General features: G+C 36.9%; 110 protein-coding genes and 1 pseudogene (1 of these 111 cut by a window edge). 36 read left to right on the forward strand and 75 right to left on the reverse strand.

Going from position 1 to position 115343, the window contains the following annotated elements; genetic code table 11:
* The 4 genes in view from OSO01_RS02640 to OSO01_RS02655 are tightly spaced (at most 28 nt apart) and all read right to left on the reverse strand, a layout consistent with a single transcriptional unit that may run on beyond the window.
* A protein-coding gene (locus tag OSO01_RS02640; RefSeq protein ID WP_147208349.1) for an enolase C-terminal domain-like protein crosses the window boundary here: on the reverse strand, positions 1-1206 show its 5' portion. The gene continues 48 nt to the left of window position 1, outside the view; the window shows 1206 of its 1254 coding nt (coding positions 1-1206); its start codon is at positions 1204-1206; the stop codon falls past the left edge of the window.
* Positions 1207-1231: 25 nt separating this feature from the next.
* Positions 1232-1987 carry an SDR family oxidoreductase gene (locus tag OSO01_RS02645; RefSeq protein ID WP_147208351.1) on the reverse strand — a complete coding sequence of 252 codons (756 nt, stop codon included), beginning with the start codon at positions 1985-1987 and terminating at the stop codon, positions 1232-1234.
* 13 nt (positions 1988-2000) lie between these two features.
* Complete coding sequence (locus OSO01_RS02650) at positions 2001-3011, reverse strand: zinc-dependent alcohol dehydrogenase (protein ID WP_147208353.1); 1011 nt, start codon at positions 3009-3011, stop codon at positions 2001-2003.
* 28 nt (positions 3012-3039) lie between these two features.
* Positions 3040-3729 carry a GntR family transcriptional regulator gene (locus tag OSO01_RS02655; protein WP_186813526.1) on the reverse strand — a complete coding sequence of 230 codons (690 nt, stop codon included), beginning with the start codon at positions 3727-3729 and terminating at the stop codon, positions 3040-3042.
* A gap of 339 nt (positions 3730-4068) precedes the next feature.
* Here OSO01_RS02655 and OSO01_RS02660 point away from each other — a divergent pair, with 339 nt between their 5' ends.
* The 6 genes from OSO01_RS02660 to OSO01_RS02685 all read left to right on the forward strand — a co-directional run bounded on the left by OSO01_RS02660 (position 4069) and on the right by OSO01_RS02685 (position 9890).
* Positions 4069-5043 (forward strand): SIS domain-containing protein, encoded by a 975-nt coding sequence (locus OSO01_RS02660; RefSeq protein ID WP_147208356.1) that lies wholly within the window; start codon positions 4069-4071, stop codon positions 5041-5043.
* Positions 5044-5138: 95 nt separating this feature from the next.
* Entirely contained in the window at positions 5139-6407 is a 1269-nt protein-coding gene (locus OSO01_RS02665; RefSeq protein ID WP_147208358.1) for an ABC transporter substrate-binding protein, read from the forward strand.
* Between the two features lie 85 nt (positions 6408-6492).
* The gene (locus tag OSO01_RS02670; protein WP_147208360.1) at positions 6493-7374 is read left to right on the forward strand and encodes a carbohydrate ABC transporter permease; all 882 of its coding nucleotides are present in this window, start codon (positions 6493-6495) and stop codon (positions 7372-7374) included.
* A gap of 2 nt (positions 7375-7376) precedes the next feature.
* The gene (locus tag OSO01_RS02675; RefSeq protein WP_147208362.1) at positions 7377-8264 is read left to right on the forward strand and encodes a carbohydrate ABC transporter permease; all 888 of its coding nucleotides are present in this window, start codon (positions 7377-7379) and stop codon (positions 8262-8264) included.
* 6 nt (positions 8265-8270) lie between these two features.
* Positions 8271-9092, forward strand: a complete 822-nt coding sequence (locus OSO01_RS02680) for a PfkB family carbohydrate kinase (RefSeq protein ID WP_147208364.1) — start codon at positions 8271-8273, stop codon at positions 9090-9092.
* Between the two features lie 63 nt (positions 9093-9155).
* Positions 9156-9890, forward strand: coding sequence for a GntR family transcriptional regulator (locus OSO01_RS02685; RefSeq protein ID WP_147208366.1), 735 nt, complete (start codon positions 9156-9158; stop codon positions 9888-9890).
* Positions 9891-10027: 137 nt separating this feature from the next.
* Here OSO01_RS02685 and OSO01_RS02690 read toward each other — a convergent pair whose 3' ends face one another.
* The 6 genes from OSO01_RS02690 to OSO01_RS02715 form a co-directional block, all read right to left on the reverse strand.
* Positions 10028-10876, reverse strand: coding sequence for a metallophosphoesterase (locus OSO01_RS02690; RefSeq protein ID WP_147208368.1), 849 nt, complete (start codon positions 10874-10876; stop codon positions 10028-10030).
* Positions 10877-11027: 151 nt separating this feature from the next.
* Positions 11028-11768 carry an esterase family protein gene (locus OSO01_RS02695; protein ID WP_147208370.1) on the reverse strand — a complete coding sequence of 247 codons (741 nt, stop codon included), beginning with the start codon at positions 11766-11768 and terminating at the stop codon, positions 11028-11030.
* Positions 11769-11792: 24 nt separating this feature from the next.
* On the reverse strand, positions 11793-12962 hold the full coding sequence (locus OSO01_RS02700; RefSeq protein WP_147208807.1) for an ATP-grasp domain-containing protein: 1170 nt from the start codon (positions 12960-12962) through the stop codon (positions 11793-11795).
* Between the two features lie 211 nt (positions 12963-13173).
* Entirely contained in the window at positions 13174-14004 is an 831-nt protein-coding gene (locus OSO01_RS02705; protein WP_147208372.1) for an alpha/beta hydrolase, read from the reverse strand.
* An 84-nt stretch (positions 14005-14088) separates the two neighbouring features.
* Positions 14089-15378, reverse strand: coding sequence for a globin-coupled sensor protein (locus OSO01_RS02710; RefSeq protein WP_147208374.1), 1290 nt, complete (start codon positions 15376-15378; stop codon positions 14089-14091).
* 544 nt (positions 15379-15922) lie between these two features.
* The gene (locus tag OSO01_RS02715) at positions 15923-16759 is read right to left on the reverse strand and encodes a mechanosensitive ion channel family protein (protein WP_281289811.1); all 837 of its coding nucleotides are present in this window, start codon (positions 16757-16759) and stop codon (positions 15923-15925) included.
* 288 nt (positions 16760-17047) lie between these two features.
* On the opposite strand from OSO01_RS02715, the gene OSO01_RS02720 reads away from it, so the two are divergent.
* Positions 17048-18604, forward strand: a complete 1557-nt coding sequence (locus OSO01_RS02720; protein WP_147208377.1) for a PTS sugar transporter — start codon at positions 17048-17050, stop codon at positions 18602-18604.
* Between the two features lie 97 nt (positions 18605-18701).
* Here OSO01_RS02720 and lpdA read toward each other — a convergent pair whose 3' ends face one another.
* The 4 genes from lpdA to OSO01_RS02740 are packed head-to-tail and all read right to left on the reverse strand — an operon-like array spanning position 18702 to position 23445.
* On the reverse strand, positions 18702-20075 hold the full coding sequence (lpdA, locus tag OSO01_RS02725) for a dihydrolipoyl dehydrogenase (RefSeq protein ID WP_147208379.1): 1374 nt from the start codon (positions 20073-20075) through the stop codon (positions 18702-18704).
* Positions 20076-20087: 12 nt separating this feature from the next.
* Positions 20088-21440, reverse strand: a complete 1353-nt coding sequence (locus OSO01_RS02730) for a dihydrolipoamide acetyltransferase family protein (protein WP_147208381.1) — start codon at positions 21438-21440, stop codon at positions 20088-20090.
* A 14-nt stretch (positions 21441-21454) separates the two neighbouring features.
* A complete protein-coding gene (locus tag OSO01_RS02735; RefSeq protein ID WP_147208384.1) occupies positions 21455-22438 on the reverse strand; it encodes an alpha-ketoacid dehydrogenase subunit beta in 984 nt (327 codons plus the stop codon).
* A gap of 26 nt (positions 22439-22464) precedes the next feature.
* On the reverse strand, positions 22465-23445 hold the full coding sequence (locus OSO01_RS02740; protein WP_147208387.1) for a thiamine pyrophosphate-dependent dehydrogenase E1 component subunit alpha: 981 nt from the start codon (positions 23443-23445) through the stop codon (positions 22465-22467).
* Between the two features lie 199 nt (positions 23446-23644).
* On the opposite strand from OSO01_RS02740, the gene OSO01_RS02745 reads away from it, so the two are divergent.
* A complete protein-coding gene (locus OSO01_RS02745) occupies positions 23645-24595 on the forward strand; it encodes a sugar-binding transcriptional regulator (RefSeq protein WP_147208390.1) in 951 nt (316 codons plus the stop codon).
* 76 nt (positions 24596-24671) lie between these two features.
* Here the strand turns inward: OSO01_RS02745 and OSO01_RS02750 are convergent, their stop codons facing one another.
* The 26 genes from OSO01_RS02750 to OSO01_RS02870 form a co-directional block, all read right to left on the reverse strand.
* The gene (locus tag OSO01_RS02750) at positions 24672-24947 is read right to left on the reverse strand and encodes a PTS sugar transporter subunit IIB (protein ID WP_147208393.1); all 276 of its coding nucleotides are present in this window, start codon (positions 24945-24947) and stop codon (positions 24672-24674) included.
* Between the two features lie 17 nt (positions 24948-24964).
* Entirely contained in the window at positions 24965-25714 is a 750-nt protein-coding gene (locus OSO01_RS02755) for an SDR family NAD(P)-dependent oxidoreductase (RefSeq protein ID WP_147208395.1), read from the reverse strand.
* A gap of 23 nt (positions 25715-25737) precedes the next feature.
* Positions 25738-26388, reverse strand: a complete 651-nt coding sequence (locus tag OSO01_RS02760; protein ID WP_147208398.1) for an SDR family NAD(P)-dependent oxidoreductase — start codon at positions 26386-26388, stop codon at positions 25738-25740.
* A 4-nt stretch (positions 26389-26392) separates the two neighbouring features.
* Positions 26393-27430: an alcohol dehydrogenase catalytic domain-containing protein gene (locus OSO01_RS02765; protein ID WP_147208401.1), complete on the reverse strand. Its 1038-nt coding sequence runs from the start codon at positions 27428-27430 to the stop codon at positions 26393-26395.
* 6 nt (positions 27431-27436) lie between these two features.
* Positions 27437-27883, reverse strand: coding sequence for a hypothetical protein (locus tag OSO01_RS02770; RefSeq protein ID WP_147208403.1), 447 nt, complete (start codon positions 27881-27883; stop codon positions 27437-27439).
* Between the two features lie 67 nt (positions 27884-27950).
* Positions 27951-28232 (reverse strand): PTS sugar transporter subunit IIB, encoded by a 282-nt coding sequence (locus tag OSO01_RS02775; protein ID WP_229720119.1) that lies wholly within the window; start codon positions 28230-28232, stop codon positions 27951-27953.
* A gap of 19 nt (positions 28233-28251) precedes the next feature.
* Positions 28252-29628, reverse strand: a complete 1377-nt coding sequence (locus OSO01_RS02780; RefSeq protein WP_147208409.1) for a PTS galactitol transporter subunit IIC — start codon at positions 29626-29628, stop codon at positions 28252-28254.
* Between the two features lie 26 nt (positions 29629-29654).
* The gene (locus OSO01_RS02785) at positions 29655-30128 is read right to left on the reverse strand and encodes a PTS sugar transporter subunit IIA (RefSeq protein ID WP_147208412.1); all 474 of its coding nucleotides are present in this window, start codon (positions 30126-30128) and stop codon (positions 29655-29657) included.
* 29 nt (positions 30129-30157) lie between these two features.
* Positions 30158-32236 carry a BglG family transcription antiterminator gene (locus tag OSO01_RS02790; protein ID WP_147208415.1) on the reverse strand — a complete coding sequence of 693 codons (2079 nt, stop codon included), beginning with the start codon at positions 32234-32236 and terminating at the stop codon, positions 30158-30160.
* Between the two features lie 539 nt (positions 32237-32775).
* Positions 32776-33717 (reverse strand): sugar-binding transcriptional regulator, encoded by a 942-nt coding sequence (locus OSO01_RS02795; RefSeq protein WP_147208418.1) that lies wholly within the window; start codon positions 33715-33717, stop codon positions 32776-32778.
* 305 nt (positions 33718-34022) lie between these two features.
* Positions 34023-34406: a transcriptional regulator GutM gene (locus OSO01_RS02800; protein WP_147208420.1), complete on the reverse strand. Its 384-nt coding sequence runs from the start codon at positions 34404-34406 to the stop codon at positions 34023-34025.
* Between the two features lie 104 nt (positions 34407-34510).
* Entirely contained in the window at positions 34511-35506 is a 996-nt protein-coding gene (locus OSO01_RS02805; protein WP_147208422.1) for a 2-hydroxyacid dehydrogenase, read from the reverse strand.
* A gap of 29 nt (positions 35507-35535) precedes the next feature.
* Positions 35536-36594, reverse strand: a complete 1059-nt coding sequence (locus OSO01_RS02810; protein WP_147208425.1) for a zinc-dependent alcohol dehydrogenase — start codon at positions 36592-36594, stop codon at positions 35536-35538.
* 25 nt (positions 36595-36619) lie between these two features.
* Entirely contained in the window at positions 36620-37636 is a 1017-nt protein-coding gene (gene srlE, locus OSO01_RS02815; protein ID WP_147208428.1) for a PTS glucitol/sorbitol transporter subunit IIB, read from the reverse strand.
* Positions 37637-37663: 27 nt separating this feature from the next.
* Complete coding sequence (gene srlA, locus OSO01_RS02820; RefSeq protein ID WP_147208431.1) at positions 37664-38206, reverse strand: PTS glucitol/sorbitol transporter subunit IIC; 543 nt, start codon at positions 38204-38206, stop codon at positions 37664-37666.
* Between the two features lie 68 nt (positions 38207-38274).
* Entirely contained in the window at positions 38275-38631 is a 357-nt protein-coding gene (locus tag OSO01_RS02825) for a PTS glucitol/sorbitol transporter subunit IIA (protein WP_147208434.1), read from the reverse strand.
* A gap of 192 nt (positions 38632-38823) precedes the next feature.
* Positions 38824-40083, reverse strand: coding sequence for an NAD(P)H-dependent oxidoreductase (locus OSO01_RS02830; RefSeq protein WP_147208437.1), 1260 nt, complete (start codon positions 40081-40083; stop codon positions 38824-38826).
* 795 nt (positions 40084-40878) lie between these two features.
* On the reverse strand, positions 40879-41313 hold the full coding sequence (locus OSO01_RS02835) for a hypothetical protein (protein ID WP_147208438.1): 435 nt from the start codon (positions 41311-41313) through the stop codon (positions 40879-40881).
* Between the two features lie 32 nt (positions 41314-41345).
* A complete protein-coding gene (locus OSO01_RS02840) occupies positions 41346-42350 on the reverse strand; it encodes an ABC transporter ATP-binding protein (RefSeq protein ID WP_147208441.1) in 1005 nt (334 codons plus the stop codon).
* Positions 42350-43369: an ABC transporter ATP-binding protein gene (locus tag OSO01_RS02845; RefSeq protein ID WP_147208444.1), complete on the reverse strand. Its 1020-nt coding sequence runs from the start codon at positions 43367-43369 to the stop codon at positions 42350-42352. The genes OSO01_RS02840 and OSO01_RS02845 overlap by 1 nt, the downstream gene beginning before the upstream one ends.
* A gap of 17 nt (positions 43370-43386) precedes the next feature.
* Entirely contained in the window at positions 43387-44238 is an 852-nt protein-coding gene (locus tag OSO01_RS02850) for an ABC transporter permease (protein WP_147208447.1), read from the reverse strand.
* Between the two features lie 62 nt (positions 44239-44300).
* Positions 44301-45245 carry an ABC transporter permease gene (locus tag OSO01_RS02855; protein WP_147208450.1) on the reverse strand — a complete coding sequence of 315 codons (945 nt, stop codon included), beginning with the start codon at positions 45243-45245 and terminating at the stop codon, positions 44301-44303.
* A 7-nt stretch (positions 45246-45252) separates the two neighbouring features.
* A complete protein-coding gene (locus tag OSO01_RS23190; protein ID WP_186813527.1) occupies positions 45253-45390 on the reverse strand; it encodes a hypothetical protein in 138 nt (45 codons plus the stop codon).
* 19 nt (positions 45391-45409) lie between these two features.
* Positions 45410-47011 carry an ABC transporter substrate-binding protein gene (locus OSO01_RS02860; RefSeq protein ID WP_147208454.1) on the reverse strand — a complete coding sequence of 534 codons (1602 nt, stop codon included), beginning with the start codon at positions 47009-47011 and terminating at the stop codon, positions 45410-45412.
* Positions 47012-47069: 58 nt separating this feature from the next.
* On the reverse strand, positions 47070-48263 hold the full coding sequence (locus tag OSO01_RS02865) for a M20 metallopeptidase family protein (RefSeq protein WP_147208457.1): 1194 nt from the start codon (positions 48261-48263) through the stop codon (positions 47070-47072).
* A 184-nt stretch (positions 48264-48447) separates the two neighbouring features.
* A complete protein-coding gene (locus OSO01_RS02870) occupies positions 48448-49518 on the reverse strand; it encodes a C45 family autoproteolytic acyltransferase/hydrolase (protein ID WP_147208460.1) in 1071 nt (356 codons plus the stop codon).
* Between the two features lie 346 nt (positions 49519-49864).
* Here OSO01_RS02870 and OSO01_RS02875 point away from each other — a divergent pair, with 346 nt between their 5' ends.
* Positions 49865-50197: an alpha-helical endospore appendage domain-containing protein gene (locus OSO01_RS02875; RefSeq protein ID WP_147208463.1), complete on the forward strand. Its 333-nt coding sequence runs from the start codon at positions 49865-49867 to the stop codon at positions 50195-50197.
* Here OSO01_RS02875 and OSO01_RS02880 read toward each other — a convergent pair.
* Positions 50187-50569: pseudogene (locus OSO01_RS02880) on the reverse strand (glycosyltransferase family 2 protein); the annotation flags it as partial. The gene OSO01_RS02875 and the pseudogene OSO01_RS02880 overlap by 11 nt on opposite strands.
* 209 nt (positions 50570-50778) lie before the next feature.
* On the opposite strand from OSO01_RS02880, the gene OSO01_RS02885 reads away from it, so the two are divergent.
* On the forward strand, positions 50779-52056 hold the full coding sequence (locus OSO01_RS02885) for a glycosyltransferase family 2 protein (protein WP_147208466.1): 1278 nt from the start codon (positions 50779-50781) through the stop codon (positions 52054-52056).
* A 76-nt stretch (positions 52057-52132) separates the two neighbouring features.
* Here OSO01_RS02885 and OSO01_RS02890 read toward each other — a convergent pair whose 3' ends face one another.
* Positions 52133-53233 carry a glycosyltransferase family 61 protein gene (locus tag OSO01_RS02890; RefSeq protein WP_147208470.1) on the reverse strand — a complete coding sequence of 367 codons (1101 nt, stop codon included), beginning with the start codon at positions 53231-53233 and terminating at the stop codon, positions 52133-52135.
* Between the two features lie 162 nt (positions 53234-53395).
* Between OSO01_RS02890 and OSO01_RS02895 the strand changes: the two genes are divergently transcribed.
* From OSO01_RS02895 to OSO01_RS02905, 3 genes are all read left to right on the forward strand, one after another.
* Positions 53396-54538 carry a polysaccharide biosynthesis C-terminal domain-containing protein gene (locus OSO01_RS02895; protein ID WP_147208473.1) on the forward strand — a complete coding sequence of 381 codons (1143 nt, stop codon included), beginning with the start codon at positions 53396-53398 and terminating at the stop codon, positions 54536-54538.
* A gap of 6 nt (positions 54539-54544) precedes the next feature.
* Entirely contained in the window at positions 54545-55282 is a 738-nt protein-coding gene (locus tag OSO01_RS02900) for a sulfotransferase domain-containing protein (RefSeq protein ID WP_147208476.1), read from the forward strand.
* Positions 55283-55348: 66 nt separating this feature from the next.
* The gene (locus OSO01_RS02905) at positions 55349-56275 is read left to right on the forward strand and encodes a glycosyltransferase family protein (protein ID WP_147208479.1); all 927 of its coding nucleotides are present in this window, start codon (positions 55349-55351) and stop codon (positions 56273-56275) included.
* Between the two features lie 165 nt (positions 56276-56440).
* Here OSO01_RS02905 and OSO01_RS02910 read toward each other — a convergent pair whose 3' ends face one another.
* The 7 genes from OSO01_RS02910 to OSO01_RS02940 form a co-directional block, all read right to left on the reverse strand.
* Positions 56441-57433 (reverse strand): polysaccharide biosynthesis protein, encoded by a 993-nt coding sequence (locus OSO01_RS02910; RefSeq protein ID WP_147208482.1) that lies wholly within the window; start codon positions 57431-57433, stop codon positions 56441-56443.
* 449 nt (positions 57434-57882) lie between these two features.
* The gene (cysQ, locus tag OSO01_RS02915) at positions 57883-58716 is read right to left on the reverse strand and encodes a 3'(2'),5'-bisphosphate nucleotidase CysQ (RefSeq protein WP_147208485.1); all 834 of its coding nucleotides are present in this window, start codon (positions 58714-58716) and stop codon (positions 57883-57885) included.
* Positions 58709-59317 carry an adenylyl-sulfate kinase gene (cysC, locus tag OSO01_RS02920; RefSeq protein ID WP_147208488.1) on the reverse strand — a complete coding sequence of 203 codons (609 nt, stop codon included), beginning with the start codon at positions 59315-59317 and terminating at the stop codon, positions 58709-58711. The genes cysQ and cysC overlap by 8 nt, the downstream gene beginning before the upstream one ends.
* A 12-nt stretch (positions 59318-59329) precedes the next feature.
* Positions 59330-61108, reverse strand: a complete 1779-nt coding sequence (locus OSO01_RS02925) for an SLC13 family permease (protein ID WP_147208490.1) — start codon at positions 61106-61108, stop codon at positions 59330-59332.
* A 68-nt stretch (positions 61109-61176) separates the two neighbouring features.
* Positions 61177-62328: a sulfate adenylyltransferase gene (gene sat, locus OSO01_RS02930; protein WP_147208493.1), complete on the reverse strand. Its 1152-nt coding sequence runs from the start codon at positions 62326-62328 to the stop codon at positions 61177-61179.
* Positions 62329-62488: 160 nt separating this feature from the next.
* Positions 62489-62701, reverse strand: coding sequence for a hypothetical protein (locus tag OSO01_RS02935; protein WP_147208496.1), 213 nt, complete (start codon positions 62699-62701; stop codon positions 62489-62491).
* A gap of 13 nt (positions 62702-62714) precedes the next feature.
* Complete coding sequence (locus OSO01_RS02940; RefSeq protein ID WP_246145010.1) at positions 62715-63059, reverse strand: DUF2642 domain-containing protein; 345 nt, start codon at positions 63057-63059, stop codon at positions 62715-62717.
* Between the two features lie 805 nt (positions 63060-63864).
* Here OSO01_RS02940 and OSO01_RS23195 point away from each other — a divergent pair.
* Positions 63865-64017, forward strand: a complete 153-nt coding sequence (locus OSO01_RS23195) for a hypothetical protein (protein WP_186813528.1) — start codon at positions 63865-63867, stop codon at positions 64015-64017.
* Between the two features lie 385 nt (positions 64018-64402).
* On the opposite strand, the gene OSO01_RS02945 is transcribed toward OSO01_RS23195, so the two are convergent.
* Positions 64403-65401, reverse strand: a complete 999-nt coding sequence (locus tag OSO01_RS02945; RefSeq protein ID WP_147208502.1) for an SDR family oxidoreductase — start codon at positions 65399-65401, stop codon at positions 64403-64405.
* Between the two features lie 150 nt (positions 65402-65551).
* On the opposite strand from OSO01_RS02945, the gene OSO01_RS23200 reads away from it, so the two are divergent.
* Complete coding sequence (locus OSO01_RS23200; protein WP_186813529.1) at positions 65552-65716, forward strand: hypothetical protein; 165 nt, start codon at positions 65552-65554, stop codon at positions 65714-65716.
* A 378-nt stretch (positions 65717-66094) separates the two neighbouring features.
* Here OSO01_RS23200 and OSO01_RS02950 read toward each other — a convergent pair whose 3' ends face one another.
* The gene (locus tag OSO01_RS02950; RefSeq protein WP_147208504.1) at positions 66095-66955 is read right to left on the reverse strand and encodes a DUF421 domain-containing protein; all 861 of its coding nucleotides are present in this window, start codon (positions 66953-66955) and stop codon (positions 66095-66097) included.
* A gap of 91 nt (positions 66956-67046) precedes the next feature.
* Between OSO01_RS02950 and OSO01_RS02955 the strand changes: the two genes are divergently transcribed.
* From OSO01_RS02955 to OSO01_RS02985, 8 genes are all read left to right on the forward strand, one after another.
* Positions 67047-67385 (forward strand): DUF4363 family protein, encoded by a 339-nt coding sequence (locus tag OSO01_RS02955; RefSeq protein ID WP_147208507.1) that lies wholly within the window; start codon positions 67047-67049, stop codon positions 67383-67385.
* Positions 67386-67659: 274 nt separating this feature from the next.
* Positions 67660-67836 (forward strand): hypothetical protein, encoded by a 177-nt coding sequence (locus OSO01_RS23205; RefSeq protein ID WP_186813530.1) that lies wholly within the window; start codon positions 67660-67662, stop codon positions 67834-67836.
* Between the two features lie 298 nt (positions 67837-68134).
* On the forward strand, positions 68135-68863 hold the full coding sequence (locus OSO01_RS02960) for a polysaccharide deacetylase family protein (RefSeq protein WP_147208510.1): 729 nt from the start codon (positions 68135-68137) through the stop codon (positions 68861-68863).
* A 283-nt stretch (positions 68864-69146) separates the two neighbouring features.
* Positions 69147-69737 (forward strand): diaminobutyrate acetyltransferase, encoded by a 591-nt coding sequence (gene ectA, locus OSO01_RS02965; RefSeq protein WP_147208512.1) that lies wholly within the window; start codon positions 69147-69149, stop codon positions 69735-69737.
* Between the two features lie 8 nt (positions 69738-69745).
* Positions 69746-71032 carry a diaminobutyrate--2-oxoglutarate transaminase gene (gene ectB / locus OSO01_RS02970; RefSeq protein ID WP_147208515.1) on the forward strand — a complete coding sequence of 429 codons (1287 nt, stop codon included), beginning with the start codon at positions 69746-69748 and terminating at the stop codon, positions 71030-71032.
* A gap of 40 nt (positions 71033-71072) precedes the next feature.
* The gene (locus OSO01_RS02975; protein WP_147208518.1) at positions 71073-71459 is read left to right on the forward strand and encodes an ectoine synthase; all 387 of its coding nucleotides are present in this window, start codon (positions 71073-71075) and stop codon (positions 71457-71459) included.
* Positions 71460-71679: 220 nt separating this feature from the next.
* Positions 71680-72120 (forward strand): hypothetical protein, encoded by a 441-nt coding sequence (locus OSO01_RS02980; protein ID WP_147208520.1) that lies wholly within the window; start codon positions 71680-71682, stop codon positions 72118-72120.
* Positions 72121-72442: 322 nt separating this feature from the next.
* Positions 72443-73792 (forward strand): MFS transporter, encoded by a 1350-nt coding sequence (locus OSO01_RS02985; RefSeq protein ID WP_147208523.1) that lies wholly within the window; start codon positions 72443-72445, stop codon positions 73790-73792.
* Positions 73793-74011: 219 nt separating this feature from the next.
* Here the strand turns inward: OSO01_RS02985 and OSO01_RS02990 are convergent, their stop codons facing one another.
* The 4 genes from OSO01_RS02990 to OSO01_RS03005 form a co-directional block, all read right to left on the reverse strand.
* A complete protein-coding gene (locus OSO01_RS02990; RefSeq protein ID WP_186813531.1) occupies positions 74012-76555 on the reverse strand; it encodes a right-handed parallel beta-helix repeat-containing protein in 2544 nt (847 codons plus the stop codon).
* 94 nt (positions 76556-76649) lie between these two features.
* Entirely contained in the window at positions 76650-77084 is a 435-nt protein-coding gene (locus OSO01_RS02995; RefSeq protein WP_147208528.1) for a GNAT family N-acetyltransferase, read from the reverse strand.
* Between the two features lie 121 nt (positions 77085-77205).
* Positions 77206-78720 (reverse strand): Na+/H+ antiporter NhaC family protein, encoded by a 1515-nt coding sequence (locus OSO01_RS03000; protein ID WP_246145016.1) that lies wholly within the window; start codon positions 78718-78720, stop codon positions 77206-77208.
* 363 nt (positions 78721-79083) lie between these two features.
* Positions 79084-79296, reverse strand: coding sequence for a YczO family protein (locus OSO01_RS03005; protein WP_147208531.1), 213 nt, complete (start codon positions 79294-79296; stop codon positions 79084-79086).
* 467 nt (positions 79297-79763) lie between these two features.
* Here OSO01_RS03005 and OSO01_RS03010 point away from each other — a divergent pair, with 467 nt between their 5' ends.
* Together OSO01_RS03010 and ymzB are read left to right on the forward strand one after the other, a co-directional pair.
* Entirely contained in the window at positions 79764-79934 is a 171-nt protein-coding gene (locus tag OSO01_RS03010) for a YfhD family protein (protein ID WP_147208534.1), read from the forward strand.
* 126 nt (positions 79935-80060) lie between these two features.
* Positions 80061-80411 (forward strand): protein YmzB, encoded by a 351-nt coding sequence (gene ymzB / locus OSO01_RS03015; protein ID WP_147208538.1) that lies wholly within the window; start codon positions 80061-80063, stop codon positions 80409-80411.
* A gap of 120 nt (positions 80412-80531) precedes the next feature.
* Here the strand turns inward: ymzB and OSO01_RS03020 are convergent, their stop codons facing one another.
* The gene (locus OSO01_RS03020) at positions 80532-81068 is read right to left on the reverse strand and encodes a GNAT family N-acetyltransferase (RefSeq protein ID WP_147208541.1); all 537 of its coding nucleotides are present in this window, start codon (positions 81066-81068) and stop codon (positions 80532-80534) included.
* 292 nt (positions 81069-81360) lie between these two features.
* On the opposite strand from OSO01_RS03020, the gene OSO01_RS03025 reads away from it, so the two are divergent.
* The 3 genes from OSO01_RS03025 (at position 81361) to OSO01_RS03035 (ending at position 84979) form a co-directional block, all read left to right on the forward strand.
* Complete coding sequence (locus tag OSO01_RS03025; protein ID WP_147208544.1) at positions 81361-82833, forward strand: MDR family MFS transporter; 1473 nt, start codon at positions 81361-81363, stop codon at positions 82831-82833.
* Positions 82834-83064: 231 nt separating this feature from the next.
* Positions 83065-83787 (forward strand): ABC transporter ATP-binding protein, encoded by a 723-nt coding sequence (locus OSO01_RS03030; RefSeq protein ID WP_147208546.1) that lies wholly within the window; start codon positions 83065-83067, stop codon positions 83785-83787.
* Positions 83765-84979, forward strand: a complete 1215-nt coding sequence (locus OSO01_RS03035; RefSeq protein WP_147208549.1) for an ABC transporter permease — start codon at positions 83765-83767, stop codon at positions 84977-84979. Before OSO01_RS03030 ends, OSO01_RS03035 begins: the two co-directional genes overlap by 23 nt.
* A 257-nt stretch (positions 84980-85236) precedes the next feature.
* On the opposite strand, the gene OSO01_RS03040 is transcribed toward OSO01_RS03035, so the two are convergent.
* Positions 85237-86550 carry a sensor histidine kinase gene (locus tag OSO01_RS03040; RefSeq protein WP_147208552.1) on the reverse strand — a complete coding sequence of 438 codons (1314 nt, stop codon included), beginning with the start codon at positions 86548-86550 and terminating at the stop codon, positions 85237-85239.
* On the reverse strand, positions 86543-87223 hold the full coding sequence (locus tag OSO01_RS03045) for a response regulator transcription factor (RefSeq protein ID WP_147208554.1): 681 nt from the start codon (positions 87221-87223) through the stop codon (positions 86543-86545). The genes OSO01_RS03040 and OSO01_RS03045 overlap by 8 nt, the downstream gene beginning before the upstream one ends.
* A gap of 147 nt (positions 87224-87370) precedes the next feature.
* Here OSO01_RS03045 and OSO01_RS03050 point away from each other — a divergent pair, with 147 nt between their 5' ends.
* Genes OSO01_RS03050 through OSO01_RS03060 form a run of 3 tightly spaced genes read left to right on the forward strand, consistent with a single transcriptional unit; the run spans position 87371 to position 90701 of the window.
* On the forward strand, positions 87371-88087 hold the full coding sequence (locus tag OSO01_RS03050) for a polyphosphate polymerase domain-containing protein (RefSeq protein ID WP_147208557.1): 717 nt from the start codon (positions 87371-87373) through the stop codon (positions 88085-88087).
* Positions 88077-88751, forward strand: coding sequence for a DUF4956 domain-containing protein (locus OSO01_RS03055; RefSeq protein WP_147208560.1), 675 nt, complete (start codon positions 88077-88079; stop codon positions 88749-88751). Before OSO01_RS03050 ends, OSO01_RS03055 begins: the two co-directional genes overlap by 11 nt.
* 18 nt (positions 88752-88769) lie before the next feature.
* The gene (locus OSO01_RS03060) at positions 88770-90701 is read left to right on the forward strand and encodes a carbohydrate-binding domain-containing protein (RefSeq protein WP_147208563.1); all 1932 of its coding nucleotides are present in this window, start codon (positions 88770-88772) and stop codon (positions 90699-90701) included.
* Between the two features lie 239 nt (positions 90702-90940).
* On the opposite strand, the gene OSO01_RS03065 is transcribed toward OSO01_RS03060, so the two are convergent.
* The 3 genes from OSO01_RS03065 to OSO01_RS03075 all read right to left on the reverse strand — a co-directional run bounded on the left by OSO01_RS03065 (position 90941) and on the right by OSO01_RS03075 (position 93119).
* A complete protein-coding gene (locus tag OSO01_RS03065; protein ID WP_147208566.1) occupies positions 90941-91609 on the reverse strand; it encodes a DUF1129 family protein in 669 nt (222 codons plus the stop codon).
* Positions 91587-91937: a PadR family transcriptional regulator gene (locus tag OSO01_RS03070; protein ID WP_147208569.1), complete on the reverse strand. Its 351-nt coding sequence runs from the start codon at positions 91935-91937 to the stop codon at positions 91587-91589. The genes OSO01_RS03065 and OSO01_RS03070 overlap by 23 nt, the downstream gene beginning before the upstream one ends.
* A 267-nt stretch (positions 91938-92204) precedes the next feature.
* Positions 92205-93119 (reverse strand): LysR family transcriptional regulator, encoded by a 915-nt coding sequence (locus OSO01_RS03075; RefSeq protein WP_147208572.1) that lies wholly within the window; start codon positions 93117-93119, stop codon positions 92205-92207.
* Between the two features lie 111 nt (positions 93120-93230).
* On the opposite strand from OSO01_RS03075, the gene OSO01_RS03080 reads away from it, so the two are divergent.
* Positions 93231-94343 carry a citrate synthase/methylcitrate synthase gene (locus OSO01_RS03080; protein WP_147208575.1) on the forward strand — a complete coding sequence of 371 codons (1113 nt, stop codon included), beginning with the start codon at positions 93231-93233 and terminating at the stop codon, positions 94341-94343.
* Positions 94344-94549: 206 nt separating this feature from the next.
* Here the strand turns inward: OSO01_RS03080 and OSO01_RS03085 are convergent, their stop codons facing one another.
* The 9 genes from OSO01_RS03085 to OSO01_RS03130 all read right to left on the reverse strand — a co-directional run bounded on the left by OSO01_RS03085 (position 94550) and on the right by OSO01_RS03130 (position 104141).
* On the reverse strand, positions 94550-95986 hold the full coding sequence (locus OSO01_RS03085) for a putative ABC transporter permease subunit (RefSeq protein WP_147208578.1): 1437 nt from the start codon (positions 95984-95986) through the stop codon (positions 94550-94552).
* 693 nt (positions 95987-96679) lie between these two features.
* Positions 96680-96862 (reverse strand): hypothetical protein, encoded by a 183-nt coding sequence (locus tag OSO01_RS03095; protein WP_147208584.1) that lies wholly within the window; start codon positions 96860-96862, stop codon positions 96680-96682.
* 13 nt (positions 96863-96875) lie between these two features.
* A complete protein-coding gene (locus OSO01_RS03100; protein ID WP_147208586.1) occupies positions 96876-97067 on the reverse strand; it encodes a hypothetical protein in 192 nt (63 codons plus the stop codon).
* 6 nt (positions 97068-97073) lie between these two features.
* Entirely contained in the window at positions 97074-98099 is a 1026-nt protein-coding gene (locus OSO01_RS03105) for a LolA family protein (protein ID WP_147208589.1), read from the reverse strand.
* A gap of 197 nt (positions 98100-98296) precedes the next feature.
* A complete protein-coding gene (locus OSO01_RS03110) occupies positions 98297-99376 on the reverse strand; it encodes a LolA family protein (RefSeq protein ID WP_147208592.1) in 1080 nt (359 codons plus the stop codon).
* A 3-nt stretch (positions 99377-99379) separates the two neighbouring features.
* On the reverse strand, positions 99380-100837 hold the full coding sequence (locus OSO01_RS03115; protein ID WP_147208595.1) for a HAMP domain-containing sensor histidine kinase: 1458 nt from the start codon (positions 100835-100837) through the stop codon (positions 99380-99382).
* Positions 100834-101544: a response regulator transcription factor gene (locus OSO01_RS03120; RefSeq protein WP_147208598.1), complete on the reverse strand. Its 711-nt coding sequence runs from the start codon at positions 101542-101544 to the stop codon at positions 100834-100836. Before OSO01_RS03120 ends, OSO01_RS03115 begins: the two co-directional genes overlap by 4 nt.
* A gap of 132 nt (positions 101545-101676) precedes the next feature.
* Entirely contained in the window at positions 101677-103428 is a 1752-nt protein-coding gene (locus OSO01_RS03125) for a sensor histidine kinase (RefSeq protein WP_147208600.1), read from the reverse strand.
* Positions 103425-104141: a response regulator transcription factor gene (locus tag OSO01_RS03130; RefSeq protein WP_147208603.1), complete on the reverse strand. Its 717-nt coding sequence runs from the start codon at positions 104139-104141 to the stop codon at positions 103425-103427. Before OSO01_RS03130 ends, OSO01_RS03125 begins: the two co-directional genes overlap by 4 nt.
* A gap of 154 nt (positions 104142-104295) precedes the next feature.
* Between OSO01_RS03130 and OSO01_RS03135 the strand changes: the two genes are divergently transcribed.
* From OSO01_RS03135 to OSO01_RS03145, 3 genes are read left to right on the forward strand one after another with little or no spacing between them, the layout of a single operon-like run.
* The gene (locus OSO01_RS03135; protein ID WP_147208605.1) at positions 104296-104709 is read left to right on the forward strand and encodes a DUF4064 domain-containing protein; all 414 of its coding nucleotides are present in this window, start codon (positions 104296-104298) and stop codon (positions 104707-104709) included.
* 28 nt (positions 104710-104737) lie between these two features.
* Positions 104738-105433: an ABC transporter permease gene (locus tag OSO01_RS03140; protein ID WP_147208608.1), complete on the forward strand. Its 696-nt coding sequence runs from the start codon at positions 104738-104740 to the stop codon at positions 105431-105433.
* Complete coding sequence (locus OSO01_RS03145; RefSeq protein WP_147208611.1) at positions 105433-106344, forward strand: ABC transporter ATP-binding protein; 912 nt, start codon at positions 105433-105435, stop codon at positions 106342-106344. The genes OSO01_RS03140 and OSO01_RS03145 overlap by 1 nt, the downstream gene beginning before the upstream one ends.
* Positions 106345-106489: 145 nt before the next feature.
* On the opposite strand, the gene OSO01_RS03150 is transcribed toward OSO01_RS03145, so the two are convergent.
* From OSO01_RS03150 to OSO01_RS03160, 3 genes are all read right to left on the reverse strand, one after another.
* The gene (locus OSO01_RS03150) at positions 106490-107845 is read right to left on the reverse strand and encodes an aminotransferase (RefSeq protein ID WP_147208614.1); all 1356 of its coding nucleotides are present in this window, start codon (positions 107843-107845) and stop codon (positions 106490-106492) included.
* A 675-nt stretch (positions 107846-108520) separates the two neighbouring features.
* The gene (locus tag OSO01_RS03155) at positions 108521-109240 is read right to left on the reverse strand and encodes a GntR family transcriptional regulator (RefSeq protein ID WP_307725830.1); all 720 of its coding nucleotides are present in this window, start codon (positions 109238-109240) and stop codon (positions 108521-108523) included.
* A 171-nt stretch (positions 109241-109411) separates the two neighbouring features.
* Positions 109412-110035, reverse strand: a complete 624-nt coding sequence (locus OSO01_RS03160) for a TetR/AcrR family transcriptional regulator (protein WP_147208619.1) — start codon at positions 110033-110035, stop codon at positions 109412-109414.
* 227 nt (positions 110036-110262) lie between these two features.
* On the opposite strand from OSO01_RS03160, the gene OSO01_RS03165 reads away from it, so the two are divergent.
* Positions 110263-111039: an alpha/beta fold hydrolase gene (locus tag OSO01_RS03165; RefSeq protein WP_186813533.1), complete on the forward strand. Its 777-nt coding sequence runs from the start codon at positions 110263-110265 to the stop codon at positions 111037-111039.
* A 179-nt stretch (positions 111040-111218) separates the two neighbouring features.
* Here OSO01_RS03165 and OSO01_RS03170 read toward each other — a convergent pair whose 3' ends face one another.
* Together OSO01_RS03170 and OSO01_RS03175 are read right to left on the reverse strand one after the other, a co-directional pair.
* Positions 111219-111974 carry an SDR family NAD(P)-dependent oxidoreductase gene (locus OSO01_RS03170; RefSeq protein WP_147208625.1) on the reverse strand — a complete coding sequence of 252 codons (756 nt, stop codon included), beginning with the start codon at positions 111972-111974 and terminating at the stop codon, positions 111219-111221.
* A 230-nt stretch (positions 111975-112204) separates the two neighbouring features.
* Positions 112205-115282 carry an ATP-binding protein gene (locus tag OSO01_RS03175; RefSeq protein WP_186813534.1) on the reverse strand — a complete coding sequence of 1026 codons (3078 nt, stop codon included), beginning with the start codon at positions 115280-115282 and terminating at the stop codon, positions 112205-112207.
* Positions 115283-115343: the final 61 nt, after the last annotated feature.

The following is a 115343-nucleotide window of genomic DNA, read 5'->3' on the forward strand; positions in this document are numbered from 1 at the left end:
AGGTAATGAATTAATCGGCGGATATTCTTTAGCTATTTCTTCATTAAACTCTACTCCGAGACCTGGTTGATCATTTAAATATGCATATCCTTTCTTTATTTCCAAATCATTCGGGAATACATTATCAAGAGCTTCATTGGTCGGTGTCCATTCCTGAATACCAAAATTATTAACTGCATAATCCAAATGGAAGTTAGCCATTACCCCTACCGGTGAAAGATCGCCAGGCCCATGCCATGCCGTACGTACTCCAAACATTTCTCCAAAACTAGCCAGTTTTCTTGCTGGAGTCAATCCGCCAATTGCACTTACATGAGCTCGAATAAAATCAATGCGTTTATTAATAATTAACTCCTTCCAATCATTCGGGTGTGTAAATAATTCACCCATAGCGATAGGGGTAGAAACCTGTTCTCGTAAAACCTTCAGCCAATCTGCATTTTCCGGCGAAAAAGGATCTTCAAGATAAAACAAATCATATTTTTCTAATTTTTTAGCCAAACGTATTGCTTCAATAGGTGGTATTCTTTCATGAATGTCATGAATGATTTCAAAATTATTCCCTAAACTATTACGTAGATGTTTAAATAATTCTTCTACATTTTTCGCATAAAATTCAGGATCGAAATACTCTCCACTTCTTCTGTTTTCAGGAGACTTTTTCAACTTAAAATGTTCTGCTTTTTTCATTTTCTTAGATATTAATCCTGTATCATTTGTGCCAGCACCGCCGTACATCCCCATCTGACAGCGTACATGCTGATAACCTTCTTTCAGTGCTTCTCTAACATTAGCTTCGACTTCTTCTACAGTTCCTCCATCAACATGAGGATATAAAGCAATCCCATCTCTCGACTTTCCCCCAACCAAAGAGTAAACTGGTAAATCAGCTACCTTCCCTTTAATATCCCATAAAGCCATATCAATTCCAGATATAGCATTATTAACTACTGGACCATTCCTCCAGTAACCGCTTACATTGGTTGACTGCCAGATATCTTCAATATTTTCAGGATTTTTCCCTATTAAAAATGGTTTTAAATAATCTTCTAAGGCACTTTTTACAGTAAAGGCCCGTTGTGAAAATGTGGCGCAGCCTAAACCATATAATCCCTCTTTATTTGTGATTATTTTTACAACAACTAAATTAATATTATTTGGTGCAGTAATAAATACCTTTACATCTTTAATCTCAAGTTTCTTCATTATTCATTCTCCCTAATTAATTTTTCTATCTCGCTAACCATCCACCGTCCACTGCTAATAAATGTCCATGAATATAATCAGCTAAAGATGATGCTAAAAATACGGCTGCCCCTTTCATATCATTTGGGTCCCCCCATCTCCCGGCAGGTATTCTATCTAGAATTTGTTTGCTGCGTTCTGGATCATTTATAAGTGCTGTATTCATTTCAGTAGCAAAATAGCCTGGTACAAGGGCATTAACATTCACTCCCAAGGAAGACCATTCATTAGCTAATTCTTTTGTCAGTTGACCAACTGCTCCTTTTGCTGCAGTATACGCAGGAACAAGAATACCTCCCTGAAAGGAAACTAAAGAAGCTACATTTATAATCTTTCCGCGTTGCTGAGTGGTCATTATTTTGCCTGCTTCTTGACAAAGAATCCATACAGATTTTAAATTCACATCAATCACAGCATCCCACTCGTGCTCAGGAAAATCTACTGCCGGGTATCTTCGTTGAATACCTGCACAATTTATTAATATATCAACAGATTCCATTTTTTTCTTGACTTCTGGAATTACTTCTCTGACTCTCTTTAAATCACTTAAATCGCATTCTATTATTTCACAATTTCTTCCTAATCCCTTAATTTCTTCTTGTACAGTTATGTCTGTTGAGCGTTGAATCAGTGCAATATCAGCTCCAGCTTCTGCTAATCCAATTGCTATCGCTTTTCCAATTCCCCTTGTTGCTCCAGTAACTACCGCTACTTTATTTTCTAAATTAATTTGGATAGCCATTTTTCATTCCTCCTTATAGCTCAAATAGCAATTTTAATGAATTTTTTGACTCTTTCACCAATTCGAACCCTTCTTTAAATGATTCGATTGGTAAGCGGTGACTAATCAGCCTGGAAATATCAATTCTTCCTTCCTCCATAAATTTAATTGCAGCTTCAAAATCTTTAGGGGAAAAGCATCTCGTAGTGGATAGAGAAAGTTCTCTAAAATGCATGTTTGCTAAATCAATAATCGGTGCTTTTTTATAGACACTTACAACCATAATTTCACCCTGTGTCTTAATGGCTGAGATCATTTGATTTGCAGTTATTTGGTTTCCCGCAACTTCAAAAACAACGTCTGATCCTACTCCCTTTGTTGTCATTTTTACCTTTTCAATTAAATCCATTTCCATTGAATTGACAGTGATAAGCCCATATGTTTCAGCTACCTCTAGACGATACTTACTGACATCAGAAATGATTACTTCAGCCGCGCCAGATATTTTAGCAATAATGCCAATTAGAATTCCGATTGGTCCAGCGCCTAAAATGGTAACATTATCTCCAACTTTAAATTGGGATCTTCTTACTGTGTGTATAGCAACAGCTAAAGGTTCTATTAAAGCTGCTTCATCCTCTTTTACTTTATCGGAGAGGATATGTAAATTCTCTATTGGAATTTTTGCATATTCTGCAAAACCACCTTGTAAATCGATACCAATATATTTTAAGTTCTCACAAATATGATAATTTCCTAATCTGCATGGTTCACATTCATTACAGTATCGGATTGGATTAATAGCAACTTTATCCCCTATTTTAAATGATGTGCCGCTGCTAATTTTTGTAATCTCACCTGAAAATTCATGTCCCATAACTAATGAAGTCTTTGCCCGCGGATGAACTCCAGCATAAATCATCATGTCTGTTCCACAGATACCACCATACTTCACTTTAACTAATGCCTCATCAGTAGTAATTTGAGGAACACTTAATTCTTCTAATAATAGTTGCTCTTTACCTGCATAAGTAATTGCTTTCATTATTTCAATCCACCTCTTCCAAGCATTTCTACTTAAATAGAATGTCCAGTACTGTTTTTCTGGTATCCTCAAAATGAATACGAAGAGTTCGATCAATCCCCTCCATATCTTTTTTTTGCATCGTTTCTACAATATCTTCATGTTTAACGTCTTCATATTTTTTTACCAAAAATTCCGCTTCTTCTTCTGCCATTTCCATCCTTTTTTCTGTGGCAATTAATAATGTTGTAACGACAATATTCTTAATGCCCTTCCACACATTCATAAAACGTTTATGTTTGCTGGCTTCAATAATTGCTTCATGAAAAGCAATATCGTGAAGCGAATATTCAACTAAATCATTTTTTTTTGCTGAGATCTTCATTTGTTCTAGTAAAAAATTAAGGAGCGCAAATAGAGATTCATCTCCTTCTTTTGCGCATTTTTTCATACAAAATCCCTCTAATAACAAACGTAAATCATTGATTTCCTGCAGGTCTTCTCTTGTCATCCCATGAACTACTGCACCCATCCGCTCTAAACTAACGAGGCCCTCATATTGCAAAATACGCAAAGCTTCCCGCGCTGGAGATCTGCTTGTATTATAAGTAGAAGCAATAAAATTCTCTGAGATTTTATCTCCCGTTTGAAACTTTCCTGAAATAATTTCAAATCGAATGAAATTTGCAACCTCCTCTCCTTTAGAAGAAGAAGGTAATCGATGAATTGGAAAACTCATATTATCCCTCCTTACACATCTTGTATACAACATATACAGATGGTAGCATGAATTTTCACAATTGTAAATGCTTAATTTATATTATATAAAACTTGCAGAGATACTTCTTTTTTATATTTCAGAGGGCTTGAAGTTCAAAAGCTTTATGAACTTTAAGCAAGATTAATAAAATAATTTTTTAAGAAAATTTAAATTTATCTATTTACATATAACGTCATATGATGTAATATACAAATAACATGATGTTATATTACATCATAAAATTAAGGAGGTGTAATTTACGGTTTTTGGTAAACGGTTACATTATAGGTGTGTAAAAAAAGAGGAGGAATTTTATTTATGAAAAAAGAACATGTGGAACAGATTCAAAAAGCAATTAAAGCAATTGAAGAACGACAAATCGACAATATATTCTTTGTAGCATGTGGCGGATCGATGGCATCATTATCAACTGGTGAATACTTTATTTCCAAAGATACTGCTGTACCGGCATTTGTCTATACATCAAACGAATTCATTCATCGTTCACCAAGTGCATTGGGTGAAAATAGCTTAGTTATCTTACGTTCACATTCCGGGGAAACTCCCGAAACTGTTGAAGCTTCATCATTCGCCCGTAAGAAAGGTGCATTAACCATTGCGATTTCTATGGAAGTAGAATCCCCACTTTGCCAGAATGCAGAGTACATCCTTCATTACAATTATAAAGATGGCTCAGATGCGATTGATGGCGAACTTGGTATTTTTTACACTTTACTTTTCAGAATACTTAAATTAATTACAGATAATGAAAAATATAAGCGGGCAGAAAAGCAGCTTGAAAACCTTGGCTCTTTAATTGAAAAAAATCAGGAAAAATTCAAAAAAGCTGCTGATCAATTTGGAAGAAAGAATAAACGTGAGAAATTAATTTATACAATGGCGAGCGGGGTTTACTATCATCAGGCATATTCATTCACTAGTTGTCTACTAATGGAAATGCTTTGGATTAATTCAAATGCAATACATGCTGGAGAATTCTTCCATGGTCCATTTGAAGTAACAGACTATGATGTTCCTTTCTTGCTGGTTGTTGGTGAAGGGCCAAGTACTCCACTTGATTTAAGGGCATTAGATTTTGCTGAGAAGTTCAGTGATAAAGTAGAAGTTGTTGATATTCGTGAGTTAGATTACGATGGTATTGATCCGGACTTAAAAGAGTATTTTGGAAGCGCTTTATCAGGCTCTGTTCTACGCCTTTATGCAGACGGATTAGCTGAACACACCGGTCACCCTCTATCTGTGAGACGTTATATGTGGAAAATGGATTATTAAGAATAAAATGTTTGAGAAAAGATAAAAATATATTATTTTTATCTTTTCTCTAAACACTATCTATTAAAAATCTAGTATAAAAATGGGGCGAGAGAATGAAAAAAAGAATTGGTTGTCTAATAGTCGTATTGCTACTCACTGGCATCCTGGCTGCTTGTGGTTCTAACTCTTCCAATGAGGCGGAATCAAGTGGGGATGAAGTAGTTATTGACTTCTTTCATCGTTGGCCAAATGAACCAAGAAAATCTTTCTATGATCAAAAAATTAAAGAATTTGAAGAAGCCAATCCAAACGTAAAAATTAACGTTGATTCAGTTCTGAACGATTCCTACAAAGAGAAAGTACGTGTTCTTGTTTCAAACGATGACCTGCCAGACATCTTTTCTTCCTGGTCTGATACTTTTGCTGAAAACCTTGTTAGTTCGGGCAGAATCAAACCATTAACTGACCTGATTGAAAGTGACTCGGATTGGAGCGGTAAAATTATTGAATCGCAATACGAAGGATTCACCTTTGATGACACAACGTATGGTATACCATTTACCATTGATGGAAAAGCCTTTTTCTACAATAAGGAAATTTTTGAAGAAGTAGGCGTCGATGCGCCTGAAACCTATGATGAATTCATTGAAGTTCTTGATGAACTGCAAGCAGCAGGCTATGAGACACCGCTTGTGGAAGGTTTAACAGATGCTTGGGCAATCTCACATTATATGGGAACTATTTTTCACCGTGTAGTAGAACCGGAAATCTTAGCACAAGACTATAATCCAGAAACTGCGGCATTTACAGATGAAAGTTATATTAAAGGGTTGGAAATCTTTCAAGAACTGACTACCTATATGGGCGAAGTTTCCACAGCGATCGATCATGAAGCTGCACGTAATATGTTTTCCGCCGGTGAAGTACCTGTCCTTTACATGCAATTTGCAGAAATTTTAATGGTAGAAGATGCAGGAGATGTGGATTTTGGGTTCTTTAATTTTCCAGAAGTAACCGATGGAAATGGCAGTGCTGATTCCTTAACTGGTGCTCCAGAAGGCTGGATGTTAAGCGAAAATGCTCCAAAAGAAGCTGAAGAATTTTTAAAATTCTTAACTTCTGAAGAAACAGCTGCTGAATTTACAGAAGTAGACGGACAGTTAAATGCGATTGAAGGCGGGGTAACGGAAGAAAATGCAAACCCAACGAGCTACGAGGCATACCAAATTGTTTTAGATTCCTCCGAAACAGCCCCTTGGTTTGATAATGCTGTCGATATTACCACCGCTGATATCTTTATGCGCGGAGGACAAGATTTAGCGATTGGTCAAACAACACCAGAGCAAATAATAGAAGAAGTTCAAAGTCAAGTTGCAAATTAAAAGGAAACAACAATTAAATAGCTTGCCCTGACATCTGAATGTCGGGGCTTTCCACTTATTTTGAAAAGGAAAGTAGGTTTAATTTATGAAGAAAAAATTTCCTTTAACACCTATTTTATTTTTACTACCTTCTGTTTTCTTTTTAGCTGTTTTCATTTATATACCATTAGTACAAAATTTTTATAACAGCTTTTTTGATTTTAATGTATTTTCCAATTCGAAGGAATTCGTTGGGCTAGCACAAATAAAAAAGCTCTTTCAAGATGACATAGTTATGGTTTCTATCATGAATAACTTTAAGTATGCGATTATATCAGTGATTTTCCAAATTTTCTTTGCATTAATTTTAGCAAGTATTTTAGAAGATAAACTATTTCGGAAAGTCGCTCCTACGCTAAGAGTAATCTATTTTATTCCGGTAATGATATCTATTTCCGTAATTGCTCTGCTATTCAGTTTTATTTATAATCCGCAAATGGGATTATTAAATAGTTTTCTTGAGCTGGTGGGTTTGGATACATGGGCGCGTCCGTGGCTTGGAGACTCGACTTCAGCTATTTATAGTGTTATTGCGATGTCTCAATGGCAAAGCATCGGTCTGATCACCATGCTTTTTATTGTAGCTATCCAAAAGATTCCTAACGAATTATATGAAGCTGCTGATATAGACGGTGCCGGACGGATTCGAAAATTTTTCAGTGTTACACTTCCCCAGGTAAAAGAAACGATGTTTGTAAATTTATTAATTACCGTTACTGGATCCATACTAGTTTTCAATGAACCATTTATTTTAACAAATGGCGGTCCTGGAAACAGCTCCATGACACTCGCAGTGCATATGTATCAAACAGGATTCTCCAGAGACAATATGGGGTACGCGTCAACAATCGCAACACTTACCTTTCTTTTATCTGCCATTTTTGCATTAATTCAAATTAAAGTGTCTAAGACCGGAAAGGAAGATTGATAATGAAAGAGAATATAAATTCAAAGCAATATTCCAATTCCCGTCAGAAAGAGCCTAAATCTGCAAAAATCCAAACAAGAATATTTAAATACAGTACATTAATTGGCCTCGGGATTTTTGCATTAATCATTCTTTACCCGCTGTTTTGGATGTTGATTTCTTCATTTAAGAGCTATGAAGAAATTTACTCTGATGTATGGAATCTGCCAGGCACCTGGAATTTTTCAAACTACACATTAGCCTGGGAGCAAGGTATACAAAATTACTTTATAAATAGTCTTTATGTAACAGGTTTTGCTATCCTAATTACCGTCACAATCGGTTCGATGGCAGCATTTACTTTATCCCGTTACCACAATCGCTGGATTGACATAGCACTGTTGTTTATCATCGGTGGTCTAATGATGAATCCGCAAGTAGCGTTAATTCCATTGTTTGAGATATTAACATTTTTTAATTTAATCGATACACGCTGGGCATTAATTTTAACTTATGTCGCATATCGATTACCTTTAACTATCATTCTTATTCGGGCGTTTTTCTTAACTGTTCCAAAAGAACTTTCTGAGTCAGCTTTATTGGATGGATGCAGTGAATTTGGTATCTATCGGAGAATTTATCTGCCTTTATCCATTCCTGTAGTTGTTACAACAGTTATTTTAAATGCATTCTTTGCCTGGAATGAGTTTTTATTTGCTACAGTATTTATCAACTCCAGTGATTTAAAAACAATTCCATCCGGCTTAATGGTTTTTCGTGACGCATTAAGAACCGACTGGGGTGTGCTGTTGTCAGGTATGGTTATTGCTTCCATACCAATGATTATTCTATTAATTTTTTTACAAAAATACTTAGTAAGAGGGCTTGCAGAAGGTTCTGTGAAAGGATAGTGAAAAATGAAATTAATTACTATTGGAGATAATGTAGTGGACTGTTATTTAGACCGAAAAGAGTACTTCCCGGGCGGAAATTGTGTCAATGTAGCCGTAAATGCCAAACGCAATAGGGCTGAAGAAGTTGCCTATATCGGTATTTTTGCAAATGATGCTCCTGCCAAGCATCTGCAATTTGCGTTAAAGCAAGAAGGAATTGATTATCATTATTCCCGGATTGCTGCTGGTATTACAGGGCAACCAAAAGTAAATCTGTCTCCTGATGGAGATCGTATTTTTGTAGGCGGTCCAAAAAACACAGTACAGCATCGTTTTAAAATTCAGCTCACCCTAGAGGAATTGGATTATATTCGGCAATTTGATTTATGCCATGTGAGCTGTTATTCATCAATGGAAAGCGAGCTTCCAAAATTAGCTGAAGTGATTAAAATTGCTTATGACTTCTCTGATAATAAAGCGTTAGATTATATTGAATCTATTGCTCCATATATTTCCTATGCATTCTTTTCAGCTGCAGAGTTGTCAGAAGATAATTTGGAAACTTTCATTTCTTCTATACAAGCATTTCAGTTTGAAGTGATTGTTATTACCAGAGGCGGCAATCCAGCTATCGTTATTTCCAAGCAGGGTCGGTTCTATCAAAAGCTGAATAAAATTAATGTGATTGATACAATGGGAGCAGGAGATAGTTTTATAGCGGGTTTTTTAACGTCATATATAGAGAATAAAAATATCTTATCAGCAATCGAACAAGGTACGAAATCAGCTGAAAATACGTGTCAAGTCTATGGTGGCTTTGGTTATCCTCAACCTTTGATTGATTAGTTAACGAATACCCTAGTTTGATGTATAATGTAAGAGAATACTTACATTATAGGAGCTAATTTTATGAAGGAAGATAATTTGAACGGCGGGCAAAACTATTTGTACGAAGAAATTATGACAGGAATTAAGGAATATATTAATGAAAATCAACTCCAGCCCGGAGATCGTATCCCTACTGAAAAAGAATTAGGCAAGTTATTTAAAGCCAGTCGCATTTCTATTAGACGAGCAATCAAAGAGCTTGTAGATGAAGGTGTATTGAAGATTATTCATGGGAGAGGAACCTTTGTAAACAAGAAGCGTAAAGAAATACATCTGCTGCATTTGCAAGGGTTCTCTGAAGGTCTGACGTCAGATAATGATAAGATATCAAAAGAGATTGTTTCTATGAAAAAAATAAGTAACAATAAAAAAGTAAACAGTATATTTGAGAATAAATATACTGAGTTTATTGAGCTTATCCGCAAAGTATATCGTAACGATCAAATTTTAAGTATGGATTATGCTTATCTTCCGACTGCTATTTATCCAAATATAGAAGATAAAATAAAAAAAGAAAGCTCAACTTTTAAAATTATTCACGATGATTATAGAATTGCATTTAAAACAGTTAAGAAAGAACTGGAAATTGTTCCGGCTACGGAAGAATTGCAAAAACATCTTAACATCAGTAGATTAACGCCACTTATATTAGTAGAAAAAATTATTTATAACGAACATCATCAACCTGTGCATTACTCCGAGTACTACCTTATCTCAGATGCTGTCAAATTAAGAATTGAAAATAACTTACCTTAGTCTACAGCTTAGAAATGCCAAATTATTTTGTTTATAAGGCAGGAGCTATCAATATGGTAAAGTTTGATCAGTAAAATAAGCAATGGTTAGTTAAAATTTTCAGTAAAACCATTGCTTATTTTATATCACTATTTTTATCAATCTGATTGGATAGTAATCAAACTGATCTGACTCTGATTAAGAAATCTTATCGGTAACGCAGAAGTTCCCAATCCGCTGTCAATATATAAATAACGCTCATCGCCTAATGGATATATCCCCTTCTGCAATTCCGGCAATAGTCCCTCATCCGGAGCAACAAGCGCTCCTATAAATGGCAATCTTACCTGCCCTCCATGTGTATGACCGCTTAGTACGATATCAGCATCAACATCAGGATATTTTTGAACAACGATTGGAGCGTGGGAAAGTAAGATAGTATATTTATCTGTATCTAAATCAGCAAAGGCCAAGGTCATATCTTCATGCTCTGTGGATACATCACTCACACCAACTATATTAAATAGCTGGCCGTTTTTTTCAAATTGCGTATTTTCATTACTTAGAGTGATAATCCCTCTGTCCTTTAATCCAGCTAAAAATGCTTCTTTTTCAAGATTTTCATGCTCGTGATTACCAGTGACAAAATACGTATCCGGGTTTATCCGCACTAATTCTTCTGCAAGCTGATAAGCTATCTCCAGATTTTCTGTTTTCCGGTCAATTAAATCACCTGTTAAAACAATGATATCAGCATCAAGTTCCTTCACTTTTTCAAGTACTGCACTGTTCTCTGCCCCAAATACACGGCTATGTACATCTGTTATTTGCAGTATCTTCAGCTCTGTGCCTTCCTCCAGCTTGTCACTTTGAAACTGCTCTTTATTTATCTTAGATGTAGCAGTATCAAAATATATTTTAATAGTTACTAACAGCATTGCCAGCAGCAGAACAATAAAAATAATCCACTTTCTTAAACCGCTTTTGATTTTTGTTTTTTTCTTCATCAACTCTTAACCTCTTTATCCATCTATCTTTTAGATTACTCCCACAATTATACATCAAATTATCTATGTATATAGAAAGAGAAAGTTTATAATGTTAGCTTTCTCCAATAAAAAACACCAGTATCTTTATTATACTGATGTTTTAATATTTTTAGGAAAATAATTTTTTTAAATAATATGGCATTTGCTTTCTCCACCAGATCCAATCATGAGAAACATCTTCGCCCCACTCATCAAACCAGGCTGGAATTTGCTTTTCTTCAAAAGCTTCTTTTAACGAACGGTAAGAAGGCAGACCATCCTGCTCCCAGTCACCTAATCCTGTACACATTATAATATTGGCAGAGCGGTAACGGTCGATAAACCAGCCATCATTTTGATTCCAGATATAATCACTTGGTGAATTTTCATATACGAGCGGATCATTTCCATAATCTCCAAAAAAGAAACGTGCATCATATACGCCGCTAAGCGCAACCATTGTTTGAAATACATCCGGATGTCTCAGGAAAAAGTTCAGCGCATGATAAGCACCCATACTGCATCCTGTTGTCATCATTGGATCAAACCAGTTTGTTTTATGTTTAATAAATGGAACTGCTTCTGAAATCACATAACGCTCATATGCCTCATGTGCAAGTGCACGATCATGCGGAGACTTTGAATCATGCAGCCAGCTTTCACTGTCTACACTGGCTAGTGCAAAAAATTGCACTTTACCTGCTTCAATAAATTCCTGGCATGCATCAATCATCCCGAAATCATAATATTCAAAATGCGTTCCGCCAGATGATGGAAAAACAATAATCGGCATACCACTGTGTCCATATCTGTTTAACGGCATCTCACGCCCTAACTCTCCGCTCCAATGACTTAACTGTTCCATATGCATAGTCAAATCCCCTGTCTATGTTCTTTATTTTTTTCGTTCATGCACAAAGCGGGTGATTTCATCCACTTCTGTCTCTGTATCCGCATTGATGGCATAAAATTGATTTCCTTGAAGATGAGCGAATGCTTCTGGTATACGCTCGGCAAACTTTACCCTGTCCCCAAATTTATCACGGATTGTTTTTGTATCATTTTGGTATTGATAGGCATCACGCTGTGTAACTCCAATACAATATTGGTTTGGAACATCCGGTTCCTTAAACTCTCCTCCAGTTACCAATGAAGCATACTGCGCAAATAAATCGATGGAGTAGGCATAGTTATACATATCAATTGTATAACCTCCAGCCAGACGATTATTATATTCAAGTGCTACATAATCTCCATTTTCCAATTGAAAAAACTCAATATGGAAAAAACGTTCCTTCATTCCAAAGGTTTTTACAATTGCTCGTCCATATTCTTCAAGCTTCGGATCAATTTCTTTTTGAATCACATAAAATAAATCCAGCTGACCTTGGACAAGCTCCAGCGTTGGTACATTATATGTAAAGCTTGTCTGAAAAACAATATTTCCTTTTTGATCAGTTAACCCATCAAATGTGCAAAGCTTTCCCCCTTCAACATAAGGCTCCAGAAAATAAGCTGTTGCTTCCTTCCATTCTTCTTCAAAACGATGTACATCATCTTTCGAATTCAGTTTAAATGTAGCGGCAGAACCAACTCCATTATCCGGTTTCGCAATAACTGGCAGACCCAATTTTTCAACGGCTTTCGCTAAATCCTTTTTGTTTTTGACAACGCGCCCCTCTACCACTGGTACACCAGCTTTTTTGAACAGTTTCTTCATTTCTGATTTAAATTTTACTTTTTTTAGGTCTTTTAATTTATTTCCAAATACATTAAATTGCTCACGAAGTTTGGCATCAAGCTCTAACCAGTGTTCATTATTCGATTCAATCCGGTCAATGGGACCATGTTTATAAAATAAAAATGCAACAGCGCGTTTCACTTCGTCAACATCTTCCAAATCATTGACACGATAATACTCTGTCAGTGATTTTTGTAATTCAGAGCCTAATTGATCATACGGCTCTTCACCAATTCCTAACACGTTGACACCTGCATCGTTTAAACGGTGGGCAAAGGGCTGAAAATTATTGGGATAATATGGTGATATTAAAATATAATTCATCATAAAACTCCTTTCCTGATTCCCGCAATAATCAGTAGTTTAATTGTTAAAATACCATTTTTTCAATTTAAAATCAATCTAATTTTTCGAAAATTGTCAAAATAGATGAATAAATGTAGTTATACATTACATTTGTATATTATCTGCCGTCCAAGACCAGCTAAATATTGGATGGCAGATGTTTTTTATCAATATTTTATACACATATTTCTTAAGACCATTTCTCACTGAGGAATCGGAAACATTCCGGCAAATGCCTTGACCAGGCTTCTTCATTATGCTCTTCATCCGCAAAAATATTTAAATGAATATTATCAATGGGAATATTGCCTTTAACCAGCTGCTTATAATATTTCAGTGAACAATCAATATACGCCTGCTTCATATTCCCATACATTAACTGCCGGTCCGCATCATCACCCTCTTGCGTGCCGACTTGAATATACACACGTTGTTCATGGTCCAAAGGCTCTCTATCAATATAGTGATCAAAAGCTGTGCTTGTAATCCAATTTGCCAGTGAAAAAATACCAAGACAGCCAATTTGGTCTTTATATTCAATCCCCATAAAAGCAGAAATATTTCCACCTAGAGAACTGCCAATCATCGCTGTATGATATTTATCAGACTTAGTCCGGTAATGTTGATCAATAAAAGGCTTCACAACTGTCATGATAAACTCAGCAAATTCAGCACCTCTTCCCCCCAATTCAATATCCTCAGGGAGAGGACTTTCTGTAATTTTCCAGGGTGTATATTCATTTATGCGATCCTGCTCACCGTTGTCTATGCCGACAATAATCATCTTTGGCAAATCAGGATTTCGTTTTATTGCAGGGATAACCTTCCATGAATAACCGCTATAGGCTTCACTGCTGTAAAAAACATTTTGTCCATCATGCATATAAACAACGGGATAGTGCCTATTCTTTTCTTTACCATAATTCTTTGGCAATAGCACGCGTATCCGGCGCTTGTCATTTTTATAATTCATAGTCAGCTCGTGTGTTTCCAATTTCAAATAAAAATAGGAGTGTCTCATTTCAAATTCCTCATTCCATCAAGATTCTTTGAATCTCATTTCTTTATCCCGCATAATTTTGATGAGATGAATAATCAAATGCTGCTATTCCATTTCATTAAATTTCTGCGAATAGTTCTCAATCTCCCCCATAGAGGATTCAATTTCAGTAATACTCAGCTGATTTTCTTCTAAGGATTGCTGTATATGACTGCTGTTCTCTGAAATAAGTGTCATTGATTCAGAAACCCGGCTTAAAATATCTTCTGTTTTCGCCGTTTGTTCACGGACTGCTCTTACTTCCTCCTGTGTTTCCTTAATTGCTTCTCGACTATTTGCAACTTGTTCATTCGTTTCAAGGATTAAATCACTTACTTCTGCCACAGCTGCTGCCGATTGTACAGCCAGCTTACGGACCTCTTCTGCCACTACTGCAAACCCTTTACCCTGTTCTCCTACTCTGGCAGCCTCAATGGACGCGTTTAATGCTAACAGATTTGTCTGTCCGGCGATAGATTCAACGATAGAAATAACAGATTTAATTTTCTCAGCACTGTTTGTTAACTGCTCCAGCCTCTCCACAACAAGCACCATCTGATTATCTAAATTGGACATTCCTGTATTCGTTGTCTTCGTTTGCTCCATTCCAAGCTGCGCTGACTGGCTTGTTGCAGCAGCGATTTCTTCCCCTTGTCTGGAAATCTGATTTATCCGGTTTGCCTGACTGACCATTTTCATCACAGATTGGTTAGTCTCTGTTGATAAATAGCTTAATCTTTCTGCTGTTTCTTTCATTGAGCTTATTAAATTCTGGTTCTTTTCATCCATAATTGCTCTTTTTTCTTCTGTATCTATCTCAAAAGCTTCCAGAACGATCTGCTGTTCGAAATTTAACAGCTTATTTGTCACTTGAACAGCATGGAGAAAGTTTTCCTTATCCTTATATGTATCAGCTAACAGTATAGAAATTTGAAAGAAAATCTCTTGAAATGAAGCAATATACCATTTTGGCTTCAACCCAATATGAACGTGAACTTTAGCAATTCTGCGGCGTTTATCAATAAAATCTTGATTTATTTCCCCTGAAAACATCTCGATAACATGCCTTGTCAGTGTTTGTTTTAAACGGCTGATCGAACTATTTGTTTCAATAATTCCTATTAATTCAGGGACTAAAGATAAATTATCGTAGAAAGCATCTATAATTGTTTCTATATTTTCTTTGATAATAGGCTGCAGTAACTTCGCAACAGCCAGATCCTGTTCTGTTATTTTTGATATTTGCAATTGTAAGGTTAAATCCATTTGCTGCAGCTCATCTAAAACTACATTCACCTCTTTACTGCTTTCCAATAAATTTCCCTCTGTCACATCTTTCCGAAAAATACTCCTCATCCAAACCACTCCCGATGTTTATTCTACAAACTAACATTGCCTTCCATGCTGTAAATCCTTGAGAAAACGTCAATACACCGGTAATCTTACAGAGTGATTAATCATGCTTACAAAAATAATTACAAGCTGTTAATACGCACTTTTATTACCAGAATTCTTTATTTCTCTTTAAAGGAAAAATTCACCATACGTATATGTTTTAGTTCCTGCTAATTTATTCATTAATATTCCCTTTATTTAAGTAAAACCTTTATCCCTTTATTTAAATGCTATTATACAGGATTTAAGTGAAAAAATGCGCTTCATTATCTAAAATAAATATTTCTTAAAAGAAAATAAACCGAAAGAACTACAGTTAATCCTTTTTTATTTCCTTATTAAAGAAAATGAATAATTTCATAGGTGCTTGTAAACATTTTTTGTACGATAGTTTCTTACTATCGATAAAATCCTTTTATACAAAAAAGGGCACCGAATTTCAAAACGGTGACCCTCTTACAAATTTATTTAATTTGCCTGTCCAAATTTCATTTACAGGTTCTAACTATTCTTCCTGCGGTTTTTCAGCATAGGTTATTTCAGGATCTTCATTATTCGCGTCAAGCGCTTCTTTAATCGCTTTACGTAAATCACGTTCTACAGCCCATTGCTCCATGGATTCTGTTTTTGCAATAATCCGTAAAGTTATTTCCGCTGAACCAAATGTTTGCACACCAAGTACATCCGGCCCCTCTACAATCTTAGAGTTCTTTTCTTTCATTTCATCGCACACTGTTTGCAATATACTAACCGCATTATCAATATTGTCACTATATGGAATTGCTATATCTACCAGAGCCTGCATATTTCCACGGGAGTGATTGCTTAAAGAGCTGACCTCTCTGTTCGGTACATAGTTTAAAGTACCATCAAAGCTCCGTATTTGCATGGTACGCAGACCAACTTCTTCGACAACACCATCATATCCGGCAGCTGTAACATAATCACCGACATCAACCTGCTTCTCTAACAACAGGAAAAATCCTGTAACAATATCACTAACCAGCCCTTGAGCCCCAAACCCGATAGCCAGACCAACAACACCAGCCCCGGCAATCAATCCTGTAGCGTTAATATCAAAAATACCGAGTACAACTACTAATGTTACGAAAAATAAAACATACGAAAAAGCACTAATTGTTAAAGACTGTAAGGTTTTTGTTCTGCCAGCCGACATTTTCTTCTTAACCTGTGCTTTGGAAAATGAATTTCGAATAAATCTCTTTCCAATAGCCCGTGCAATATAAAATACAATAAGTGTTACTATCAATTTTAAAATTATTAAACCCGCATTTAATAGAAGCTGCTCCCAATTTATATTTTCTATCCAATCCAATTCCATCATCTCCTCTTTACTACTGCTCTCAATGATTGATGATTATATCAAATGAAGAATCCAATGTAAAATAAGAAAAGATTCAGTACTAGTAATTCTCAAAATAAAATCTGCTGTCTTTTAAATAAAATTCATTACTATAAATTCAAGGTATAAAAAGAGTTTTTCCTAATCTTACATGGGTAATCAAATTATTTTCTTTTAAACCCCTAAAGACTTTACTACTTTATTGTGATAAAATATTAATTCATTAAATAATTATCACATTGAAACTATCTACCTGGGGGAATTCTCTTGAAAAATATTGCTATCATAGGTAGCTCGGGCGGCAACCTGTACAATTTAGGCGGAAAAAATCCAAGAAAATTATTAGATGAAATTAAAAATCAATGTCATGCTGCAGATTTCAACATTGCTGCTATTCAATTTATCGCTTCAGAAGTGTCTATGGATCAAGCAAAAGCAGACTCGAAAACATCCCTTTTTAGTATAGATGAAAATGGACAAATGACTCAAAGCCCTGCAAATACATTAGAAAAAATAAATGAACAAGCAAAAAAGGCAGACGAACAGATAGCTGCTCTTATTCTTAATAAAACAGTAGATGGGTTAATCGTCATGAGTGCTGACGCAGAAAATGCTAATCAACAAGTCATTGACACAGCAGTCAAGATGAATATTCCAATCGTTGGCACAGGCGGAACATCCATGGCGATAATCAGTGCAAAAGGTGCGAACGTTATAGCTCAATCTGGAACAACTGGTACTACAAATCGAACTAGAGCTATCTCTTTCGTGGCGGCTTTGGCTAAATATTGGGATGTAAAATATAAACCAACCATCGGTGATGCAAATAAAGCGAATGCGGAAAACAGCGGGAGCATCTGGAAAAACATTAATATTCGCGGCATCATGGTTTCTGCATTGCCAGGTTTTATTGCGATGGCTCTAGTTCTTGCACTAAGTAAGGTCCCTCTATTTAGCGGTCTGCAAGATATTTTTGATATTATGATTGGAGCACTGCCAATTATTATAGCAGCGATTGCAGCAAAACAAGTGTCTAATTTAGATGAAGTGTCCATTGTGGCCGGGGTTGTTGCTGGCGTATTATCTGTAGACGGCGGAATTATCGGTGGTATCATTGGTGGTATTTTAGCCGGTGTTTTCGTGCATTATTTCTTTCTAAAATGTATTAGCTGGAAATTTCCGATGACAACCGTCAATATCGTTACTGGAGGAATAGCAGGTTTACTGGCAGGTCTATTAGTCTACTTTTTATTCGCACCAATCGCATTGTTTATCGGCGATGGAATTAAAATTGCTATCGAATCAACAATTGCATTTAACCCGATTCTAGCAGGTCTATTAGGCGGTTTGCTTATTTGGCCAGCTATTTTAGGAGGAATATACCATGCTGCTATTCTGCCAATCGTATTACTTGAAATGGAAAAAACAGGAGTAAGTTTCCTGGGTGCTATTGATATGGTTGGTCTGGTTATGGTATCGGCTGGAATTAATCTAGCAAATATCATTGCTCCAAGAGAGAAAGGGGAAGCGGCTGCTGCAACTCCAGGTTTCTTAATCAATATGGGATTCGGAACATTTGTGGAAGCGGCATATCCGTTCATGTTCTCTAATAAAATTGTCTTTGCCGGTGCAATTCTATCTGCCGGAGTCGGTGGTGCACTAGTCGGTTTATTCGATGTACGCGGAACAGCCTACGTTCCGACATTCACCACACCTTTTTTATCTGATAATCCTCTGGGATTTGTGATTGCCATGCTCGCAGCATTTATATTATCCTTCGCCATTACATTGATTGCAAATAAGAAAAAGAGAAGAGAAATATGAATTATCCCTCTTCTCTTAACTTATTTTGCTATTTTTTTCTATCCTTCTTGTAAAACAAAAAACCAAATTTTCTGGTTAACAGCTGCTATCTTTTCTATTAATAATGTATTCCTTTACCCAGCCATTTTGCAGCTGCCTCAAACATAGCCTCTGATAAAGTTGGATGCGGAAATACCATATCCTCCAGCTCTTCCATGGTTCCTTCTAAGTACATAAAGGAGGTTGCCTGACTGATCATTTCAGTTACATGTGCTCCCGCCATCACGACACCGAGAATTTCTCCGTATTTTTTCTCGGAAATTATCTTCATAAATCCATTGTTTTCTGAGGAAGCAATTCCTTTTCCATTGGCAGCTAAGTCTATTTTTTGAGACTTCACCTGGTAACCTTGGGCCTTAGCCTGCTCCTCAGTCATACCGACACTTGCGATTTCAGGAAAAGTATAAATACAGCGCGGCATGATGAAATCCTTTTTATTATTTTCTCTCAGAATATGATTAACTGCCCGGATACCTTCTTCACTTGCTGCATGAGCAAGCTGATATCCCCCGATTAAGTCCCCGATAGCATAAATTCCTTCTATAGAGGTCTGCATGTTATCATCCACTTTTACAAACTTACCATCATAATCAACAGAAAGATTATCTAAACCGATCAAATTAGGCTCTCGACCAACAGAGACCAGCACGCCATCTGTTTCCAGACTTGTTTCCTTCCCGTTCTTTTCTATTTGCACCTTGGTCTTTTCATTCTTTTTAAACGAATGTACCTTAGTACTTGTATGAATGAGTATCCCTTTACCTTTCAGCTCTTTTTCCAGAAAATTAGATGCTTCCTTATCCTCTGCCGGAATAATACGATCTGCCATTTCAATAATTTCAACTTTTGTACCCAGGCTATGAAAAATACAGGCAATTTCCAGCCCAATTACACCGCCCCCGACAATCGTTAAATGACCGGGTACTTGGTCTATATCAAAAATGGTATCACTTGTATGGTAAGGTATATCTGAAAGCCCGGGAAGGTTTGGAACAAAGGGTTTTGAGCCATTTGCCAAAATAATTGATTCTGCTTCCAGCTTTTCTGTTTTTTCTTCCATATCCACAGAAATTATTTTTTGATTATCGACTGTTCCATAACCATTATATAACTTAATTTTATTTGCTTTTAACAAGCTGTTGATTCCGTTACGAAGCTGACCGATAACCTGATTCTTTCTTTCAATCATCGTATTTAAATCAAATGAAAATGAATCGATTTGAATACCGAACTTTTTCGCATCTTTTACTTGATTAATTACTTCAGCATTTTTCAATAATGTTTTAGAAGGGATACAACCACGGTTTAAACAGGTTCCTCCTAATTCTCTACCTTCTACCAGTGCCACTGACAGGCCCAGCTTTGCAGCACGGATTGCTGAAACATATCCTCCGGGGCCCCCGCCAACTATTGCTACATCAAATTTCGTCATTTACTCAGCTCCTTAAACTAATAAACTATAAGGATTTTCAAGATTTGTTTTTAAATTGGTTAAAAATGCAGCAGCCGGTGCGCCATCAATTGCCCGGTGATCAAAGGATAAGCTAAGAACCATCATTGGACGTACTGCTAACTCTCCATCAACTGCAACGGCTTTTTCTGTAATTCTTCCTACACCGAGAATGGCTGTTTCTGGTCCATTAATAATTGGTGTAAAAGCATCAATGGCGTACATTCCTAAATTACTGATCGTAAATGTACTTCCCCGCATTTCATCAGGCTTTAGTTTATTTTCTCTTGCTTTTCTGCCTAATTCTTTACTAATCTGCGTTAATTCCGCAAGTCCTTTTTGATTTACATCCTTAATAGAAGGAACAATTAACCCATTTTCCACCGCAACTGCAAGTCCGATATTCACTTCCTTATTCATCACAATCTCGTCTCCGATTAAAGAAGCGTTTAATTCAGGATGCTTGCAAAGTGCGCTGGCAACAGCTTTTATAATGACCTCTGTAAAGGACAAACGATATCCCGTGTCTTTTTCGACTACAGGGAGCAATGATTTACGTAACGCAATCACATTTGTCATATCCACATCGCTCGTTAAGGTTACGTGCGGGATGGTTTGTACACTTTCAACCATTTTATCAGCTACTGCTTTACGAAGTCCTTTCAATTTGATCCGCTTCGCTGGAGATGCGACTGGTTCTTGATCTGACACATTGACAGATTCAAGATAAGAAAGTACATCTTGCTTTTCAATTTTCCCACGGGCCCCCGTTCCGGTTATTTGACTTAAATCTACCCCATGATCAGCTGCAATCTTTTCTGCCAGCGGCGTTACGGCTAACCTTCCTTCTGCAATCGCCTGCTCTACATCATGCTGATGCACCCTTCCATTTGGACCAGATCCAGAAATAGCAGATAAGGAAATATCATTTTCCCGGGATACACGACGGGCAGCAGGAGTGGCTCTGATTTTTCCATCATTATTTTCATTCGAATCCGCATTGGCACTTACCGTTTTCCCGGCAGTCTCAACAGAAGAATTGCCTTGACCTTTTTCTTCTGACTCTGTCTCTGCTGCAGGCGCCGGAGGTGAATCAGGGACTTTCTCCCCCGCTTCCCCAATATAGCCGATACAAGCATTCACTTCGACCTCATCATCCACATTAAAATACTTTTTTAGCAATATCCCTTCTTCATACGACTCTACTTCAATATTGATTTTATCCGTCATAATTTCAAATAGAGGCTCTCCCATTTCAACAGAATCTCCCTCTTCCTTAAACCATTGAAGTAAGGTACCCACTTCCATCGTGCTGCTTAGTTTAGGCATAAATATTTCTTTAGCCACTGGAATCCTCCTTTCTATGCTTTATTTAATGTTTCTTTAACTGCCTGAATAATATCTGGAACCTGCGGAACGTGCAGCTTTTCTAATTCCGGATTATATGGAATTGGTGATGGTGCACCGCCCAATCGTTTAATTGGTGCATCTAAATAATCGAATGCTTCACTTTCAGCAATCATACTTGCAATCTCCGCTCCATATCCGCCTCTTTTTACCGCTTCATGAACAACTACCAAACGGGAAGTTTTAGATACAGATTTAATAATTGTCTCTGTATCTAATGGAACCAAAGTACGCGGATCAACTACTTCTGCACTGATACCTTCCTTCTTCAGTTCTTCCGCCGCCTCTAAAGCACGATGTACCATAATAGCAGTAGCTACAATCGTTACATCTGTTCCTTCCCGTTTCACATCTGCTTTTCCTAAAGGGATGCTGTATTGTTCTTTCGGTACATCTCCCTTCGTTTTATAAAGCAATTTATGCTCATAAAAAATCACCGGATTATCATCGTCTATAGCTGCTTTTAATAGACCCTTTACATCATGTGCTGTAGAAGGCTGAACCACTTTTAGTCCAGGAATATGAGCTACCCACGCCTCCAAACTCTGCGAATGCTGCGCTGCAGCTCCGGTTCCCGATCCACTTGGCGTACGTAAAACCATTGGAACTTTACCTTTTCCTCCATACATATAACGAATTTTAGCTGCCTGATTCACCATCTGGTCCATGGCAATCGTAATAAAATCAGAGAATTGCAGCTCCAATATCGGACGCATTCCTGTCAAAGCAGAACCGATTGCAGCGCCGGCGATACCTGACTCACTGATTGGTGTATTACGCACACGTTCAGGGCCAAACTCCTCAATCATTCCGCGGGTAACTCCAAAAGCTCCCCCATATACGCCTATATCTTCACCAAGGATAAAAACATCTTCATTTTCACGCATCTCCTGACTCATTGCTTCACGAACAGCTTCTAAATATGTTATCTCTCTCATTTTCGCTCCTCCTTTGTACAACCACTTTAAGCAAATACATCTGTTAATAAATCATCTTTGGTAGGCATCGGGCCTTCTTCAGCAAATGCCACTGCATCTTCAATTCCTTTTAAAGCTTCTTTTCGTATTGATTCTGCCTGCTCTTCTGTGATAATAGATTCACTGATCAAAGACTCCTTGAAGCGTTTAATCGGATCTTTCTCTCTCCATTCATTTTCCTCATCACGGGTACGATATTTTTTAGCATCACTTTTCGAATGACCTTTCCAGCGATATGTTTTTGCTTCAATCAATGTTGGGCCTTCTCCATTTTTAGCACGTTCCACCGCTTCATTTGTTACATTCATCATTTCGATAATGTCATTTCCATCTGCAACAACCCCAGGGATGCCATAGGATTTTGCTCTTGTCGCAATATCTTCTATCTTCACCATTTCTTTGACTGATCCTGACATGCCATATTGATTGTTTTCGCAAACAAAGATAACCGGTAAATTCCAAACAGCAGCAAGGTTAACTGCTTCATGAAAGCTTCCTTCATTTGTGGCACCATCTCCAAAAAAACAAACGGTTACATAATTTAACTTTTTCATCTGTGCTGTTAAAGCTGACCCCACTGCTAATGGGATTCCTCCGCCAACAATTCCATTCGCGCCAAGATTACCCATTTCTACATCAGCAATATGCATCGAACCGCCTTTACCTTTGCAATAGCCTGTTGTTCTGCCGAATAGCTCTGCCATCATTTTATCTGGAGTTGCTCCCTTTGCGATACAATGTCCGTGACCACGATGTGTGCTGGTAATTTTATCTTCTTTATCCAGTAAAGCGCATACGCCCGCCGCACTTGCTTCCTGTCCAACAGCTAAGTGTGTGGTACCGTGAATTTTACCTTTCGCAAAAAATTGGTCTACTTTCTCTTCGAAATAACGGATAGTCCACATTTGTTTGTAGAGTTCTACTAAATTTTCTTCTGCTATTCTTTCTGGAACCTTTAAATCCTTCATTTTTTTGCCTCCTTTTTACATATGTTCTATATAGTTACCTTTGTAATAAGTGTATGTTTTTTTTCAGGAAAGGTCAAGATAATTATCTTATAAATATTGAATTTATTGATTATTTTTCGATTTATAGTAAACTTTATTTTAAAGGATTATTTTTACAATCAATTGTAATAGATATGTTAATTTGAAAGGATGTGAGCATGTGCTTAGCTGGGAAGAAAGACGTTCATTAGTAAAAATAGCTAATTTATATTATAACGACGGTTGGACACAGGAGCAGATTGCTAAGAAACTTGGTGTTTCGCGACCTGTCATATCTAAATCATTACAAAAGGCCCGCGAACATAAAATCATTGAGATTTTTATTAAAGATGAAACAGTACATACAGTAAATTTGGAGAAAAAATTAGAAGAACACTTTGGGTTAGAAGATGCCATTGTTGTTCCTATTTCTGGTCAAACACCTGATGTAGTAAAGCTTTCTGTTGCACAAGCAGGAGCTTATTACTTATCTAAAAATATCAAAAAGGCAAAAAAAATTGGGATATCATGGGGAACGACTTTAGAAGCGTTAGTCCAAGAATATCCTTATGAGATGAAAAAGAATATCACAATCTTTCCCTTAGAAGGCGGCTTGGGACGAAAGAAGGTGGAAATTCATTCTAATCAATTAGCATACGAGCTCGCTAAAAGATTAGGTGGTACATGCTCTTATCTCTATGCACCAGCCATGGCTGAATCCAGTGAATTACGTGAGCGCTTAATGAAGATGGATGACATTAATGCAGTTCTTCAGGAAGCAGCAACAGTTGATATAGCATTAGTTGGTTTGTCTAACCCATATGTACAATCAACTTTAGAAGATATTGGTTATCTTAACCAAAATGATTTAGAACAGCTTCGTCAATTAGGTGTAGTTGGCGATATGGGTTTTCGCTTCTTCGATTTAAACGGAAACCCTGTCAATAGTTCGTTTAATAAAAAAGTAATTGGAATATCTCTGGAACAATTGCGTAATATCAAAAAAGTAATAGGTGTTGTCTCAGGAGCACATAAAGCGGAAAGCGTATTAGCATCTTTAAAAGGCAATTATATTAATGTATTGGTTCTTGATGAACAAATAGCAACAGAATTATTATATGCCAGTGAATAATTCATCTATAGATTGTTTAATCACCTTCTAAAAAACTCTTTGGCAGACAACCTGGTCTAACCAAAGAGTTTTTCAACTAGGAAATATGTGCTACCACATCATTAATTACATTATCTATTCCTATACCAGTTATAAATGGAACGCCGTCGATAGTAGGAATTTCTGTATCCAGCTTATTGACTCCTACAAGTACAATAACATCTGGATTAATGTCTTCCACATTGGTTTCGTAAATATTTCCTGCCACAATCTCAGCCTCAACGTTTTTGTCATTAAGACCCGCCTGTAATAATTCCACTACTTTGTTCATTTTGTTTTGTGAAGTTCCTGTTGCAACCAAAACTTTTGCCAACTTAATCTCTCCTTTAATCATGTTAAATATGTTCTTCCGCCATCCATTAATAAAACCTGTGCTTGGATATACCGGGATTCCCCGCTTGCCAGAAAATTGATGGCGTTTGTAGTATCTGCTAATGTACCAAAATTTTTGATAGGAATCTTTTGACGAAGCGCTTCCTTAGCTTCTTCTGTCGGATAAAGTATATCTAGCATCTCGGTTTCTATTACCCGTGGAGCTACAAGATTAATATGAATACCTTGATCACTATATTCATTAGCAATAGCACGCATTAAGCCGAATGCCCCTCCCTTGGAAACAGCATAATGTGCCCCGCCGCCTGATCCGGTTATAGCAGATCCGGAACCAACAATAACGATGCTTCCTCCCTTAGACTTGACCATCTCTGGAAGAGCAGCTTTCAAGATATAAAACAGACCAGTCAGGTTTACATCTAAAGTAAAACGCCATTCTTTAACAGTAATATCTTCCAACCTTTTTTGCGATGTAACTCCTGCTGAAATAATGAGCACATCCATTCTCCCATACAATTCTATCGTTTCGCTTACTACTTTTTCCGTATCTTTCCATGAAGTAACATCCTGTTGGATAAAGGTTGCTTCGTATCCTTGATCCCTCCACTCTGTCATTAATTGATGGCCCTTTTCTGCATTTATATCCGTGAAGACTACTTTATCATCATTTTTCAGACGGCTTTCAGCTACTGCTTGACCTATCCCCGCAGCTCCGCCGATAATCAGTACTACCGATGTCTGCCTCATCACGTCTCCTCCCCGTTTTATATTTATGATAACGTTTCTCCATTATCTAAAGTTATAACCTGACCATTTAAGAAACTCATATGCTCATTACAAGTCTCTTTTAACAACTGAATGATTTGTCTGGCTCCATCTGACTTCCTCCAGCATTTTGGAGATATACTAATTACATTTGAGCGAATATTTCGTTTTGAAAGTTCTTTTGACAGACTTTTGCTAAAAGACTCCAGACCGCTTTTATGGCTGGCATAACTTACATCTCCTGCTTCCCCGCTCACCGCTGCGGTAGAGGATATATGAATAATTTGGCCGTCATCAGGAACATACGAAATGAATGCTTTAATTATTAAAAAAGGAAGGTGGAGATTGATAAACAAGGACTTCCGCCATTCGTCTATCGATGTTTCTGTGAGTGTATTGCCAATCAGATGTTCTAAATTGTTAATTACTGTATCAAATTGTATATTATTTTTATTTAACCAGGATTCCATTGATATATCTTGATCATCTAATAAATCAAAGGTTATTAATTGAACTGGATCTTGACCATTTATATATTGATATAAACTGCCTTTCCCATTTAACTTATCAGTAAAATCAAGTGCATATACCTTTTGGTAATATGCAGTCATCATTCCGGAAATGCGATGTGAAGCATCAAACAATAAAATATTCATTTACTCACCTGCTTCCATCAGGAACAATTAATACTTTTAAAACCTCTTTGGTTGTATCATGAGCCAGCGTTATTGCTTCATTCAGTTTAGACAACGGGAAACGGTGCGTCACCATCTTATCAACATCAATAACTCCTTTTTTCAAAAGTTCCAGTGCAGGAGTATAATTATAAGGTGTAGAGGAATAAGCGCCTACAATAGAGATTTCATCCTCAAAAAAACGATAAGCAGGGATAGGAATATCATTTTTAGTAAATGGAGCAAACACTAAGACTGTTCCTCCCCGGGCCACACAATGCATTGCCTGTTCTAATAAAAAGCTGATGCCGGCAGAAATTATAACAATATCCGCCCCATGACCATCCGTTAAACGATTTACTTGTTCCTGTACCGCTTCTTCATCCGCTCTTATAACATGGGTAGCGCCAACCTCTTTTGCTTTTTCTAATCGATAAGGATTCACATCACTAACTATTACTTGCTCTGCTAAGAAATGGTTAGCTAATTGTATTTGTAAACAGCCAATTTGCCCTGCTCCAAGAATTAATACTTGATCACCTGGGTTTATAGAAATTTGTTCAAATCCATGCAAGCAGCAGGCTAATGGTTCGACCATTGCTCCTGCTTCATCGCTTAATTCGTCAGGCAATTTCCCCATTGTATGCTTAACATGCAATGCGGGCACACGAATATATTCTGAAAAACCACCTGGGTCTACATTTGTCATTTTAAATTGAGGACATAATGAATAATGCCCTCTTTTACAGTAAGTGCATGTAAAACAAGGGACATGATGAGCTACAAACACTCGGTCACCTACGTTAAAATCCATTACATCATCCCCCGCCGCTATCACTTCCCCAGCTATTTCATGCCCCAAAGTAATCGGCGGTTCTACTGTTTTATCCACGGCTTTATGAATATCTGTACCGCAAAGACCACATACTTTCATCTTGATCAATACTTCATCGCTGTTGATATCGAGATTACCAATTGGCTGCATCTCAAAATGATTTTTATCGTAATAGACACTTTTTTGCATTCACAATCACCTCTTGACACTTGAAATTTTTTTCTCTACAAAGCTTTTAGTCTTTAACTCTTCAAATAAATTATCATATCCTTTGATATCACTGGTTATCCAGTAGCGCCCTTTGATGAATTTATTTGTCCCAAGCCTGATATATAATTTACCTGTTTGTTGGTATACTCGTAATTGAACAAAAGATAGTTCTTTCCAGTAGAACTCATGTGTAACAAAAAAAGCATGTAAGATAATTTTCTCATCATCTAATTTAATCCACCCAGGTGTATGAATACCTATAATACTAAAAAATAATAGAATAGCGCTCCCATATATTAATAGCTGAGCAAATGGTGTTTGTTCTCCTGAAAGTAATAATAATATGCCCCAAATCAATAACCCTATCATGATAATTAAAGGTAGTAATACAGTTGTCACAAATTTCGAAGTTGTATATTGATAATGTTTCAACGTGAACACCTTCCTTGGCCTTTTAATAGAAAGCCTGACAATTGTATAAATTGACAGGCTTTCTTTTTTACTCTAATCCTAAAATATCCATTATTTTTTGAATATCTTGATCCATTCCTACTCCAGATAGAAAGGAAACAGTTTGAATGACTGGCACATCGCCAATTCCACTAACTGGCGTGGTAGTAACAATCAGATCAAAATTTGCCGCCTTTGAAGGAGCCTCTGCAGCTTTACATTGATCAACATAGACTTGATAACCTTTATTTCCTAATACTTCTTCGATCTTCTTTGCCACTACTGTTGATGTTGCAATCGCAGTGCCACATGCTACTAAAATTCTTTTCATAATGAAACGCCACCTTTTCTTATTTTAATGTTTTTTTATCAATACCTAACTCTTTTGCGTACTGTTTCTTGATATCATTACGTACCCAATACCATAACAATGCATATATAACACCAAAGATAATTGCAGTAATAAATAATGGACTGGTCGGATCTAATAAGTTATATAGAATGAATACAAGGATATGTGAGCCTACATCGATACCAGAGATTAAACTGGATGATTCCGGCATTGCAAATCCAACTGCATCTCCCATTTTTGTAGTCAATTCTGCAATATTAGTTGCAATAAATAACACAATCATCACTGTTACAATTGAGTTAATTAAACCACGAATAATGTTCCCTCTGGAAGCTGCTACTGCCCAAATCACCGTAAAAGGCAATACTGCTAAATCAGCGAATGGAAGCATTTCATTCCACGGTAATATAACAGCTAAAACTAATGTTATCGGTACCATCAATAACGCTACCGCCATATTTGCAGGGTTACCAATAACAACAGCTGCGTCCAAACCAATGTATACTTCTTTTCCTGGAAACCTCTTTGTAACAAAATCTCTAGTTCCTTCTGAAATTGGGATAAGCCCTTCCATCAGCAAAGCAACCATTCTAGGTAATAGAATCAATACTGCTGCCATTTGGATTCCCAATGTTAAAATGCCTTGTATATTATATTCACCCAATATTCCAATTAAAAGTCCAAGAAGCAGCCCCATTACCAGCGGTTCCCCAAACACACCGAAACGTTTACGCAAGGTTTCAGGATCAGCATGTAATTTATTTAATCCAGGAATCATATCTTGTATTTTATTTAACGCATATGTGATTGGCGCAAAGTTTACTGACTCTGAATGCGCAAGCGAAACACCTTTCAAACCAAAATGATGCTCTACCACTGGCGCTGTCCAGTCAGCAAGCTTAAGCGTAATCCCTGTTACAATAAGTCCTATTGCAATCGACAGAAATGCATTATCTGTAGCAATGTATACTAAAGATGTAGAAAATATTAAGTGCCAAAAATTCCAAATATCAACATTGATTGTCTTTGTCCAGTTTAAAGCAACAAGAATAAGATTAAAGACAATGATTATAGGTATCATAACTGGTGCTAATGTAGTACCAAATGATATTGCTGCCCCAACTGGCCAGCCAACATCTAAGATTGATAGATTTAAATTAAATCGCTCTACCATCGCTTCTGTTGCCGGACTTAAAGATGTCGTCAATAAACCAATGACCAAGTTAATACCAACAAAACCGATACCGATTGTAATACCAGCTCGAAAAGACTTATTAAAACCCTGTTTTAGAAGAAGACCGAAAATGGTCATAATAATAGGCAGCATAACCGATGGACCTAAATCTAAAATAAAATCAATTGTCGATTGAAACATTTATATCACCCTTTTCTATTTTTTATCTATACATTTAATTTTTGACTATATTCCTGGATAATAGCTATTACTGCAGCTTCATTTTCAGCCATTTGAATACTTTGCAGCAATACCTTATTTTGAATTAATCCTGTAATTACTTGTAAAACTCCTAATTGTCGTTCCGGCTTTTGGATAGCTAACATAAAAATGATTTCTGCTTCTACTGTATGCTCCTCCATCCCCATATGAATAAAAGAAACAGGTTTCTCTAACACTGCTACACCAATGGATTCTTTATTTACATGAATAGAATCAGTATGAGGAATGGCTACCCCAATATGTTCAGTTTGTATGCCTGTAGGATATACTTTTTCCCGCTCACTTAAAGCGTTTAAATAAGACTCTTTTACATACCCCTGCTCATACATACGATGAAACATTTGCTTAAACACATCTTCCTGAGACGATGCATTAAGAAAAAAGACAAGATCTTTACTAAAAAAAGCATCAAAATTCATAACCTGTATTCCTCCATCCTGCTATTAAACTAAACGTCACTGTATTCCTCTTTTTCCTTTTCAATAAATTGCTTTATCAATTCATGTATTTGTTGATATGAAACAGATGCTATTACTTGGTTAATTTTTTGATCGTTCTGAGCAATGTCAGTTAATTCTAACAATGCCCGCAAGTGTTGTTCACGATCAATCGCAGATAACAATACAACAAAGTTAGCTTTCTTATTTTTCGAAAAATTAATTCCCTGTTTCACAATCAAAAAGCTCATCCCTACTTTTAAAGCTCCATATTCAGGATCTGTATGCGGTATAACGGTTTTATCTCCTAAAAACAAGTAATCACTGTCGTAATTATAACCTTGTATAACCGCATCTCTATATTCCGGTTTAATAATATTATTTCTAATCAGCGGTTGTGCTGCTATATAAATAGCTTCTTTCCAATCCTTAACGCAATCTATAAATTGAACATAATCAGTTTCCATCATTTGTAATAAATTTCGCTTAGTAACATTTAAATCAAACTTCGAAATTTCGCTTGGTCCATGTAAGTAAGCAGCTAATTCCCTTCTTAATTTTGCTTTATCTTGAATAGTTGAACTTTCCGCAACAATTTGCATGATGACATCTAACTCCGGAGTTTGCGGTTTATATCCGTATAAATCATTAACAACAAGTTTTTGTAACTTTTTCCATTCTGTATTTGTCGGAAACTTATTAATGCAATATTGACGTTTAATTGTTTTTAAAGGGACATTAGAAAAAACAATATGATAATCCTGTTTGTACTCTTGGAACTCCCTCAAAGACATAGAACCTAGAAATATAAAGTCTGGAAAAACCCGTTTTAAAGTATTCATCAGCATTTTGGAAATAGATGTACCATGGGGGCAGACAACAATGGCCCTAATTTTTTCTGCTACGTTGTCACCCTGCTTAGATAACCATCCGCCTATTAAAATGCTAAAATAAATAATTTCATTCTCTGGAATTGGTTGATCAAACAACTTCGCAAAGGGAGTAAGTGTCTTCTTCACCAAATAATGTAACTCCTTAAAATCCTTTGTAAATGATATATCAACTTGGTTTAATTCACTCAAACGATACTTAATTCGGTAATAAGCAGGTGTTGCATGTAACAATAATTGGCTTATTAACTGCTCCTTATCCTTTAAAATCACACATGCCTGCCGCTCAAAATCAATTAAAAATAATTCAATTGCTTCTCTAATCTGCGGCATTACACTTTCCTCTGCAAACTTTGAAGAATGCAAAGTAGTTGAAAGCAGATGAAGAGCTATATATACGCGTTCATTTGTTGAAACATATTTATAATCTGAAAATAGCTCTTCAGTTGCAAGATACTCTTTCGTATTTGCAATTTCTTCATAACGTAATTGAAAATGTTCTATAGAATACCCTAACCTGACCCTTCTTAGAATAGAAGCAATAACATAAGGCATAATTGCCATTCTGTCATCAGTGAACTTTAACTGTAGCCTGTTCTCAATTTCCATCATTCTATCAGCAATATCCTTAATATCCTCCTCCTTTATTCGTCCATATCGCTGTGCAAATTTCTCTCCATTGCTCATATCCATACATTCTCGGATGATTGAGATTAATAGTTTGCGAATAGCGTATTCATCCCCTGTTATTAAGTAACCACTTGTCCTGTTGTACACAAAGTTAACTTCAAAATTTTGTACATATTCTTTTACTTTTTTTAAATCGCTTAAAATAGTATTTTTACTTACTTGTAGTGATGAAGCAAAATGTACTAAAGATAATTCTTCGTCTGAAGTTAAAGTCATTAAAATAATAACTAAGATTCTTTGTTCTTCAGTAAAAAAATCTTGATGACTTTCTATTGATTGTGATTTATGTTGCTGTTGAACAAACAGTTCATCCGGAATGATAAAAAGACCAGTTTTATTTCTTGATATTTTTGGAAGCCCTTTCATTTTTAAATATTCATTAATTTTAGATAATAAATAAGTTAATTGTCTCTTACTTATTTGCTGATCTTCCACCAATTCTTTACTCGTAATAAAAGGATTTCTCAATAGCACTTCCATAATAAGACGACTTTTTGTATCTAACCCCATAAAATAATCCCCTTTGCTTATTAATACTGTATCATATCATTTGTTCTTTATTAACACATTTATAAACAAAAAAATTGTAACATCATTGTACATGATTGTGATTGGTTGTCAATACTAAAAATAAATCACTTATACGTTTATAACAAGCAATTAGAATATATTTTTTTAATATAATAAATAAAATTATATTTTTTCAGTATTATATTTACAAAAGTAACATAAATGAACAAAAGATGTTTACATACTATTTTCCATTAATTATTCTATTTTCAAGAATTTCTTCTACCGTAATTAAAAAAATGAAAAGCATACTACTTGTGGAGTACGGTGATAAATGATTGCACTTTGTATTCTCTTCTAAACTAAATTTTTTTGGGTTCTACCAGTTCTAGAAGTGGTAGTTTTAATACCAATCACTGTGCAATAAACAACATTATTCAAGCATAAAAAAATAGTGAATTTCCACTTATAAAGGAAAATCACTATTTTTACTTTGGACGTTTTTTATACGAAATACTGCTCATTAATCAAATATGAACTCAATTCTCTAGTAATAGTTTTGCTGTAATCTCATCGGTTATTAATACATGAATCAGTTCCCCACAGAGAGCAGCTTTAATTCCTCTTACTTTTTCTTCACCGGCTGCAACGCCAATTACTAATGGAATATTTTTCAGCTTATTGATATCAGCGGAAATCGTTTTTTCATTCCATTCATTTTCTATTAAATTTCCTTCATCATTGATAAAGTTATAACAAATATCTCCTGCAATTTCTTTCTCGTTTAAATCATCAATAATACCATAATCTTTATAAGATTTGACCATCGTTGAATGCTTTGGAGATCCTCCAATACCTACAAGAGCGACATCCGCCTGATTACCCATTTCAAGAGTATTTTTTATAGACGATTGTTTTAATATAATTTCTTTTGTCTCTTTAGAATCAACAACAACAGGAGCATGCAAAAGATGATAATTTGCTTTTAATGCTTCTGCTAGCTTTGCAACAATATGATTTGCATGTATGTCTAAACGCTCGTCCCCCATCCCTCCAACAATAGGAACAAAGCATACATTTGAAAAATACTGACTGGATGTCATGGCTGTTGCAACTTCATATAGGGTCGTTCCAGAAGATACTCCGATAACTTGATTATTTCTTATCATTCTTAACAAATATTTACTTGCTGCCGCTCCCAACTGAGCTTTAATATTTCCCTGCTCCGTTTCAGGTAAACAAACCACTTCACGTAATCCATATTTTTTTTCCAGCTTTGTCTCCAAGCTTGATACCGTATGATACTCCTCATCATGAATAATGATTTCGACAATACCCAATTCCTTAGATTTTGATAAATATTTCGATATTAATGATCGGCTAACTCCAATTTTTTGTGCAATAGTTGATTGCGTTTCTCCTGCTTCATAATACATATTCGCAATCTTAATCATTAATCTGCGATCATCTAAATAGGACATTCCTTTACACCCTGTTCTTGTTAAAATTATATAAATTTAAATTTAAATTCAAATTAATTAAATCTTATTATATCATTTTATCCACTTGATAAATATAACGGGGATTAAAAATTTGTATATATTGAATTTTTTCTTTTTTTCTAATATAAGTCAAAGCTTCACTTAGCGGGAGTTTTATTCTTCTTCCATTGAGTTAGCCTAAGTGATTTAAGGAGTTAGCTCATCTGAATTTTCCGCCTAAATAAATTTATTTTTATTCTTTATTTGGGAGGCAGGAGTTTTTTAGACGATTCTCCGTGACAAATTTACATTACTTTAGCTTTTCTTTTCATTTGTTCTTCTATACGTTTAATAGCGTCTTGGACAACTAATTTATGTTTTTTCTTTCTCCAATCAACAATTTCTATATTTTCTCCAACATATTCTTTATACTTTGCAAATCTAGAAAGTACCGTTAATCCTGATAAAATATTACATTCTTGAATGATTCCTTCATTATCCGTAACAACAATAGCTACTTTTCCGATCCGAAACATTTTTTTAGTCATTCCAACACCAAGATAACCTTCACTATATTGTTGTGTGAGTTTTTTAACTTTTTTCTGATAATATTTCACATGGATAATTCCTGTTAATGCTTGAATAATAAGAATAATAACTAAAAATGATAGAAATAATAAGGGGTCCATTTTTTAACCTCCTACTTTGGTGTTTTTTTTACAAAATCATACTAAGAATAAAGAACAATGGATGAAAAATAAACAATTCACCCATTGTTTAAATTAATATAATTTCACTCTAATGCTTCAATAATTCGTTTACTCAATATTACTGGTGAATTAGCAAAATTACCAACTGTTGACCCCGCAATATGTGGTGTGATCGTAATATTATCCAAATTATTATAAGGGTGATCTCTTGGTAATGGTTCAATATCAAACACATCTACTGCTGCTCCGGCAATTTTTCTCTCTCGTAATGCCTCTGCCAAATCCTGCTCATTAATTAACCCGGAACGTGCAGTATTTATTAAAACTGTATTTTTTTTCATTACGTTAAAATGCTCTTTGTTAATCATATTTTTCGTTTGTTCTGTTAGACGGTAATGCATGGAAAGAATATCAGCTTGTTTTACTAGTTCTTCTAAGGTATTAACTTGTGTGTCATGTGTATCGCCTTGATAATAGTCATCGAAGAATAAAATTTTACCGCCAAAAGGTCGAAGTAATTCTGCAACTCGTTGACCAATAGCACCATACCCAATTAAACCAATGGTTGATTCCTTCAATTCTGGTGCTAGTACACCATTTGGAAAATACTTTTCCCATTCCCCATTTTTTAGTTTATGGTTACCTCTCGCTATATTTCGAATTTCGGATAGAATCATCCCTACTGTAAACTCTGAGACACTTGTAATGCTACGTCCTGGTGTATTTAAAACTATGATTCCTTTCGATTTAGCATATTCTTGATTCACATTTTCAATACCTGCTCGAAGTACTCCTAATAACTTCAAATTCTCGCATTGATCGATTACCTTTTTCCCGATAGGTGCAAATTGGGTAATGATCATATCATAGTCTTCTAATCCTTCTATTAATTCTTCAGGAAGGGCAATTGCCTCGCTACCTTTGGATTCCAATGTTATATTATCATTTTGTAATGCTTCTAAATTTTCATGTTTCCATTCTTTTACAATTATCTCTATCCCAAAATCTTCTAAACTAGCAAGGCCTTCTTTCATCATTTGTTTATCAATAAATAAATCAGCGATTGCTAAACATTTCATTTTTTCACCTTCTCATTTTTTCTTTATATTTACGACTGTAATAAAACGGAAATACGATAATTCCCACGTGTACTTGCTTTTTCAAAAGCTTCTTGAATTCTAGTTAATGGAATCTTCTCTTCAATTAAAGGGCTTACATTAACTCGATGTTCACTTAGCATTTTTGCTGCATTATTAAAATCATCCAGATTCGATCCATACGTACCAATAAGTTCACATTGTTTGTAATGAATGGTATTAGAATCTATATTTAATTCTGGTGCTGGGTAACCCGCAGCAAATAAAAGAATCTTCCCCTCATCATTTTTTATCATCTCTAAAGCTTGCTCATTTGCTGAAGAAGTTCCAACTGCAATAATGACGATATCTGCACCATTACCATTTGTTCTTTTTCTAACTTGTTCTACCGGATCCTCATTGCCAGCATCAATTAATTCTAATTTCATTTGTTTAATTTTTTTTACTTTTTGGGGATTCCGTTCAGATACAATTACCCTTGCTCCCATTGCTTGAGCAACTGCTGCATTTAGTAATCCCATTGTGCCCCCACCAATAACAACAACCGTATCAAATCCAGAATTAATCCGGAGTTTGCGCATTCCTTTTAGTACGGAGGATAAAGGTTCCACAAAGCCTGCTTCCGAAGCAGACAACTCATTACTAATTTTCACGACACTTTTTGATTTTCTAATAAAGTAATTCGCAAACCCAAAAATACCGTAATATTTGTCAGAATAATTTTTTCCAAATTGTTTAATGTTTCTACAAGAAGTAATTTCCCCTTTTTTACATTTATCACAGTCCCCACAAAAATCATATAAAATACAAACCCGATCCCCAACTGTTAAAGAATTACTTACTTTTTCTCCTTTAGCTATAATTATTCCTGAACTTTCATGTCCACCTGCCATTGGGTATCCTTGATGTTCACGTTTTCCTTGCCATTGTTGATAATCTGTTGTACAAATATTACATGCTTCCTGCTTAATTAGCACTTCATCATCTTTTAAATTGGGTAACTTCTCTTCTCGCACTTTAACGTTTCCTTTTCCTTCCATAACTCCAAATCTAAATGAATCTGGTAGCATCCTATTCCTCCTATCAAACGATTTTCTACAACATAAATGACATAAAATATGCAATGATTACTGCTGCAGGTCCTGTGACTACCCTCGAAAATAGAATTGCTGGTGCTCCAACGCTAGCTGTTTCAGATTTTGCTTCTCCTAACGCCATACCAACTGGAATAAAGTCCGTTCCAACTTGTGCATTTATTGCAAATAACGCTGGAAGTGCAATACTCATTTCAATGTTACCGTTTGCAATTTCATTTCCAACTAGTGTTCCGATAATCGCACCTATAACAGCCCCTGGAGCAAGTAGAGGTGATAAAAATGGAAGCGCTGTAATTACACCTAAAATAATAAGTCCGCCGATATTATTTGCTAGTGGGACAAATACATTTGCTAATATTTCTCCAATACCTGTATAGTTGATAATTCCGATTAAAGTTGCAACAAACGCCATAAATGGAATTATATTTTTAATGATAGAGTCGACAGTATCACGACCTGCCTGGTACAAAATATTCATGAAAGCCCCTGCGACTCTGGCAATTTTATTAATTAATCCTATGAAGCCAGCATTTTGTGCACTATTGGTTTCTGGCTGATCATCAGCAGTTGGAGCAGCTGCTTCTTCATTTTGTTCTGAATAATCAATTTTTTCAGATTCTAATTCTACATAAGGTGTTTTTTCATCAGCAAGCTCAATATTCTCTACAGATACACCAGAAACAAAAATATCATCTGTAATAAATTTTGCTAATGGGCCCGATGGACTCATTACTTTAACGTTAATTGTCGGTATTCTTAATTTTGGGTATGTTCCTCCCCTTGCTGTTCCACCACAATCAATGACCGCTGCTAATGTTTCATTTTTATCTACCGGATTTTTAAATGCATCTACTACTTCTGCTCCGGAAAGTTTTGCAATTTTTTCAGCTACCGGGTGGATGCCTCCCCCTGTAACACTAATGACATATTTTTTTTCATCTGTTGGTGTAAATTCTAGGGGACCGCCCCACCCATTTCTTCCTTTAGATACTTTGACTTTTTTATAAGCACTCATGAGATTTCCTCCCTTTATGTTTAGATTTTAATTTTCCTTAAGAATCTTTTCATGACCTTGTTTTTTAAACATATAAGCACTAATTCGTTCAGTAACCAAACCTCTCATTAAAATAACAATTAAACCGGTTAGTAAAAACATAAGACCTAATTGTGCTTGACTACCACCTGCAGCTGTATATCCTGTTGCCACTCCCAGCCATACAAATAATTCTGCAGAATTGGCATGGGGAAAAAGACCGGTTATAGGATGCACAAAAGAAACCGCAGAATCATAGAATGCCGGTTTATATTTCTCTGGTAAAAATCGACCAACTGTATAACACATTGGGTTCGTGAAGAAAAAAACTGCTATAAAAGGTACAAGCGTATAACGGAGTACAGCATATTTCGTGATTTTTTGAATAAACCCATTTATCTTTTCTTCTCCAATCATTTTTGTTATCGCATTAACAGCTGTGATCAATGTAACTAATAAAGGTATAATCCCCGTCATATAACCCATAAATACTTCAGCTCCAGCTTCAAACATTCCAATGAAGCCTTCAGCAATCATTATCATAAAATCCATTTAACACCCATCCTCTCGTAATAGTAATCTATTTAGAAACAGCTACTCTATGAAATAAACTATTCACATTATTTAACTTGAATCGAATCTCCCTCTTTTAATATTGGAAAATCACTTGGCGTTACTAAAACTGCACCTGGTAAAATTTCTTCTTCCTTATCATCTTTAAAATAAATGGAAAGGTGACCGAGACTTTCAAAGTTAGAATTGGCTTCTTCTCCAACTTTTTGAATGGTATATTCTCTACCACCAATCACAATTATTTTTCCAAATTCTAAGGCATCTTTAGGCTGTTCTTCAAAGCGATGAATTACCGAAATGTCTCTTAACTCAGGCGGAACGGTTTCATTAAAAAGTACTAATAAATTTTCTTCTTCAAAATCTGGTACTAGGGCACCAATTTCAAGAATATTCATTTTTATCATATCCTTCTCCTCCTACTGTTTGATGACAGAATTTTTTTCCTATCTTTAATCCAATATTCAACATCAACTGCTTAGATAAATCTTCTCTTAGAAATAGCTCTCTCTTAATAAAATTCCTTCAAATATCTCAAATCCTTTAAACAAGCATGTAAAAAGGAAATAAATCTATTTCAAATTTTATAATTATCAATATTATTTATTGCGAAACATATGGTCTTGTAAGGATCTTAACTTCCAAACAGTTGTTGAAGGGTCAAGTTCCACATCATCATGTGTTAAAAATTGACCTTCTCTTATATCTTTCTTAGCAACGACTTCTCCACTAATTAAACCGATAGGGATATGTCCATTCTTTTCCATTTCTTTATGCGTTTCCAATACTCCTCTAATAGAAAAACCACCGATCCCGTCTAATTTTTCTCCTTCTTTTATATCTTTTTTTGCAACGGTTACCGTTTCTGAAATCGGTGCCCCTAATGGATGAATTGACGTATCTTGCTGTAAAACAGCCTTAGCAATAGTAATCGGAGTCTCTAAACTGGCTAAATGATATGGACGGAATAATGTATAGTGATCTCCATGACTTTCATCTACCTTTAATAAATAACGCAATTCTTCATTAACAGGATCTAAATCACTTTTAACAATGACAAAAACTCCCGGAGCTAATCCGTTTACATATTCGACGACTCCTAAACGATCTAAAACTCCACCATTTTCTTTTAAGTTTAATTTTTTTGCAACATCGTCTAAATTAGCGTCTAAACCGTGCATTCCAACTTTATCCGGAACTAAGCCTATTGCGTTACTTAATAAGTTCATCTCTGCCATTGTTTTTGTTCCATCTTGAAATGCAGCCAGCATATGCGCACTCATATTTTTAGATTTTGCTTCAGCAGCTGCTGTATCTGGGTTAGCTGTTGGCTTCAACGCATTATTTTTACCTTTACCTGCAACAACAACTTTCATGCCCATTGTCTTAGCAAATTCATATAATTCTACGATAGCTGCCGGCTCGTCTCCTGCTGAACCAGAATAAACAAGTCCAGAAGATTGAAATAATGAATTCATATAAGAACCAATTGTTATATCCACTTCTACGTTTAATAGAACCAAATGCTTTCTTGAATTTAATGCTTCTAAAGAAATATTTGCTCCGACTTCAGGTACTCCAGTTGCATCAACTACTACCTCTACATTGGAAGACTGGATTACTTCTCTATAATCAGATGATGCAAGTGTGTTAACTTTTAAAATTTCCTCGGACTTATAAAATTCAACAGCCTTTTGTGCCCTGGTTTGATCAATATCAGATACGCCTCCAACAATCATTCCAGGAATACGGGATATCTGTGAGATAAGACCGAAACCCATTTGTCCTGCTCCGATAACGCCTACTTTGATAGGGTTATTTTCTTTCTGTCTTGTTTGTAATTCTTGATAAATAGACATATTAACTCCTCCTCACAATTTTTAAAGCGCATACATTATATTCATAACATAAAACAACATTAAATAACATATGTTATAAATCATCACTTATGATTGATTTTTTCACATATGTTATAAGATATAACATATGTTATAATTCGCTTTTATTATATGCTGATATATTTTTCTTGTCAACAAGTAGAATTATTTTTTCGAATATTAACTCAATAATTTCTTAATCAAATATAAGGACGCTACCATTTTTGATGCTTAATTAATATTCTTAAAAAATTTATCGTTGTGTGACTAGATGAAGGTCATAAAAGGGGTTACTACAACGCTTTTCGGTGGGGCGAGTAATCGCTGTCCCAGTCCTACAACATCGTGAACTTCGCATTTTTTAGATATAGGAGAGCAAAAAGAAAACCCCAGCTAATAAAATTTTACTTTATAAAATAAATTTCTTTTCCCAAAATTAAAAGTAAACGTTATAGACATTGTCTTTACCTTTTTAAAAAGCGGTGCTTACATAGAAATTTCTGCAACAAAAAGGGAGTAAGAAAAGGTTATTATTGTTAAACATTTCAAAGTTATACTAGAAACTGAGAAGGTGACCATTACTGATATTATTTAGAAGAAACAATAAAATTAATATTTAATTCTTGGATTGTAACTTCTTAAGTTTAATTAATATTCTACATACAGAACCCGGTGATAACATGAAATACTCCAGAAGCTTTCAATTAAATTACTTTTAGCTGATATAAATTAAAAAACGCTATGAATATTAGGTTCATAGCGTTTTCTAAAATTATATTATATAAATTCCTTCTGCTCCTTCAACAATACCGATATCCCCTGCTCATCTTTCTCCACCCTCCAATTAAGAGAAAGCATCTGCTCTAACTCATGAAGAGAAGCTGCATCCAATTTCAATGCCTTGGCACCTGTCTCCAGTTTCTGATAATCCTCCCCGGGTTCTTTTTGAAACTTCAGTCTTAATAACCTCTCCAAGCCGCCAACCGTGACAAATTTAACAGCATATCCTTCATTAATTACTTGTTCAAAGGCTTCAAAATCCTTCTCAGCTAACGTAATCAACTGCTCATAATCATACTTTTCATGAATTTGCTTCCATTTTGACACATCTTTTTCTTTTACATCATGTATTATTTCTTCATTCGTTATTCCATTTACACGTAATGTTTCAATTATATACGCTTCCATCTGAGAAATTTTTAGCCGATTCATCTGGATACATTCCTTTCTTCCTTTAAGTTTAATTAGTTACTACTGACAATTGCCTCGGTCTCCTGCGGATAAAAACAGGCAACCTGATGATTAGGATTACTCCCGTCCTTTTCTTCTAAAACAGGAATATGCTGTTTGCATGATTCTTGGGCAATCGGGCATCTCGTATGAAAAATACATCCAGTTGGCGGATTAGCAGGAGACGGCAACTCGCCTTTCAGCATAATCCGCTGCCGCTGTCTCTCTTTCTCAGGATCTGGTAACGGGATCGCTGACAGGAGCGCATTTGTATATGGATGCTTGGAATGATGATACAATGTATCACTGTCGGATAATTCCATCACCTTACCAAGATACATTACCGCAACTTTGTCAGCGATATGTTTAATTACCGATAAGTCATGGGCAATAAACACATAAGTCAGCCCCAGTTCCTCTTGCAAATCTTCCAGCAGATTAATTACCTGCGCCTGTACGGATACATCCAATGCACTTACCGGTTCATCCAGAATTAATAGCTTTGGATTCAGAGCAAGAGCTCTGGCAATGCCGATCCGCTGCCGCTGTCCTCCAGAAAACTGGTGCGGAAACTTTTCTGCATCCTCTCTCTTTAGACCAACTAGATCTAATAATTCATAAACCCGTTCATTTAAATTACTTGTCATTTTAAATGCCTTTAGCGGTGCTGCAATAATCTCACCAGCCTTCATTCTTGGATTCAGACTGGTGTACGGATCCTGATATACCATTTGGATATCTCTGCGTAATTCATGCATCTGCTTTTTATTGTACCCCAGAATACTTTTGCCCTCAAAAAGTATGTCTCCAGAGCTCGGTTCTAAAAGACCGACAATAGTACGGGCCAATGTACTTTTTCCGCAGCCGGATTCACCCACAATTCCCAAAGTTTCTCCCTGCCGGACAGTCAGACTGACTCCGTTTACTGCTTTTACATGGTTCACAGGTTTTTTAAATACTTTTTCTTTTATCGGAAAGTACATTTTTATATCCTTTAACTCCAGTAACGGCTCAGACATTATTTTACAGCTCCCTTCTGAGCATTTACTTCAAATTCTTGCTTCTTATTAAAAAATTCCTCTTCAGATAATATACAGGCAGCCCAGTGTCCTTCTCCACGTTCTGTTAACGAAGGATCAATTTCTAAACATGCTTTTGTAGCAAATGGACATCTTGGCTGGAAATGACAGCCTTTTGGACGATCAATTAAATTGCTGGGCTGCCCTTGAATTGGTATCAATCGATTCGATGCATCTGAATCAATACGAGGAAGTGACCGTAGTAAGGACCAGGTATAAGGCATCGTGGAACGATAAAATATATCTGATACACTACCTTTCTCAACAATTCTGCCTGAATACATGACAAGCACTCTATCAGCAATCTGTGCAACGACTCCCAGATCATGTGTAATTAAAATAATCGCAGTTCCATACTTTTTCTGAATCGAACGCATTAATTCAAGGATTTGCGCTTGTATGGTCACATCAAGTGCTGTTGTCGGTTCATCAGCAATTAATACTTTTGGGCGGCCAGCGAGTGCAATCGCGATTAAAACACGCTGGCGCATTCCCCCGGAAAATTGATGTGGATAGTCATGCAGTCTACGTTCAGGATCAGGAATGCCAACATCTGTTAAGAGCTCCAAAGCTCTTTTTTTTGCGGCTTTTTTCGATACCTTCTCATGAGAACGAATTGCTTCAATCAGCTGATCTCCAACTCTAAAAACGGGGTTCAGACTGGACATAGGATCCTGAAAAATCATAGAGATTTCATTTCCTCTCACTCTGCGAAGCTCTTTTTCACTTACATCCAGCAGATTTTTCCCTTCAAAAAGTATTTCTCCTTCCGGATGAAAGGCTGGGGGAGAAGGGTTTAACTGCATAATGGAATGTGCTAATACACTCTTCCCGCTCCCAGATTCACCTACAATACAGATGGTTTCTCCCGCTTTAATTTGAAAAGATACATCATCGACCGCTTTTACCGTTCCGTTTTCTGTATCAATGTAGGTTTTTAAATTCTTTATCTCAAGCATGAATACCGCCCCCTCTCTTAAGATGCTATTTTCGTTTTAACAAAGTGCTGCTTTCTTTTTTTGTTTTTTCTTGCATGTGGATCGAAAGAATCACGTAATCCGTCGCCAAGCATATTTAAGGCAAGTACTGTAACAACAATTGCCAATCCTGGAAAAATGGAAATCCACGGTGCGATGGAAATATAAATTTGTGATTCCTGAAGCATATTTCCCCAGGTTGGCGTTGATGGGTCTACCCCAACACCTAAAAAGCTTAACGCCGCTTCTGCAAGAATGGCTTTCGCAAAGATAAACGTTCCCTGAACTATAATAGGAGACAAAACATTCGGTAAAACATATTTCGATATAACTACCGGATCACTGACTCCTGAAGTTTTTGCCGCTTCAATATACTGAACCGAATTTATTTGCAGAACAGCTGACCGTACAATACGTGTCATTACCGGCCAAAACGAAAAAGTTAATGCAATAATAATATTTGTTACACTTCCTCCCAATGCTGCAACAAGCGCCAATGCAAGAAGTAAAGAAGGAAAGGCAAGCATACCGTCAATAACGCGCATAATAATAAAATCTGCTTTTTTATAATAACCAGCGATTAAGCCTGTGATTGTTCCCAGAATGGTTGCTAATACTGCAACTGTAAAACCGACAGTCAGAGAGACTCTTGCTGCTACCACAGTTAATGCAAAAACATCTCTTCCAAAATGGTCAGTACCAAACCAGAATGTCCCGGATGGAGGAAGCAGCCGCTGCGCAGCATCTATAAAACCAGGAGAAACAGGCAGCCAGACATCAGCTGTTATTGTTGCAATTGTCAATAATAACAGTATAGAAAGAGCAACAAGATTTCTTTTTTTCTTCAGCATAGGGATATCTCCTTTTTCTCAATAGAGTAAATCAATCTCATAAATGGTGCTGCACTTCCGCCTCAATCATAACGGATTCTCGGGTCAAGCAGACCATAAAGCAAATCAACCAGTAAATTGATAACGACATAAATAACAGCAATAAATAAAACAACGCCTTGTATTACCGGGTAATCTCTCCGGTGAATCGAATCAATGAGCAGCTGCCCAATTCCTGGTATGGTAAATATCGTCTCAATAATAACTGTCCCGCCTAACAATCCTGCAATCGTTACACCAATAACGGTAGTTGTCGGGATTAAAGCATTAGCAAAAACATGCTTCATCAGTACAACACTCTCTTTTATTCCCTTCGCCCGGGCTGTTTTCGTATAATCCTGATTTACTGCCTCTAACATTCCGTCACGCAGCATTCTCGATATTAAACCTATTTCTACTGTTGCTAGAACAAAAGCCGGCAGGATTAAATGATGCAGCCAAAGCAGAAATCCTTCTGCAATTGGTATATAACCTGCTACCGGAAAAATCGGGATACTGACTCCCAATCCTAATACTAATAACATAGCAAACCAGAATTCTGGAATAGATGCACCTAATAAAGACGCTGAGATAAATAGCGGATCTAAAACAGTCTGCCTTTTCCAGACTACAAAAATCGCAATTGGTATAGCAATAACTAACGTAAAAATCATAGAAATCAACATCACGCTGAAGGTAGGTCCAATTCGATCTAATATAATAGATAGAACCGGTTCGGAAGAATAAACAGACTCTCCCAGGTCTCCCTTAAAAACATTTGTCACCCAGTCAAAAAATTGGACAACTATTGGCTGGTCCAACCCAAGCTGTTCCTCCAGCTGTTGGACAGCCTCTGCTGAACTATCCTCTCCCAGAATCAAGTAAGCCGGATTTCCGGGAGTAAGATGGACAATCATAAAAACAATAATACTCACCACTAGCATGACTGGAATAATAGATAGAAGCCGACGAATTGTATATTGTAACAAACCTCATTCACCTCATTTGCTGTTTTACCATAGCGGCTCCTGATAAGCCGATGCTTCTGGTGCCAGCATAGTAATATTTTATCGGTTTAAATACGTATTCAAATTTAATAGAAAAAGAAGCCATATCAGCATAACGGATGAACATGGCTTCTTAATCCTTTTATTTATTGATTCTTCCAGGCTCCCCAGAATCTTGGTCCAACCCATGTTTCTTCTAATTGAACCTGTTCTCCTTTAATATCAAGCCTTGTTTCATTAGCCACTTTAATAAACGGAAGCTCTTCCCAAACAGTTTCATTCATTTCTGACAAAATATCTAATCTGGCTTCGTCGTCAGAAGCGACAGCCCAGTCATCAATTAATCCTCTCCAACGCTCGCTGTCATACCAGCCGCTGCTATTGATGTCATTGACAAGCATACCCAGTTCATTTGGAGAGAATCGTGTTGACCAGCCGACAACTACAATATCCCAATTTGCCGGATCAGACCACTGTTCTAAATATGTCGCCCATTCTAGCGGTACAATTTCAATCGTAAATCCTACTTCCTCTAACTGCTGCTTCATTATCTGTGAAATTCTTTTATAAGTCTCTGAGTCATTAGAATGCATTATTTTAAGTGACTCTCCATTATAATCAGATTCCGCTAATAATTCCTTTGCCTGTTCCGGATCAAAATTTAAATAATTCTCTGTACCTTCCTCAGAATAAAGCTTCGTCTGCTCTGGATCAAACAGTGCCCCATCAAAGGAATAAAAATCACTGTTTCCATAAGTTGCTTCTGCAATTGCTTCTTTGTCTAATGCAAGATTTAAAGCTTCTCTCACTTTAATATCATCAAACGGCGGCTCCGATTTATCCGGTGTAATCGTAGAATATCCATTGATATAGCTTACTGGATCAATCGAAGGATCTGTTTCTACAACGTCATATAAATCATTTGGAATTGATAAAGCATAATCATACAAGTCTGTTTTAATACCGTTAATTGCAACCTGTGGATCTTTTACAATCTGAAAATCCAGCTTATCAAAATAAGCGACCTTTTCCCCTGTCAATCCTCCTAAATCGGTTTCATCACGCGCAGCATAATCTTCAAATTTAGTTAGAACAATTTCACTGCCACGACTCCAATTATCAAATTGGTAAGGACCTGTTCCTATTAATTGTTCCGGTGTTAATGGCTGTTCTCCAGCTTCTTCTGCAATTTCTTCAGGAATAATCATCAAAGCATTTTTCGGTGCGGCCATATCAGATAAAAATGCGTTATATACTTCTGTCAATTGAATTTCAATTGTTTTATCATCTACCGCTGTAACGGATTCAATGAATCTATCAGACTCTTTTCCAACCGATGAAACAGTTCTCCATCTATCTAAAGATGCAATCACATCGTCTACTGTTACATCAGAACCATCATGAAATTTCACATCATCCCTTAACGTAATCGTATAAAGTGTTTCATCATCGCTAACTGTAAAATCTTCTGCAATCATCGGTTGTACCTGATAATCATTATCCAAAGCAAGTAATGGTTCAAAAATATGCCAGGCAATATCTCGGGTAGGTGTTGCTCCTGTCGACATCCAATCAAGTGTATCCGGTTCAGAAGGATATGCAATCGTCAATGTTCCACCTTCCACAGGATCCCCTGCCGGCTCATTACTATCTCCTGCTCCACCTGCTGACTGTTCTTGATTTCCACAGGCAGCTAAAATGAATATTGTAAAAATTAAAATTAATAATAAAGTAAACCGCTTCTTCATTCTGCATTTCTCCTCGTTGTTGAATAATTATTTTACTACTCGGCTATTGGGTTTCATTTTAAAATAAATAATGGCTGATAATGGACACAAACGATTTTTCAATATTAACTAACGAACGTTCATCAATATCAAATCTCGGATGATGGTGTGGATAATGTGTTGCTTCATCCTCGTTTTGTGATCCGACACGGAAGTAAGTTCCAGGTTTTGCTTCCAGAAAATAAGAAAAGTCTTCTGCTCCCATGGTTGGTGAAAATTCTACGACATTCTTTTCTTCAAAAGCTTCTTTAAAAAGCTCTCTGGCTAAATCTGTTTCTTCCTTATGATTAAATAACGCTGGATATCCTCTTAGGTAATCCAGTTGATAAGTTGCGTGAAATGCACTTGTAATCCCGTCTAAAATGGAACGAATTTCTGTTTCTACTTTATCCCGAACCGTAGGATCGAAAGTACGGACAGTTCCTTCAATATGGGCAGTGTCCGGAATTACATTAAACGCATTTCCTGCTTGAAAAACACCGATTGTAAGTACTGCTGATTTCAATGGATCAATTTGACGGCTGACAATTTTTTGTAAAGCTTCTACAATACTTGTTCCAATCACAAGTGAGTCCGTAGTCTGATGCGGGCGGGCCCCATGACCGCCATGACCTTTAACATCGATAGCAAATTTATCTACCGCTGCCATTTGATAGCCTTCTCCTACGCCTACTTTTCCAACAGGAATATCTGAAGCCAGATGTGCTCCAAAAACATAATCCACATCGTCTAGAATTCCTTCTTCAATCATAAATTTAGCTCCGCCCGGCGGAGTTTCCTCAGCTGGCTGAAAGACGAATACAATGCTACCTCTTAATTTTTCTTTATATTTACTGATTACTTTCGCTACACCTAAGAGAGCAGCTGTATGCCCATCATGCCCGCAAGCATGCATTACCCCCGGATTGGTAGACTTATATGAAGTTTCTTTTTCATCATCAATCGGCAGAGCATCAAAATCTGCTCGCAATGCAATTTTCTTTCCGGGCTCTTTACCTTCCAAAACAGTAATTAAACCATGACCGCCAATGTTTTTTTGAACCTCTAGTCCAAAGCTTTTTAATTTTTCTTCAATGTACGCTGCTGTATGTACTTCCTGAAAAGATAATTCAGGATGCTGATGCATGTATCTTCTCCAGCCTCTTACTTCCTCAAATGAATGATCAATTTCCTCAAAAATGGAATCAATTGTTTTTTCTTTAATATTACTCATTCTCCCATCCCTCACTTGCTTTCCAGTTTTATATGTCTGTTTATCTTCACTTTTTTAAATAACTAAATTGGTGAAATTTTATATTAGTTTAAACTCATTATTCCTAGTTGTCAACTAGGTTTAGAAAGATTATATGAAAAAAAGAAGAAGTTGTGCCTAAAAAGACAAAACTTCTTCTTAAAATCTATTTATTTCCCTTATACCAATCAGCTTTTTCCATATGCGCGAATGGAATCTCTGTATTAATTACCCCTGTAACTTCTGAAATTGGAAAATTATTCTCTTTCAGCCAAGATGCAAAGTTAAATTTCACTGGCTGCTGGTCCCCACCGATAGCAAGCCATGCTTCGAGTTTGGATGGAAAATACCCAGAAGTATGTATCGTTCCTGCCCATTGTCCATAAAGATTAGAAAACACACCATTTTCTGTACCATTTAACAATTGAAATGCTTCCTCTCCATGAAGTGAATTTGCTCGATTGCTTTCCATGATTTCCAATCGTCTTTTAGAATCCTTCAGATAATGGCGATTTTCTTCCTTCATGATTTGAAAATGATTCGTACATGCAGCTCCCTTCCTTACCCCAACATTTCTGGGTGAAGCTTCTACAATGATTGACTCCGTATTATTTTTATCAAGTAATACATAACTAAATGAACCGCGATGCGGAATATTCTTTAGTAACGCAACAGCCTCATTGATATCGGCACATGTTTCTAAAATTATTCTTCCAATCATATTGCAAACAAATCCATCTCCTGGACGTTTACGGTGCATAAAGGTATATCCCATCGCCAGGCCTTTTTCGTTCATGCCGTCACATCTTCCCGTCACTTTCTGAGTTACACCTATCACCGCATGACCTGCATCGGTTGGCTGGAATACTGAATAAATCCCGTCGTAGGTTTTAGGATGATAATCATAATTCCTGATTAAATAATTCTCTCCTGTTAAAATCGAGCATCCTGACCGGTCCAGCTTAACCCGATACCCTCCAAATTCAAGCAGAACTCTTTCCAACGGCCATTTAAGCGCTTCTGCAAAGCCGATTAATTCCTCCCATATCGCCGGTGCTATTTCTTGGAAAACATGTTTTGTTTGTTCAATATCAATAGAGAATAAAGGCTTTCTTACCCTCCATTGATTTTCACGATTCTTTAATAGGATATGATTTTTCACTAAAGTACCTTGATGATAACCAAATTCATAATGCGTTCCCCGAAATTGAATAACATTTGTTGATATTTTTTTCAAACTGTCTCTCCTCTCACTATCTAATTATTCATAGCCCATGATTTATATATTAAGTGTACAAAGTATAAGTAAAAAAGGAAATGATCCTGCTTGTTTTATCACACCGGAATGTTCCTTCGCTGGTTATACCTTCATATTACCTAGAATGTAACAACTTTTTCCCTATATATCTTCTCTTCTTTTATATACTCTCAACCCATTTTCCCTGAAAACAAAAATAATAGTAATGTGTCTACACCGACTTTGTGCCAAAGAATATATTGGTTGAGAACGCTGAATTTGTGAATATATTTCTCGCAAATACATTTTGTTTGAAATATCCATTTTTAATGAAAGGAGAATCATAATGTCCCAACCAAATATCCCAAACTTTACACCTAATATTACATTAACAAGAGATGATGCAATCAATTTACTATTAGCTTCCATTGCTATGGAAGAATTAGGGCTTTCACATATTATTAATGCAGAGGGCGAAAAAATACAATATGCTTTAGGTACCCTTCCCGGTCTGACAACACCTGCAACTTTACCTGAAATATTGGAAGTAAATGAAGCAGTTCAAGATATGCTTGCGACAGCTATGAAAAAAGAATTACTATTGGATAACAAATTAAAGCAAGTAACTAGTATTATCCCTAGCGGGGACTTGGGGCCGACGGGACCTAGCGGTAGCTGAAGGACGGGTTATCAAATTCATCAAAAGCAATATGATACATCATTGAAACAGCATCCACGGAATCATCCAGCTCTTCCTTCAGCTTTTTGAATTTTTTTGATTTTCTTCCTGTAAAATATCATCGGCATCAAGCCACAAAATATAAGGTGAGGTGGCTTGCTGGAAAGCAAAATTCCTCGCAGCTGAAAAATCATCAATCCATTCAAAATCAATTACTTTCTTTGTATATTCACCCGCAAGCTCCTTCGTTTTATCTGTTGAACCTGTATCGACAATAATGATTTCATCACAAATTCCTTTTACACTGTCTAAACATTGACGCAGCACCTCTTCTTCATTCTTCACGATCATACAAAGACTTATTTTCACCATATTCACACCACCAATAAACAAGATATATTAATATATGTTACGGAGGTTCTATCCGAAACATAGAATTAAAAAATGGTTGGATGGACCTTTTCAGATAAGATAGTTTCGAGCAAACAAAATAGCATCAAAGGCTTCCTTCGAAGGGGATAAAATTTAAAAAGAACTCATATACATAAATAGAAATACTGCAAATGAATGGAGGCCTTCTATTGAAAGATATTACAGCAATACTCCTTCTTTATTCTGATGCAGCAGCAATCCATAAAGCTCTGGTATCTTTAAAAAGGATTGGCTCCAGACTAGATTCTGTTATTGTTCTCCATAAAGAGGGAATGCCTTTAACCAGGATTCAGGAAGATATTCACCTTGAGCAACTACAAACTTTCATGTGGAAAGAGCATCATTTTGGCAAAGCATTGAACGATATCATTCAACAAATCAACAGTTCATATGTATTGTTCCTTTATGATACAGATTACCTTTCTCCTGCTATTCAAGCTAATTCCCTTCACCTCTCCCAATCAGATTCATTTTCAACAAACATCTACCATAATCGAAAAATAGCTGTTCATCGTCCTTTCCTTGCGCGTGCATCTTTTCTTAAAAGCCATCCATTTCTATTGAGCTCGCAGCTGCCGTTTCAAGAGGCTCTTTTTCCCGCCTGGATTTTTGATAAATCGAGTTCAATGAAGACTTGCCAAGAAGACATGGTGCTTCAATCCAGAGGGAACAATTCTGTAAATATACTGGAAAAACAAAAATTTATGCAGAAATACCAGCTGAAGAAAATCCAAACAACGAATCCAAGCCTGACTGTTCTCATTTCGAACTATAATATGGAGCAATATGTGGAAACAGCCGTTGTCTCCTGCCTGCTGCAGAATGAACAACCAGAGCAGATACTCATTATAGATGACGGGTCAACAGATAACTCCTCTCATAAACTAAAGCTGTGGAACGATGGTAAGCAGATGAGACTTTTTGAAAAAAAGAACGAAGGAAAAGCAATCGCTTTAAACCATTTATTACCTCATGTTACGACTGATTTCATCTTAGAACTTGATGCCGACGATTGGCTGGACCCTGATGCCATTTCTGTTATAAAAAAACTTCTGGCAGACCTGTCAGAAAATGTATCTGTATTATATGGAAATCTCCGAAAGTGGAAGCAATTAGAAGAAGATATTCTTTTTAAAGGAGTGACGAAAGGAAATATTATCAACGGAAGAGCAGACTTGCTCTCCTATCGTTTCCCACTTGGACCAAGGATATATCGTACTTCTGCTTTAAAAAGAATCGAAGGCTTTCCAGTGATTGCATTTAAAGATGGAAAGCTTTATGAAGATGTTAGTGTGCTAAATCAATTAATCAAGGACAATCGTTTTCAATATCATGATTTTACTGTATACAATGTAAGGGAACATAAAGACAGCATCACCAAAACTAACCGTCCTGAATGGAGTGAATTTTTAAAATCACTGAAGTAACCATAAAAGACGACTGTTCCTGCCATCAAAAATTCAGGTGCCTAAAAAAGCACCTGAATTTTTGAAATAATGCTGATTACTCTATCCCTTCCTTCTCCAGAATTCCGGCCATTTTTTTCACATCTACTACAAGATTTTTGATGACTTCATGCTCTGTAGATACGGGGTTAGCGGTCCTGCACTTCAGAAAACGATAATCCAAATCCAGGTATTGTCCAATTTTTATGAATTCATCTGACGTAGCTGTGAATAACTGAATGATTTTTGTCCCAGGCTGACAGAACATAAGATTTGCCAGTCCAGCTCCATTCGGACTTATAATAGCGTTAGCTGAAGAAAAAATATCGATTTGCTCCTGTACGGTTAAATTACTTAATACAATTTTTTTAAATCCTTTTTTGGTTAAAAGATCCACCAGTTTCGATTCGTTGGCGACCCTTCTCCAAGAAGCATCCTCCCGGCTGATATAGATTCGATCATATTGATTGGTGCTTGTATTACGGCTCTTATTCAAAAATGCGTCACGCAGGAATTCAATTGTCCATTTCACACAGGTTCCTGCATTAAATGGCACCGATGGCAAAACCAATTGGTCAGCTTTCACATGTTTCCCCGGCGTGAGTTGTAAGATTTTATCCTCAGGGATCCCAAGCATGTTAATCGTTTCACGCTGAAATGGCAATGTTAAAGGAGGAAGAACATATTTATCTATCTCAAATCCGCTGAGCTGCAGTAAATGATAGCGTCCCAATGTATCATGGAGCCAATGCCAATAATTAGTGTGCCCCGCCCAGGCAAGAACCCCCAGTGTTCCTTTAAAAGAGGAAGCAGAAGGAATAGTTCTAACTGCAATCTTCTCAAAATAATTCCAATTTAAATGAAAAACCATATCGCGAAAGTAAGTCTGGTCAGATGCCAGTGTATAAATCATACCTTCCCCTTTATCGCACATCCATATGCTCCCTTTTTCTATCTTCGCCACATAGGATTTATCAAACTTGTGAGTCTCTCCAAACTTTGGCGGTTTTACCCAATCAACCCATTCCGGCAGATCCCCTTTGGGAAGTGTATATGTTACTGTTTCATCAGTATAGAATTCTTTGTAAGCATCATGTATACCCGCTTTTGGCGTTTCTTTTTCAATCCAATCCTTTGTATGAGTATATAAATCTGACATATATACATCCCCTTTTTAATTAACAACCTTGCCTATGCCCTATTTTTTCACATTTCGCCGGATACTCCATAATATGTAGAAAAGTATTCAAAGGTGTTGAACAATCGTCTATTCACACCGATTGCGTACAAACATGGGTAATAGAAACTGGAGGTTCATAACATGATAAACGTAACCGTAACCGGTGCAGGCGGATTTATCGGCAAGAATCTGGTTGATAGACTGCTCAGAGAAAAAGGAGTCAAGCTCAAACAATATCGTCATGGGGATGACCTGTCATTACTGCATGAGTATTTAAACGATACGGATATCATCTACCATTTAGCGGGAGTAAACAGACCACAAAATAAGGATGAATTTGAAAGTGTTAATAGAGGACTTACGGAATCCATAGTCAGCTATTTAATAGATCATCATAAAACACCAAAAATTGTTTTCACCTCATCCACTCAGGCTGAGCATAATAATCCTTATGGTTTGAGTAAAAAAGCTGCGGAAGATGTTCTTAAAGCTTATAATATGAAGACCGGTGCAGATGTGTGCATTTACCGTTTACCAGGCGTCTTCGGCAAGTGGTGCAGACCACATTATAATTCGGTTGTGGCTACCTTTTGCCAGGAAATTTCCCATGATAAAGATATTGAAATCCATGATGCGGATAAAATGCTTGAGCTCGTATATATTGATGATGTAATAGATAGTTTCATCAATTGTCTTGAACAGAAAAAGCAGGAAAAATCTTTCTATTATACTATCAATCAGACCTTCCATACAACAGTAGGCGAGGTGGCCCAAAAGCTTTACGAAATAAAGAAAGTACGGGAATCACTGATTATACCTGACCTGTCCGATAAATTAACAAAATATCTGTATACGACCTATTTATCTTATTTAGATGCTAATAACTTTTCTTATAAATTACCTGTTCATGAGGACGAAAGAGGCAGTTTAGTGGAATTAATTAAATCGCATCAGGCAGGGCAGATTTTTATATCAACATCACGCGGGGGCGTTGTAAGAGGAAACCATTATCACCATACAAAGGTAGAGAAATTTTGTGTTCTCAAAGGAAAAGCAGCCATTAAATTAAGGGAAATTGATTCTGAAAAATTAATTAACTATCAGGTTTCAGATCAGAATATTGAAATAGTAGACATCCCTCCAGGATACACACATTCGATTGAAAACGTAACAGACGGTGAAATAATTGTTATGTTTTGGGCAAATGAATTGTTTGATCCGGATAACCCGGATACCATCTATCTGGATGTTCAGCCGAATGAAGCTGATGAAAAGAAAGGGTGATACCTCATGTCAACAAATAAAACATATACATGCCAGGAAGACGATATTTGTCTTGTTGCCTATCCAAAATCCGGTAACAACTTCTTATTATTTCTCGTCACTGCGCTGTTATATCGAAAAAAAATGGACTGGGCTACAAAAGGCGAAATGATTCAAAATGTGGCAAGCGAACCAATTGAAAACTTACCTTCGCCGCATCTTGTATGGAGCCACAATGGTTATGACACATCCTATCCCAAAGTTATCTACCTGGTAAGGGATCCAAGGGATGTCGTTATTTCATATCATCATCATTTCCAGAAATATTATAATGAAAGCCGTCAATTCGATGCATTTTTTACAGCCTTTATGAATGGTGATATCGATCCCGGTATGTGGGACGCTCAAGTAGAAAGCTGGCTGGATAATCAGGATGAAGTCAGAAATGGTTTCCTGCTTGTGAAATATGAAGATCTTCTTGCAGACACTGCAACAGAAGCAAAAAGATTGATAAACTTCTTAAACTTAAATAGATCAGAGCAGGAAATTAACGAAGCTGTCCATTGGGCTTCTTTTGATAATATGAAAGCATTGGAGCAGAAGCAAAAGGAACATTTAAATGGTCCTTCGCAGTTAGTCAATCCTGCACTTCCATTTGTAAGAGAGGGCAAGGCAAATAAATGGAAATCTGTTTTAAGCAACGACCAGCAGCAGCAAATCAATCAAACTTTTGCTAAAACTTTATCAAGGCTCGGATATAATTAAAAAGCTCTATGGAGACGCCTTCTGTTTCAAGAAGGCGTTTTTATTTCAGAAAGGTGTGAAAATCCAATGCTAAAATTACTACTGATTGCAGCAGATACTTCTCATTTTACTAACAGTAACTATGCTGTCTTAGAGCAGGAACTGGCAAAGGTGACAAATTTGATGATTTCCCGTAAATCCGGTCCTATCAAAAAAATATTGTATAAACTTCCTGAAAAACCGGATTTCATTTTAATAATAAATGATGTTGGTAAAACATTTGCCCCTGTCGTCACCGGTCTGGCTGATATTGGCATTCCTGCAGGCCTGATGGTAAATGACGCCCATCGCTTTGTAGAGCAGAGAAGAAGATATATCATGCGTAGTAAGATTCAAACATTCTTTGTCATATGCCAGCATAATTTTTACCATCATTATCCCCAGCAAAGACATAATCAGGTGTTTTTCCTCCCTCAATTTGCTAATACCTCTATCTTTAAAGACTATGGTAATGAAAAAAAGATAGATTTAATGATGCTTGGAGAAGTTTCGTTCCAGCAAATCTATCCATTGAGAGAAAAAATATTACAGCATTATAAGAATACTCCCGGATTTTTCAACCATCCTCATCCCGGGTGGCAAGATTTTGCAGGTGAAGACGCAAATACAGCATTAATTGGAGAAAACTATGCTCAGGCCATTAATCAGGCAAAACTGTTTTTTGCATGCGGCTCCATACGCCAGGTGGTGACTTTCAAATATTTTGAGGTGCCGGCGTGCCGTACATTACTGATGGCCCCTGCCTTACCGGAACTTGAGGAGATTGGTTTGATACCGGGAGAGCATTTTGTGGATATAAATGCAGATAATTTTCCAGAAAGAGCTGCGTACTATCTTAAAAATACAAAAGAACGGGAAAAAATTACCGAAGCCGGCTGCCGTTTTGTTCACAATCATCATTCAACCGCGCATCGGGCAAACGAATTAGTACAACAGATAACAATTGTTATATAAGAGGATGTTCAAAAATTTCAGTAAAAAAATAGTGAATCCCCTGCAAATGGAGACTCACTATTTTTGATTTTCTGGGGGTTGTCCCAGACCTATTCCTAAAATCAGTGTTTTATTGGATACTTTCAATCCTTTTTGGGCCTCTTTACGGATTACTGCTAAAAAGGCTTACTTTGTGATAATATCTGCTTTCTTAAGAATTTGTTCAATGTCATTGGCTGCCATTAATTCATCATCGGATTGGTATCGTGTAAAAGCAACCTTTGGTAACTTTTCATACTTGTTCTTTACCTCTTCAGAAACATTATCAGGTAAAATAACATAGTAATTTTCATCAAATTTGTAAGCATTCCGGGATTCGGCATTTGACACTAATACCTCATGAATTTTCTCTCCTGGGCGGATGCCAATCTCATTTATACTGATTGCTTTTTTAGCAAAATGCTTTTCCAAAACACCTATTAAATCGACAATCCGGCATGCTTTCATTTTCATAACAAATATTTCTCCGCCAACTGCTTTTTCAGATGCATATATCAGTAAATCAATGGCTTGAGAAACCGTCAGGAAAAAGCGTGTCATTTCTCTGGATGTAAGTGGGACTGCATGATGAGCAGCAATCTGTTCTTTAAAAAACGGAATGACACTGCCATTTGTCCCAATAACATTACCTCCACGGATACAGACAAAACGTGTATGATTGCTTAATTGATCAGCCTGAATGATTAGTTTTTCTCCGATCGCTTTCGTCAGTCCATAAAAGTTGATTGGTTCAACTGCTTTATCTGTGGAAACATCAATGACTTTCTTCACCTTTTGGTTTAAACTTGCTTTGATAATATTCTCTGTTCCGTTTACATTGGTTTTTAACGCTTCTAATGGCTGTTCTTCACATATTGGTACATGTTTCAGTGCAGAAAGATGGAATACATAATCAACATTTTTTGCCGCTTCATTTACTGCTTCAAAATCTCTTACATCCCCAATCACAAATTTCAAGCAAGGATGATTTGAAAACTCTCTTTTCATTTTCACCTGAGCGAATTCATTACGGGAAAAAATTCTTATTTCCTTAGGCTGGAAGGAAAGCAGCTTTTTAACGAGTTCATGGCCCCAGGAGCCTGTTCCTCCAGTAATTAATATTGTGGTATTTTGAAACACATTTAAACACTCCTCCAGGAATAATGCCTATTATTTATATCATCAGGCTAATAGTTCGCGTGCACCCTCTAATAGATGCATTCGAACATAGCTGATGGCTTGGATGACAGGAACTCTCCTCAAACAGGTCCCCGAATTCCTTCGTTTACTACCTGTTTGGCGACTGACATCATTACATTCAAATAGGTTATACCTCAATTTATGAAAAAACTAATAGACGGTACATGATAGTCGTTTAAATAAAGGTAAAAGAGGCAATTGCTGCGAGTCCAAATGTGTTGTCTTTTTGGATGAAGTATTACAAGGAGCTGCAAATACTGCACAAAACGACCAGTCATTAAAAAATGCCAAACCATAACAAATATCAATTAGTAAGATTAACAAGACTATCAAACTTCAGAGATTTTATAATGAATCAGCTTTCTTTTCTTAAAGTAGAAGTCCTACAATCAGTCACATCGCGATAAAATTTGCGAATCAGTTTCACGCTTCACTAAAAACCAGCCATTTTTCAAATTTTCCCGATTATAATAAAAGCGCTCATGATCCTTATACCGCAACATTGTTCCGCCGGCAGCTTCAACAATCGCCTGGCCTGCTGCTGTGTCCCATTCCATTGTCGGAGCATAGCGCGGATAGTAATCGGCTTTTCCTTCTGCCACAAGACAGAACTTCAGAGAGCTTCCGGCGGATATTACATCGACCGTATGGTGATTGCGAAGTTCTTCAATAAATACTTTCGTTTCTTCTGACATATGAGATCGGCTCGCAATTACATTTACACTGTTGCCCGCATCAGCAATCGGCAGCTGCACACTTTGTTCAATCAGTGCTTTATCATCAGCTGGATCTGCATATGATGCTGCATCTAATTTAAATGCTCCCAGACCGGACTGTCCGAAATAAAACACATCAAGCGCTGGTGCATAAATGACACCAACTACAGGATAGCCCTCTTCAACCAATGCGATATTCACTGTAAATTCTCCGTTTTTCCTGATGAATTCTTTTGTGCCGTCGAGTGGATCCACCAGGAAAAGCCTAGACCAATGTTGGCGTTGGGTATACGGAATTTCACTTCCTTCCTCACTTAAAATCGGAACCTCTTCAAACACACCTTGAAGCCGTTCGACAATGATTTGATGTGAACGTCGATCAGCTTCAGTCAGTAATGAACCGTCTGATTTCGTCTCAATTGAATAATCGTTATCATAAATATCCAGAATCTCCCGGCCCGCTTCCAGTGATATGTCCAGCATCGTTTTTAAACTCACATTAATCATTAATAAGGTACCCTTTCGTTTTCAAATAGGACATGATTGTCTGGACCGATTCCTCAACGCTCTTTTGATCAGTATTCACTGTAATTTCCGGGTTCACCGGTGCTTCATATGGTGCATCAATTCCAGTAAATCCTGTAATCTCACCAGCACGTACTTTTTTATAGAGCCCTTTTGGATCACGTGATTTACATGTCTCTATACTTGCATCTACAAATACCTCAATAAATTCACCGCTTTCCATCATTTTACGTATCTCATCACGATCGGCACAGTACGGTGAGATGAAGGCTGCCAATGTAAGCAGACCGGCTTCTACCATCAGCTTGGATACTTCTCCGATACGGCGGATATTTTCTTTACGGTCATCCGGACCAAAGCCAAGATCTTTATTCAAGCCGTGCCGGACGTTGTCTCCATCCAAATGGTAAGTCCGGATTCCCAACTGATGCAGTTCTTTTTCCAGCTCAACTGAAATAGTAGATTTGCCCGAACCGGACAGTCCGGTAAACCACACCACAGCGCTCTTATGATTATTCAAATCCCTCCTCTGCTCTTTCGCTACTTTCGAGTAATGCCATTTAATATTTTCTGGCTCATCCATAAATTTCCCCTCCTAAAACCATATATGATAGATAATCAAAACAGCCGTCACCATTACTATTAGACTCAGCGGAAGACCTACTTTTACATAATCTATAAACCTGTAGCCGCCAGGTCCATATACAATTAAGTTTGTCTGGTAACCAATTGGTGTAATAAAGCTTGCTGAAGCGGCTATTGCAATAAGGACAGCTATTCCCATTGGATCGACATGAAGTGTTTGTGCTATTTCAACTCCAAGCGGCAGTACTATAACAGCTGCTGTACTATTGCTGAGAATCTCCGTAAATAAATTTGTCAAAAGATAAATCATAAACAAAATGGCTAGCAATCCTAACGGCTTACCAAAATTCAACAGCATATTTGCGCCCCATTCCGCCAGTCCCGTTTTTCTCATTGCTGTGCCTATTCCAAATGAACTGGCAATCAACAATAAAACGTTAAAATGAATATATTTCTTGGCATCTTGAGGTGTAATAATTTTCACAACCAAAAATACCAATACTGCGAGTGCCATCGCTTTAAACATACTGAGCCATCCAAGAGTAACTGTTCCAATCATGCCGAGCAGCATAATGATAGAAAACCAGCCTTTCTTCACACTCTGCTTCAGCGATGGCGGGATATCCAATGGTGACACGACAAAAAAATCATTTGACCGGTCATATTTTCCAATAAAATCGGTACCTGCTAAAAGCAATAATGAATCTCCAGGCTTCAAAACGATATCCCCAATCTTGCTCTTAATACGTTCGTTATTCCGGTGTACTGCAATGACGCCCGCATCATATCGTGAACGAAACCGCAACTGTTTAATTGACTTAGATAAAAGTGATGATTGATCTGATACAACAGCATCCACCAGATTGATGGATCCATCCTTAAGATCATCAAGGCCAATAGTTGTTCCTGTTTCCAATTTCAGACCTTTCATCTTTTGCAAGTCAGCAATGGTTGAAATCAATCCGGTAAAAATCAGGCGGTCTCCACTTTGAATAACAGTTGTGGATCTGACCGGTGATATCCTCTCGTTTCCACGGATAATCTCAATCAAATAAAGTCCTTTCAAATCACGGAGACCTGCTTGCTCAACACTTTTGCCAAGCTGCCCAAATTCTTCTGTCACCTGTATTTCAGCAATATATTCTTTAGGCTCTTCTTCCACTCTCTGACTGAAGCCTTTATTATCCGGCAGCAATTTATATCCGATAGTAAATAAATAAATGAGCCCGATTAAAGTGACAGGAATACCAACTGCAGTTAAAGTGAATAATGAAAAACCCTCCAGCCCAAAGTCCAGCAGTAATCCATGAATAACGAGGTTCGTGGATGTCCCCATTAACGTGATCATTCCGCCTAAAATGGTGGCATAAGATAATGGAATTAAGAATTTGGAAGGAGCAATTCCGCGATCTTCACACCATTTTTTAATAATTGGCGTAAGAGTCACAACAATCGGTGTATTATTCAAAAAAGCTGAAATTGCAGATGTAGGCACAAAGAATCGCATCATAGAACCTCTGGGCGATCGGCTGTTCTTCAGCCATTTGTTCATCATTTGATTAATCAAACCGCTCTTCTGTACAACTCCTGCAACGATAAACAATAACGCAACTGTCAGCATCCCTTCATTGGAAAAACCACTCAATGCTTCATCAACTGTCAATATGCCAGAGAGCATCAAAATAATCAGCACTGAGAAAATAACCACGTCTGGCCGGGCAGCTTCGAGAATCAGAACAGCAAACATAGTCAGAAGTAAAATCAAAACAAATATCATTTCCAACGTCATAGGTTATCAGATCCTCTTTTAGTACATGTTCAAAAAGCAAAAGTACAACTCTTTTCGAACAGCATTTATTATTTTTTCTTCATTCCTTTTATCAGTACATCGGCAACCTCCGGCCGTGAAAATTCTTTTGGAGGACGCTTACCGTTCCGAAGCATTTCACGCACCTTTGTGCCGCTTAAATGGACATGGTTTTCCTCCCCATGCGGACATGTTTTTGCGGACGCCATATTTTCACAGGATTTACAGTAAAACGCATGTTCAAATTTGAAAATTTGAATGCCGAGTTCTTCTTCATATTGTCCAATCAGTTCTTGAGCATCGTACGTGCCATAATAATCCCCGACACCAGCATGATCACGCCCTACGATGAAATGGGTACAGCCATAATTTTTGCGTACAATGGCATGCAGTATAGCTTCTTTCGGTCCTGCATAACGCATTGCTGCGGGATAAATGACGAGGCGAACACGATTTGTCACATAGTAGTTTTTCAAAATTACTTCATAGCTTTCCATACGGACATCGGCAGGAATATCATCAGACTTTGTTTCACCAACAAGTGGATTCAACAGCAATCCATCCACCGCCTCAAGAGCAGTCTTTTGAATGTGTTCATGAGCACGGTGAACAGGGTTGCGGGTCTGGAAACCGACGATGGTTTTCCAGTCTAAGTCTGCAAACATTTGCCGCGTTTCAGCCGGATCCATATAGTATGCTGCAAATGGATTATGATCCGGACGTCGAAGCAGTGTAACAGGTCCGCCAAGGTATATATTTCCTTTCTCATAAACTTTCTTCACACCAGGATGAGCTGCGTCATTTGTTCCATAGATATTTACCGCTTCCTTCTTTTTATCGTAATCATACTTTTCTTCCATGGTGATTGTCCCATAAATAATACCGTCTGTTCCTCTAAGGGCAATTTGTTCACCAATATTAAGGTTTTTAGCCTGTTCTTCTGTTACCGGCAGTGTAATCGGTATACTCCAGATTGTGCCATCCGCAAGGCGTGTACGCTCAATAACATATTCGTAATCAGACCGGCCCATAAATCCTGTCAGCGGACTAAATCCTCCTATTCCAATCAGTTCCAAATCAGAGAGCACCCAGGAATTCACAGATAGTGATGGAAGCTTTTCAGCATCCCTGATCGCTTCCTCTCTTTTCTTTCCAGTTAGTTCACGGCAGATTAATTTTCCGCCATATGGTTGATTAACCATAAAACAACCTCCTGATTTCAGTTTTCATGAAGTGATATATTGAACAGCTGCATAGGAAGGAACCACGCATGATTCCATTTCATGTCATAAATGATTTTTATACGCGTTTCATAATAGAATACCCCGGCTATCAAGCCAGGGTATCTTTTATCCTTCTTTTTTACGCTGCTACAGGAAAGCGGACAAAGTTGATAGCATCTACTGAAATATATATTTTGACATTGCCTCCGTAACCGCTTGATACATCAATAACCAGGGCCAGATCTGCAGTAACTGTTGAGAGGATACCTTCAATTAAATTATTATCTGTTGCTACTTCAACTCTTGAACCAATCCGGTTAGCCAGCTCCGCAGTAAACTTTGCTGCAAACATTTAAACTCCTCCTTTACGAATTACTGACAAATTCAATTTTTTCAATTCGAACCAATACTTGTGAGCCAGAAGCTTCAATAATCACAATATAGTCGTCCTGTACTGCAAGCAGTGTTCCGGATATTGTGTCAAAAGGAGTAGTGACCTGCACTTGTTCGTTTACTAAACTCAACAGGACCTCTCTAATGGTCGTTGGTGTACCAGGAGTTCCTCCGCCTCCCCATTTACCTAAACTTAAATTTAAATTTTGACCGCCATCTAAACTGAATCCAGGTAAATTCAGAGAAAAATTATGACTTAGCGTGCTGTCATTATTCACACTATTGGCGTTGTTGGACGTAACTAAGTTTTGTGACATTTCGTTTAACAAATTCAATAGCTTTCTTTGACGATCTGTTAAATTAGCCAAGCTTGTTCATTCCTTTCCATGATGTTTTTTAAGGCCTTCTTTATTTAATTAGAAAACCCACAAAACAACTAAGAAATTAACTGTACCTTATCAACAGCTAATTCTCTTGTCATTTATTCCTTTTAGAGCCCATACCCGGACTGGCGCAATCGCCTTCAAGGTACTTGCTGTGCAAGGAATCCGTTATTTGCGTATCCACGCATGGTATTTCGACGTATTCTGCAGATTTAATAATAATTCATTCCAAGTAAACTTATGAAAATTAGATCGACCCACCTCGATATTGTGCTGCAGTGACATCATTTTGTACGTTATTACCCCAGTGTTTGTCCTAATATTTAGAGTCCTGATTGCTATAATAACTATCACATTTGTAATGTTTTCAAGTCTCGATGCATTGTCATGAAAGCTTTTTCCTTCTTAATAATAAGATTTGTGTTTAGAGGAATAAACATTATCAGAAAAACGTCAACTTGAAGTTATAACTAACACTCCTTTCATTTAGATATAAAATAATTTATGCTTTTTTAATTAGTAAGATTGTACACATTCATTAAAATATCGTTTTCTTAAAACAAAGGGCTGGACAAAAGTCATAAAAAAATAAAAAACAGTGACTTCGCACATTTTTAAGCGGGAAGATACTGTTTTTATGATATTTAAATATTTTTGTAAGACTTTCCTTTAAGCATAAGATTTAAATAAAAGGAAATCACTAAGGTGGAATATCTATTCCTTAAGTGAGGTGATAGCAATGAAATTAAAAAAGTTAACTTTATGTGTAATTACTTTAATTATTTCTGCGGGTTTGTTATTCGGATGTGGTGCAGTACAAGATGAGCAGGAGCAAGACAAACCATTTGAAAATCCTCAACGAAACGATTGGGGCGGAAAAGGAAATCAATAACCAGCCTCCATGAAGCCTTCATTTTAGATATGACAGCTTTACAAATCAGAGAATTCATCTATTTGCACTCTCTCGCCTGAATTGATTTTTTCATTAGCTGACGGTAATAGTCCATGTGATGTTAATACAACGATTCCTTCCCTCATCTAAAAGATTTGAAACAGCGATTGCTCACTTCTTCAAGATCGTTACATCGTGATAAATATTTTGGCAAAATGCTCCCGTATAATTAATGATTAAAACAATTTTACTGACACTTTCTAAATTTTTTGCTGATGTCTATTAATGTTAAAATACTGTTATTTGAGTCAATAAAAAGAGGAATTACTGAAAAACTGTGCTTCAAAGAAGGAAAGTTATTTTTGCCCTCCACTGTAAACAACTTTTAAGAATTAGTTGATTCTCCCCCGTCCACATGGAGCACTTGACCAGTAACATGTCTGGAATCATCTGATGCTAAATAAACAAAAGTCGGCGCAACTTCAAAAGGTTGAGCCATGCGATCAAATAAATTCCCTCCAGTCAAAGCATTTTCATCTGAAGAAAAACTTGCTGGAATAAGCGGTGTCCAAATTCGGCCGGGAGCAATGGCATTCACACGAATCTGGCGTTTGGCAATGTTCTTTGCTAAAGAGCGCGTCCATCCGACAATGGCTCCTTTTGTAGCTGCATAATCCATTAATAAAGGCTCTCCTGCATAAGTGACAACAGAGGACGTTCCGATAATAGAACTTCCCGCTTTTAAATGAGGCAGTGCTGCCCTCGTTGTATAGAAATGTGAATATATATTCAATTTAAAGGTTTGATCAAATTGTTCATCTGTAATCTCAGTTACGTTATTTTGCTGGAATTGAATGCCAACATGGTTACATAAAATATCCAATTTATTAAATTTATCAATTGTTTCCAAAACAATTTGTTCACACTGTTTTTTTTCACGGAGATCTCCCGGCAATAGTAAGCATTCCTGGCCAAGCTCCTCTATCCTTCTTTTTGTCCGATTGGCATCTTCGTGTTCATTTAAATAAGCAATTGCAACGTTAGCTCCTTCTTTTGCAAAAGCAATTGCCGCAGCAGCTCCCATTCCGCTGTCTCCACCGGTTATTAATGCAACTTTCTCCTTTAATTTTCCACTTCCTTTATAGTTTCGGTTCTCAATAATCGGTTTTGGCACCATTAATCTTTCGAGCCCCGGCTGAACGAGCTGTCTTTGCTCCGGTTGCGTAAGAGGTACCTCTTCATACTGGGTAATTTTGCCGTATATCGGGTAATACGGATAAGGAACTTCTATTTTATTTTCTTCAAACCATTTTTGATATACCCTAATTTGTTCCAATACTTCTTCAGATAACGATGGATTATGATCATTATTTTGATTCTTCATAACGATTCTCCCTCCCCTTTCATAGACTATGATTAGGCTTTTGTATATGTGAAGCATAAGCATCATAAATGCCGTTGTAATGGTTTAAGATTGATTTACCATAGGCCTCTCCCTGAATGAAGCCCTGTTTTAATGAAAGGAGGTACTAAATTGAAATTTGAATTTTATCCTCAGGTTAGACGTTTATTAGAAAATAATGAAGAAGAGCTGGAAATGCATTATTTGAGTTACAGCTGGAATACACCAACAATTAAGATTAGACCGCCATATTACTCTGATCCTGTATATGAGCCTTTTTATCCGGATATAGATTAACCTTTCATACCGTCAGAAGCAATGAGTTAATGACCTAATATATTGAAAAAACCCGGGCTGCAATCAACAGTGCGTCTGGGCTTATTTGTCTTTATTAAGCTATGTGTCCGTTTCAATTTGGTAACAATGAAAACATGCTATATAAAGAGCTTAATGAATGAACTGATCAGCTTGAAAAAACAGTTTATTCAAAAGTAAAATGGTGTTACAAATCTGAATTCTGACTATGCGTAACACCATTTATTCTTTGTCTCTTCATCATGGATAAATTATCCAAAATCCGCTGTCATAAAGCAAGCTGATTGGAGTGAGGTTAGAAGAACATAACCAGATCAGCAAATATCCCGGCAACAAAATCTGAATAAAATCCTGCTTCTATTACTTTAAATACGGTAAAATAACATCCAGTATTTTTTGAACCTTCATTGCTTGCTCTGAATATAATTTCTTAGCCTCCGGGTTATCTGTCTGAAAGGAATATCCCTCCAAATCTGCTTGTATTTTTTTAAGAGAAGCTGCTAACAATGGCCTTTCTTCTATCATAGTTTTTGTATATTGATCCTCGTACAAATCCACATAAATGCTGCCGCGCGAATCAATTTGAGCCAGAAATACATCCTTTATATCTTCAGCTCCTTGTTTTTGTATTTCCCCTGTGAGCCATTCCTCTGAGTAACCAAGATTCTCCAGGCTTTTTTTCATTATTTTTCCGTCCATAATTAAGACAGCCGGACCATGCTCCTGTTCCAGCGGAATCCCTAATGTTTGCGGGGTAACTGGCTGTTGACCCGTTTTCAACATAATACTCAGTTCACCATTTGTTTCTAAAACAGCCATTTCCACATCAGAAACTTTAAATGTCCCTTTCTCCCTTAACAGCATTAATAATTCATTAATTGTCAGCAAATTCTTTTTCAAATTTTTATCTAATACTTCTCCATTTCGAATGACTATAGTTGCTTTCCCGTCTGTTATTTTTGAAAAAAGCATTGATTTCAAACCTAGATATGCCAAAATAATCGGAAAAAATCCCCAAATGGTTAATGAAACTAATCCATTAACTATTTTAACGTTTTGATCAACAGACAAAGTTGCCGCTATAGAACCGATAGTGATTCCGACACAATAATCAAAAAAAGTGAGCTGTGAAATTTGCTTCTTTCCCATAATCCGTGCCATTAAAAATAATAAAAAGAATGCAGTTATTGAACGGATTAGAATTAATACAATCTCAGGCATTATCCAATTCCCAACCTTTCTAAGATACGTAATATATTCGTATTATGGGGCAATCTATGTATAACCATTCATAAAACAGAAAGGGATTAAAATGAAGAAGATAATAATCATTTTTACACTTATTTTTATCACACTTTCAGGATGCTCCAATCTAGTTGGCGGTGATCATTTCTTTCAACAAATTGATAAGCTTGAACAGGCTATCGATCAGCCTGAATGGAGTAAAGTTGCATCTCAGGCTGAAGAATTAAAGAAAATGTACAAGAAGGATAAGTGGAAAATCCAGCTGGTAGGTGACGAAGATGAATATGAAGGATTGGATGAGAGCATCAGTAATCTGATTGCAGCAGCTAAGGAAGAAGATTCGCTAAATACCAGGCTGGAGCTTGCAACGGTTAAGTCTATTTTCGAAGGAATTTATTCATTGTAGGTTAATATTGGATTACAAACGGTTATATATACGATTTGGTGAATTTTATTTTTTATCTTTTACATCAACATAATTTTCATATGAATTCAGCAAAATTAGAGTTTAAAGTAATCACTTTTTCAAATAACAAAATATGGCTTATCAAAAAGTGAGTGATTTTTTGATAAAGGGATAAAATATAATTCGAGGATGGCATTTACGCTGGAAGCAACTGCTTAAAGCAAGGCTCCAAAAATGAATGTTTTCCTCATACAGAATACTGGGAGGGTTTTCAATGGATAACAATAAACGTAATTTTAAACGCAATGAACGTAGAAACCGTAATAATGAGAACAATCATAATCAAGAAATTAATAACGTGGAATTTGCAAATGAGAATGAGTTTATTGACGAAAATACCTTCAAAGAAAATGACAATCTCAACAACGAACGACGCAATAACCGTAAATAGGTAACATTGCTTTTAAGATACCTGAATCGTTGGAGAACTGAAAAATCCCCGATTCAGGTATCTTTCTTATGAATAAATTCCTAAACCCCAATATGAACAACGTCTTTGAATAAACAATTCGCAATACATATTGTTTGTTATAACAGTTGTAAAAATGAAGAAACAGATTAATCAGCATAACCTTTTGCCTCTCCAAAATTTTCATGTATTCGCATATGATAAAAAAATCCTTCTAGTAAATAATAGTTATAAATCATACTTAAAGATTAATTTAATTTTTAGAAATGAGAGGTGTAAAATGAAGAAAAAAATACTTTATACGATTATTTACCTGCTTCTGACTTCTTGTTTTTTCTTGTTAATCCAGGAACAGATATATGCGAAAGACAGGTTTGATTTTGAGGAAGATGGGGATATTTTCTGGGATGCAGAAACAGAGGAAAAAGTGATCGCTTTAACTTTTGATGACGGACCGCACTCAAAATACACCCCTGCTATATTGGATATTTTAGCTGAATATGAAGCCAAAGCCACTTTTTTTGTACTGGGAGCCCACGCTGAAAAATTTCCGGATATCATTCACCGGCAAGTAATGGAAGGACATGAACTTGGCAATCATACTTATGATCACACCACTAAATTAAGCAGACTCAGTCAAGAAATGAAAGAAACCTCAGACATCCTTTATGCCGTCACCGGAAGCCGACCAAAGCTCTTCCGTCCAGTCGGCGGTGGTTATAATGATGCGATTGTAAAGAGAGCCGAAGAGAACCAGCTGCATGTTGCGCTATGGTCCTGGGATCAGGATACTAAAGACTGGGACGGTATAGATTATAAAACCATTGCAGACAATGTCATCAACAATATTTCTCCAGGAGATGTCGTGCTGTTTCATGATGCAGGAGGCAAAAGGGAACAAACAGTTAAAGCTCTCCCGCTAATTCTCGATTATTTAGCTGAAAACCAATATAAAACCATTACAGTATCTGAAATGATGGAAAAAGATGAAAAGTTAAAAGAAAATTAACAGATACAGGCTATATAACCGCTGTCCCTAAACATCAAACTTGAGTGGACAGCTGTTTTATCCCCCTGTAATGAATTAAATATTTTTAATCATCAATCTCCTTTCTGGAAAATGTTTTACCCATTTATTTCCCCCAGCATTAAAAAACGGATTATTTCTATTATATTCAAAGCTTTTTATAGTAAATAGCAATCATTTCATGCTCACCCCTTCTTATCACGAATAATCACTTTATTCTCCACTTTATGCGTTTTGACGTTATTTCTGCTTATGTTAATCTAATATGGTAAGTAAAAAAATCCACTCAGGAGGTGAGAGCATTAACACAAACACCAAAAATAAAAATGAAACGACATTAACTGTTGGTTTTGAAAACGATTTTTATTTTCGCAAGCCCGTAAAAGATGATGGAGCTGCTGTTTGGGAATTGATTAAAGATTCCAAGGTACTCGATCTTAATTCATCTTACAGTTATTTAATGTGGTGTGATATTTTTTCTGAAACCTCGATCATTGCAGAAAAAGACGGGAGAACGTTCGGTTTTATTTCCGGGTATAAAAATCCGAATAATATGAATAAGTTATTTATCTGGCAGGTTGCTGTAGATGCTTCCGCTCGAGGTAACGGATTAGCGACGAAAATGCTGCGCCAATTGTTAAAGCGCGAAGCCTGTAAAGATATTGATTATGTTGAGGCAACTGTTTCTCCGTCCAATCAACCTTCACAATCTTTATTCAGAGGCCTTGCTAAAAAGCTTGATACAGATTGTCATATCAATGATTATTTTATTGCGGAAGATTTCCCGGATGAGGAGAAAGAACACGAGGATGAGTTACTGTTTACGATTGGACCAATTACTGCAGAAAATAAATAATTAAAGGAATGATTTCATTGACAACTGCAACATTAAATAATGCGAAAATGAAAACGTTTGAAAATTTAGAATCAGAAGTAAGAAGCTACAGCAGAGGATGGCCAACTGTTTTTGAAAAATCAAAAGGCTATAAGCTGTGGGATACCGACGGAAAAGAATATATTGATTTCTTTGCAGGTGCAGGCACATTGAATTATGGTCACAACGATAATGTGATGCAGGAGAAATTAATTGAATATATCAAAAATGATGGCATTATCCATAGCCTCGATATGGGGACTCCCCCAAGAGAAAATTTCCTGGAACGCTTCAACGAAGTTATACTCAAGCCGAGAAATCTTGATTACAAGATTATGTTCCCTGGCCCTACCGGAACAAATACCGTAGAAAGCGCGCTGAAAATTGCCAGAAAAGTGACTGGCCGGGAGACCGTAATCAGTTTTACCAACGCTTTTCATGGAATGACAATCGGGTCACTTTCTGTAACAGGAAATTCCTTTAAGCGCCATGGAGCCGGTGTTCCGCTGCATCATGCTGTATCTATGCCATTTGATAATTATGTTGAGGATCATGATTCCATTGCTTATCTGGATCGCTTTTTAGATGACAGCGGAAGCGGCGTAGCGTTGCCTGCCGCAATTATTCTGGAAACCGTTCAGGGAGAAGGCGGAATTAATGCTGCTCGAATGGAATGGCTGAAAAAAGTGGAAGAGCTGTGCAGACGCTGGGACATTCTCCTGATTGTTGATGATGTACAGGCTGGAAATGGTCGTACTGGCACCTTCTTCAGCTTTGAACCTGCAGGAATTAAACCAGATATTGTTTGTCTATCCAAATCTATCGGTGGAATTGGTCTGCCAATGGCAATTACACTGATTAAATCAGAGTATGACCAATGGGGACCTGGTGAACATAACGGAACCTTTCGTGGCAACAATATGGCGTTTATTGCTGCGACTGAAGCATTGAAAAATTGGGAAACGGATGATTTCAGTAATGACGTACAGGAAAAAGGCATATTTTTGAAAAAAGCAGTGCATAAGCTGATTGAAAAATATCCCGAATTACAGGGCGAAGCCAGAGGCAGAGGCTTAATGCAAGGAATTGCCATAGAAAAAGAAGGCTTGGCAGGAGAAATTTGTGCCGAAGCTTTTAATCGTGGCCTGATTGTTGAAACTTCCGGTCCAGATGATGAAGTAGTCAAGTTTCTACCGCCGTTGATTATTGATCAGGAAGGTTTGGAAAAAGGACTGGAGCTGCTTGAAGACAGTATAAAACACGTACTTGAACGATAAAAATAGATAGAGATTTATTAATAGAGAGGAGAAAAAATAAATGATCGTAAAATCACTGGAGGATTTACTTGGAACAGAAGCTGAAACAAAATCCGAAAACTGGGAGAGCCGTCGTTTTATTTTAAAGAAGGACGGCGTCGGTTTCAGTATGAACGATACAATAATTAAAGCAGGAACAGATAATTTCTTTTGGTATAAAAATCATATTGAAGCAGTTTACTGCATCGAAGGTGAAGGAGAAATTGAGAAGATATCAACTGGAGATGTGTACCAGATTAAGCCTGGTACAATGTATCTTTTAGATGAAAATGATAAGCACCGTCTTCGCGCACGTACCCAGATGCGTATGGTGTGTGTATTCAACCCGCCGTTAGTGGGAACAGAAACACATAATGAAGAAGGTTTCTACCCTCTATTAACTGAATAACAAGCCTTAAAAAATCGCCTGATACGAAAAAATCGCAAATCAGGCGATTTTTTTAAGCTTTAAAAGAATAATAATTCATTAAAGAGCTTTTATATAATTATAATCAGACTAAATTATTGTGGACTAACGCAGCTTGCAGCAAAGCAATCCTTTTCAGATTGCTACACACACGGAAAGAAAAGGCGAATAAACTGGGTGTAGGATGAAAGGAGGTTATTGGATGTCTTTTCACAATCACCCCTCGCCCGGCTGGCAATCTTATCATCAAAATCATAGAGATAATATTCAGCAGGATAACTATCTGCATTTTGATAACAGGAACAATTCAGGAAATCAAAATGTGGAAACACAAATTCAAGGTCCTGTATATGGAACAGGAATGTTGCCTGGGCATAATACACTTTCTGTCCGGGATACAAATAGTCAGGGGTTAGGAAATAGCCAATATAATACCTATTCAACTTATCCTGTCAGCTCTTATCATGGTATAACACCAGATATGCAATACATGATGCAAATGATAACTCAGCTCAAAAATCAAATGGATCAGCTTAATCGATTGATTATACAAAATAATCGCCTGTTACAGTCAATACATGATCAGGAAGATACCAAATGTGTTCAGGGAAACAGCGGCGGAGCCGTTATTGTACGAATGTGATCAAAAATAAACAGGATTTCTCGAATTATTATTAAATTATTACCAGCTATCATTAAAGTTAGCGGGCTTATTTCAAGGAGGCGTATATTCCCCTGGAATAAGCCCGCTATTATTTGTTAATTTAAATCTTCTTGTTCTCGGTATGCCACCTTATGATAACGGACTTGGACAAGAAGATAATAATTAATCTACTTCCATATAGTTTTTTCCTATAGCAAACGATACATTTTTACAATTACCTTATAACTGCTGTTTCATGATAACATTCTGTTTAATCATTTACATTGCGAAATTTAAATAAACGGAAGGAAGTTTTAAAATTATGCGGACGGTTCAAACAACTCAAGTTTTGGGGAACAGTAAATTTAATAAATTTCATTTACTTATTTTTCTCTGGTGTTTTTTCGCTATCGGCTTTGATGGCTTTGATGTTGCTATATATGGAATTGGATTACCATTAATGATGGAGGATTTTAATATCAGCAGAGTAGAAGCCGGGGCAATAAGCAGCTATACCCTTATCAGTGCCATGATCGGTACTTTTCTGTTAGGCTCTATTTCAGATCTTATCGGCCGTAAAAAAGCAATAGCCATTTGTTTAACCTTATTTAGTCTTTTCACCTTTTTAGCAGGCTTTGCACAGGAGCCTACCTTATTTATGATTATGCGGGTGATTGCTGCACTTGGTTTAGGCGGAATTATGCCAATCCTTGTTGCAATTATGGGAGAGTATTCTCCGGTGAAGAAACGCGCATTGACGATTGCTACAATGTACTGCGGCTATTCTATCGGAGCAATTATCGCTTCCTTAATTGGAATGTATTTAATGGAATTGACGAGCTGGAGGTTATTATATTGGATTAGTATTATTCCCCTTATCACGCTGCCTTGGTTCTTAAAGCAATTTCCTGAATCTGTTTCTTATTATCTTAAAAAGAAAAAAGGAGATAAAATTGCAGAGATTCTTAATAAAGTTGATCCCTGTGGTAACTATCAAGCGGCTGATAACTATGAATACGAAACATTTAATGAGAGTACAAAAGAATTCCCAATTAAAAAGGTCTTCTCAAATAAACGAACCAGCAGTACACTTGCATTTTGGATTGCAGTCACTTGCTCGATGCTCGTTATATCCGGACTAACAACCTGGCTGCCGCAAATTATGGTTGAATCAGGTCACGGTCTTACATCCAGCCTGTCCTTTAACCTGATGCTTGCTGTCGGACAAATTTCGGGCTCTATATTTGGCGGAATGTTAGTAAGCCGTCTCGGACATCGTTCTGTCTTAATCCTGATGTTTTTTATCGGATCACTATGTTTTGTTATGTTAAGTATAACAACAAATGCTCTTTTACTATATCTTATCATTACATTAACAGGTGCTTGTACAGTGGGAACACAAAACTTAGTCAATCCATATATTTCCGAATTTTATCCAAGGGAGATTCGTACGACCGGATTAAGTATAGCTGTCGGCGTCGGGCGGATTGGAGGAATCATGGCACCGGTGGCCATTGCACTTTTACTGACAACCAATTTAGACCCGCAGCATGCGTTTATGGCCTTTGCTATACCTAGTCTGATTGGAGCTATTGCCTTTGTTACAGTCCGAGAAAAACATGCGAGCTTTGACCATGTCAATGTGGCTGTAGGAAAACAAAAAACAGCTTGAAGTATTACCTGTATCTATAAAAATATTACAATTGCTATGAACTAGTAAATAATAATTTATCATAAATCAAGCCGTCTGTTTCCCAAATTCCCCAGAAACAAACGGCTTCATAAAATGAACTGGCTATCCCGCCTATCAGATATTGTGCTGATTCCATTCTAAAGTTATTTTTTATAGAAATTTGAAAAGCAAATTTACCTATAACCAGCCTTTTTCTAGTTATTTCACGGCCATAATCCCTTTTAATATATCTGTTTGTGTTAAACTGATAATCTGCTCTTTTTCAAGCGATAACTCAGGTTGGTCTATTAATCTCTCAGACTGCACCTGAATAATAGATTTAACAATTTCTTCAGGCCATTGATTTATACGCTCATCTGTTGATGACGGATAATTATCGTTAACAGCTTCCTTAAGAAAGGTTGAATCAAATACAAATTGATGTTTCACTAAGATTTGACGGACAATTTCTGCTGTTTCCTCTGCTGTATACAAACCAAATACAGACTTATAGTTTAATTGCTCTATCAATTTTGGAGCAAAATTTTTCAATCGGTTAATTTCTGTTTCTTTACCCGAAATAATGATAACGAGTTTGTGATTAGGAAATTTATTTTCTAATAACGTCATCAGGTTATTGTCATTTTCTATTTTTTCCAGCTGATCTATCCATAACAAACCGCTACTTATCTGTTCTAAATCATTTAATGAAGACATTTCAGAAAATCGAAAGCATTCGTTTTCTTTTATTAGCTCCGTTTCAATAAGCAAGTTTCGGGTTTGATCAAAAAATGGAGTGAGATCATTCATCCCTTTTTGCAGCCACAGCATTCCCCACTGCTGATCCATTGAGATTCCTTGGGCAGTCCGGACCTTATATAAAGTAATTTCTTTCAGGAATTTTTTCATCACTTCTTTATAAGCTGTCGGGCCGATCAGGCTTTCCATTTGAACAGTTTCTTTATCCTTAGGCTGGGACTCTTTCGTTTTCATTTCAAATGGAATGGCATCATTGACTGGCACTGGTCCTGTTGCTTTCTCTGTAAAATCATACGATAATACCATATGCGGAGAGTGTATTAAATTAGATGAAAACCGGCTGCCCTTATCCTTCTGCAGCCACACTCTTACACTTGGATCATCAAACTGAACCTTGGCAGCAGTGCCTCTTAATAATTTAAAGTGAACAGCTTCTTTCTCTATATTCCTGAATGTCAGGTAAGAAATATCAATAATACTATCCATCGAAAAAACCCCTCCGGAAAGCTGCAGTGAACTTGCATTCAGACTGCTCCGCTTCCGTAAAGAAACAGCTGCTGTCTTATCAATCACCTCTACACTATCCAAAACTACCCTGGCATTAGCAATTGAAATGGCCGCATCTACCGCTTTTGGTATATCTGAATTTTTTTCGTAGGTTGCCGAACTATTCAGATTATTATTTTCTAAATAGCTGTTACGAATATCTGCCTCGCCATCTTGAAGTATCAAGGCATTTTTATAGCAATTTTTTATCGTCAGCTGATTGGCATTTAAAATAGATTTTTGTATATAAATCCCTATATTTACCGCATCAAATGTCACATTATCTAAGTATGTGTTTTGAACTCCATCTAAATAAACAGCATCATGAAGTGAACCTTTTATTGTTGTTTCCTCTAAATGCAGACTTCCCTCCTCCTTTATAAAAATAACCGGATAATTCTTTTCATGTTCATCTACACAATGATCAAACGTACTATTTTTTATCATTACATTCGATTGGCCTGCAGAGCTGACTGCATTATATTCCAATCTGGTCATTTCAACATTCTCCAATTTTACTGTAGATTGTTCACGAATATAAATTCCCATAAACAGTTTTTTCAAAAAGGCATTTGAAAGCTCCAATTGAGACTGATAGACTTGAATCCCATCAAATAGAGAATCGTGAATCTGCACATCATCTAATTTTACAACGGAACGATTCTTTATATAGACAGCCGGGTAACCAGCCTTCTCATCTTTTCTCTTTATCTCGCAAAAGTTTTTCATTTCCGCTTTTTCAACAGTTAATTCACTGTGATCCACCCTTAGCACATCCCGGTATGTATGATTGGTTGTCAGGGAATTTATATAACCTTTGCTATCTTCTAAGATAACAGCTACACCACCACCAGTCATACTTACTTCGTGCAGGTTCAGCTCTGCTTCTTTTGCAAAAATTCCATAGTTGCTGGGATTTTTTATTATCAGATTCTCTGCAGTCAGCCTGCTGCCAAAGCCGGCATAAATCCCAACACCTTTCACATCACAGCTCTCTATGGTTACTACGGATTCTTCTGCATGAAGGGAATTGGATGTATGACCGATAAGCGTGCTGTTTTTCACATGCACCTTTGACTCTAAACCAATCCATAGGGCCGGATAAGTTGTCTTTACATCCTGATAATTTTCGCCTTCAATTCTGCAATCCTCTATGTTAACCTCAGAAGTCTCCTTTACATAAATTGCATTGGTATGTCCTGTCTGACGAAATGCAATTCCTTGAAGTGTTACAGCTGCATCTATTGTTTTTAATAAAGGCATATTTGATGAAGCTGAAATAGCGACTTGTCCTTTTCCCTTTAGCGCTACACTTCTTCCATCAATTGTTATATTTTCTGAATATTGACCATTCTCTATATAGACTGTACCTCCATCAGAAACGGCATCTATTCCTTGTTGAATTGTACGATATTTATTAAAAAGTCCACCTTTTTTTACTACTACTGACTCTTCCATATGATGTCTGTCCTTTCTAAGTGGTTTAATAAAATTTATTGTAAAAGAAATAAACAAAGGTTTCCAACTACACATCCAACCTATTATTCTAATTTTATAACTTTTTCAAAGCCAAATGCAAAATTGGATAATTTCTTCCCTGATCGTCCTGTTTCGATTTACTAATTACTTGAAATCCATTTTTCAGATAAAAAGCAGCTGCCTGCTTATTATCCTCGTTTACATCCACTGACTTAATACCATCATTTTCTATCAAAGACGTTAAAATATTGCTGCCAAATCCGTTCCCTGTTTCTCCAGGATCTAAGAACAACATTTCCAAATGTTTTTCATTCACGCCGGAAAACCCAATGAACCTGTCATCCTGATACCACATTTTTAATTCTAATTGTGGAAAATATGTAGGAATTTCTGTTTTAATCGCTTCTCTATCACCTTGTTTTAAAAAATCATGTGTTGCCAAAACGGATTTCTCCCATAATTGAATTAAGCTGGTATAATCTTTTTTAGCTGCTTTTTCCCATCTCATTATTTATTTCCCCTCTTTCATAAAAAGATGTAAATTTTTTGATCTGAAAATAATTATATCTTCTATTTTATTATAAGAAGCAAACAAAAACACGCCTTGCTGATGTACAAGGCATATTTCTTTATACGTTTATATTTGATTCATATTTTTTCTTTGTAAGCTTTGATAAAACAACTACTGCTAAAACAAGCAGTATTACTGTTAATACTACTGTCCATGGACTTCCGGTCAATCCTGCTGCAATAAAACCGATTAATGCAATCACCGCATTAGTCAATGCATAAGGGAATTGTGTTTTTACGTGGTCAATATGATCTGCGCCAGCCCCTGTCGATGATAAAATACTTGTATCAGAAATTGGTGAACTATGGTCCCCAAAAATGCCTCCTGATAATACGGCACCGATACAGACAAGCATATGTGCATCCAGTGCTACTGCCATCGGAATAGCAATTGGAAGCATAATTGCAAAAGTTCCCCAAGAAGAACCGGAAGCAAGAGAAACAATTGCTCCGATAATAAAAAGCAGTGCTGGAATAATAAATGCCGGGACTCTTCCCTGCATCAATTCTACAATATAATTAGCTGTTCCCATCTCACCAATCACTGTTCCAAGTGACCATGCCAATACGAGTGTCACTGCGACATAAACCATTTTCTGCATTCCTGAAGTGTATATATCAAAAATATCTCCAAATTTTTTCAGACGGAAGGCAATTAATAAAATAAAAATAGAAATTGCTGCAAATAAATAAGCAGTTATTAAAGATACCCGGAAATCATTTCCGTCTACCGGTTCAAAAGGAAAACCTTTTGTTAATAATAATCCAAACAAAGTAACGAACAATACTAATAAAGGCAGCCAAATTAAAATTGCTTTACTTTCTTGATCAGCATCGGCTTCATTGTCTGATCTGCGCAGCGGTTTAGAATCCTTCCAATACAGCTGGCCTGTCTCTCTAACCCTTTGTTCAGCCTTGGCCATAGGTCCAAAATCCAACTTTAATATGGCCATTAACGGTACCATTAACACTGCCAAAATAGCATAGAATTGAAACGGAATAACTTGTACAAATGTATCAAATTCTGATGCCGTTATCCCCAGACCGTCGAATTCACTCTTTATCAGTCCCATGATATAAACACCCCAGCCGATAAAAGGGATTAATACTGCAACTGGAGAAGATGTGGAATCAATAATATACGCCAGTTTCTCTCTGGAAATTCTTGCTTTATCAAAGATTTTTTCAAAAATCGGTCCGACGATTAAGGGTGTTCCTAAGTCTGAGAAAAAAATAATTAACCCCCCGCACCAGGCAGATAACTGTGCTTTCACCTTCGAATTGATTGATTTTACTGTTCTTGCAGCAAGTGCAGCTCCTCCACCTGATTTTTCCACTAAGGCAACAAAGCCCCCGATAAAAAACAGCAGCACAAGCACGGCTGCATTGTAACTATCTGCTACCTGAGGAAACAGAAAATTACCTATAGTTTCTGTTGTTGCCGTTAAAGGATTTCCTCCTACAATAATAAGAACACCAGTAAAAGCACCTAAAAACAATGAAATAATAACGTTTTTTGTAATAATCGCTAAAATAACTGCCAAAACCGGCGGAATAAGTGATAACCATCCCATGTGTTCCACCTTATCTCCCCTCCCAAATGCGTCCATCATAGATTTACGAATGATATGTAGCTCAAATTCATTGGCTTCATTTTTTACCTCAAAAAATAAAAACAGATTTACAACTATCAAATTGCAAATAAATTTTATGTTCCTTATTCTATCATGGAATGAAGGAAAATAAATGAACCTAATTAACTAATAATTATACATTTAAACGAATAATTATTCTTTTGTATTTCTCTTCTCATTCATCTTCGGATTATCCACATTTACTCTTAATCAAAAATGATGGAGATTTAATTCCAGAACCATTCCATTAGCTATTTCGTATCTTTTGGTCAACATCCATGAAAAAGACTCTCAGCATTACGCTCAGAGTCCCCCTTTCTTTTTATACTTTCTATCGCTCTGTGAATCATCCTTAGACTTTGTTTTCTTTTTCTCATCCTGTGCTTCTATTTTTAAATCTTCCATCGGAATATCATCTACAAATTTTTGTTCCTCATGTTTATCCAGCTTTGTTCTTCGCTCTTCATTCCATTTCGAATTTCTGCTCTTTGAAGCACGTTTATCTTCATTACCCATTTACCTCTCACCTCATTGTCTTTTTTATTCCTTTTCCTTTCTTTTTGAGTTGCTAAACATCATTATGCAAAAAATTCTGTTTTCACATCTACGTATTACTACCTCAGACTCAAAAGATGCTAATAAGTATAATTCAATAGGTCTTATCATCCCCAACTGCCTAAGAAGCAAAGGCTTAATTCGCAACATTTAAATCCAAACGAATCGGACCATTACCTGTTGATGGGTCATATTCGAATTCGCTCCATTCCTAAAATGGGGAACTTATTGCTGATAAAATGAATAAGTATCGTAAACCAGTTAAAAATACAGATGTATAAACACTGGTTTTTCTTTTGTTGTTTGTGAATAATGTAGGTGCAGCATGACCATCGTCATAAGGTGTCTCAATGTGCTGAAAGTTTAACCGACCTAATTCTGGCAACGATAGACTAACCTGTTGTATACAATCAAAAGGAGTGATTCAAATGGGTAGAGATGAGCATAACAAGAGAAAAAATAACTATTTAGCACAAACTCCTAAAAATCAGAAAACAGACGGCATTGATGTCGAATTTTCAGATGAGCTTGCTGATGCAGATGATAGAGAGGCTCAAGCAAGAAGCCGGGCTGCCGATAAACGAGCACACAAGAAATAATTAATATAACAAAGCGATTCGATGATTAAATTGAATCGCTTTGTTATGATTCTGCCTTTATTTTTACTGTCCTCACCGTATATTTTCGTTGAATTCAGGAGAAATTATACTTAGGAGGGATTTTCTATGGAGAATGGTTTTTTATCAATTGAGGAGTTTAATACATTGATTCAGCAATGGAACGGGGAAAAAATCAAAATTACAAAACATGAAATAAATGATATCGATCAAACAATAATAAATCTGCAAAATATATCCTATGATCAGAACATGCGCAGTACAGACGGCTATGTACCAAAACACAGCTTACTTTTGAACGGTGACGGGCAAATTGAAACATTGACTGCGATGGATAATGAGCCGCTTCCATCATCTACTTATGAAATCCCCTTGCAGGATGACTCCCTATATGAGTTTAATGGCAAGAAATTTTTTATTACTACAGATCGTGGAGTTTATAAAATTGAATTGGTTTAAACAACAATAAAGGGTTTACCCCTTTATTGTTACCAAACACAGAAGCAGATACTCCCCTTTTTTACAGATAACACTTAACATACCATTAAATAAATTTCAGATTTTTTCAAGTATACTGTTTTATCCCTTTAAAAAAAATTCAGATCGAAGAATACTCATTCTTAATCTGTCAACAAACCCGTTACCTCTTTTACGGTCTTCCCTTAGAATACCTTCTTCTATAAAACCAGATTTTTTATATGATTTAATCGCCTGCTGGTTATCAATATCCACCCTCAACCAAATTTTATGCAAAGATAATTCCTGAAATCCCCACAGCAGCATTGTCTTCATCGCTGCAGCTCCATATCCATTTCCCCAAAAATCCTTATTTCCAACAGTAATTCCCAGTTCGGCTTGCTTATTGAATGTATCGATATTTTTTAAATCCACCCAGCCAATATGCTTTCCATCACCAGAGAGAATTGCTTTTTGTTCATAACCATTTGTTTTATCTGTACATTTTTGAATCCAATTTTCTGTTTCTTCCATAGTGAATGGCGGAAATGTATCGGGAACCTTTAAATACCTTGTTACTTCTTTATCCAAACACCATTTATAACGATCTGCTGCGTCCTCCAGCTTTAACTCTCTTAATTTCACTTCCGGCAGATTCAATGATCCATCCTCCCTCTATTTTAAAATAAGAAATATGTTTTCACTGCAGCACTTGGAGCCCAGTAGAGATAGTATATCTTTGCTGGGCAGCCTTCCTGCTGCTCCCCCCCTGATATTTACTCAGCAGCACCTTTCTAACAAAATAAGAAAGCATCTGCTACAATAAAGTTAATTAAATTATAAAACAAAATTTCACCTGAAGTTATTTCTGTTAGCTGAAAATATCTTTTATTTTCAAAATAATTATATCATTTCGAAGAAACCATTAGCTGATATAAAGGAAGGTAAATCGATGATACATAAACAAACGAAACGCCCTATCGTACTTATTGCTCTGGTATTATCTATGTTTATGGCGGCGATTGAAGGAACAATTATTGCCACCGCTATGCCTGATATTGTATCGGACTTGGGCGGATTTACATTATATAGCTGGGTCTTTTCCAGTTTTTTATTAATGCAGGCAGTTACGATTATGGTATATGGTAAATTAGCAGACTTATTCGGACGCAAACCTGTTTTTATCATCGGTGTAGTTATCTTTTTGACCGGTTCCCTATTATGTGGATTCGCTGAAACAATGACTGCTCTTATTGTGTTCCGGCTTATTCAGGGTCTCGGGGCCGGCGCCATTCATCCGATGGTAACTACTATGGTCGGAGATATGTATAATGTCGAAGAACGTGCCAAAGTACAAGGATATTTAGCAAGTGTCTGGGGAATATCCTCCGTTGCCGGTCCTCTATTGGGAGGAATGATTGTACAATACATTGATTGGGCTTGGATCTTCTGGCTCAATATTCCAATAGGCTTAATTGGTTTGGCCGGGGTTATCCTGTTCTTTCATGAAAAAGTGGATAAAGAGCAGAAAACCATTGACTATCTTGGAACTAGCTTCTTTTTCATAGCAATATCTTCGTTGATTATCGTTTTTGTACAAGCAGGTACGAATTGGTCCTTGCTATCACTGGAAACAATTGGACTGATTGCTCTGTTTATTATTTGTATTTCCTTATTTATATGGCAGGAGAAAAGATGCGTTGCACCAATGATGCCTATATATTTATGGAAAAATAAATTAATGGTCGTTGCCAATATTGCCACCTTGCTCTCTGGAATGATTATTTTAGGTTTAACCACCTTCCTCCCTACTTATGTGCAGGGAGTCATGGGTGAGACAGCTGTTGCAGCCGGTTTTACTTTGAGTACTTTATCCATCGGCTGGCCAATTTCCTCGACAATTGCCGGACATCTTGTATTAAGAATCGGTTTTAGAAGAACTGCATTTCTTGGCGGAATTGCCCTGTTTATTGGTACATTTCTCTTTTTCCTGCTCGATGCAGAAAAAGGAGCCATTTATGCCGGATTCAGCTCTTTTATCGTCGGAATAGGTATGGGGTTGACTTCGACAACATTTATCGTAGCTATTCAAAATAGTGTATCCTGGCAAGAAAGAGGCTCAGCGACTTCTTTAAATATGTTTATGCGTATTATCGGCAGCGCGATTGGCACTGCTCTGCTGGGAGGAATTCTGAATCTTCGCCTTCAGCAATATTATCAGCAGGCAGGAAACAATGATATGCCTGATACTGACGCTATCTTAAATGATGGTTTAAGAGAAAAGATACCGTCAGAGACGCTTATTCTCATGCAGGATGGATTAACGTATGCTATTCACACCGTATTTTTTGGCTTATTTTTAATTGGTACACTGACCTTTATTGTCCTGTGTTTTTTCCCAAAAGACACCGTAACTCATAAATAAGAAATCTCTCTTTCTTTAATACTTAAAATTAATAATCAAAACTAGTATAAGCAGGATACTATTGCAGCTTCTACATTAGAATCCTGCTTCTCATCGTCTAAAATTGTGATTCAGCTTTCCCCTTTTTTTAATTTATTATGGATTTTCAAAAGAAGAATTGCCATCATTTATTTTTTCTGTTAATATAGTGAGTGATTACTCACTATATTTTTAGAGAGGAGACAGCAAGAAATGATTAAACTATCCAATATGTCTAAAAGCTTTGGTAAACAAACTATCTTGCAGAATGTATCCGTAGATATTGGTGCGAACCAAATTACCGGTTTGATTGGTCCATCAGGTACAGGTAAAACAACATTGATTAAATGCTTAATGGGAATGGAAAAACACGATACTGGCTCTATCCAAATTGACGATACAGCTGTTCCAAACCGTAAGCTCTTAAACAAAATCGGCTATATGGCTCAAAGTGATTCACTATACCATGATTTAACTGGTCTGGAAAACATCCAGTTTTTCGCTCATATGTATGGCAATAAAATCTCGAAACAGAATGTTCAATCTATCTTGGATTTAGTCCAGCTTGAGCAGGATAAAAAGAAATTAGTTCAGCATTATTCCGGCGGGATGAAACGCCGCTTATCTCTGGCGATTGCCCTAATCAATCAGCCCAAGTATTTAATTTTAGATGAGCCGACTGTCGGAATTGACCCTGTTCTCAAATTAAGCATCTGGAATCAGCTGCATGATTTAAAAAAGGACAGCACTCTGCTTATTACCACGCACATTATGGATGAGGCCATGAAGTGCGATCAGCTTTTATTAATGAAAAATAAAGGGATTGCAGCAAGCGGCAGCCCTCAGGAAATACTAGAGAACTTTGGTGTCAGCGATATTGATCAGGTCTTTTTGAAATTGGAGGAACAAGAATATGAGAATGCTGCAGCTAATTAAACGGATTTGCAAACAAGTCCTGCGTGATAAACGTACCCTCGCACTTTTATTTCTGGCTCCTATTTTTGTGATCACATTGCTAAATTATATTTTTCCTGACCCGGATGATGAAGTAACTATTGCCGTTGTCAATGTCAGTGATGATGTAATTGATATTTTGGAAGAAAATGATATGATTGTAAAACAAGAAAACGAGATTAATATAAAGTCTTATTTGGAAGATGGAAATGCCAGTGGTGTTTTGGAGGAAAAGAATGGAGAATGGACATTAACCATCCTTAATGACAACCCGATGGATGAAGGTCCTGCTATCCAGGGAAGCTCAAAGGCAATAATGGAAATGAAATTAAATGACCTTTCCGACAATATTGATGACATGATAAATAATATGGAAGATATGTCAGCCGGTGTAGAAGATATGGTAGAAAGTATCAATGAAATGATGGACCAGCTTCCACCTGAAGCAGCTCAGAACCTGGATATAAATACGGACTTGGGTGTAGACACAGATGTTGATACCGAAATAGATTCGGAAATCAATATGGACGAAGACCCGATTACCGTAGAATATATTTATGGTGATGAGAGCTATACCTTTTTTGAAATTTTAAATCCAATTTTAGTCAGCTTCTTTGTATTCTTTTTTGTCTTCTTAATTGCCGGCATGTCAATGCTGAAGGAAAGAAGCAGCGGCACATTGGAGAAATTGCTGTCTACGCCAATCCGAAAATCTGAGATTGTATTTGGGTATTTATTTGGATATGGGATTTTTGCTATTTTGCAGACGGCTGTTATTATTTTGTACTCCGTGTACATTTTAGATATGGAAATCGCCGGTTCAATTACCAACATGTTTATTATCAATATTTTATTAAGCTTTGTTGCACTAGGACTTGGTCTTCTGTTATCTACATTTGTCAGCAGCGAATTCCAAATGATTCAATTCATTCCGCTTGTGATTATTCCGCAGATATTCTTCTCTGGCATGCTGAATGTAGATACTATGGAACCCTGGCTGCAATGGATTGCACCGATTATGCCATTGTACTATGCAGGAAATACGATGATTGATGTTGTTTTAAAAGGATTCACACTTGGGGAGATAATAGCTCCATTATCTATTTTAGTTTTATTTATTGTTATTTTTGTTACGCTGAATATTTTAGGTATGCGGCGGTATCGGAAGGTATAGGAATTAAGTTCTTGTTGGAGTGTAAGATTAAATTCAAATTGCTTATAAAAAGCAATAACCAGTTATAAAAAACTCTTTCTCCATTTTTACGGGAAAGAGTTTTTTATACGTTAGCTCTAGATTTCCTCCGAGTCCATGACCGTTAATAACTGCATGAACTGGTTTGGTTTAGTCGAATCTAAAAAACTGCCGATTATTTGGCTCAAAAACAGCTTCCTGCGACGATTTTTTACAAACAATCGCTCTCTAATCCTTTATCACTTCACGTTTCTTGGAAATTTGATACAAAAATCTACCCCCTGTGGAGAAAGATTCTCAACAGTAATTTCTCCTTTATGTTCTTCAACAATTTGTTTTGCGATAGAAAGCCCTAAACCATAGCCGCCTGTTTCTTTCGCACGGGATTTATCCTCCCTGTAAAAACGATCAAAAATATGCACCTGCGCTTCTTTTGAAATGGATGGCCCAGTATTTGTTACATGGACTTCCCAGCTTTTATACTCTTTCGTAGAAATTACCTGAATCTTATCTCCCGGCTTGGTATACTTTAAAGCATTATCTAGCAGAATCACAAATACTTGATATATTTTCTTTTGGTCAAAATGAACTGTTAATGTATTTTTCGTTATTAAATCCAATGTCTTATCATCAATTTCTGCCATTTCTTTGAAAGGGGTGACTAATTCTGTTAAAAATTCAGTTGTGTCTGTTGCTGTTTTATCCAAAGTCCGTTGATTGGCATCACTTCTGGCAATTGTTAACAAATCCGTTGTCAAACCAGTTAATCTTCTGGTCTCGTTTAAGGCCAGAGCTATATTTTCTGATTCGTCAATAATGGTATGATCTGGTTTACGAAACAGCCCTTCCAGACGATTTTGAATAATTGTTAATGGTGTTCGTAATTCATGCGAAGCATTTTCAACAAACTCTTGCTGCTTCTGCCATGCTTTTAGCACAGGTTTCATAGAATTGGTGGATAACCAATAACTCACGCCAATGGAGAATAACCAAAAAGCAATCATACAACCTATGACAATGATGCGGAAATTCTGTAAGGAGTGCTGGATTTGGTTAACATTTGAAACGATTTGAACATATGCAATTTCATTGTCATCGTACGACTGTGTGATAGAATGAAAAATTAATTCTTCATTTTCAACATCGCTTTGTAAAGAAAGAGTTTCAACCTCCTCCAGATTGGCCGTTTCCAAACGAAGGTTCTCCAGTTCAGAAAAACGTCCGCCTAATGCTTCTTTGTTTAAAATCTCTCCTTCTTTCGACCATAAAATAATTTGTGTGTTGAATGAATTACTGGACGGACTTCGAGGCGGTTCCTTCGGCTGTTCACTTGTCGGAAAAATCAACGAATCTGCTTGATAGCGGAAAATTTCCTGTTGAATAAATTCTGATCTTCGGGTCATTTCTACTAAGGTTTCATCGGTTTCACGATAAGCTGTTTGACTTAATACTTGCAAAATAATGATTCCCAGAAGAATAAAGATGATAGCAAAAGCACTCAGGTTCATGAAGAAAAATGCACTTCGCTGTTTACTGGAAAGGTTTTTATTCATTGTTCGCTCCCTTCAACATATAGCCTACATTACGTAACGTGCGAAATTCTTTATCCAAACCCGTTTGCCGCAGATGTTTTCGTAAATTACTCATATATACTTCCACCACAGTTAATGTCGTCTCTGAATCAAAGCCCCAAATCCGATCAAAAATTTGTTCTTTTGTAAGTATCATCCCTTGGTTTTGGAGAAAATAGGTTAGTAAATCAAACTCTCTTCCTTGAATCGGTAAAACTTTTTCACCAAAACACACTTCTTTTGCTGCTAAATGACATACGATATTTTTGTAGCTTAATGTATTTTCATCGAATAAACCCAATGAGCGTTTTAATATTGCCTTGATTCGCACGAGGAGTTCTTCCCGATGGAATGGTTTAGTCAAATAATCATCTGCTCCTTTTTCAAAGCCTTCGATTTTATCCTCCAGGCCGTCCTTTGCGGTTAATATAAGTACAGGGGTTTGTACTTGTTTTCTTAATTCTGCCAGCACTTTATAGCCATTCATCTCAGGCAGCATTAAATCCAAAATAACTAAATCATACACTCCCGATACAGCTTCATAGAGCCCTTCACTGCCATCATAAATTTGGGTTACCTCCCCTAATTCTAATACAATTTCCTTAATCGTATCAGATAGCACCGCATCATCTTCTATCAGCAGAAAATTAATCATTATCTTCACCCTCTTTAGCTGTATCATATCATTTTTAACTTAAAGAAACCTTAATACAAGGGATGGAAAAATTTTTTACCTGCTTAAGCTAACTTTAAGGTTCGTGAATTATTCTTTTATCACACCAGCAAACAAGGAGGAATTCACATGAGCTTGAAAAAAGTCTTTCAACGAAAAGAAACCAAATATTTATTGAATCAAACACAGTTCTTCAGTTTTTTTGAAGCATTGCAAGCACATATGTCTGTAGATCAATACGGATTGCATACCATCCGTTCCCTCTATTATGACACAGCAGATTATCGATTTATTCGACATTCTATGGATAAGCCCATATATAAGGAAAAATTCCGGGTTCGCAGTTACGGTACACCCAGACCTGATAGTGTTATCTTTTTAGAAATCAAAAAGAAAATCAAAGGGATTGTCTATAAAAGACGATTACCAATCAGTTATGAAGCATACCTTTTTTGGCAGCATACAGGAGCTTTACCAGAAAATATCTACCAATCTCAAATTGGACAAGAAATTGCCTGGCTATTTTTTAAACATCCAGATTTGTCACCGAAAGTTTTAATTTCCTACGATCGTTTCTCTCTTTTTTCGCAATCGGAAGAGGATTTCCGGGTAACCTTTGACCAAAACATTCGTTATCAGTACAGAAAATTAAATTTAGATGCAGCACGGGGCGCGTTCGTTGCTCCAGAGTTAGATGTTTTAATGGAGGTTAAAGCAATGGGAGCCTACCCTTTATGGTTTGTGGGATTATTGACAAAATATCATATTCAAAAAGGAAGTTTTTCAAAATACGCACAGACTTATCAACGTCATTTATATAAGGAGGAACTATTCCATGTTATCTAGTCTATTTACTGAAGGCACAACATCCATTCCTTTAAGCGAGCTGCTAATCTGTATTCTTGCTTCCATTATTTTAGGCCTGTTAGTAGCCTTCACGCATATGTATCGTAATATTTACACAAAAAGTTTTGTGATTACCTTAGCAGTACTCCCTGTTCTGGTCCAATCCGTCATCATGCTGGTAAACGGCAATATTGGCACAGGAATTGCCGTACTGGGAGCATTTAGTCTAATTCGTTTCCGTTCCGTCGCTGGAGGTGCCCGGGAAATTGCAAGTATCTTTTGGGCCATGGGTATTGGTCTGGCAACCGGAATGGGCTATGTTTCTTATATCGCTGTATTCTCCGTGATTGTCGCTGCCTTTTTATTACTTATTTATCACACTAAATTTGGTAACATCAAATCTACAGAAAGAGAGCTGAGAATTACGATTCCGGAGGATTTAGATTATCCAAATCTATTCGATAATATTTTTGATGAATTTGCTTATAACCACCATTTAGATTCTGTTCGTACTACAACAATGGGCAGTTTATACGAAATACGTTACATTATACATTTAAAAGATCAACAGCAGGAAAAAGCATTCATTGATGCCATTCGTGTCCGCAATGGCAATTTACCAATCATTTTAGGAAAAGTCGCTGCAAACCGCGACGAATTATAAAAAAGGAAGTGGAAACTGATGAAAAAAATAATTTGTATTTCTCTTATTACTGCTCTACTATTAAGTGCCTGTTCTCAGAACACGACAGCTGCAGGAGATAACAGCCAATCACAAGAAACTGCTGTTTCAACCAGCCAGGAAGCAGCGGCTGGCGATACCTTTGGAAGCTACGAAGAGGAAGATACAGACACCAGCTATGATGATTCTTCCGCCACGATCGAATTGTCAGAGGAAATGACATCTTCAGAGGGTGTCACCGTTGACGGGAAAACTGTAACCATCACGGAAGCAGGTACGTATGTTTTAAGCGGTGAGCTCGCTGACGGCCAGGTTATTGTAAATGTGGACAAGGAAGAAAAGGTTCATTTAGTACTGAAAGACGTAACCATTACCAATTCTCAAGGACCTGCCATTTTAATTGAGCAGGCAGAAAAAATTATTACAACTTTAGCAGATGGCACATCGAATACCTTAACAGATGGCACAGATTATCAGCTTGCTGATGACGAAACAGAATACGATGCAGCCTTCTTTAGTAAAGAGGATCTGGTGATTAATGGGGAAGGCGAACTAATTGTCAACGGGAACTACAATAACGGGATTCGCAGTAAAGATGACTTAATTTTAATTTCTGGAAGTTATACAATTAATGCCAAAAACAATGCCTTAAAAGGAAAAGATTCTGTACAAATTTTTGATGGCATCTATATGCTGACTACAGAAGAAGGAGACGGGATTCAAGCAAATAACAGTGATGACGAAACAAAAGGATTTATTGCCATCGACGGCGGTAATTTCACAATTACTTCCGGACGGGATGGTATTCAGGCTGAAACGGCGGCCCGTCTGCAGGCAGCTGATATAAATATCCAAACAGGAGCAGATACTATTTCCAGTGAAGAAAGCTACAAAGGTATCAAAGCTGGAACAGAGCTGTTGCTTCAAAGCGGCAGTTACGACATTAATTCTGCAGATGACAGCTTGCACAGTGATGGGGATATTACGATAGAAAGTGGCAATCTTCTTTTAGCTTCTGAAGATGATGGGATTCACGCCGACAACAATTTGACGATCAATGGCGGAAATCTTACGGTGACTGATTCTTATGAAGGTTTGGAAGCAGGTGTTATTACCATCAATGACGGTGATATCCAAATTACTGCCAGCGATGATGGATTGAATGCCAGTGGTGATAGCGGTGCGACAGAAGAATCAGAAACATCGGTCAGCGATTTATTTGGTGGTCCTGGTGCTGAACAGGCAGATGAAAGCAAAATGATTGTCATTAACGGCGGGACCTTGGCAGTCGATGCACAGGGAGACGGATTGGACAGCAATGGAAACATAGAGATGTCAGGCGGAACCGTTACAGTAGATGGACCAACGGATAATGGAAATGGCGCGTTGGATTACGATGGCACTTTTGAGTTAAGTGGCGGTATATTGATTACTGCTGGAAGTAATGGTATGGCAATGAATGTTTCAGAGTCTTCTTCTCAAGCTTCTTTCGGGATTTACTTTACCGAAGCGCAAGAAGCGGGAACAATTATCAGTCTGCAAGACAGCATTGGAAATGTGATTGCAACCTATCAGCCAAGTAAAGCATTCCAGCATCTGGTTATTTCCTCACCCGAATTAAAAGTTGGTGAAACCTATACGCTTATTCAAGGAACAGAAGCCGATAATTCCGAGAAAAATGGCTACTATGAAGATGGAAGTATCGTTAATGGCATAGAATTAGGTGCCTTGACGCTTGCAGATACAATCACCAATGTTACGGATACTGGTGAAGAAGCAACACAAAGAGGCATGATGGGAGACGCTCCTGGTATGATGCCAAATGATGGTGCAATGCCGAATAATGGTGAGATGCCTGATAGCGGTGAAATGCCAAATAATGGCGAAATGCCAGATGAGGATGCAACGCCGCATGGTGGTTCTCCCCAATAGTATATAATTCCAAGACAAAGCCTGGTAAAACAGAAAAAGTGACTTCCACATATAAGACAGGAAGTCACTTTTTCTTGATTATTCTTATATTCCAAGAATGTTTTCTGACTGATTGATTTCTTTGTTGCCTTACTTTTGGTTTTTTGATTAAGAGGCGATGTGTAAATTTTTAAAACTGTATTAACACGTTCCTCTTTTCACATTAAATAGGCGGGACAATGTAGAACTTCTATAATTCACTAGTTACTTTTAACCACCTTGGACATACCCCATATCACTCCTCCTAAAAGAAGGGATAACCACCAAGTAAAACGGAAAGACGGACCGATTTCAGGCAGCCATACACTGATTAAAATAAAAGCTCCCATACCTGCAGCAGCTACTGCCCCTACTTTCACAGAATCTTTCCATTCTGCATGATTCTTTTTAAAAACAGAACGATGGATTACATTCATAATATAACGTACTACTCCCATTGCCATGACACCTAATAATATAGCTGTAATTAACAATTTAAAAATATTCACCTGGTCATTTACTTCTGTAAATAGCGGCAGCACCAGTAATACCACACCTCGAATAATCAAAACATATGGTACGATTTGAAAAAGAAACAGGGAGGCAAAAAAGGTAAACCATGATCTTTTTTCCTCTTCAGGAAGCTGCTCAATCAATTGGTCAGCATATTCTTTAGGTTCCTCGCCAAATATATCGATTGCGGTCTTCCCTTCTTGCTGTCCTTCAAGTAAATGATTAAGCAATTCAAGAAGTAACTCTTCTGTATGCTGTTCGGATACTTGCCAATTTGTCCGAATATACAGCATAAGATCCGAATAATATTTTTCGTTATCAACGGTTAATTGCTCCCGCTTTTGATTATTCTCTTCAATCATCTGTTTCACGTTCATTTATTCTCCCCCTTTGCAATAATTCGTTGACTGGATTTACTAAAATCCGCCATTCCTCCTGAATCATTTCAAGCGCTTCTTCGCCTTGTGCGGTAATATCATAATATTTACGATTTGGACCAGAATCAGAAGGTCTCATCTCTCCTTCGATCATGCCATTCTTTTGCAGGCGTAATAAAACTGGATAAATCGTCCCCTCGCTCACATCGCTTAATCCAACCTGCTGTAACTTCCTTGAAAGCTCATAGCCATATACTGATTCCTCTGCTATCACAGCTAATATACAGCCATCTAAAATCCCTTTTAACAGCTGACTCCGTATCGACATCACATCAACTCCAAATACTATATTGTTTAACAAGATAGCTATTTGTAAAAAAAGCTAATGATCTGTATATCCATTAGCATAATAAATTATTTTATCACTACTTTGTATAACCAAGTAGTTGCCTTTATTGTATATATTAGCGTTTTTATTGTCAAGTTTATATGGAGGGTGAATACTTTTATAAAATAGGTTACTTGAAACTATGAGAATATAAACGGTAATAAGTTGTCTTAAAAAGGGTCTCCAATTGAATGGAAAATATTTTTTCTAATAATTATCTTCTGATGTAAGAAAATTCCAGGCTAGTATGTGAAATATTCTTTGAGAAAAGATCGGAATAACCTGTTTTCTTCTGTATCCTCGAGTAATGATATAAGTAGATGCCCTTGGAAGCTTTAATTCCGGTGTTCTTACTTCCAGCAGACGCCCTTCCATCAGCTCCCGATTCAGAGATATTTTTGGGAGAAAAGAAAAACCCAGTCCCTCTTCAATAAATCTTTTTGTAATATGAACCTGTGTAACGACCACGGTACGCACCTTAGGATACTTTGCATGGATGGCACTCAATAGATCATCCCAGTACTCTGGGTGATTATAAGTGAATAATGTCTGATTTTCGAACAGGTCGCGGATATCAATCGGCGGACTGCTTTCCAGATCACCGCCATCATGTGGACATACACAGACTACCTTATCTTCTTTTATTTTTTCCACATATAATGTTTTTTGTAAAGGCTTCATCTGCAGCAGACCTAAATCAGCTTCACCTTTTTCAATCATTTCACTAATTTCTTTGGAATCCTTCACCTGCACGATAACTTCAACATCTATATGCCGCTCCATAAATTGTCTAATAATATACGGAAGAATCGTGGCTGCCAGTAATGGAGAAACAGCAATGTTCAGTTTTCTTTTATAGCCCTGTTCCCAGGCCAGTAAATCATGTGTACTCCGGTCATAGGAGGCCAATATCGATCGGGCATGGGGCAAGAATCGGCGGCCGGCTTCTGTAAGAACGATACTGCGTCCAGATTTCCTGAAAAATTGTGTGCCTATATCTCTTTCAAGCTGCTTAATATGTGCTGTTACGGTGGGTTGGGCCATGTACAGTTTTTCTGCTGTTTTTCTGAAATTTTCATTATCTGCAGCTATGATAAAAGTCCGTAACCAATTAATATTCATATTATCACCTCAATTGATTATGTTTTTTAATCAATTATTAACTAAATAACTAATATTCATTATTATATATATCATTTATAATATTAACAACAACAATATTGGAGGGGTTTTATGGATTTCCGTCCTGGTCTTGAAGGTGTTATCGCCGTGCAAACTAATTTAAGTTCTATAGATGGTGAGAATGGACGCTTGATTTTTCGTGGATATCGTGCGGATGAATTAGCTCGCAAGCATGTATTTGAAGAAGTTGTCCATTTACTTTGGTACGGGGGTTTACCCGTCAAAAATGAATTAGAAAATTTGAAAAAGCAGCTTCACGAAGCAAGGAAATTACCGGAAGATATCGTTCGCATTATCGATGAATTACCGGAAGATATGGAAATGATGGCTGTTTTAAGAACATGTATATCTGCATTAAAGGCAAAACCGGAATGGCCGCCAACATTAGAAGAAGCAGTCCGTATAACAGCTGTGATCCCAACGATACTTGCTTATCGTTACAGATCTTTACATCACTTAGAATTTGTTCCGCCGAATCATCAATTAGATCATGTGGCCAATTACTTATATATGCTTACTGGCAAAAAACCAAAAGATGCACATGTAAGGGTGATGAATGCTTATTTCGTTCTTACAGCAGAGCATGGCATGAATGCTGCTACATTCACATCAAGAGTAATTGCATCTACTGAATCTGATTTGTTTTCTGCAGTTACCGGAGCTATCGGTGCCATGAAGGGGCCGTTGCATGGAGGTGCGCCAACTGGTGTCATATCCATGCTAAACAAAATAGAAACAGTCGAAGATACTGAAGATTGGCTAAGGAAAAAACTGAATAACAAGGAAAAACTGATGGGATTCGGTCATCGTGTTTATAAAACCAATGACCCCCGGGCTGAAGCATTGAGAGATGTAACGGAAAGTTTATCGGCCGATGACGATTGGTTTTTACTTGCAAGACATGTAGAAGATACAGCTATCCGTCTGTTGGAAGAGTACAAATCTGGACGCAGGCTTTATACAAATGTTGAATTTTATGCAGCTGCTGTATTTAAAGCTGTAGATCTGCCTGAGATACTGTATACTCCTACATTTACTGCCAGCAGAGCTGCCGGATGGTGTGCTCATGTTCTTGAGCAGGCAGAAAATAACCGGATTTTCAGGCCACTTTCTGAGTATGTTGGGCCGGGGAGTATGATTAAAGAAAATACTCAAAGAGGCTAGGAGAATACTAGCCTCTCTGGTAATACTGCACTAAAATATTAATCGATAAATAAAGAAAAATTTTTCTGATAATATTATCTATTATTACTGCGGATACACATCTGATTTATCAGATTTATGTTTACCGAACATAAAATAGTTATATTTTCATTAAATACCGCTTCATCTATCGGAAAAATTGAATTTTTCACTTAAAAGAACAAAGCTTAATACAAGCTGCCGCCAGATTTCCGTTTAAACTTAGTCTTTCCACTTGTTTCGCTCACTATATCGATAGTGACACCACGATTGATCCGCTTCGCACTCACGTACAAGAACAACCATGCAACACCAATAGACAATAGTAACATCAGCAAGAGGCCTAAACCAGTTACTATAACTGGGTAACTTGCTTTCCATGTAAGCAAAACACCGAATAGACTTAACACAAAGCCGAAAAATCCGGAATTATTATTACCCATCTCAACGACAAGTGAAGCTGCCTCATCAGGTATAAGCATTAATGCGTAAGGTATGCTTAAAATAGCTAAATAAACATACGCCAACAATAATAAAATCATGGATGTTCTAAAGGTTAACCGCTGTTGCGGATTGCCCGGATTATACCTCGCACCAATTGTTCCAATCCAAATTCCTATCGCACTGATTCCGATTGTAATTCCTGCTTTCAACAAAATTCCAGCGATAAACTGCCACCATGCCCAGCCGAGTAAAATCCCTACAATGCATTCCAAGATTGTTAAAATAATGAGTGGAAGTACCCAGCTGATCCATAGCTTTCCCAGAGCTATATCTCTCCCTGATAATGGGAGTATGCGTAAGACCCACGCGGATAATCCTTCTCGCGCAATAGCCGAGGCAGCGAGCTGTCCGTTAAACAATGCATAAATAAACAGAAAAAATCCTTGAGCAATTGGCCATGAAATTTCATTAAATCCACGTAGTTCACTTAAGCTGACGTCACCACTTATGAAACCAATTAAAGGAAAAACAATGAAAAAGGCGAGCGGTAAAAATGCCATCCATTCCCTCATATCACGCTTAATGGAAAGCCATTCTTTCTTCCCGATCGCAATAACTGGATGTGATACACCCTGTGCACGTTCTTTTTTAGGTTTACGCTTTTTCTTTTTACGGCTTCCCTCACTCATTCTAATCCAGCCCGTACGGAAACCTTTCTCAACTAACATCGTTGTAAGTAAAACCGACACAGCAGTGAGTAATATAAATAAAATCATAGGCAGGAAAAAGCTCATTGATCCATTCGCTGCACTAATTATTGCATCACTCCCCCAGCTTACCGGCACCCAATCTGTTAAAATCGGAAGCCCTGCCATGAGGGAGTCTGTAAGTGAACGGCCACTTGATATCTGTGGTAACATAAATATCAAATAAACAAATAATCCTGATAGAAAGCTCATCGCAGTCATAAATTCGTTTGCCCGGCTTGCAGGCACAATTTGTATAACAATTAAATTAAGCAGGTAGGCGATGGATAGTCCAATAATTGACGTTGCAAGCAAAACAAGCAAGAGTACAAAATAATATAAAAAACTGGCACCACTAGCCACTCCATAAGCAGTAAATGGTATTAAAAAAAGAAAACAGCAAATAAAGGTGTACCGATAAAACTTTGAATATATTTCATTAGAAAAATATGCCTTGTTTTAATCGGGAATGTAAATAGAAACTCTAAATCAGTTGCCGAGTACATGTGCTTAAACACTTGAGGCATTCCTATTAAAATAACCATCCCAATTATCATTAACATGCTGTAGGAAAAGATACCGGCCAGCATTGGCTCAGTCAGCGAACCAGCGATTCGCCATATCGTTTGAGAAAATAAAAATAACAGAACAGCCAAAACTGCAAAAATAACAAGATAAGCAAAATAGTTTTCAGATCTTGAGATTTAAGTGTATTCACAAATATTCTTTGCTGGTTTTTGATCAATTTTTTCATCATAATGGGTCACCTGGCTGATCCTCTTTCGCCATCTCCTGAATGACCGCTTCTTGATCATCACTGCCTGTTAACTCCAGGAATATATCTTCCAGACTTCCTTCCGCCTTTATTATAAACTTTTAAATACTTTCTGGTCATTAGGTTAACAGCATAAAGTTCTTGGCATCGAACTACTACAATCAATAACAGATTAATTCCTTAAACTCTCTATTTCTTCTTTTTTCTCTCATTGAAGGCAATTAAACTAGCTGAGGCTGAGGCTACAATAATAACCGTTAAAATAAAGTTAACCATTTTTTATTATCACTTCTTTTCTAAGAATTAGTTTGAAAATGTATATACCAGGAACGATTATAATTAGTTTTACTTTTTTAAAACGGAAGATTTTGATAAAGTGGAACCATCAATATAATTGTTGATAAGCACCCTGCATATATTAGTAAAGCAATTAATTTCCCATTCTGCTCTTTTGAAGGTTTCACAAGCTCCCTGGACACGATAATCCAAATAATGATAGAAACTATCGCTGCTATGACAATAACTTCTGGTGACATACTCAACATCTCCTTACCTTTCTTTTATTTTCTGATTACGGATAATACCGTAAATAGCCAAAGTTAATGTAAATAAACACAACACTGCTAAGACAATAGCAGCTGCTCTATCATCCTCATAAAGACGATAAGAAGAAAATCCATTTCCCCATGTATTGATGAATAAGGCGACAATAATAAGAGGATGTATCTTTACTTTTTTCACAGTGAATCACCTCTTGTTATAAGATTGTCTATTTAAGTCCGAACTCAACGCCATGCTTTCTGCCTTCTTTATTATTTCTTCTTTTTCAATATCCGGGTTAATTAGAATGATGGCATACCGCAAACCATCTTCATCCCAGGTAATACTATTTACAATCTTCTCGTATTTTGCCTGCTTCCCCCGGATTTTCAAATCAGCTTTTTCTATTTTCATACCCTCAGGTGAATGAAAAATAGTTAAATAGAACATTGGAGTATCCTCTTTTGAATAATAAGTTAAATTTAACTCATCACGTGTTATTTCCCCTTCAATATGATGTATCTCAACATCTTTTAAATTAAATTCTTTTTCTGAAAATAGATAAAAGGACTGTTCAAGAATTTCTTCTGCTCCTTCTAATGTTACTGTATCCGGAGCGTATGCTTCTAAATCCTTTATTTCAACACCCTCTGGAATATTCAAAGTGAATGCATCCTCTGGAAATTCCGGTGAGAAATCTATTTCTTTATATTGCATCTCAATTTGAACACCGCCATTATTCGAAATCATTTTTATAATAAATCCTGTTTTCTTGTCCACCCACAATACTGTATCTCCAAACAATTGATTCGATGTTTTAGCTTTTGCATCTATTTGTACTGTATCGAAATCAAGTATTGTTTCTTCTCCTATAAATGTAAACTCATGAGAACCATTCATTATGCCCATCACATTATTAATTTTCTCTTTTGGATCCAATGATTGTATATTCTCATCCTCTGCTATATCCAGCTTAAAAGCACGTCCGTTATACTTGTCATAGATAATTACTTTTTCTCCATCATTCCATGCTTCTGACTTCGCATCTTCTCCAAGAAGCTGATCATTAGTAACTATTTTTCTTTTTCCATTTGCAACGTACTCCTCTAAGATACTATGTTCTATTAATTCTTTTCCTTTATATACTTTTGATTCTGATAAAGTATAATAATTCTCTATTCCCTTCCCTAATTCAGCTGCCTTCCTCATAATTTCTTCTGCGGATATATTCATATTTCTCCTCCTAATATGGTAGAAGGCTAAATACTATCCTTGACCGTTTTCAACTGAAATGGATGATATTTAGCCTTTTTAATGTGAGTATTATATTCTTGGACCGATAGTGAGAGATTTTAAATAAATGCAATAATGATCAAATACATATATACCAAATCTTTATCTTTCCTCACCGTCCTCGATATAACATCAATCTAATCCTCTTCCGAACTCAACACCATATCTTCCGCCCATTCGATGATATCATCTACTCCTTCTTCATTATCCATCCGCATCACAAAATAATTTAAACCGTCTTCATCCCATTTCATACTACTAAACATTTCTTCATATTCTGCCGGAATTCCCCTAATTTCCATATTGGGGTCTTCTATTGTTGTATCCTCATCAGCAATAGAAATAAACAGTTCGAATAATGAAACACCTTCTTTGGTACCATAACTTAATTGTATTTCTTCCCCTGATTGTTCATTATCTAAATCATGCACTTGTATATCCATAATTTGAATGTCCTCTTCCGGAAAGATTAAAAACTCCTGACCCAAAGCTTCCTCTGCTTCTTCTAATGTCACCGAATCAGAAGAAAACATATCCTCGATATTATTAATTTCTACGTCATCTGGAATCTCCATTGTGAACGTATTCTCATCAAACTCTGGTGAAAAATCAAGTTTCGTATATTCAGATTCTGTTCGAATCTCAGCAGCTTCAGAGATTGATTTTATAACCATCCATGTTTCCTTATCTACCCACACCTCTGTATCTCCTAATAAACTATTTGCTTCTTTTGCTTCTATCTTAATATGGAAGGTATCTCGATCTAGGAGTTCTTCCTCGCCTACTACTTCATAAGTATGCGAATCCTCCATTGTATCTATCATGGCTTGGAAATTTTCCTTTGGGCTTAATGCATATATATCTTCCATTTCCGAAGTATCTACTTCCATGACGGTTTCGTTTGTTTTATCATATACCTGCATCATTTCACCATCGTTTAACGCCTCTGCCTCTTCTCCTTGCAATTTCCCTTCCATTACAATTTTCCTATCACTCCCTGAATGATATTCTTTCATAATCATCTGTTCTGCCAGTTCCTCTCCTTCAAACACCTTCATTTCAGCTTCGCCATAGAACTCAGTAATTTCCTTCTCTGATTCAATTGCATTATGAATGATTTCCTCGGCAGAGACCTGCATATCCTGCGAACAGCCTCCTAATACGATTGTAAAAATAATTAGTCCGATTAAGCTTTCCTTCCATCTACGTTTTAACATGTTTTATCCCCTTTCTTTTATCCAGCATACAAATAAGGTTCCTTCATTTTCACTTGACCATATATTTATTTTCCCTTTATGATTTTCCATAATTATTTTCGCAATGCTTAAGCCTAGACCTGATGTTGCTCCTTTACCCCTTGATGCATTATCTTGAAAAAATGGTTCAAATACTTTTTCTAACTGACTTTCTTCCATTCCTTTTCCTTCGTTTTGAATCAGAATAACTGTTCCCGCTTCTCTCCATCTGTTCACTTCTTCTTTAAATGACGGGAAAATCCAATCTGGTAACGACTTGGTTGATGCAACCGCTGCCAGCCAAATCTGCTTGTGCTGCGGAGTATATCGAATACTATTATCCATTAGATTATCTATCAGCCGGATCATTTGCTTCGGATCGAGTTCGTATGCATTACGAACTGCCCATTCTGTAGTTAATCGGATATCTTTTCTTGCACATGGCTCTTCATAGCCGGAAAATAACATTTCAAAAAATTCATTTCCATTTACTTGTACAGACTGCAGCGTATTTTTGGATGATTGGAGTGCTGTAAATATTGATAAGTCATCAATCATTTGTTTCATATGCTCTAATTTATCATGGAGAATCGTTTGATATTCAACTCGATCTTCTTTGGTTAAATCATAATCTTCCAAAGCCTCTGTATATGTTCGTACAACGGTAAGTGGTGTTTTTAAATCATGGGATAAAGCAGCGATCATATATTCTTTCTCTTTTTGCTGTTTCACAAGAGCTTCTCTAGTTTCTATGATTTGATTTTTCATTTCTTCAAAATGGGTATTTAATTCACCAATTTCATCTCGTGATTGAATGAGCTTTTTATCCATTTCCTTCCCATCTGCAAATGCCTGCATATGCTCCTGCAACTGATTCATCGGACAATTCAGTTTTCGATTGATTGCTGTAATGACGATAGCATATAGCAGGATAAAAAAGACACCTGAAGAAATCAGCATAATCAGCATATTTTGATTCGTAGTTTCTACCCAAGCTTCTCTTCCTTGTGTAATTTCATAGATACCTGCCAGCTGTTTATCTTCATCAAACACTGACTTTTTATATGAATAGGTTCTTGCTTTTTTCTGCATTGCATTTAAATTTTCAAGTAGTGTATCTTGAGACTTCTGCATAGTAAAAATTGCTTCCGGCTCCATCGTTGAAAATAATTGAACACCGTCATAACGATATAGATCAACTCGAAGACTGGCATTTCCCAGCTTCTGCAATTGCTGGTATCTCTCATCGCCTACACGCTTATATAAAGATGCATCATTCAACTCGCTATCTAAATCCGAAACAAGTTTTTGAAATTCAAGATATTCCTTTAAATCCTCTTCCTGATTATAATTCTGTAAACTGACATACAGCAGATACACCGCCACTACCGGCAGCAGCATCACTACAAGATGGCTTACCATCAGCCAATTTTTAATCTTCATGATAGCTGCTCTCCTACAAAACGATATCCTGCTCCCCAAACCGTCTGGATAAATTTCGCCTGCTTTCCAGTGTCCATTAATTTTGTGCGGAGACTTTTAATATGCACTGTCACGGTATTATTGCCATTTACATTTTTCAGCTGCCAGATATGCTCATAAATTTGCGCTTTCTCAAACGTAATAAACGGATTTCTGGAAAGTAAAAATAAAATTTCCTTTTCCTTCGCAGTCAGAACAAGAAGCTCATCCTCCAAAAAAACCGCGTCATTTAAGAAATCAATGGCTAATCCATGTGTATACTGTGAAATTTGCGAATCATAGTTTTTACTTGTATAGCGCTGGTACCTCCTTAAATGGGACTGGACACGAGCTGTTAATTCCTTGAGACTAAACGGTTTGGTTAAATAATCATCTGCACCTAAATTCAATCCCTTAATTTTACTGTCATCCTCCCCTTTTGCGCTGACAATTAATAAGGGAACATCACTTTCCAAACGGATTTTTTCACACAGCTCATAGCCATCCATCTCCGGCATCATCAAATCGATAAGTACCATTGAATAGGCTCCTGCTTTAAAATCCTCCCAGCCTTCCACACCAGTTGATGCCCATGTCACCTGATATCCTTCTCTGTCTAAGTGATCCTTCATGATACGGGCAATTTCATAATCATCTTCTACTATTAAAATATTAGTTCTCTCTTCCATCGGGATCCCTCTTCTCTTACTACTTTTAGTATAAATCATCTATTAGGCTGACTTTGAAATCTTTATTTTTAGTTAATAATTGCTATGTAAGAACGCGTTACAGCCTCATATACACTGTAACGCGTTCTTTAATTATTCTGTATCGCAGGGCAAAACTACTGTTACAGTTGTGCCCAGATCTTCTTCTGACTGAACAGAAATCGTTCCCTGATGCAGCTTGGCAATTTGTAAAGCAATACTCATGCCAAGACCTGTTCCTTCATTTCTCTCTTCTGTATTGGTTCCGCGGTAATAGCGGGTGAACAGATGCTTTTGTGTTTCTTCATCCATCCCGATTCCATTATCAATAATTCTGATTTCCAATGCCTTTCCTTCTCCCAATTCAGCTGCTTCGATCTTTATTGCTATTTCAGGCGGATTATGCTTCCAAGCATTGTACACCAGGTTATCTATCATTCTTTCAAACAACCGCTCATTGACTTCTATTTTTTTATCTGGATGAATGGGTTTGTATACAATCTGGTAATCCTTAAAGGCTACATCCTTTTGAAACTTCTCCAAAATCTGTTTCATAAATTCATTGATGTTAACCAGGCTGAATGTTAGCCTATTGGCATCATTTTTCAGCCTAAAGCTGAGCGTAAAGTCTTCGATTAAATCAACCATATAATTACTTTTATCAGTGATGGTATCTCCAATCTCCTGAAGCTCCTGCTTCGACCAGTCATATTCCCTATTTCCCAGCAAGCGGCCATAGCCTTCCATGGTAGTCAAAGGCGTACGTAAATCATGGGAAATACCTGCAACCCATTCCTCTCTGCTTTTTTCCAGCTGTTCTCTTTCTTTTCGCGAAGCATCTAGTTTAGCAGCCATATCATCAAATGCCTGAAAAACCTCTTTATATAATTTATATCGTCTTTTTAATTTGCCGTTTTTACGATATACTTTTTTCTTCTCCTGCTCTGTTAACACTTCTTCATAATTACCATTTCCCATGCGGTTCAGCCAATTTGAAAAAATAAATAAAGGACTTCCATAGCGGAAGCTGTTCCAGAAAGAGATAAAGACAGTTACTAGCAATATAATCCCAGCTAACCCAACGAATACAAAAGTAATGTTTCTATATAATGTTAATGGCATATCTTGATTTTGTTCATTTGGCGTATATAAAATCCATGAATTACCTGAATCTCTATCTAAAAAAGTATACTGCTTTTCAGAGAAATGATCTGGAGAAGTGTCTTTCTCAATCATTCCTAGTGGTTGTTCTTCTACTTGTTCCTGATTTCCAAACTGTTGAACCAAATTCCCTGCTTCATTATAAATAACAAGTTTTCCTTCCAGCCGGTTCAATTTTTCTTCTACCTCAGACTTGTCTGCTTCTGGAATGCTACCATTGATCTTGACGTTTTCTACCAATTCATTCATCAGAATTGTTCCTGAATCTTTATAACCCAGTACAAATAAATATTCGTTTCCATTCCCATACAAAGGTTTTTCTAATGAGTATTTTACAGCAGATTCTCCCAGCTGTTCCCGCTCCTTCATCTGTATCATGTCAAAACTGTTATAACTTTCTTTTAAATCTTCCGGGACATTTTCAGACTCAATCACGTTTCCCCCTTCATCTATAATTTGCAGCCACACGTTTTCTGGTAATACATCACTAATATCGTTTCCCATTTCTTTATAATCGTATGGATCACCTACTTCAATTGCAAGTTCCTCTAATTGTGCTTGATAATAATCTGCTTCTCTATCCTCGTTAGAAATGTAATACAAACCGATAAAAAAGGCAGTAAAAACAACAACAATCATTAACAAAGAAATAAAACTAAACTGAATGGAAAAATGAAAAAATAACCGGCTCCGTAATTTCTTCATGAGGCATTCCCTTTCACCAATTTATATCCCAGTCCCCGCACAGTCAGCAGTAATTCCGGTTTACTCGGTTTGACCTCAATTCTTTCTCTGATTCTTCTAATATGTACGGAGACGGTATTTTCATCTGCATAATGCTCAAATCCCCAAACAGCCTCCAGTAAATCCGCTTTAGAAAAAATTCTGTTCGGATGCTTACATAAGTAAAGAAGCAGTAAGTAAACCTGCGTTGGACACGGAACGCTTTCTCCATTAACCTTCAGTTCTCCTGCATTTTCATCCAATATAAAACGGCCAAAGTCATATTTACCGGATTTTTCAAATGCATAGGTTTCTTTTTTAGTTGATTTCCTTCTTAAATAAGCTTTGATTCTTGCCGCTACTTCTAATGGATTAAATGGTTTCGTAACATAGTCGTCTCCGCCTGTCGCAAAACCTGTTAACACATCTAAGTCAGATACTTTTGCCGTTAAAAAGAGAATATAGGCATCCGTAAGCTCTCTGATCTTCGGACAAAAATCAAATCCGCTTCCATCTGGCAGCATCACATCCAAAATAATAACTTCTATTTTATGTTCCTTTAATATATGTATGGCTTCCTGCCCTGTATAAGCTTTATGTACATGCTGGAATCCTTCCTTCTTCAGCATCATCTCCAGCATACTCACAATTGCTTTTTCATCATCGACGATTAAAATATCTGTCCGTTCCTCCACGTACAACACCTCCAATAGGTAGCTTAACACAGCAAGTTTACGAACAGTTGAACAAATCGGTGCTTTTTTTATTTATTGGTAAAGTTCTGTTCAAATACAAGACAGCTGTGTTTGCTAGAGTAAGAATCAAGAAACAGGAGGAGGAGAAAATGAAATGAAGTATAAAACAGAAACCATTTTAACAGCCATTGGTATTCTATTATTTGGAATTTTGTTCGGAGGCGGTATCCTGCTGTATGGCAACCTTGAGGGAAGTCCCGAAACATTGGAGCTTGTCCAGTCTTTTATGGAGGACGAGAATATAGATGAATTCAGTGAACAGCAGCTTATCAGTTATATGGGTTATCTTTTTATCTATTTATCTGCAGTTTCGTTTGCCTGGATAATATTAGGGGCAGTTGCCATTTTCTTATTCAAAAAAGAAAATAAAGGAAAAATTGCAGGAATTTTGTTGATAGTGACAGCAATCCTTGGAACACTTTCAACAATCGGTTTAGGAATTTTCAGCGGTATTTTCTATCTGACAGCCGGGGTTATGGCAATGACCCGCAGTCGTTCTGCCAGCTAATATATATAGAAAAAGAGGAGATTGATTTATGCTTACAGTTGGTTTTAGAGAATTTAAAAGTTTATTTTCGAGCATCCGCTCTATTGTAATTATTGTCGTCCTTTTTGGAGTAACAATCGGTTCTGCAAGATTAGTCCGTCAATTCGAGGCACCCCTGCAGGAATTAGGCCTTGGAAATGATGCTTATGCCATGGGATTAATGCTTTTATTAATTTTAGCTGCTCCTTTGTTTGTAACCAGCTTATCCCACAATATCGTTAATAAAGAAACGGATACACGGACCATCCGATTTTTAGCAACAAAGACAAGCCGGAGCAACATTATCCTTGGAAAATTTATCGGAAGCTTTTTATTTTGGGTCGTATGTATTGCGGTCGCTTTATTGCTTATCATCCCATTTTCAAAATCGTTTTCCATTGTAAATCTGGTTCAATCAATTATTTTCGTGTCTTACTTCATCGGCTTGACACTTTTTCTATCCACCATTATCCCTAAGCCGTCTTTAAGCATGTTTTTAGGGATCATTATCTCAATTGCTTTACCGGTGCTTGGTTTATGGAATGCAGGAACAGACAACCTTTTTATTAAAACAGTCGGCTACGTGACACCTTATTTTTATTACATGCAGGAAGAATCCAATAATTATTACGCCTATTTCGTAGCATTTTTCCCCATTTTATTTATTTTACTAAGTGTATTTATTTTTAGAAAGAGGGATTTATAATGGAAGCTTTGCAAACTAATCAGTTAACAAAAACATATGGTAAGAAAACGGTTGTCGATTCTGTTGATTTACATATTCCTCAAGGATCCATTTTTGGTTTCCTCGGTAAAAATGGAGCCGGCAAATCAACCCTGATTAATATGGTAACCGGGCTGATTAAACCCAGCTCCGGCTCATTCGAGGTTTTGGGACAATCAGGAGACAGACTCGAATCTCTTCAAAAAGAAATCGGAGTCCTGCCGGATTACTCCACGTTCTATGAGGATCTTACTGCGTTCAGCCATTTAAACTACTTTCAGAAATTATTAAAGCAATCTCTTTCCAGACAGGATATTCTCCGTGTTCTCACACGGGTCGGATTAGAGGACGCTGTCCATGTAAAAGTGAAAAAGTTTTCGTTTGGAATGAAAAAGAAATTAGGAATTGCTCAGAGCATTATTCACCAGCCGAAGCTGCTCTTCCTTGATGAACCCACATCAGGGGTTGATGCCAACGCTGTTTTAAATATCCATTCTTTAATCAAAGAAATTGCCGTACAAGGAACGACCATTTTCTTAACTTCACATAATTTAAATGAAGTGGAGAAGCTATGTGATGAAATTGCCATTATGAACAAGGGAAGCATTCAAACACAGGGAACGATGCAACAACTGCGTGAACAGTATCAGCAGGTTATTATAGTCCATATTCATCATCGTTCCCTCTCTGAAAAAGAACAGACGCAATTGAAAAATTCTCTCACAGAGCTCACTGCGGACACCCAAATTGCTGAGAATACTTCAGAAATTACTGTCCAGTCAAATGAGCTCATTCCACAGGTAAATAAAAAATTTGTACAACAGGATATCGGTGTATTTCGGCTGGAGGTAGAAGAGCCGTCACTTGAGGAAATTTTTCTTAATTTAGAATAGCGCTGTGAGTTAACCGATTATTTTACGGAAGTATCTATTTAAAATAACTGTACAAATATCAGTAATTATTTATACCAGATTAAAAAGTGCTTTATTGGAGTACTTTTTAATCTGGTGAAATTTGCTTCTGCAACAAACGCGCCAATTACAGACTGCGGATTGCCCACTGCAATGTATCAATTAAAAATTCCAAATCTTCCTCCGTACTTGTTAATGGAGGTGCAGCGATAATAACATTGTTGTGACCCGGGACGGTATCTCCATTCTTTCCAATAATTAGCCCTTTTTCTTTACACAAACCAATTATTTTGGCTAATTTTTCATCAGCTAACGGCGTTTTGGACTGTTTATCTTCTACCATCTCAATCCCCAATAGAAAACCAGTCTGCCTGACTTCCCCCACATTTTTATGGTCGATTAATTGATGCAAGTCTGCCAATTTAGTTTGTGCAAGGTTATTTACACGCTCAATGATATTCTCATTTTCAATGATTTCAATATTCTTCAGCGCTACCGCACACGCTGCCGGGTGCCCGCCGTATGTGGAAACATGCCGAAAATGCGAGTCCTTCCCGTCCTTTTGAAATACATTATATATTTCAGTTTTAACCGCAGTAGCCCCCAAAGGCAGGTAGCCACTGGTCAGTCCTTTCGCCATTGTTACAATATCAGGCTGTACTCCTGCTGCATGCTGAAATCCAAACATTTTCCCTGTGCGTCCATAGCCTGACACAACCTCATCCATTATTAAAAGGATATTGTGTTGCTTGCAAATTTCAGATACGCGTTGAATATATTTCATTGACGGAATAATAACCCCGCCGCCGGAAATAAAGGGCTCCATAATAAAGGCAGCTATGGTTTCTTCACCCTCCCAGTTAATCATTTCTTCCAATAGCTGTGCCGCTTTCAGATCTGACTCCTCTGCACTTCCATTAAAAATGGAGCGGTAGCTGTATGGCGGATATACATGCAAAAATCCGGGCACTGTCGGATCATATTTGACTCGTCTGTTGGCCTGTGCTGTTGCACTAAGTGCCCCTAAGGTTGAACCATGATAAGCCCGATAACGGGAAATAATTTTATATTTCTGCGGGTTGCCGGTCTGGTTATGGTATTGCCTGGCGATTTTAAATGCCGTTTCATTTGCTTCCGAGCCACTATTTGCAAAAAACGTCTGATATTTCTCACCAAGTAACTCACTAATCTTAGCAGCCAGTTTGATTGCAGGCTGATGGCTCATCGTTAAAGGAAAATAGGAGAGGGTTTTCATTTGCTCCGCTGCCGCTTCGGCTATTTCCTCACGGCCATGACCAAGATTTAAACACCATAGCCCGGAAACTCCATCCATATACTTTTTCCCAGTTTCATCTGTAAACCACGAGCCTTCCCCTTTTACAGCAACAACCTGCTCCGCTTCTGGATTAAAACGGTGCATCGCATTCCACAATAACGATTCTTTTTTCTCAAGCCGATTGTTCATTTCTTTTTCAACTTTCATCCTTCATACCTCCTCATTTATCTAAGATTATGAATCTGAAAAACTATAAACTTAAGAAGAAACTGAAAATCCAGGAACCGGTTGAATCGATTGTTATGCCATTTTGTGTATGGTACAACTATTTTGAGTTTCAAATAACCAGTCCTATAGCATATGAGGGAATGCCTCCAGGTTATACATCCTTTATCAGTGCAGCCAGTTTATGTCTTATAAGCCCAGTGCAGTATTTGGTCAGTGAAGAATTCACACAATAAAAAGACCGCTCTCCTTTAATGAACTATTCTAAGCATCCAATGTCCCCTTAAACACTTCAAAATAACATCAAAAAAAGCCGTCACAACACAAAAGTCGTTATATTTTATCCCGTTTGCAGCACCGCCAACTATTCTCTTTGCTTCCTCCCTCATACTTCAAAATTACAGAAGACAAACTAATCCCTTCATAAAGATTCTGACGTCCGAACCAGTTGTAATATAATAGGTCTGCTCATAGTATAATCCAGCCTAACCCCTAATTCAATATATTCAGTTATTTGAAAAAATAATAAGTCTTATCACTGTTCTTAATAAACCTGCATTCATGCGTTCAAAGGGTCCTATTTTATATCAAAACTTTCTAACATGAGAAATAAGCCTAATCACCACCATTTTAATTTGCAATTTTCAGCTGCTCCCTCTACCCAAACTTACGCGACAGGTTTAATTTAAATGTATACAAATCACTTCTATAAAATGCCTTTTCCATTTCAATAATTTCATTATTCCGATCCTTAATAATACGTTCAGCAATCAGGGCATTGGTTCCATCTGCCAATTCCAAATTTTCCTTATCCTCATCAGAAAAGGCGCCGCTGCTTATTGTCTGCCCCGCTTCAGCAAGTATGATTCCCAGATCATTTTCCAACAAATCGTACAAGGTTACATCATTTAGATCATACTTTATTAATTTCTCACCAATATGGACTGGATAGTAATGCTGTTCTATACCGATTGGCGTGTCATCGGCATAGCGAATCCGTTTAATAAAATATGCCTCTTGAAGGCCGGTCTTTTCCTGAATATAATGCGGAGTTTCCATCAAATAAGATGCAATTAACTTTGCTCCCGGTTTCTTCCCCATCTGTAAAATAGTTTCCGTCGTACTGCTTAAATTCCCCAGCCAATCTTGAATCGGTTTTAAAGAAACAAATGTGCCTTTTCCATGTCTCTTCTCCAATATTCCTTCACGAACCAAAAGATTAACAGCCTCTCTGACAGTACTTCGGCTCGTATTATAATCTGTCATAAGCTGTCTTTCACTGGGAATTTGCTCTGTGAATATCCCCTCTTCAATTTTCTTTTCAATAATATTTTTTAATTGTATATGCAAAGCAATGGAATTATTGTAATCAAGCACAATAATAGCTCCTTTTCGTTTATTAATTATATTTTCATGACTGAAATGACAGGCATTCCAGCTATGTGATAAAGCATAACAGAGATTTGTATTATCTCAAAACTATAAAAAAGCAGACTGCCATTCCAACAAATGAGATCAGCCTGCTTTCCATAGACGTAGAGTATCCTTTTAATTTTTCTGTATAACTCCACTTTCCAGTATTTGAATAATTCTTTTTGTTTCCACCTCTTCTTCATCCCAGTTTGCTTCTGGAAGAAACACATAGCGCATTACAATATAGGATAAGATAGACGTTGCAACCGTACGCATAATCACTTCTGCCTTCATATCAACTAGTTGGCCCTTATCTTGATAATACTTGATAATTTCTCTCAGCTTATCAAAAATATCCTTCCCGACATACTTAATAAACTGTTCTTTTAATTCTGGATGAAAAGGAATTTCCTGAACTAATATTTTTAACATCGGCAAATTATTATGAATAAATTCTTTGCGGTTCTCAATCATGGCACGAATAAAATCTTGAATATATTCAAATTCCTGATCAAGCACCTTATTCAGATCTTTTTTTATCATCGGAGCAACCAATTTCACCATCATTGGAGAAACAATTGCCAGCAGCAGGCCTTTTTTCGATTTAAAATGCTTAAAGATTGTCCCCTCTGCAACCTCTGCTTTATTTGCAATTTCGCTTGTTGAGGTCCCTGCATATCCTTTCTCTGCAAACAAGTCAGTGGCAGCCTCTAGTATCGCTATTTGTTTTTTCGTTAATTTGGGTTCTTTATTTGTCATCTTATCTCGCCTCTTATCACGTTAAACATATCTATACCTACACTATATAGGATAAGCATCCGGTTTGTCATGAATAATGAAATTGGATCAGGAAGTATTTTGTAACAAATTCTTCTTACATACTTTATTCCATTCCAACAGCAGACACAAGCAATTTAAAATTGTATGATATGCTTACTTTGGGTATATATAAACTTCTAGTTTCTATGAAGGGAAGTGTTTTTTTTTTGCATTTTATTGAAATTAATAGTCAAAAAGTTGAAATTCTATCTAAAGGAACAGGAAAACCGGCAATTCTCATATTATCTGGAATGGGATCTCCCTTCTATGAATGGGAAGAAATTTCGTCTAAGCTTGCCGAAACGAATCAGGTTATTATGTATCACCGGCCAGGATTAGGCAAAAGTGAATACCTCCATAAAAAAAGGTCTACTGAAAATGTTACTGCAGAAATCCCACAGATACTCGAGAAATTGAATATAACAGAACCTATCATTCTTGCGGGCCACTCTTATGGCGGTTTATGTGCACAGCATTTTTCAAAATTATATCCAGAAAGAATACAAGGATTATTACTATTAGATTCAACCTCTGTGGATTTATATAAACTGGACCAATTAGATTTACCTTATCTAAACGAAAATGATTCAGATACTGCGTGGATTGAAAACTGTAAAGAATATGCAGCCTTGTCTCCCTCAGAACTTTTGAAACAATTAAACCCTGTTTTAACAGAAGAACAACAAAAGTTGCCGAAAAAGACACAGAAAAAATTAATTACATTTTATACACATCCTTCACTATATAAAACCATGCTTCAAGAGATTACAAATTGGGAAGAAGATGCTGAAACCATTAAAACCTTATCATATACAGGAAACTTTCCGGTAACTATTATCGGCCGTGATAAGAGGAAATGTATATTAAACTATATTGATGATGGGGTTCCAAAGGAGGAAGCAGAGCTGTTAGAAGATACCTGGCATCAATTGATTATGGAGTAAAAGGATATTTACAAAAATGCCAAGCTGCTTTTTGCTGTGAATTCCAGTCATAATATTCATATAGATCAGCCTCAGCTGGTTATTGACGAAATCATTCAGCTGATTAGTGGTTCTTAATCAAAAGGGCATATCAACCAATTATAACCCGGTTGATATGCCCTTTTGATTCAGCCATTTATTTAAAGTGAGCTGGTTGACCCGCCATCAATCGGGAACTCTGCACCTGTCGTATAAGATGAATCATCAGATGCCAGGAACAGCACTGTTTTCGCCACTTCCGCCCGTTTCCCTAAACGGCCCAGCGGGTAAGTTTTACCTACTTCATCAGTGGTTTTCCCCTGCGATTCTGCTCCATAATCCGCCATTTGCGTATCAATATAGCCCGGATGAATGGAGTTGACCCGAATCTGGTCTTTGGCAACTTCCATTGCAACGTCTTTACTCATAATACGCACTGCACCTTTACTTGCGCCATATAAGGCATGTCCAGGTGCTCCGCCAAGACCGGCTACAGAAGAAGCATTAATAATCGAACCGCTTTTCTGCTTTTGCATGACAGGCAGCACATGCTTCATACCTAAGAATGTACCTGTCACATTGATATTCATTAATTTATTCCATGTATCTAATTCAATTTCTGTAATTGGTTTGATAATATATATACCTGCATTATTAAACAATACATCAATGGTTCCGAATTGGTTAACCGCTTCTTTTACAACTACTTGCCAGTCTTCTTCCTCGCTGACATCATGCTTTATGGAAATAGCTTCTGCTCCAAGCTCTTTTACTTCTTTTTCTGTTTCTCTTACACCTTCTATATTCACATCTGTCAAAATAAGCTTTGCGCCTTCTTTTGCAAACAAGTGAGCTGTTTCTTTTCCAATACCTGTACCAGCTCCTGTGATTAGTGTAACTTTATCTTGCACTCTCATCTTAATTCCTCCTTGAACTACTTCAATAAATCATGAAATTTACATACCTTATATTAATTCCCTTTATTTAGGCTTTTAAACATCCTGATAAATTAAATTTTAACCAAGGAAAGTAAAAACGGAATAAGAGATAACCGTTTGACTGCTGTTTTAATTCTATCTGTTATTTATTACTAAAAATTAGACCTCATCTATAGTTGTATATTACGAATGGAATAGTTTGTATTGTCTTATTCATATGATTTCTTAGGTATCCACATCGTGACCTCTGTACCCTCTTCTGCTATACTTTTGATGTCAATCCCCTGCCCAAACAGCTTCTTCCATCTCTGTTCAGTATTCAGTAGCCCAACACCATTTTTTTCATCATTTTTATTGAATAGTTTTGCCAATATTTCTGACGGGATACCTTTGCCATCATCGATAATTTTAATTTGATAGCTGTTCTCCATCTGCTTGCCTTTAAGCCATAGTGTACCTGGTTTATTTTGTGAGATAATCCCATGATTAATAGCATTTTCAACTATTGTTTGGATAGACAGCGGCGGTACAAGGATATGTTCAGAGTCATCAAACTCCTTATGAACTGTCAGCTTCCCTGCAAATCTCTGTTGCATTATATAGATATAGGAATCTACTAGCTCCAGCTCCTCCCGCAATGATACCAGCGGCTTCGTATTTTTACTTCGAAAACTTTTGGAAAGATATTTGCCAAACTCATTTAACAGGTTAATCATCCGCTCGATATCTATGTTGCTTAAGGCAGCAATAGCGTTCAAGGTATTAAACATAAAATGCGGATTTATTTGTGCCTGCAGCCAGGCTGCCTCCATCCGTAATTGTTCATCAATAGAACGGCTTAAATCTGTTAACGCCTTAACCCTGGCCTGTAATTCTAATGCTTCAACAGGCTTTGAAATATAATCATTTGCACCGGATATAAAGCCGGTATAGATATCCTCGGTCTGGTTGCGGGCAGTTAATAATAAAATAGGTAATTCAGAAATAGTAAAGCGTTCCCTGATACGCTTTGTTAATTCATAACCGGAGAATGGCGACATCATCACATCCGAGATAACCAGATCATAGGATTGCTTCTCCAGCCATTCTATGACTACCCTAGGATCTGTTGTGCTATGCAGCTGATAATCCGGTTCTAAAAGATTCTCCATTACTTTCAAATTAACAGGATCATCATCTACGACCAGCAGCAAAGGCTTGTCTGATGCAGATGCCTGTTCATACCGTCCAATTGTATGAATAGTAGAATCTTCAAAAAATATATCTTGTTTCGCAATTTCTGACTGTGCAAGGGCAAGACCTTTCTTAGAGGCCAAAGGTATACTAAAAGTAAAGGCCGTTCCTATGCCAAGCTCAGAATCTACACTAATTACTCCACCATGCAGTTCAATTAATTGCCTGCAAATATTTAGTCCTAACCCTATTCCCCCACTGTCTACGTCAGACTTGCTGAGCTTCTCATAGGGAAGAAAGATTCGTTCCAGGGCATCCTGAGCAATTCCATTTCCTGTGTCCCGGACAGTAATAAAGGCCATATCTCCCCGTTTTACAGCAGAAATAATAACGTTCCCTTTTTCTGTATACTTTACGGCATTATGAATCAGATTAAACAAAATACGAATCAGCCGGTTTTCATCCGCATATAGAGATGGAAAATCCCTATCGATTTCGTTATGTAATGTAATTGATTGTTTAGGAGTTGTAAATTGCACCATCTCAATGACACCGTTTGTAATGGAATGCAGGGAAAGCTTCTCTTGCTGTAACTGAATCTGCTGCTCCTTTAATCTTGTAATATCCAGAATATCATTTAATGTAAATGTTAAACGATGGCCAATTCGAGCTAACAGCTGTAAATTACTGACCGTTTCCGGAGTTAAGCTATCTTTATGTTTATTAATAATGGATTGCGCAATATTAACCATCCCATGTAAGGGATTGCGAATCTCATGAGAGGTATTGGCTAAGAATTGATCTTTTTTCTTGTCCTCCTCTATTAATCTTACAGCCTGCTCCTCACTCAGCTGTGCTAATTGAATATGACGCTTAATCAACAGGATAGCAATGATAACAATTGGCACAAAGAAATCAAATGGGTAAAAAGGAAAGTCTGCTTTTCCTGTTTGTATCGCAGCTCCCCAAGCTAAATTAGATGTGTAGCTGCATATTAAGAGCAAAATCAGAATGCCGTTCTTATCTCCGCGGACAATTTGCCTGAGTGTGATAACAAAAAGATAAGAAATAACAATAGCATCGTATACAAACAATATGATTGATAAGACTGTAAAATGCTCCAGCGAAAAGACAGTCAAAGTCAATACAGCAAATGTAATCGCCCCTGCCCCTAACGCCTTTATAAACCTCTGCTGCATCTGATATAAATGCTGAATAAATTTTATTAAAACAAATAACACCAGAATATATATTGCAATCAGCAGACGAAAGGAGATATCTGCACTAAACGGCAATTGAACAAAAACTTCATCGTCAAATAAATTACCTATGGCAATCAGTAAAGACATGAATCCAAAATAAATTAATTCGGTTTGCCGTTTACCTTTATTCATGAAGAAAATCGCAAAGGCGTATAGGGCATGCAAGAATAGAATGATAATAACCGTTAACTGAAGGAACCGGGATAGATTTGTTTCCTGATTGATAGCATCTGCCGTTCCAAAAGAAATCGTCCGCTCTACTCCACCCGTAAACGGAAGCTCATAATTAGAAACCTGCAATATAATTTCCAGTTCATTATTATCCGGGTCCGCATAAAATAGACTGGTAACTGGTCCACGTATATGTGACTGCTCCATTTTCTCCGCAGCTGGCTGGTTCATAGATTCAATCAGCTGATCATTGACCATAATATTAAAAGCCGTTTGTATATTATTCACACGCAGCCCTAGAAATGAAGGACTCGTTTCCGGCAATAACACCTTTAAATAATAACTGCCGTACCCATAGCTGTCTGAAGACTCTTCTTTACCTGTCCTTAGCTCGCTTCGCCAATCACCGGGAACCTGAATCAATGTTTGATCCCCTGCCGAGGATATATCTGATGTACCTATAAACTGATTTGGATAGAATATCCACTCCCCATTTAAAGCAATTGTCTCTTCGTCAGAGAAATCCCAACCTGTTAAATCAAGGACACCATCTGTAATAATAGGCTGATCACCCTTGTTATAGTAATTGATCCACACGAAACGTAAACTAATAAGACCAGTTAAAAACAGTAATAAAATGCTAAAAACCTTAAGGTATGTTAAGATATTTTTATTTTTCATAGCAGCAACCGCCTTGCCATCAATTAGTAAAGAGCAGCTGCCTTCAGCAAAGTTTACGCTC

This window comes from Oceanobacillus sojae (assembly GCF_007991515.1).
Lineage (GTDB): Bacteria > Bacillota > Bacilli > Bacillales > Amphibacillaceae > Oceanobacillus > Oceanobacillus sojae.

Bases quoted from the DNA above. Each gene is read 5' to 3' on its own strand.
- OSO01_RS02645 (WP_147208351.1), bottom strand. From the start codon at position 1,987: ATGGCTATCCAAATTAATTTAGAAAATAAAGTAGCGGTAGTTACTGGA.
- OSO01_RS02650 (WP_147208353.1), bottom strand. From the start codon at position 3,011: ATGAAAGCAATTACTTATGCAGGTAAAGAGCAACTATTATTAGAAGAA.
- OSO01_RS02655 (WP_186813526.1), bottom strand. From the start codon at position 3,729: ATGAGTTTTCCAATTCATCGATTACCTTCTTCTTCTAAAGGAGAGGAG.
- OSO01_RS02660 (WP_147208356.1), top strand. From the start codon at position 4,069: ATGAAAAAAGAACATGTGGAACAGATTCAAAAAGCAATTAAAGCAATT.
- OSO01_RS02665 (WP_147208358.1), top strand. From the start codon at position 5,139: ATGAAAAAAAGAATTGGTTGTCTAATAGTCGTATTGCTACTCACTGGC.
- OSO01_RS02670 (WP_147208360.1), top strand. From the start codon at position 6,493: ATGAAGAAAAAATTTCCTTTAACACCTATTTTATTTTTACTACCTTCT.
- OSO01_RS02675 (WP_147208362.1), top strand. From the start codon at position 7,377: ATGAAAGAGAATATAAATTCAAAGCAATATTCCAATTCCCGTCAGAAA.
- OSO01_RS02680 (WP_147208364.1), top strand. From the start codon at position 8,271: ATGAAATTAATTACTATTGGAGATAATGTAGTGGACTGTTATTTAGAC.
- OSO01_RS02685 (WP_147208366.1), top strand. From the start codon at position 9,156: ATGAAGGAAGATAATTTGAACGGCGGGCAAAACTATTTGTACGAAGAA.
- OSO01_RS02690 (WP_147208368.1), bottom strand. From the start codon at position 10,876: ATGAAGAAAAAAACAAAAATCAAAAGCGGTTTAAGAAAGTGGATTATT.
- OSO01_RS02695 (WP_147208370.1), bottom strand. From the start codon at position 11,768: ATGCATATGGAACAGTTAAGTCATTGGAGCGGAGAGTTAGGGCGTGAG.
- OSO01_RS02700 (WP_147208807.1), bottom strand. From the start codon at position 12,962: ATGAATTATATTTTAATATCACCATATTATCCCAATAATTTTCAGCCC.
- OSO01_RS02705 (WP_147208372.1), bottom strand. From the start codon at position 14,004: ATGAGACACTCCTATTTTTATTTGAAATTGGAAACACACGAGCTGACT.
- OSO01_RS02710 (WP_147208374.1), bottom strand. From the start codon at position 15,378: ATGAGGAGTATTTTTCGGAAAGATGTGACAGAGGGAAATTTATTGGAA.
- OSO01_RS02715 (WP_281289811.1), bottom strand. From the start codon at position 16,759: ATGGAATTGGATTGGATAGAAAATATAAATTGGGAGCAGCTTCTATTA.
- lpdA (WP_147208379.1), bottom strand. From the start codon at position 20,075: ATGACGAAATTTGATGTAGCAATAGTTGGCGGGGGCCCCGGAGGATAT.
- OSO01_RS02735 (WP_147208384.1), bottom strand. From the start codon at position 22,438: ATGAGAGAGATAACATATTTAGAAGCTGTTCGTGAAGCAATGAGTCAG.
- OSO01_RS02740 (WP_147208387.1), bottom strand. From the start codon at position 23,445: ATGAAGGATTTAAAGGTTCCAGAAAGAATAGCAGAAGAAAATTTAGTA.
- OSO01_RS02755 (WP_147208395.1), bottom strand. From the start codon at position 25,714: ATGAGGCAGACATCGGTAGTACTGATTATCGGCGGAGCTGCGGGGATA.
- OSO01_RS02760 (WP_147208398.1), bottom strand. From the start codon at position 26,388: ATGAATATTTTATTGTTTGATGCTTCACATCGCATTTCCGGAATGATG.
- OSO01_RS02765 (WP_147208401.1), bottom strand. From the start codon at position 27,430: ATGCAAAAAAGTGTCTATTACGATAAAAATCATTTTGAGATGCAGCCA.
- OSO01_RS02775 (WP_229720119.1), bottom strand. From the start codon at position 28,232: ATGAAAAGAATTTTAGTAGCATGTGGCACTGCGATTGCAACATCAACA.
- OSO01_RS02780 (WP_147208409.1), bottom strand. From the start codon at position 29,628: ATGTTTCAATCGACAATTGATTTTATTTTAGATTTAGGTCCATCGGTT.
- OSO01_RS02785 (WP_147208412.1), bottom strand. From the start codon at position 30,128: ATGAATTTTGATGCTTTTTTTAGTAAAGATCTTGTCTTTTTTCTTAAT.
- OSO01_RS02790 (WP_147208415.1), bottom strand. From the start codon at position 32,236: ATGGGGTTAGATACAAAAAGTCGTCTTATTATGGAAGTGCTATTGAGA.
- OSO01_RS02795 (WP_147208418.1), bottom strand. From the start codon at position 33,717: ATGTCCTATTTAGATGATCGCAGATTAATGATTAAGATTGCGAATATG.
- OSO01_RS02800 (WP_147208420.1), bottom strand. From the start codon at position 34,406: ATGGACCCCTTATTATTTCTATCATTTTTAGTTATTATTCTTATTATT.
- OSO01_RS02805 (WP_147208422.1), bottom strand. From the start codon at position 35,506: ATGAAATGTTTAGCAATCGCTGATTTATTTATTGATAAACAAATGATG.
- OSO01_RS02810 (WP_147208425.1), bottom strand. From the start codon at position 36,594: ATGCTACCAGATTCATTTAGATTTGGAGTTATGGAAGGAAAAGGAAAC.
- srlE (WP_147208428.1), bottom strand. From the start codon at position 37,636: ATGAGTGCTTATAAAAAAGTCAAAGTATCTAAAGGAAGAAATGGGTGG.
- srlA (WP_147208431.1), bottom strand. From the start codon at position 38,206: ATGGATTTTATGATAATGATTGCTGAAGGCTTCATTGGAATGTTTGAA.
- OSO01_RS02825 (WP_147208434.1), bottom strand. From the start codon at position 38,631: ATGATAAAAATGAATATTCTTGAAATTGGTGCCCTAGTACCAGATTTT.
- OSO01_RS02830 (WP_147208437.1), bottom strand. From the start codon at position 40,083: ATGTCTATTTATCAAGAATTACAAACAAGACAGAAAGAAAATAACCCT.
- OSO01_RS02835 (WP_147208438.1), bottom strand. From the start codon at position 41,313: ATGAATCGGCTAAAAATTTCTCAGATGGAAGCGTATATAATTGAAACA.
- OSO01_RS02840 (WP_147208441.1), bottom strand. From the start codon at position 42,350: ATGTCTGAGCCGTTACTGGAGTTAAAGGATATAAAAATGTACTTTCCG.
- OSO01_RS02845 (WP_147208444.1), bottom strand. From the start codon at position 43,369: ATGCTTGAGATAAAGAATTTAAAAACCTACATTGATACAGAAAACGGA.
- OSO01_RS02850 (WP_147208447.1), bottom strand. From the start codon at position 44,238: ATGCTGAAGAAAAAAAGAAATCTTGTTGCTCTTTCTATACTGTTATTA.
- OSO01_RS23190 (WP_186813527.1), bottom strand. From the start codon at position 45,390: ATGTTCATCCGTTATGCTGATATGGCTTCTTTTTCTATTAAATTTGAA.
- OSO01_RS02860 (WP_147208454.1), bottom strand. From the start codon at position 47,011: ATGAAGAAGCGGTTTACTTTATTATTAATTTTAATTTTTACAATATTC.
- OSO01_RS02865 (WP_147208457.1), bottom strand. From the start codon at position 48,263: ATGAGTAATATTAAAGAAAAAACAATTGATTCCATTTTTGAGGAAATT.
- OSO01_RS02875 (WP_147208463.1), top strand. From the start codon at position 49,865: ATGTCCCAACCAAATATCCCAAACTTTACACCTAATATTACATTAACA.
- OSO01_RS02890 (WP_147208470.1), bottom strand. From the start codon at position 53,233: ATGTCAGATTTATATACTCATACAAAGGATTGGATTGAAAAAGAAACG.
- OSO01_RS02895 (WP_147208473.1), top strand. From the start codon at position 53,396: ATGATAAACGTAACCGTAACCGGTGCAGGCGGATTTATCGGCAAGAAT.
- OSO01_RS02900 (WP_147208476.1), top strand. From the start codon at position 54,545: ATGTCAACAAATAAAACATATACATGCCAGGAAGACGATATTTGTCTT.
- OSO01_RS02905 (WP_147208479.1), top strand. From the start codon at position 55,349: ATGCTAAAATTACTACTGATTGCAGCAGATACTTCTCATTTTACTAAC.
- cysQ (WP_147208485.1), bottom strand. From the start codon at position 58,716: ATGATTAATGTGAGTTTAAAAACGATGCTGGACATATCACTGGAAGCG.
- cysC (WP_147208488.1), bottom strand. From the start codon at position 59,317: ATGGATGAGCCAGAAAATATTAAATGGCATTACTCGAAAGTAGCGAAA.
- OSO01_RS02925 (WP_147208490.1), bottom strand. From the start codon at position 61,108: ATGACGTTGGAAATGATATTTGTTTTGATTTTACTTCTGACTATGTTT.
- sat (WP_147208493.1), bottom strand. From the start codon at position 62,328: ATGGTTAATCAACCATATGGCGGAAAATTAATCTGCCGTGAACTAACT.
- OSO01_RS02935 (WP_147208496.1), bottom strand. From the start codon at position 62,701: ATGTTTGCAGCAAAGTTTACTGCGGAGCTGGCTAACCGGATTGGTTCA.
- OSO01_RS02940 (WP_246145010.1), bottom strand. From the start codon at position 63,059: ATGTCACAAAACTTAGTTACGTCCAACAACGCCAATAGTGTGAATAAT.
- OSO01_RS23195 (WP_186813528.1), top strand. From the start codon at position 63,865: ATGAAATTAAAAAAGTTAACTTTATGTGTAATTACTTTAATTATTTCT.
- OSO01_RS02945 (WP_147208502.1), bottom strand. From the start codon at position 65,401: ATGAAGAATCAAAATAATGATCATAATCCATCGTTATCTGAAGAAGTA.
- OSO01_RS02950 (WP_147208504.1), bottom strand. From the start codon at position 66,955: ATGCCTGAGATTGTATTAATTCTAATCCGTTCAATAACTGCATTCTTT.
- OSO01_RS02955 (WP_147208507.1), top strand. From the start codon at position 67,047: ATGAAGAAGATAATAATCATTTTTACACTTATTTTTATCACACTTTCA.
- OSO01_RS23205 (WP_186813530.1), top strand. From the start codon at position 67,660: ATGGATAACAATAAACGTAATTTTAAACGCAATGAACGTAGAAACCGT.
- OSO01_RS02960 (WP_147208510.1), top strand. From the start codon at position 68,135: ATGAAGAAAAAAATACTTTATACGATTATTTACCTGCTTCTGACTTCT.
- ectA (WP_147208512.1), top strand. From the start codon at position 69,147: ATGGTAAGTAAAAAAATCCACTCAGGAGGTGAGAGCATTAACACAAAC.
- ectB (WP_147208515.1), top strand. From the start codon at position 69,746: ATGATTTCATTGACAACTGCAACATTAAATAATGCGAAAATGAAAACG.
- OSO01_RS02975 (WP_147208518.1), top strand. From the start codon at position 71,073: ATGATCGTAAAATCACTGGAGGATTTACTTGGAACAGAAGCTGAAACA.
- OSO01_RS02980 (WP_147208520.1), top strand. From the start codon at position 71,680: ATGTCTTTTCACAATCACCCCTCGCCCGGCTGGCAATCTTATCATCAA.
- OSO01_RS02985 (WP_147208523.1), top strand. From the start codon at position 72,443: ATGCGGACGGTTCAAACAACTCAAGTTTTGGGGAACAGTAAATTTAAT.
- OSO01_RS02990 (WP_186813531.1), bottom strand. From the start codon at position 76,555: ATGGAAGAGTCAGTAGTAGTAAAAAAAGGTGGACTTTTTAATAAATAT.
- OSO01_RS02995 (WP_147208528.1), bottom strand. From the start codon at position 77,084: ATGAGATGGGAAAAAGCAGCTAAAAAAGATTATACCAGCTTAATTCAA.
- OSO01_RS03000 (WP_246145016.1), bottom strand. From the start codon at position 78,720: ATGGGATGGTTATCACTTATTCCGCCGGTTTTGGCAGTTATTTTAGCG.
- OSO01_RS03005 (WP_147208531.1), bottom strand. From the start codon at position 79,296: ATGGGTAATGAAGATAAACGTGCTTCAAAGAGCAGAAATTCGAAATGG.
- OSO01_RS03010 (WP_147208534.1), top strand. From the start codon at position 79,764: ATGGGTAGAGATGAGCATAACAAGAGAAAAAATAACTATTTAGCACAA.
- ymzB (WP_147208538.1), top strand. From the start codon at position 80,061: ATGGAGAATGGTTTTTTATCAATTGAGGAGTTTAATACATTGATTCAG.
- OSO01_RS03025 (WP_147208544.1), top strand. From the start codon at position 81,361: ATGATACATAAACAAACGAAACGCCCTATCGTACTTATTGCTCTGGTA.
- OSO01_RS03030 (WP_147208546.1), top strand. From the start codon at position 83,065: ATGATTAAACTATCCAATATGTCTAAAAGCTTTGGTAAACAAACTATC.
- OSO01_RS03035 (WP_147208549.1), top strand. From the start codon at position 83,765: ATGAGAATGCTGCAGCTAATTAAACGGATTTGCAAACAAGTCCTGCGT.
- OSO01_RS03040 (WP_147208552.1), bottom strand. From the start codon at position 86,550: ATGAATAAAAACCTTTCCAGTAAACAGCGAAGTGCATTTTTCTTCATG.
- OSO01_RS03045 (WP_147208554.1), bottom strand. From the start codon at position 87,223: ATGATTAATTTTCTGCTGATAGAAGATGATGCGGTGCTATCTGATACG.
- OSO01_RS03050 (WP_147208557.1), top strand. From the start codon at position 87,371: ATGAGCTTGAAAAAAGTCTTTCAACGAAAAGAAACCAAATATTTATTG.
- OSO01_RS03055 (WP_147208560.1), top strand. From the start codon at position 88,077: ATGTTATCTAGTCTATTTACTGAAGGCACAACATCCATTCCTTTAAGC.
- OSO01_RS03060 (WP_147208563.1), top strand. From the start codon at position 88,770: ATGAAAAAAATAATTTGTATTTCTCTTATTACTGCTCTACTATTAAGT.
- OSO01_RS03065 (WP_147208566.1), bottom strand. From the start codon at position 91,609: ATGAACGTGAAACAGATGATTGAAGAGAATAATCAAAAGCGGGAGCAA.
- OSO01_RS03070 (WP_147208569.1), bottom strand. From the start codon at position 91,937: ATGTCGATACGGAGTCAGCTGTTAAAAGGGATTTTAGATGGCTGTATA.
- OSO01_RS03075 (WP_147208572.1), bottom strand. From the start codon at position 93,119: ATGAATATTAATTGGTTACGGACTTTTATCATAGCTGCAGATAATGAA.
- OSO01_RS03080 (WP_147208575.1), top strand. From the start codon at position 93,231: ATGGATTTCCGTCCTGGTCTTGAAGGTGTTATCGCCGTGCAAACTAAT.
- OSO01_RS03095 (WP_147208584.1), bottom strand. From the start codon at position 96,862: ATGTCACCAGAAGTTATTGTCATAGCAGCGATAGTTTCTATCATTATT.
- OSO01_RS03105 (WP_147208589.1), bottom strand. From the start codon at position 98,099: ATGAATATATCCGCAGAAGAAATTATGAGGAAGGCAGCTGAATTAGGG.
- OSO01_RS03110 (WP_147208592.1), bottom strand. From the start codon at position 99,376: ATGTTAAAACGTAGATGGAAGGAAAGCTTAATCGGACTAATTATTTTT.
- OSO01_RS03115 (WP_147208595.1), bottom strand. From the start codon at position 100,837: ATGAAGATTAAAAATTGGCTGATGGTAAGCCATCTTGTAGTGATGCTG.
- OSO01_RS03120 (WP_147208598.1), bottom strand. From the start codon at position 101,544: ATGGAAGAGAGAACTAATATTTTAATAGTAGAAGATGATTATGAAATT.
- OSO01_RS03125 (WP_147208600.1), bottom strand. From the start codon at position 103,428: ATGAAGAAATTACGGAGCCGGTTATTTTTTCATTTTTCCATTCAGTTT.
- OSO01_RS03135 (WP_147208605.1), top strand. From the start codon at position 104,296: ATGAAGTATAAAACAGAAACCATTTTAACAGCCATTGGTATTCTATTA.
- OSO01_RS03140 (WP_147208608.1), top strand. From the start codon at position 104,738: ATGCTTACAGTTGGTTTTAGAGAATTTAAAAGTTTATTTTCGAGCATC.
- OSO01_RS03145 (WP_147208611.1), top strand. From the start codon at position 105,433: ATGGAAGCTTTGCAAACTAATCAGTTAACAAAAACATATGGTAAGAAA.
- OSO01_RS03150 (WP_147208614.1), bottom strand. From the start codon at position 107,845: ATGAAAGTTGAAAAAGAAATGAACAATCGGCTTGAGAAAAAAGAATCG.
- OSO01_RS03160 (WP_147208619.1), bottom strand. From the start codon at position 110,035: ATGACAAATAAAGAACCCAAATTAACGAAAAAACAAATAGCGATACTA.
- OSO01_RS03170 (WP_147208625.1), bottom strand. From the start codon at position 111,974: ATGAGAGTGCAAGATAAAGTTACACTAATCACAGGAGCTGGTACAGGT.
- OSO01_RS03175 (WP_186813534.1), bottom strand. From the start codon at position 115,282: ATGAAAAATAAAAATATCTTAACATACCTTAAGGTTTTTAGCATTTTA.